The 115,343-nt window shown below is 34.5% G+C and carries 50 protein-coding genes and 5 pseudogenes (1 of these 55 running past the window's edge); 24 read left to right on the top strand and 31 right to left on the bottom strand.

What is annotated here, in order from left to right; translation table 11 throughout:
• The 4 genes from AC4FRF_RS06295 to AC4FRF_RS06280 all read right to left on the bottom strand — a co-directional run.
• A protein-coding gene (locus tag AC4FRF_RS06295) for a glycoside hydrolase family 88 protein (protein ID WP_491158639.1) crosses the window boundary here: on the bottom strand, positions 1-645 show its 5' portion. 573 nt of this gene lie to the left of the window's left edge; only the first 645 of its 1,218 coding nucleotides appear in the window; the start codon lies at positions 643-645; its stop codon lies beyond the left edge, outside the window.
• A gap of 80 nt (positions 646-725) precedes the next feature.
• On the bottom strand, positions 726-2,441 hold the full coding sequence (locus AC4FRF_RS06290; RefSeq protein WP_491158638.1) for a RagB/SusD family nutrient uptake outer membrane protein: 1,716 nt from the start codon (positions 2,439-2,441) through the stop codon (positions 726-728).
• 21 nt (positions 2,442-2,462) lie between these two features.
• Positions 2,463-5,639, bottom strand: a complete 3,177-nt coding sequence (locus tag AC4FRF_RS06285; RefSeq protein WP_491158637.1) for a SusC/RagA family TonB-linked outer membrane protein — start codon at positions 5,637-5,639, stop codon at positions 2,463-2,465.
• 251 nt (positions 5,640-5,890) lie between these two features.
• Complete coding sequence (locus tag AC4FRF_RS06280) at positions 5,891-7,654, bottom strand: DUF4955 domain-containing protein (protein WP_491158636.1); 1,764 nt, start codon at positions 7,652-7,654, stop codon at positions 5,891-5,893.
• A 566-nt stretch (positions 7,655-8,220) separates the two neighbouring features.
• Here AC4FRF_RS06280 and AC4FRF_RS06275 point away from each other — a divergent pair.
• The gene (locus AC4FRF_RS06275) at positions 8,221-12,273 is read left to right on the top strand and encodes a hybrid sensor histidine kinase/response regulator transcription factor (RefSeq protein ID WP_491158635.1); all 4,053 of its coding nucleotides are present in this window, start codon (positions 8,221-8,223) and stop codon (positions 12,271-12,273) included.
• Between the two features lie 519 nt (positions 12,274-12,792).
• Here the strand turns inward: AC4FRF_RS06275 and AC4FRF_RS06270 are convergent.
• From AC4FRF_RS06270 to AC4FRF_RS06255, 4 genes are all read right to left on the bottom strand, one after another.
• Positions 12,793-13,836: a zinc metalloprotease gene (locus tag AC4FRF_RS06270; RefSeq protein ID WP_491158634.1), complete on the bottom strand. Its 1,044-nt coding sequence runs from the start codon at positions 13,834-13,836 to the stop codon at positions 12,793-12,795.
• Positions 13,837-13,994: 158 nt separating this feature from the next.
• Positions 13,995-20,201, bottom strand: a complete 6,207-nt coding sequence (locus tag AC4FRF_RS06265) for a polysaccharide lyase family 8 super-sandwich domain-containing protein (protein WP_491158633.1) — start codon at positions 20,199-20,201, stop codon at positions 13,995-13,997.
• A 642-nt stretch (positions 20,202-20,843) separates the two neighbouring features.
• Positions 20,844-21,707: an IS3 family transposase gene (locus AC4FRF_RS06260; protein ID WP_491158632.1), complete on the bottom strand. Its 864-nt coding sequence runs from the start codon at positions 21,705-21,707 to the stop codon at positions 20,844-20,846.
• The gene (locus AC4FRF_RS06255; protein ID WP_491158631.1) at positions 21,707-22,009 is read right to left on the bottom strand and encodes a transposase; all 303 of its coding nucleotides are present in this window, start codon (positions 22,007-22,009) and stop codon (positions 21,707-21,709) included. Before AC4FRF_RS06255 ends, AC4FRF_RS06260 begins: the two co-directional genes overlap by 1 nt.
• A 445-nt stretch (positions 22,010-22,454) precedes the next feature.
• Here AC4FRF_RS06255 and AC4FRF_RS06250 point away from each other — a divergent pair, with 445 nt between their 5' ends.
• The 21 genes from AC4FRF_RS06250 to nagB all read left to right on the top strand — a co-directional run bounded on the left by AC4FRF_RS06250 (position 22,455) and on the right by nagB (position 62,735).
• Entirely contained in the window at positions 22,455-23,678 is a 1,224-nt protein-coding gene (locus AC4FRF_RS06250) for a glycoside hydrolase family 88 protein (protein ID WP_491158630.1), read from the top strand.
• A 6-nt stretch (positions 23,679-23,684) separates the two neighbouring features.
• Entirely contained in the window at positions 23,685-25,667 is a 1,983-nt protein-coding gene (gene hepC / locus AC4FRF_RS06245; protein WP_491158629.1) for a heparin-sulfate lyase HepC, read from the top strand.
• A gap of 213 nt (positions 25,668-25,880) precedes the next feature.
• Positions 25,881-30,371, top strand: coding sequence for a polysaccharide lyase family 8 super-sandwich domain-containing protein (locus AC4FRF_RS06240; protein ID WP_491158628.1), 4,491 nt, complete (start codon positions 25,881-25,883; stop codon positions 30,369-30,371).
• 87 nt (positions 30,372-30,458) lie between these two features.
• Positions 30,459-32,432 (top strand): heparin-sulfate lyase HepC, encoded by a 1,974-nt coding sequence (hepC, locus tag AC4FRF_RS06235; protein WP_491158627.1) that lies wholly within the window; start codon positions 30,459-30,461, stop codon positions 32,430-32,432.
• Positions 32,433-32,919: 487 nt separating this feature from the next.
• Positions 32,920-36,072: a SusC/RagA family TonB-linked outer membrane protein gene (locus AC4FRF_RS06230; RefSeq protein ID WP_491158626.1), complete on the top strand. Its 3,153-nt coding sequence runs from the start codon at positions 32,920-32,922 to the stop codon at positions 36,070-36,072.
• A gap of 17 nt (positions 36,073-36,089) precedes the next feature.
• Positions 36,090-37,976: a RagB/SusD family nutrient uptake outer membrane protein gene (locus AC4FRF_RS06225; RefSeq protein ID WP_491158625.1), complete on the top strand. Its 1,887-nt coding sequence runs from the start codon at positions 36,090-36,092 to the stop codon at positions 37,974-37,976.
• Positions 37,977-37,986: 10 nt separating this feature from the next.
• On the top strand, positions 37,987-39,435 hold the full coding sequence (locus tag AC4FRF_RS06220) for an alpha-L-fucosidase (RefSeq protein WP_491158624.1): 1,449 nt from the start codon (positions 37,987-37,989) through the stop codon (positions 39,433-39,435).
• Between the two features lie 39 nt (positions 39,436-39,474).
• A complete protein-coding gene (locus tag AC4FRF_RS06215; protein ID WP_408078891.1) occupies positions 39,475-39,816 on the top strand; it encodes a hypothetical protein in 342 nt (113 codons plus the stop codon).
• Positions 39,817-39,827: 11 nt separating this feature from the next.
• A complete protein-coding gene (locus AC4FRF_RS06210; RefSeq protein WP_491158623.1) occupies positions 39,828-42,341 on the top strand; it encodes a polysaccharide lyase family 8 super-sandwich domain-containing protein in 2,514 nt (837 codons plus the stop codon).
• A gap of 567 nt (positions 42,342-42,908) precedes the next feature.
• Positions 42,909-43,937 carry a glycoside hydrolase family 88 protein gene (locus AC4FRF_RS06205; protein ID WP_491158622.1) on the top strand — a complete coding sequence of 343 codons (1,029 nt, stop codon included), beginning with the start codon at positions 42,909-42,911 and terminating at the stop codon, positions 43,935-43,937.
• A gap of 71 nt (positions 43,938-44,008) precedes the next feature.
• A complete protein-coding gene (locus tag AC4FRF_RS06200) occupies positions 44,009-45,322 on the top strand; it encodes a sulfatase-like hydrolase/transferase (RefSeq protein WP_491158621.1) in 1,314 nt (437 codons plus the stop codon).
• 293 nt (positions 45,323-45,615) lie between these two features.
• On the top strand, positions 45,616-46,998 hold the full coding sequence (locus AC4FRF_RS06195; RefSeq protein WP_491158620.1) for a sulfatase family protein: 1,383 nt from the start codon (positions 45,616-45,618) through the stop codon (positions 46,996-46,998).
• Between the two features lie 52 nt (positions 46,999-47,050).
• Complete coding sequence (locus AC4FRF_RS06190; RefSeq protein ID WP_491158619.1) at positions 47,051-47,758, top strand: DUF6250 domain-containing protein; 708 nt, start codon at positions 47,051-47,053, stop codon at positions 47,756-47,758.
• Positions 47,759-47,796: 38 nt separating this feature from the next.
• A complete protein-coding gene (locus AC4FRF_RS06185; protein WP_491158618.1) occupies positions 47,797-48,885 on the top strand; it encodes a polysaccharide lyase family 20 protein in 1,089 nt (362 codons plus the stop codon).
• Positions 48,886-48,961: 76 nt separating this feature from the next.
• Positions 48,962-49,816 carry a DUF1961 family protein gene (locus AC4FRF_RS06180; RefSeq protein WP_408078877.1) on the top strand — a complete coding sequence of 285 codons (855 nt, stop codon included), beginning with the start codon at positions 48,962-48,964 and terminating at the stop codon, positions 49,814-49,816.
• A 45-nt stretch (positions 49,817-49,861) separates the two neighbouring features.
• Complete coding sequence (locus AC4FRF_RS06175) at positions 49,862-52,627, top strand: DUF4962 domain-containing protein (RefSeq protein ID WP_491158617.1); 2,766 nt, start codon at positions 49,862-49,864, stop codon at positions 52,625-52,627.
• 246 nt (positions 52,628-52,873) lie between these two features.
• Entirely contained in the window at positions 52,874-56,965 is a 4,092-nt protein-coding gene (locus tag AC4FRF_RS06170; RefSeq protein WP_491158616.1) for a hybrid sensor histidine kinase/response regulator transcription factor, read from the top strand.
• Positions 56,966-57,033: 68 nt separating this feature from the next.
• The gene (locus AC4FRF_RS06165) at positions 57,034-58,164 is read left to right on the top strand and encodes a BT3233 family polysaccharide utilization protein (RefSeq protein WP_491158615.1); all 1,131 of its coding nucleotides are present in this window, start codon (positions 57,034-57,036) and stop codon (positions 58,162-58,164) included.
• 393 nt (positions 58,165-58,557) lie between these two features.
• Complete coding sequence (locus AC4FRF_RS06160) at positions 58,558-59,346, top strand: gluconate 5-dehydrogenase (protein WP_491158614.1); 789 nt, start codon at positions 58,558-58,560, stop codon at positions 59,344-59,346.
• Positions 59,347-59,390: 44 nt separating this feature from the next.
• Positions 59,391-60,773 (top strand): sugar MFS transporter, encoded by a 1,383-nt coding sequence (locus AC4FRF_RS06155; protein WP_491158613.1) that lies wholly within the window; start codon positions 59,391-59,393, stop codon positions 60,771-60,773.
• A 36-nt stretch (positions 60,774-60,809) separates the two neighbouring features.
• The gene (nagB, locus tag AC4FRF_RS06150; protein WP_491158612.1) at positions 60,810-62,735 is read left to right on the top strand and encodes a glucosamine-6-phosphate deaminase; all 1,926 of its coding nucleotides are present in this window, start codon (positions 60,810-60,812) and stop codon (positions 62,733-62,735) included.
• Positions 62,736-63,616: 881 nt separating this feature from the next.
• Here the strand turns inward: nagB and AC4FRF_RS06145 are convergent.
• Positions 63,617-64,281, bottom strand: a pseudogene (locus tag AC4FRF_RS06145) (IS6 family transposase).
• 434 nt (positions 64,282-64,715) lie between these two features.
• Positions 64,716-65,186, bottom strand: a pseudogene (locus AC4FRF_RS06140) (DNA polymerase III subunit alpha); the annotation flags it as partial.
• 63 nt (positions 65,187-65,249) lie between these two features.
• On the opposite strand from AC4FRF_RS06140, the pseudogene AC4FRF_RS06135 reads away from it, so the two are divergent.
• Positions 65,250-65,534, top strand: a pseudogene (locus AC4FRF_RS06135) (transposase); the annotation flags it as partial.
• 207 nt (positions 65,535-65,741) lie between these two features.
• On the opposite strand, the gene AC4FRF_RS06130 reads toward AC4FRF_RS06135, so the two are convergent.
• The 20 genes and pseudogenes from AC4FRF_RS06130 to AC4FRF_RS06035 all read right to left on the bottom strand — a co-directional run bounded on the left by AC4FRF_RS06130 (position 65,742) and on the right by AC4FRF_RS06035 (position 112,097).
• Complete coding sequence (locus AC4FRF_RS06130) at positions 65,742-70,127, bottom strand: hybrid sensor histidine kinase/response regulator transcription factor (RefSeq protein ID WP_491158611.1); 4,386 nt, start codon at positions 70,125-70,127, stop codon at positions 65,742-65,744.
• A 288-nt stretch (positions 70,128-70,415) separates the two neighbouring features.
• The gene (locus AC4FRF_RS06125) at positions 70,416-72,095 is read right to left on the bottom strand and encodes a rhamnogalacturonan acetylesterase (protein ID WP_491158610.1); all 1,680 of its coding nucleotides are present in this window, start codon (positions 72,093-72,095) and stop codon (positions 70,416-70,418) included.
• A 121-nt stretch (positions 72,096-72,216) separates the two neighbouring features.
• Positions 72,217-72,906 (bottom strand): glycoside hydrolase family 78 protein, encoded by a 690-nt coding sequence (locus tag AC4FRF_RS06120; protein WP_491158609.1) that lies wholly within the window; start codon positions 72,904-72,906, stop codon positions 72,217-72,219.
• A gap of 5 nt (positions 72,907-72,911) precedes the next feature.
• Entirely contained in the window at positions 72,912-77,285 is a 4,374-nt protein-coding gene (locus AC4FRF_RS06115) for a pectinesterase family protein (RefSeq protein ID WP_491158608.1), read from the bottom strand.
• A gap of 493 nt (positions 77,286-77,778) precedes the next feature.
• Entirely contained in the window at positions 77,779-79,293 is a 1,515-nt protein-coding gene (locus tag AC4FRF_RS06110; protein ID WP_491158607.1) for a pectate lyase, read from the bottom strand.
• Positions 79,294-80,073: 780 nt separating this feature from the next.
• A pseudogene (locus AC4FRF_RS06105) lies at positions 80,074-80,472 on the bottom strand (PorV/PorQ family protein).
• A 191-nt stretch (positions 80,473-80,663) separates the two neighbouring features.
• Positions 80,664-81,575: an alpha/beta hydrolase gene (locus tag AC4FRF_RS06100; protein WP_491158606.1), complete on the bottom strand. Its 912-nt coding sequence runs from the start codon at positions 81,573-81,575 to the stop codon at positions 80,664-80,666.
• A gap of 17 nt (positions 81,576-81,592) precedes the next feature.
• Positions 81,593-83,158, bottom strand: a complete 1,566-nt coding sequence (locus AC4FRF_RS06095) for a glycoside hydrolase family 28 protein (protein WP_491158605.1) — start codon at positions 83,156-83,158, stop codon at positions 81,593-81,595.
• A gap of 50 nt (positions 83,159-83,208) precedes the next feature.
• Positions 83,209-84,180: a pectinesterase family protein gene (locus tag AC4FRF_RS06090; RefSeq protein WP_491158604.1), complete on the bottom strand. Its 972-nt coding sequence runs from the start codon at positions 84,178-84,180 to the stop codon at positions 83,209-83,211.
• A gap of 586 nt (positions 84,181-84,766) precedes the next feature.
• Positions 84,767-86,455, bottom strand: a complete 1,689-nt coding sequence (locus tag AC4FRF_RS06085; protein ID WP_491158603.1) for a sodium/sugar symporter — start codon at positions 86,453-86,455, stop codon at positions 84,767-84,769.
• Positions 86,456-86,687: 232 nt separating this feature from the next.
• The gene (locus AC4FRF_RS06080; RefSeq protein WP_491158602.1) at positions 86,688-87,338 is read right to left on the bottom strand and encodes a hypothetical protein; all 651 of its coding nucleotides are present in this window, start codon (positions 87,336-87,338) and stop codon (positions 86,688-86,690) included.
• An 80-nt stretch (positions 87,339-87,418) separates the two neighbouring features.
• Positions 87,419-94,456, bottom strand: a complete 7,038-nt coding sequence (locus AC4FRF_RS06075) for a pectinesterase family protein (RefSeq protein WP_491158601.1) — start codon at positions 94,454-94,456, stop codon at positions 87,419-87,421.
• Positions 94,457-94,642: 186 nt separating this feature from the next.
• The gene (locus tag AC4FRF_RS06070; RefSeq protein ID WP_491158600.1) at positions 94,643-96,331 is read right to left on the bottom strand and encodes a glycoside hydrolase family 28 protein; all 1,689 of its coding nucleotides are present in this window, start codon (positions 96,329-96,331) and stop codon (positions 94,643-94,645) included.
• 10 nt (positions 96,332-96,341) lie between these two features.
• Positions 96,342-97,571: a glycoside hydrolase family 88/105 protein gene (locus AC4FRF_RS06065; RefSeq protein ID WP_491158599.1), complete on the bottom strand. Its 1,230-nt coding sequence runs from the start codon at positions 97,569-97,571 to the stop codon at positions 96,342-96,344.
• 57 nt (positions 97,572-97,628) lie between these two features.
• The gene (locus tag AC4FRF_RS06060) at positions 97,629-99,317 is read right to left on the bottom strand and encodes a glycoside hydrolase family 43 protein (RefSeq protein ID WP_491158598.1); all 1,689 of its coding nucleotides are present in this window, start codon (positions 99,315-99,317) and stop codon (positions 97,629-97,631) included.
• 96 nt (positions 99,318-99,413) lie between these two features.
• The gene (locus tag AC4FRF_RS06055) at positions 99,414-101,063 is read right to left on the bottom strand and encodes a DUF5123 domain-containing protein (protein ID WP_491158597.1); all 1,650 of its coding nucleotides are present in this window, start codon (positions 101,061-101,063) and stop codon (positions 99,414-99,416) included.
• A gap of 12 nt (positions 101,064-101,075) precedes the next feature.
• Positions 101,076-102,971 carry a RagB/SusD family nutrient uptake outer membrane protein gene (locus AC4FRF_RS06050; protein ID WP_491158596.1) on the bottom strand — a complete coding sequence of 632 codons (1,896 nt, stop codon included), beginning with the start codon at positions 102,969-102,971 and terminating at the stop codon, positions 101,076-101,078.
• Between the two features lie 21 nt (positions 102,972-102,992).
• Complete coding sequence (locus AC4FRF_RS06045; protein ID WP_491158595.1) at positions 102,993-106,214, bottom strand: SusC/RagA family TonB-linked outer membrane protein; 3,222 nt, start codon at positions 106,212-106,214, stop codon at positions 102,993-102,995.
• 41 nt (positions 106,215-106,255) lie between these two features.
• Positions 106,256-107,089, bottom strand: coding sequence for a hypothetical protein (locus tag AC4FRF_RS06040; RefSeq protein ID WP_491158594.1), 834 nt, complete (start codon positions 107,087-107,089; stop codon positions 106,256-106,258).
• Positions 107,090-107,732: 643 nt separating this feature from the next.
• Entirely contained in the window at positions 107,733-112,097 is a 4,365-nt protein-coding gene (locus AC4FRF_RS06035; RefSeq protein WP_491158593.1) for a hybrid sensor histidine kinase/response regulator transcription factor, read from the bottom strand.
• A 288-nt stretch (positions 112,098-112,385) separates the two neighbouring features.
• On the opposite strand from AC4FRF_RS06035, the gene AC4FRF_RS06030 reads away from it, so the two are divergent.
• Entirely contained in the window at positions 112,386-115,001 is a 2,616-nt protein-coding gene (locus AC4FRF_RS06030) for a beta-glucosidase (protein ID WP_491158592.1), read from the top strand.
• 125 nt (positions 115,002-115,126) lie between these two features.
• On the opposite strand, the pseudogene AC4FRF_RS06025 reads toward AC4FRF_RS06030, so the two are convergent.
• Positions 115,127-115,264: pseudogene (locus AC4FRF_RS06025) on the bottom strand (IS3 family transposase); the annotation flags it as partial.
• Between the last annotated feature and the right edge of the window lie 79 nt (positions 115,265-115,343).

The raw sequence follows: 115,343 nt of genomic DNA, 5'->3' as shown, positions 1-115,343 counted from the left end.
CGTCGTATTGGCATGATTTTCTGCTATGTCTGCAAAAGTCTTATCGGTACTGTTTTTACTCGCCCATGCCAACATTTCAAGGTTCATCATGTTGTCAATGATAACCGGACCTACAAAACCTTTTCCGTTTCGCAATCCATCATCGCTCACTTCCCATGACTGAATCACTTTGGCATCGGGACGGTAACGGGTTGCCAATGATTTAGATGATTGAAGAATCACTTTTTTGTATTCCTCGTTCTTTGTCAATCGATAAGCATTTCCAAAACTGCAATACATCATAAAACCTAAATCATGGTTTTTAGTGTAATATTTTACCGTATCCAATATCGCTAATCGTTTTTTAGCTTCTTCCAGGATCAATGGTTTTTTAGTATATTCATAGATATACAAAAGTGTTCCCGGATAAAAACCGCTGCACCACCAATAAACATTAGAATTCACATTGCGATTCTTCTCGAAAGTTTTAGGCATCGAATCTGAAGGTGTTGCCTTTTCTAAATATTGATATTGCTTTGCCGCAAATTCAAAATTATCACGGATCAGTTTTTTCATGGCAAAACGATCCTTGCTATTATCTTTTTGGGCAAAAACAGTTAAGCTACAAAAAGATAATAGTACTAAATAGCACTTTATAGATTTCATGATTTTTCTTATGTAATAAAAAAGTTGGTAAAAATGAAGTAAAGTATTTTTACCAACTCTTTCAGTAATTAAACTAGATTTTACCAACCTGGATTTTGGTCAGCGGGAGTTATCAATTTATTGGACAACATTTCTACAGAAGGGATTGGAAACAATAAGTGTTTTTGGGCTGTACTTTGCCCTGTTACCCTACCATATTGGGTATTCCCAATTGCCAAAGGTGCAGATGTTGGACTTGATGCAATTTCATTTCCTACAGCATTCATAATAGTAACATAACCTAACCCTTTCCAACGGATCAAATCCATTCTGCGCAATCCTTCAAAACATAGTTCACGCATACGCTCGTCTTCAATAGCTTGTTGTTGGAAAGATGCTTTATCAAGTCCAGCAGGCAAATCAGCTACTAAACTTGGCGTACCTATCGGAAGCCCATACCCTCTGCGACGCACCTGGTTTACGGCATCGTAAGCTGCAGCTGTTGGACCGCCGTTTACCTGATTTTCTGCTTCAGCAAACATCAAAAGCACATCGGCATATCTCAAGACTGGGAAATTAATTCCACTTTGGTTTTTATCTTTAGGATTAATAATTTCATATTCTCTTTTCCATTTCGCAGCATCTCTACCGTATTGAACAGTCTTGTCGATGGCTGTTTTAGTTGCAACAGCGGTAGTATTGTTGATAGTCCATCTGTAAGTGGCCAAATTCCAATCACGACGCAAATCTCTACCGGCGGCATCATAGCTTTTGAATAATCTATGCGTTCCCTTTACGAATCCATAACAATATCCAATAGAATTCATAAGAGGTGAACCATTTGCAGGTGTAAAAGCAATTCCAATCAGGCTTCCTAAGCCTCCCAATTCGAAGTATCCATCGGTGCGATTCCCCTTAAATTCTACCTCCCACATACTCTCTTTTACATCATACTTATCTTGCGCTGCAGTGATAAATATCTGACGGTAAGCATTATTAGAATTTGCAGGAACAGATGGTACTGTTTCATTAAAACTGTTGAACTTAGGATCTGTATCAAAGGTTGTATTCAAAGCATGTAAACCAGAATCAATTACTTTTTTAGACCAAGTTAAAGATTCAGCATATTTTGAAGTATCGTTTAACGGATAACCCGCCATGTGCAAACATACTCTGGCAAGAATCCCCTGAACAACGGTTTTTGAAACACGACCAGGGAATTTAATGGACGATGTAGGTGAAGCTGTAACTTTTGCTTCAGCCTCTTTCATATCTTGCAATACTTGTGCATAAACTTCAGCTTTTGGAGTTCTGGCCATATTAATTCCTACTGGACTTGTTGTTGGGGTCAATCGCAAAGGCACATCTCCAAAATGGGTTACTAATAAGAAATAATAATAGCCTCTTAAAAACAAAGCTTCTCCCAAAATTTGTTGGCGTGCACTTTCATCCATAGTTGGCACATTAATATTTGCAATCAAATCATTGGCTCTTCCAACACCCTTATAAAGGTCAGTCCAATAATTCGCAATATTATTGTCAGCAAAAGTATAAACGTTTACCGATAAACCTGATGCTGCGTTACGACCATAAAAACTCTCATCCGATTGTATTTCAAAAGTTGTGTTTATTGAATTACCATAAACATTACTAGATCCCAAGATGTCATACACCCCTGCTAATACCTGGGTTAAACCTTGTTCATCTGTATAATACTGCTCCAATCCAACTTTATCAATCGGCTTTTCATCCAAAAAGCTCTCGCATGAGCTTGTGCCCATGGCGATTAAACCCAATAATATATATATCTTTTTCATTTTGAAAATAATTTAATGTTATTAAAATGTAATGTTAGTACCGAAAGCAATTGTACGTGCACGAGGATAAGGCGAATAATCAAATCCCGGTGTTAAGGCAGTGCTGTTAGTATTAACCTCCGGATCCGGTCCTGAATATTTGGTCCAGGTATATAAGTTTTGCCCCGAAACAAAGAATCGCAACGATTTAAGGTGCCATTTAGTAACCAATTTTTGATCTACATTGTATCCTAAAGAAAGGGTTTTGAATCTTAAATAAGAGCCATCCTCAACTGTATAGCTTGAATATCCGGCTGCAGAACCAAGATAACCTCTAACACGTGGAACATCAGAAGTTGGATTTTCTGTAGTCCAACGGTCTACAAAATTTGCAAAAAGGTTTTTATTAATTCCGGCTCCCTGAGCATCAAATACCACACGGTTACCATTTAGAACGTCATTGCCATACGACCATTGGAAGAAAATATTCAAATCAAAGTTTTTGTAGCTAAAATTATTGCTAAATCCTCCGGTATGTTTTGGCATACCATTTCCAATCACAGTATAATCTAATTTGTCTATAGTTAAATCTCCGTTTTGATCTTTATATTTAACATCTCCAGGTCTGATATTGGCTCTTACATTTCCATTACCGGCAATAGTCGATTTTAAAAGAGGTAACCCATTAGACTGAATATCAAATTCGTCATCTTTGTAAGTTCCTAAAAACTCTAAACCATACATTTGTCCTATAGGTTGTCCTATTTTTGCAATATAACCACTCGTATTTACGTCAAAGCCGGAAATAGTACTTTCCATATAATCCTGTCCCTCATTTAAAGCCAACAATTTATTTTTGTTGAACGCAATATTAGCACTGGTACTCCATGTAAAATCTTTGGTAACAATGTTTTTAGTTTCCAATGACAATTCCAATCCTTTATTTTCTATACTACCAACGTTTTTAAATGCTGTAGTAAATCCGGAAGAATTTGGAATTTGTGTTCTCAACAACAAATCTTTGGTTGTTTTTTTATACACATCGGCAGTAAAAGTAATTCTTTGATTAAAGAATCCTAAATCGATACCGGCATCCATTTGCTCTGTAGTTTCCCATTTCAATTCAGAATTACCAAGTGTATTAGGAATAACTCCATCCATGTATACTCCATCGAAAGCATAGGAGCTTCCTATTGGATTGAAGTAAGTAGTAAGATAATCATAAGCCCCTACACGGTTGTTACCGGTTTGTCCGTAACTGGCACGTAACTTACCATCTGATATCACTTTACTGTTTTTTAGGAGATTCTCTTCTTTAAATTTCCAGGCAATTGCTCCTGATGGGAAATATCCCCAGTGATTTTGAGAAGGAAATTTAGAAGATCCATCCGCTCTCATCGAAGCCGTAACCATATACTTAGAACCATAATTATAATTCACTCTCGATAAAAACGAAGCCATTGACCATCTGGTATTCGTAGGATCAATTCGCGTAGGAACTCCCTGTCCAAATCCATCAAACATCAAATCCTCATTAGGCAATTGAGTTTCTCCATAACCATAGAACCAGTCTTTTCTTTGTTGGGCTGTAAATCCTCCTAAAACATTGAATTTTGATTTACCATAGGTTTTATCCCAGGTAATAGTATTTTCATTCAACCAGTTAGTATAATTGTTATTACCAATACGTCCATTAACTCCATTTACACCTCCTACACGTCCTCTTGACGTTTTTGAATTATAGAATTCACTTCTTTTAGATTTATTTTCACTGATTCCAAAAGTAGATCTCAATTTCAAATTTTTAGCCAATAAATACTCCACATAACCATTAAATCCAAAGTTTTTTACTCTGGTAACGTCATACGTATTTTCAAGAGCAGTTATCGGATTTACTCTATAATCAGAAGCATTGGTTATACTAGGATCAACAAATTCTTCTTCTATATTATATGTTTCAGAAGGAACCGGACGTGTACCCCATACAGATGCAAAAACATTTGACGTAGTTGCTCCGGCAAAATCTGATTTTGTTGGATCTAATCCGGTTTGTTTCAAGAAGCTATAATTCGCATTAACACCTACTTTCAACTTATCAGTAACATTATAATCAAGATTTAAACGACTTTGATATCTTTTATAATTAGAGTTCAATACAATACCATCCTGATCCACCATAGAAAGAGAAGCTGCGTATTTAAATTTGTTAGTTCCTCCTCTTACAGCAAAATCATTGTTTTTATACATTGCTGTACGGGTAATTAAATCCTGCCAGTCAACTGGCTTAACCGTCTTATAATAGTCTAATGTTCTTCCTGGCCCGGTAAGATAAAGTTCAGTCGGAGTTTTTGGTGATCCGACTGGAGCAACATCAGTAGGATCAACTTCTATCTGATATTTCACATAATCGTACGGGCTCATTACTTCTACTCTGGATATTGAACTTTGAATCCCTGTAGTACTGTTAAAACTAAATACAGGCTTACCTGTTTTACCCTTTTTGGTCTGGATTACAATAACACCATTTGCTCCACGAGCTCCATAAATAGCCGTAGCCGAAGCATCCTTTAAGATATTAATAGATTCTATATCAGCCGGATTGATTACGTTATTGTTAGGATCCTCAATCAGGAAACCATCAATAACATACAATGGACTATTAGCCTGAGTAAGCGAGTTATTACCACGAATTACAATATCAACACCAGAACCCGGTCTACCGTCAGAAGAAGTAACCTGAACTCCGGCAACACGTCCTGCTAAAGCTTCGTCAAAAGAACGAACGGGTGCTCTATTAATATCTGCCATCGATACACTGGCAACAGCCCCGGTTAAATCTTTCTTTTTCACGGTTCCGTATCCAACTACAACAACCTCATCCAGATTACTGGTTGTAGATTTTAAAGTTACATTTATGGAAGTTTTTCCCCCTACTGCAACTGTAGCCGTTTCATAGCTTATATAGGAAAAAACTAATTGGTCTTTTGAATCGGCCTTGATTTTAAACTCACCATTAAAATCGGTTGAAGTGGCTACTTTTGTTCCTTTTACCAAAACAGTAACACCCGGTAAAGGCTCTTTCTTATCATCATGTACAGAGCCCGATATCATTCTGCTCTGTGCCTGCACAAAAACTGGTGCAATTATCAAAAAAATACCAACAAAAAAATGTCTGAAAACCTTAGTAAGAGGCTGGTATTTCAAATTTAAATTTTTCATAATTATTATTTTAGTTTTAGTTAAATCTTTTTCTTTGGTTTGTTGTTAAAGGTTAGCCTGTTTTACATACATCTATTCGGTTCATTTTTCATAATATTAAGTTAGTTTATTTACTCGGACTGCGAAAACGTTTTCTTTAAAAAGATAATATCAAAATTACCCTGATTTGGAATTTTAAAAGGGGATAATCATCCTTTTTTAGGTTAAAATATTCCTTTGTTGTGATTTCTAATATTTTATAAACAGCTGTTTTAGTTCATTTTATAAAGTCTACTCTTTAATTGTGCTTCATATAAAGACAATGGATACACTTTTCCTTTATTAAAATTTTCTGTATAAATCCATTGGTCTTTGGTGTCGGAAGAATTGCCGTTTATGGTTACCTTAAATTGGGGTTGGTAAACTCCTGCCAAAATACTTTTGGGATACATTTGATGGCTTAAATTATCTTTGACCAAACCTTTTAGAGGTGACTGCCAACTAAAAAACAACTCTGAATCCTTAGCGTTAAAATCAGCTAGTTCCACATTCCACCAAGTATTGAAATTGGCTGTGTGCGGTAGATTGTTTGCGGCTCCGCCACCACTTATCTTATTCAGCCCTTTAATGTTTTCGAATAAATTTTCGGCAGGAGGCGAAAACCTTCTGTCACTGAACCCATGAAAATCAAACAAACCTGGTTTTCCGCTGACGGCCTTATAAGTGACGTTTCTGAAAACATTACCATACGCATTGCCCTCACCACTTAATACATGGGTAAAATTGTTTTTGAAATTCAGGTTTTGGATTAAATTATCACTGGCATGGCTGTAAACTTTAACCCCGCTGTGACCATCAAAACCAAGAAATTCAACTCCATCGACGGTAACATTACGGCTGTCTAGCAAATAAACCGGACTGGTAAAATTTTCCAAAGTCACATTTTTTATCCAACCATTGGCAACTCTGCAAAAATTGATGGCATTCCAGCCGTAATCCATCTCATGGCTTTGGTATTTATCGCTTCCCTCGCAACCGTGGTGGCAATAATATCCCGCCCAACCCGATTTTATATAGATATTTTCCACACCAATTTCACTAAGCATTTCAGCCTTGGCCACAACAGGTTCATATTTTAAATCAAAATCTCTTCGCAGCGGTTGTTTTAAGGTAATTTTATTTTTACTGATGCTTTCAATTTGTACCAACCATTGGTAAGAGGGCGCACTACTGGGACCCGCGCTTTTGGCAGACGCTTCAAAATCATAAAACTCTTTGACAGGGCTGATAATACTTTTAATCAGTGTTCCCGTTTCGTCACTATTGTATAAGCCCAACAAAATATAGTCATTGGCCGCCAATTGGGCTGTGCTTTTCAACCACAACGTTTTGTCCCCTTTTTTGGCATTTTTAATCAGTTGGTTCAAAACCTGGGCTTCCTGAATTTCTCCGTTCACAGCACCCGCACTAGTTGAAATCACTTCTGAATGGTTTACCGCATTTTTAGGATAATCTATTCCCCAAAAACTTGCGGTACTCTGCAATTTAGTGGCTGTTTGAATTAAAGCCGGAGATAGCCATGGGCTTATATCATCTTGTGTCAATGGATAACCATCAAAAAAGACAGTTCCGTTACTGCTGTTAGCTTCACCTCTCAATACTACATTGCTATGATTTATTTGCAAAAAACGCTTTTCTCTGGGATTCATATTAAAATAATAAACCCCTTTTGGAAAATATAAAACACCTCCCCCATCGGCGCCAACTTTATCTATAAGCTGTTGCACTTCTTTGGTTTGGTCTTTCATGGAATTGGCGCTAATACCATGTTGGGTTACGTCTATTACATTTTTTGTAATATTGGGAACGGGCTGTTCTCCGTAATGGTAACCGGCATACGAAAAATCAGGTAAATCACATTTCTGGCTGTTCTTCTTAAACGCCTTATAAATAGCCGCTTCTTGTTGCGCAAAGCATGAAAAATTAATGCTCATAAAAAACATGCAAACAAAAATCTTATTTATACTATTATTCATGGTTAATCCTAATTTATATTTTAAAGTTTTTCAGAAAGAACTTTTTCACCAATACTTTCTATTTTCAGAATAGTATAAAGGCATAATCAAAATTAGTTCTGTCAAAAAAATGGTTCTGATTATTAACAAAGTTGCGATTAACAATAGCATTTAAGGGTTAAATACTTCCTTAATAAGTGTATTTTTTTCCTTTTTTATTGAATTCCGTGATTCTCAAAATACTGATTAAATGGAACTTAGATTTACTATTGTTTTTTTTATATTCGATACTGAACAAGTACATAAAAATTGATCTTAAATAATTATGAGAGAAGAAAGTTTTTCCCTTGTTTTAGAAATTTCAAACATTTAATAAATTATAAATTATTAAGAATTAAGCGCTAAATTTATATCCATTTAAATCATTATTATTTTTAGTCTTACAAAATTTCTATTAATTTTGACACATATCCATAATCATAATAAGTGCTATTTTAACACATATCTTTATATATTCTTAAACATAAAATTTAAATATTTTAACAGCATCTAAGTGCTGCTTAATTTATAATCCTTAAAAACTTTCAATGATTTATAAAAACCATAATCTTAGATTTCTTTTTTTGGGGTTTTACTTTTGGAGCTTGTTTTTTTCAGCTTCAAAAAGTTGGGCACAGGGAAAATCATTATCATTTAACCATTTAGATGTCACCAATGGTCTTTCAAACAACTCTGTTTTATCAATCAGCCAGGACTCTACCGGCTTCATTTGGCTGGGCACAAAATATGGTTTAAACCGTTTTGACGGGCGTACATTTAAAGTTTTTAAAAATGACCCGGAAAACAAAAACAGTATATCTTCCAATGATTTTATAAAAAAACTGGAACTCGCTTCAAATAAAAAAATGTGGGTGGTTACCGGGGGGCTGGATTTATATCATTCCGAAGACAATTCTTTCGAAACTATTTTGCCACAAACCGAAGGTCTTTTGAAGGTATTACAAGATACTAAGGGAAATTTATGGATAGGTTCGTTGACCCAGTTAAAATTTAAAGCTGCCAACAGTAAAAAAATCATTCCCATCAAAATTGCGAAAAACAGCCTGCTGGTTTCTGAATTTTTTGAAGATCATGCCCATCATATTTGGGTGGGAACCTCCTCGGGACTATATGAATTATTTTTTGCCAATAAAAAACTGCTTATAAAAAGACATTTCAGATCCGAATTTAAAAATGGGGCACATAATGATCCTATTACAAGCATCATACAAGATCAAAATTTAAACTATTGGATTGGAACCAAAAAAAGCGGGCTTTATCTTTTTGATAAAAAAACATTACAACTGACTCATTTTGTAAAAAACAACAATGATAAAAACTCATTGGTAAATAATAATGTACGCAAAATTTTGCTCCATAAAAATGGTTCGCTTTGGATTGGTACCCAGGATGGTTTATCCATTTTAAATCCCTACACCCATCAATTTATCAATTACCAGCACGATCCTACAAACCCCAACAGCCTAAGCCAGAACTCTATTTATGATATTTTTCAGGATAAAAATGGTTCTGTTTGGATAGGGACTTATTTTGGAGGTGTTAATGTGGTTTATTCGGTAAATACGCCTTTTACCATATATCAAAATAATATCAGCCAAAATAGTATCAGCAGCAATATAATCAGCTCTATTGTTGAAGACAGTAAGAACAATTTATGGATTGGTACAGAAGCCGGAGGTTTAAATTACTTTAACAGGGACAACCAACAGTTTATCAATTATAAAAATGATATTAATAATAAAAATAGTTTAAGTTCCAATCTGGTTAAGGCCATTGCCATTGATAAGAACCAAAACATTTGGATAGGAACAGGTTTAGGGGGGGTAAATCTTTTTGATCCCAAAACTTCGAGTTTTACTGTTTTTAAACGAAATATCAACAACAGTAACAGTATTGGCTCGGACAATATCAATTGTTTAGTTGTCAATAGAGAAAATAAATTATTTGTTGGAACAGATATTGGACTTAATATTTATGATATTGCCCAGCAAAAATTCAGTTTCTTTACAACCAATGGAAAAACATATGTAGACAAGTCAATTAATACCTTATTGGAAGATAAAAAAGGGACTATTTGGGTAGGTACTCCTCTGGGAATTTATGTTTACCAAGGAACAAAACTTCAATATAAAAATTTTAAAGACAGCTCAAACAAGTCTTTCAAATACAATATTAACTGTTTTCTGGAAGACAATCAAGACTACATGTGGGCAGGAACCTATCATAGCGGACTGGCATTACTCAATCTGAAAAACAATACTTTTAAAATTTTCAATACTACTAATGGTTTACCTAGTGACAATATATTATCCATTACAAAAGATAATGATTCTAACTTATGGATAGGTACTGATAATGGCCTGGTAAAATACAATCTCCGTTTACATACTTTTAGAAGTTTTAATATTTTTGATGGCCTCCCTGATATTCAATTCAATACCAATTCAGTTTTAAACGACAGTCAGGGAAGGATGTACTTTGGCACTTACAACGGTTTACTCAGCTTTATTCCGCATAGTATCCAAAAAAATATAATACCGCCAAATGTTGTGTTGTCTAATCTCAAATTGTTTAATAGGAGTGTCAAAATCAACGATGAAAACAAACTTCTAAAACAAGACATTAATTTTAGCAATACCCTGACTTTTAATCACAATCAAAACAATTTCACTATCGAGTTTTCGGCATTAAACTTTATAAAATCCAATAAAAATAAATATGCCTATAGACTTGATGGTTTTGAGAAAAACTGGAATTATGTAGATATGCCCTCGGCTACTTATACTAATCTGCCTGCAGGAGACTATCAGTTTTTAGTGAAATCAGCCAATAATGATGGTATTTGGAGTAAAAATATCAAAAAAATTAACATTGAGGTACTTCCTCCTATCTGGAAAACCTGGTGGGCTTACCTCATCTATTTTATCACAACATTTGCAATAGCTTATTACATCATCAAATTTTTTAAAGCCAGGGCAGATCTTAAAAAAGAGCTTCATTTTGAAAAAATGAAATTGGATTTTTTCACTAATGTATCTCACGAAATCAGAACACCGTTGACATTGATTCTTGGTCCTATTGAAAAATTAGAACAATTAACTACCGAAAATACTCAGGCCAATAAATATGCACTCAGCATTAAAAACAATACCGAACGCTTATATCGATTAGTAAATGAATTATTAGATTTCAGAAAGGCCGATTCAGGTAATTTACGTCTTTATTTCTTTGAAGAAGACATTGTAAGTGCTTTAAAAGAAACTTTTGACCATTTTCAAACACTTGCTGAAGCAAAAAATATTGAATACACTTTTAAAAGTAGTCATCCTCAAATTTTGGTTTATTTTGACAAAGACCAAATGGAGAAAGTGTTTTTTAATTTATTATCAAATGCTTTCAAATTTACCCAAAACAATGGTAGTATAAAACTGGAAATTACCTTAAAAAAGCGAAAAGTAAATATTAACGTTACTGACAATGGCGTAGGTATAGATGCCGAGAATATCGATTTTATTTTCAAAAACTTTTATCAGGCAGGACAAAGCTTTGGAACAGGTATTGGTTTAGCGCTTTCAAAAAGTTTAATAGAACTTCACAAAGGAAAAATCAGTGTAAAAAGCACTCCTGCAACGACAGTTCAAAAAGGAAAAACCACTTTTAAGGTTCAGTTACAACTTGATAAAAACCATTTAAACGAAAGTGATATTAGCCCAATGCCTAAAGTTGAAAATATTATTTATGAAGAAATTGGAGACTACACTTCCGAGAGCTTCCTTGACAATCCGGTTACAGATGATAAAAATAAAACAGCAACTATATTAATTGTTGAAGATAATGATGAAGTAAGGGATTTTATCAGGCAATCTTTAGAGCATCAATATCAGGTTTATGAAAGTGAAAATGGATTGGAAGGCTGGAAAAATGCTATTAAAACACTTCCGGATTTAATCATTAGTGATGTAATGATGCCTGTTATGGATGGTTTGGAGCTTTGTAAAAAACTAAAAACAGATGTGCGTACTTCTCATATTCCTGTAATTATGTTAACTGCCAAGTCGGCTCCAATACACCAAATACACGGTCTGCAACATGGTGCCGATGCCTACATCACCAAACCTTTTAGTGATCAGATTTTACAACTTAACATACACAATCTCTTATCTCTAAAAGTGGCGCTGCAAAAAAAATACAGCGAACAAATATTAAAATTACCAATTATAACAAATGTAGAATCGTCACAGGATGAAATATTCCTGCAAAAACTGCAACAAATCATCGAAGAGAATATTGCCAACACCGATTTAGATCTCAACTTTATTACATCCGAAATTGGTATGAGTAAATCAGTTTTGTACAAAAAATTTAGTGCGCTTACCAACTTGTCTTTAAACGAATTTATAAAAACACAACGCCTAAAACACGCCGTTGAGTTTTTCCAAAAAGGCGAAACCTCTATCCTGTCAGTCGCTTTACAGGTTGGATTTAATGATCCCAAATACTTTAGCCGCGAATTCAAAAAAATGTACGGCATCACTCCTAATGATTATATTAAAAATAAAGGACAGGAAAAAACAACTTAGAATTCACAAATAAAAAATAGTCAGTCTAATTTAGACTGACTATTTTTTATTAATCCTGTATCACTTTTTCAGGACTAAACAATATTTTATAATTTATTTTACAAAAATCATATCCCTATTCATAAGAAAAAAAAACTCTTTCTATTGTTCTTAATCAGTCATATTTTCCAAACTGATCTAATTCCGTTCCACATTTGGGACATGTATGCTTTCCCAGAACCTCTTGTTCCAGATTCTTAGGCTTTCTAATAATAGGCAATTTAGTTTTACACTTAGGACAGATGTCGCGTTTTATGTTTAGCGTAAAATTAGGATCTATTTTTTTTAAGATAAAATAAACTGATACTATCATTAAGACAGTCATAAATACATCGATGATAATCTCCATTAAAAGATTTATATTTAGATTAATTTGAATGATTTTTTATTTGAGATAATTTATATATTCCAGCTTCGAAACTTTTATTTAACCATTACTATTTATAAAGAATTTGAGAGCTTTATACCAGTTTATCCAATTTATTGGAAATCTGCAGGCTTATAATAGTTTTGTGGCGTTACAATAAATAGTCCTCCATTAAAAAATTCGGTATTAATTCTTGACATTACAGGACTGATTCCTGTATTAATATTATTTATTTTTTTTGGATAAGTCATATTAGAATCATGATTAAAGCCCACACAATGTCCTATTTCATGTGCTGTAATATCCCCTGCATCCTTTTTTATATAATCATGCAAAATATGTTCGGCATAACCTAAAGTGGCTCCACCACCTAAACCGGATACATTGGTAACCTTGCCACAGTTAAAGCGAGGATGGATAAGAATATCGTTATAAACTTTCTCCTTTTCGGTCATTGTTAACGCCGTTGTTCCGTCATTTCCGATAATTGTCTCGTTTAAAAATGACTGCCTAAATTCATCTGACACAAAAACGATTCCCATATTGATCATAAGTCCTGAAAAACGACGTATATCTTTGGCTGTTATAGGTTCCCAATTATTATTGGGGTCATTATTAGGGTCAAAATCATGATACTTGATTGTCCATTTGAGTAATTTTAATTTTTTCAATCTGAGTATAATTTCGCTGTCACCTGTAAAATCAAATGAAATTTTAGTTGGATCCACACCAGTTGTTTTATAGTGTGATAAATCAACTACTTTATTATCCATATCTAAAAAAAGCGTAGTTCCCTCCACAAATGGGTACTTCATGGTTTGGGTAGCATGTGCCCTTATTTTTTTTATTTGAAAAAGTTGCAGCTGCCCCACACCTTCAATAGTGGCTAATATGGTAACATTCTCAATGTCAAAAGGTGCAAAATTTGAAACTTCAATAGTTTTATTATCAACAGCTTTTACGCGTATAATCTGTGCGATGCTGTAAATCCTGGATTCTGAAGTCATCACTGCCAATGGCTCATTATCCTGAAACATTAAAGACGAATTTTGGTCGGTATCAAAAGAAACCATTTTTGGGCTTACTTTTTCTTCATCTTCACTACAAGCAGCAAAAAATCCAAAAACAATCAGGAATGGAATAATTTTTTTCATCATATATAAAAGGGTTTTAGTTTAAGTAGATTTGGGGCAAATACTTTTTTATGTTAACATAGCGTTCTCTCTAAGAGACATTTTAAAATATTAGAGCAATATCCAAGAATTTCTGTAAAAAAAGAGACTGTTCTAAAAGTTAGAACAGTCTCCCTGGTAATTTATTGCTTAACAATAGTACTCCTAAAAGTTTCAACACCATTTTGAACAACTACAATATAGTTCCCTGTAGCTAAATCTCCCGCGTACACATTTTGTGGTACAGCGGTAAAACGAAACTGACGAATCCTGATACCAAGTACATTATAAATACTAATTGTTGCATTCGGATCCAGTTTTGACGACACCGTTACATTAAAGTTGTCCTGAACAGGGTTAGGATAAACAGTGAAATTGGATGAAGTTGATACTTCCTCTTTAGTTGCCATTTTTGACGTACCACTGCAAGAACCAAGCTTGTCTCCATGATCCAAATGCGCCTGAACAGCAGATTGCGCCACACAGATTATAGTATTGTTATGACAAATCTGTACTTTGGTATTGTCGTTACCACATCTTACATCAAGAGTGTTTATGGTAATTGAAGCCGTTGACTGGCATCCTCCTGCGTAAGTCACAGTTAGCGTATATGTACCTGATTGTGAAACTGTAATCGATGGCGTATGTGCTCCAGTGTTCCAAGTATAGGTAACATCTTGATCGCCTTGCACCAATGAATTAAGGGTAAGCGATGTAGGTCCGTAGCCTATATAAATGGTGTTTTTATCATCTATAGCCGGATTCATTGCATACACATCCGGAATAGACAACTGTACAGTCGGACAAACCACATCAATAGTAACAACTGTAGAAGTGGTAACAGCACCATCATTATCGGTAACTTTAGCGGTTAAAACATAAGTTCCTGTAGCAACGTTATTCCAGTCAAAACTGTAAGGCGCAGTTACATCTTCACCTAGTTTTATTGTCCCATTGAAGAATTCAACTTTACTAACGCTTCCGTCTGAATCAACCGCATCAGCAGCAATTGTAATATTGGCAAGAGCATCATAGCTTGCATTTGACAAAGGGGAAGTAATAGATACCGTAGCCTCTGTATTTACCTTTAGTATTTGTTCTACCGCTGTGGCAACATCATAAATGTTGTTACCTTCCTGTGAAGCTGTGATAGTAGTGGTTCCTTTTCCAACAATCGTCACGGTGCTGCCACTTATGGTAGCCACGTCTGTATTGGAACTGGTGTAGGTAACCGGTAAATTGGATGAAGCCGTAGCAATCAAATCAAAGGCTGTATCACCGATTGCTTTTGTCGGTATCGCATCAAAAGTAATCGTTTGTGCAACTGGGTTCACTGTTAGTGTTTGTTCAACCGCCGTTGCTGCTGCATAAATATCATCACCATCCTGTTTGGCTGTAATAGTACTAGTCCCTTTTCCAACTATTGTAACTGTACTTCCGCTTACGGTCGCCACATCGGTATTGGAACTGATGTAACTTACAGATAAACTTGATGAAGCCGTAGCCGTTAAATCAAAAGCAGCATCCGTAGCTACTTTTGCAGGTAATGCATCAAAAGTAATAGTTTGCGGAGTCAAAATACGACTCAATGCAATTTCTACCGGTAATCCATCTACAGTTGTAAACTGGATTGTAGTCTCTCCATTTGCAGTACCTGTTATGCTGGCATTGGCATTAGGTTGTGAAATTTGCCAATTCGTACCTTTTATAGTAATATTTATTTGTTTAATTACAGACGCCTCTTTTGCTCTCCATGTAAATCCAAGATCAGGATTGGTTACTGCCATTTTAAGACTTTTTTGTGTCGGATCATACTGCGACATCACCAAACATGGAGTATTTGCACCTGTCAATTGTCCTGAATTATCGATACCGGAAAGCGCATTAAAAAACGAATAACCAAATATAGCATTTTCCGTAGCGGTAGGTTTGTACTCCACTATGTGGGCTATTTCATCTTTGCGGTGTACCGTGTAAGGCTTATTACCGGCAGTTACCTGACTATTTAAATTAACCATGTCAGCAGCGGTGGCATTAGGCATACAAACATATTCGTATCCTTTGTTAGACGGAGCCGTTCCGTGGTCTATATAACCAATAGCGTAGTTTCCTATCGGGTTATTGGCAATAGTTTGAGCAGATAAATATTGGTCATGATTCGGTGTCTGTTGGTCTGCTTTAGACAATTGTATGGTACCGCTTCCCGCAAACACATAAAAACCAGTGCCAAAATTATCTACGACCCAGTGGTTGTCTGTATCAGCATAAGTATTGTTGTAAGTTCCTGTTGACAATGCATTACCATCAACAGTTACCTGCTCTTTACCAGAAATGGCTTTGCGTTGGTACAAGGCAGTCAATGTGGTATTGGTAGCATCGTTGTTGCCAATTCCGGAACCCAAGCAAATCAGCATATTGTCAAATGTGAATACCGACTTTTTAAATACAAACGTAGTATTATGACTCTCTGGATGATAACGAGTTCCCCATCCATTCGATTTTGCCTCCTGGAAGTCCATAGCAAACAAACCATAAGTTCCTTTAATCGCTTTCAGATAATCTCCGTCTTTATGAGCAAAACTTAAAGATCCTACAAATCTTTTCTGTTGCAGTTCGTCAACACGTTCGGTTTCCCCCTCAAGTTTATCCCAAGGAAGCCTTATTACTGTAGCGCCCGGCGTGAAATTCCAATCCCATGTCGTATAGTCATATCCATTTCCGTTAACGGCATCTCCGGAATAAATGATATTTACGGCACCATAACTTTGGTAACGACCAAAACGATTGCCCGAATTACCAGCAGGAAATATCTCTGAGCCAAGCATATTATTATTAAAACCTTTGCAAACAGCTACCCAATTGTCTTTTCGGTAAATACCGGCCATACTGTAATTGAACTGAAAATAGCCTTCGTTAAAAGTATCTTGAGCACCATTCCCAAAAGGTCCGTAACCGCCCCATACACGATTGTAATAGCTAGCCATCACTGGATCTGAAGTTCCTGTTCCCAAAATACTCCCTCCTGCTACTGCCATAGAACGAAAACTAAATCTATTGATAGTTGTAGCCACTTCACTCGCTTTTCTTCCTGCCATGGTTAGGAATCGCGTAGGACTGGCAGTAGAAGTAACAGTGCCTTCATTCGCAAACATGAGTTGAGCCATGATGGCATCCCTCAACCGTAGGTAACCGGCACTACTCACTTGAAAAGAGGTACCGCTTAAATTTGAAATAATATCAGCAACAGCATTCAAATTGTACATATAGGACGGATAAGCTGCATTATGATGAAACCCGGAACCGTCCGGTTTTATGCCGCTGTAATCGTTAGCACCAGCTGTTGGATAACTGATGAAATTTTCCATATATCGCTTGAAAGCAGTCATATAACGATAGCGCTCATCAGCAGAATCTATCCATTTTACGTAAGCCATGGTAACATTAGCGCTCTGCCCAACAGCATCATCGTTGATACCACCATCGTAGTTAGCGTCCCATAAATAATCAAAAGCACCTACCTTGCTCAACAGGTTTTCAAACAAACCTTTTTGGTAAGGGGAGTCCTTAATATGGGGTATTAATATGGCAGGCCGTATAAAATCCCTATAATTATATCCTCCATTCAAGGGATCAAACAAGCCTTTGCAGGTTCTATCCGATACCAGCCACACCGTGTTAAGGGCTTTGTTGAATATATCGGTGTCATCGGGATGAAATTTAAGCCATTGTGCAAATGTTTTTAAAAATGTCACCTGAGTATAGGCCGTAACAGCTGTTCCGGAAGATATGGAATATCCGTCTACCGTTATGTTTAGTGCATTATAGCTTGCTACTGCACTGGAAAGTGATGCAGCTGTTGGTTCGGTTGTACCCAAATACGCATCAGAAAAATGCTGTACAGCTGTATTAATATCTGCTTCCACGGTTGAATTAGAAGGTAGCAAAGGCAAATCAGGATTGAAAGTAACAGGACAAGGCGGCGGCGGCATTATCGGAGCTGGGGTTGTCTGTAACTGATAAGTTACTTTGGTTCCTGGATAACTAACTGTACCGGTATAGCCAGCTGTAACTTGAACAGTAGTAAAGGTACCCGAAACAGTTCCTGCTGATGATTTTGCAAAATCTAATGATGGCTGGCTTGAAGTAGCGTATGAATTAATAAAATCAACATTTAATGTTGTCGAAGCCCCTATGCTGATATTTCCCGTAGCGTTTAATTGATCGTAAGTAGTTACCGCTGTAGGGCCTCCTGCCTTTACACGCATACTACCATTGTCTGCTATTGTAAAGTTACCATTTACTTGTAAGTTTCTTGTTGTTGTATCGCCAGAAGCAGTCCCAAAATTTAATGAATTCACTGTAAGATTATTACCTATTGTAACAACACCTAATGAAGCTGAAGGAACCCCATACTCATTATTAACATTAAGTTCATTAAGAACTGCCGCTGTAGAATCAAAATTGATTTTAGTAGCTGCGTTGCTTCTAGCTCCCGAAATAGTCAATTTTGAATTACTATTTCCTTTTATCAAACAGCTTGCATTATTATCTCTGATGTTAGTTACTTGCAAATTAAAACCGGCAAGGTCTAATGTACCACCAGCTGTATTCATAACTAAAGGACTATACAACTTACAATCCCCTACCAACGAACGGGTACCTCCAAAAAGAATCCCAACACTGATGCTACTAGCCGAACTAATACCTGAAGAAAGCTGGGTTAAACTAAGTTTTTTCCCGGTTCCTCCCAAATAAACCCCTCTTGAGCTACTACCATCATGAATTGCTGTGGTTCCTGTAACATCACCATTTACGAAGAAAAAATTACTCCCAGACACTCCGTTCAGTGTTTTTATGGTTCCATTCCAGGTCAAAAGACCATTAATGGTAAATGCTGATCCAGTAGCATTGTTGTTGTGGATAAGTGTTCCTCCCGCATTAATGTTCACTGCGTTAATAGACATTCCTCCTGTAATGGTGGCTGTACCTCCATTCAAAATAACAAGGTTGTCGCCTGAGTTAATAGTCACAGGTCCCAAACCAGTTGTCCCATCGGTACTCGTTGTCCAATTGGCTGAAGTTACCGAATTACCAGCCAATGTTGCATTTGGCGATGTGGTATAATAAGTAGAAGCAGGTAGTCCAGAAGTGGTTAAAGTAACCTTATTGTTCAGATAAGTCAAGTTTCCATATTGCGATGCAGGCATTTGAAGATTTGCAAATGAACCACTTAGCGTTCCTGCTGATGTTGCAAAATCAAACTGAGTTCCTAATGCAGGAGGAGTAGTCGTATACGAATTAATATAATCAACTTTTAATGTTGTCGAAGTCCCTATACTTATACTTCCCGTTGAACTTGCGCTTAATTGATCATAATTGGTTATGGCTGTAGTACCTCCTGTTCGCACACGCATGCTACCATTATTTGCTAATGAGAAATTACCGTTTACCACTAAGCTTCTGGTTAGAACATCTCCGGAGTAATTACCAAAATTTAATGAATTCACTATAAGATTAGTGCCTATTGTAACAACACCTAATGAAGCTGAAGGAACCCCATACTCATTATTAACATTAAGTTCATTAAGAACTGCCGCTGTAGAATCAAAATTGATTTTAGTAGCTGCGTTGCTTCTAGCTCCCGAAATAGTCAATTTTGAATTACTATTTCCTTTTATCAAACAGCTTGCATTATTATCTCTGATGTTAGTTACTTGCAAATTAAAACCGGCAAGGTCTAATGTAGCTCCAGCTGTATTCATAACTAAAGGACTATACAACTTACAATCCCCTACCAACGAACGGGTACCACCAAAAAGAATCCCAACACTGATGCTACTAGCCGAACTAATACCTGAAGAAAGCTGGGTTAAACTAAGTGTTTTCCCTGTCCCTCCCAAATATACCCCTCTATTACTGGCGGCATCATGAATTGCTGTGGTTCCTGTAACATCACCATTTACGGAGAAATAATTACTCCCAGACACTCCGTTCAGTGTTTTTAAAGTACCATTCCAGGAAAGAAGGCCATTAATGGTAAATGATGATCCAGTAGCATTGTTGTTGTGGATAAGTGTTCCTCCTGCATCAATATTCACTGCGTTAACAGACATTCCTCCTGTAATGGTGGCTGTACCGCCATTCAAAATAATAAGGTTGTCCGTTGTTGCGATGGTCACCGAAGTTAAACCGGTAGTTCCATCCGGATTGGTAGTCCAGTTGGCTGAAGCTGCTGAATTCCCAGCCAATGTTGCGCTTGCCGAAGCTGTGTAGTAATCGGTAGCAAAAGCATGAGGCATGAAGCCGTAAAATAACAGCAGCATAAAAACGACGTGTAATTTTCTTTTCATGGTTTTTAGTTTAATTAATAATTTGGTTTTGGTTGTAAAATTGTCTTTATTATGAAATCGTTTTCGCTAAAAGAACATTTCCAAAGTTAGTTCGATGATGTTTTTTAAAAGAGTAGATTCTTCCTTTTAAAGGTTAAAATCTTCCTTTTCGTCTGTTTATCAGCTTTTAAAGCCCCTGTAATACATACCTCGCTATTATAAATATCAGAGAAGTATCACTCCTCCTAGTTTCATTTACAGCCAATATTATAGTCAAAAAATTATTTGATTTGGCTTAGATGCAAGAGATAAAGAAGAAAGATTATCTCTTATTTTCAAAATCTATTTTTATAGAGATTTTCAGGTAAAAAGAATAGCTTGTTAAGCTTAATAGAAAAAGCCAAAATATTCTATTCTTATTTTTTTAACTGAGTAATTACATTTTAAATGTCTCTGATAATCGCTCCAAATCCTCTATAAAATGGTTCGACATTTGTTCGGTTGTGGTCACAAATAGTATTGATTTTATTGGGATTACAATAAATTTGCTACGCATTTGCTACACATTTAAGAAAAACACTCTTTTTAGGGTGTTTTTTTGTGCTATTTTGTGCTATTTTAGAACTGGACTTGCAACAAAAAGTCGGACATTTTTTTTAAGACCTATGCTACACTTTTAATTTTATAAAATTCTAGTTCCATTTCTTTAGGTGTTTTATATCCCAAAGAAGAATGCAAACGTTTTCTATTATACCATACTTCTATATATTCAAAGACTGCTAATTTAGCTTCTTCAATGGTTGTGAATTTATGCTGATAGATAAGTTCTGCTTTAAGGGTCTTGAAAAAACTTTCGGCTACAGCATTATCCCAACAATTAGCTTTTCTACTCATACTTTGGGTGATTAAAGTATTTTTATTAATCAATTTTCTGAATTCTATCGAAGCATATTGTATTCCTCTATCTGAATGAAAAAGTAAAGATTCTGTTATTTCTCTTTTTGATACTGCCATTTTCCAAGCTGGAATAATCGTTTGATCGGTATACATTCGTGTGCTTAATGACCATCCTATAACCTGTCTGTCATATAAATCAATAATAGTAGTAAGATATAACCAGCCGGCAGCTGTTCTTATATAAGTTATATCAGACACCCAGACCTCATTAAGTAATTTTGGTGTAAAATTTCTATTGAGATGATTACTGCACACTGGATATCGATGATTAGAATCCGTGGTCACTTTAAAGCGTCTTTTAAGTTTACTTCTCCAGCCATTAAGAAGCATCAATTTAGCAACTTTCCTTTTGGATATTTTATATCCTTTTCTTTTTAGCTGTTCCGCTATTCTGGGACTTCCATAAGTTTGACTGCTTAAATCAAAAACTTCTTTTATCAAGTCTGTAAATAGATTATTTTCTATAGATCTATTAGAAGGCCCGCCACTAAACCATCTATAATAACTGCTTCGGCTTACTTTTAAAACGCTGCACATCTTTTCAATAGGATATAAATGTTTATAGCTCACTATGAATTGGTAGACTTCCCATCGCTCTTGGAAAAGATGTGAACGGCCTTTTTTAATATCTCAAGCTCTAATTCTTTTTCCTTAAGAGCTTTTCGAAGTTGTTTGACTTCTAAAGAATCTGTCTCTGTTTTTTTAGAAATAATTGGTTTTGGATTAGTAAATGTTTTTTCAGAGGATCTCAATTTATAAATACGCTCTACCTGGATTCCTAGTTCATCTGCTAATTCTTTGATGTTTTCTCGCTCGTAACTTAATCGTACTGCTGATGATTTAAACTCAGCACTGTAAACTCGTTTTTTCATAATTCTAAGATATTTATTTTTATTTAAACAGTCTTAAAATTTATGTCCCAGTAAATGTAGCAACTCCAATAATAAGTGAGTGGGAGTGTCGAACACTTTTACTGGATACTTCGGAATGCTATAGTTGTTTTAAATTTATTAAAATGAATATTAATTCTCATAACACATGAAATCTTCCCTTATTTATATAATTTTTAAAAAATAATTATGCCTTTTACAAATTATCCTTTAGGCAAAACGAAATTCAATCTTTGCTAAAAAAATTTAAAAACAATTAACTATTAAAATTATGCAACTAAGCTAAAATCAACCATCTTTTACTCATAGTTAACCAATTTCAAAAGTTTTATGGTAGAATTTGAAATAGCGTTTTCTAACTCATATATAACTTCGCTTCATCAAAACATTGAAAAGAAACAAACTATAAACGTAAAAGATGAAGACTATGAAAAAAACCTTTAGCTTATTTTTAGCTATCTCTACCATTACTTTTAGCTCGTTTGCCCAAACCAATCAAAATGACGAATCGTTTAAATGGTTTAAAAAAACATCTGAAGTAATTAGCTATCAATTAAAGAAAGCAGCACAAACATACAAACCCGGTAAAAATCCGCGTTCGATAAATCCTGACGGAACAGTGAGACTGGCTGGTCTAACCGATTGGACAACGGGATTTTTTCCAGGAAGTCTTTGGTATGGATATGAACTAACGGGTGATAAAAAATTAGCTCAAGAAGCTAAAAATTTTACTCTTGGACTTGATTCTATCCGAAATATAAAAAACACTCATGACCTTGGTTTTATGTTGTATTGTTCTTATGGAAATGGGTACAGAATAACAAATGACAAAATATACCTTCCTGCATTAAGTGAAGGTGCAGCAAATTTATATGCACGTTTCAGTCCAAAAGTAGGCGCTATCCGTTCCTGGGATTTCTCTTGGTGGCATTTTCCAGTAATTATAGATAATATGATGAATCTGGAGTACCTATATTGGGCAGCTCAGGAATTTAATCATCCTGATTATGCCAATGCAGCCAATACACACGCATTGACTACAATGAAAAATCATTTTAGAAAAGATTATAGCTCCTACCATGTAGTTGATTATGATCCTGCAACTGGAAAAGTATTGCGTAAAGCAACACATCAAGGATTAACAGATGATTCTTCTTGGGCTCGTGGACAAGGATGGGGTTTGTATGGATATACATTATGCTACAAAAACACTAAAAATCCAAAGTTTTTAAAACAAGCCGAAAATATTGCCAGCTTTATCATGAATCATCCGCGAATGCCAAAAGACAAAGTACCTGTTTGGGATTTTGATGTACACAATGCAATGGATACTGAAGAGCGTGCACCAAGAGATGCTTCGGCTGCTGCGGTTATCGCTTCTGCTTTATTGGACTTGAGCACTCAGGTAAAAGACGGACAAAAGTATGCTGATTATGCTGAAGAAATATTAAAATCATTATCATCAGATACTTATTTGGCTAAGCCGGGTGAGAACAGTTATTTTCTGTTAAAACACAGCGTGGGAGCTTTTCTTTACAATTCGGAGATTGATACCCCATTAGATTATGCTGACTATTACTATTTAGAAGCATTAAATAGATATGCTGCAATCAAAAAGATTGATTCTTTTAAAAAACTTGCTAATCAATAATAAGATATGAATATTAAAAAAAACATATTGTTTTTTGCTCTTATTCTATTTTTTACTCAAAGCATTTTGGCTCAAGAGTCTAAAATCAATAAATCAAGTTTCGATTTTATCAATTTAAACCAAATGGGATTGGAAAAAGTGAAGAACTTGGTTGACTCTGCAAAATACAATGAAGCAGCAGCTGAATTATTACGATTTTATCGTAATCGTAGCAATGTGAGACATTTGGATTTTAATATCGATAATAAAGAAAAACTGGCTAATGAAAAAGTAAACAAGAATACTTTAGAACTGGCTAATAATATTTTGTTACACAAATTCAAACCACACAAAGGTTATCCTACATACGATTATGGGAAAAATATCAACTGGCAATATCGTCCTGTAAAAGACCAATTGTTGACTACTTTTTTACACCGAACTGCTTTTTGGGAGCCTTTAGGTATTGCTTATCAAAGTACTGCCGATGAAAAATATGCTAAAGAATGGGTGTGCCAGGTGCGTGATTGGATTAAGAAAAACAAAAATGGAGCTTACCCTGATGACAAAGATTATGCATGGAAAGCTTTTGTGGTTTCTTTTAGACTGAATCATTGGTCAGCTTATTTTAATATGTTTCTTAATTCACTTCATTTCACTCCTGCATTTTTGATGGAGTTTTTGAGCTCTTACAACGAACAGGCCAATTATGTAATGAACAATTACACTGATATTGGGAATCATAGGTTGTATGAAGCCCTTCATATGATGTACGCCGGTAGTTCATTTCCAGAAATGAAAGAAGCTACAGCTTGGCGTAAAAGTGGAATCGAAATTTTGAATGAAGAAATTAAAAAGCAATTACTGCCAGATGGCATTCAGTTTGAATTGTCACCTTCTTACCACATTGGAACTATTAAAATTTTTCTGGATGCCTTGCAAATTGCCCAATTAAACGGTGCAGAAAAAGAGTTTCCTGAAAGTTACCGCAACTTGGTTGAAAAAATGGTATTGGCTGTAGGTAACTATTCATTTCCTGATTATACTTTTCCCCTATATGGCAATGCTTTTTTAACGAATAAAGATCTCATGCTTAAAAATTATAAACTTTGGGCAAAGGTTTTTCCTGAAAATAAAGTAATCGAATATTTTGCTACAGATGGTGCGTCAGGTAAACAACCGGATTATCTTTCGGGATGTCTCCCTAATGCCGGTTTTTACGCTTTTAGAAACGGTTGGGATACTCAATCAATTATAATGCAAATTAAAGCCGGACCACCAGCTGAGTTTCATGCACATCCTGACAATGGCAATTTTGTGCTTTGGGTAAAAGGCCGAGATTTTACACCCGATTCAGGAAGTTTTGTATATGCGAATGTAGGTAATCAGGAAAACTCAAAAAGAGACTGGTACCGCTCTACCAAAGCACACCAAACCTTAACTCTGGACAATAAAAACATTGTAAACAACGCACAATTGCAAAAATGGGAAACTGGACCTAATTTGGACATCCTTAGCTATACCAATCCTAGTTATAAAGATTTAAATCACCAGCGTACCTTTTTATTCATCGATAAAACCTTTTTTATAATTATTGACAGAGCGATTGGTACTGCCAAAGGCAATTTGGGCATTCATTACAATTTAAAAGAAGATAGTAAGGCTACAGCCAATGCTAATAACAACAGCATTAACACCAACTATTCCGATGGAAATAATCTTTTGATACAAGTACTAAATAAAGACAAAGTGAGTGTCAAAGCAGAATCGAGTTTTGTTTCTTATCAATATCAAAAAGAAACAGTCCGCCCTGCATTTGTTTTCGAAAAAGCTAAAAACGACAGCAAAACACAAGGATTTATTTCGATAGTATATCCTTACAATGGCAGCCTACCTCCTGTCATAAAAATTTCAGAAAACAAAGCTAATGATATTGCAAATGGTAAAATAGATATCATTTTGAACATCAATGGAAAAATCACTACTGTAAAACAAGATCTCAATTTTTAATTATAATTTGAATTTAATGAATTAAAAAAATATCAACCTAATAACTCAACCAAAAAAGGTAATATCCTGATTTTTTTATAAATGATTAACCAGCATTTAAAGAAAAACACCCTTGAAATGTGTTCAGGATAATAACGGGTTAATTGCGAAGAATAAACATAAAAAACAATTCTAATAATTACTCCTTATTAAAAACCCTAAAACCAAAAAATCATGAAAAAAAGTTTACTTGCTTTACTCTGTGTATTTGCTTTATTAGAAGTAAAAGCACAAAATTCTACCTGGATGTATGACTTCGGCACTACTACAGCAGCTCCCTATACATCCACCACATACAACACCAGTTATTTACCCGCTCCAACGACAGAAGGTGGCAATGCTGGTGTAAGAGCTTCTTCTTCTACAGAAGGAAAAATTGAACTAACAACAACTGGTCTAGCTGGTGGTAGTGGAGTCGAACTTAAAATGACTGGAGGAGCTACTACTTCAGGTGCAAAATTTGGTCTTGCCCCTTTTTCAGGCACAACCTTAGCCTCTTTTGAATGTAAAATTAATATTAGCTCAGGAACTAATGGTAGATTCTTATTGTATTTTGGAAATGGTGGGAATTTCACAAGTGGTGGCGGAATCAATGTTGGTCAAACATTTGCTGCTCTTAGATTTACACCTGCCTCTACTGGTGTGAATCTTGACTGGCTAATCAATTCAGGTGGTGTTACATATACAACCACTGGTCTTGCAAAGACTACAATTAATAAAAACCAGGTTTACAAGCTGAAGTTTTTTATGAACAATAGCAGCACCAATATCTCTTATACTAACAATGACGGACTTTATCATCTGCCTGCAGGTACTTTTGATATATGGTTGGACGGTAATAAACTTTTAATCAATGCAGACCCGGGCACTGGTACACTACCCCAAGGAACAATTATTAACGGGATGAATTTACTGAATGTTGGAGCTGGTTCATCTACGCCTACCCTTTACGTGGATGACATTATTTACAGCAACTTTTTAGAAGAAGGGAATACCAATCCTGCGGCAATCAATAGTCTTAGTACCAAATACCGCAACTGGCTTACTGGCGAAAATGCAGATTATTCAAAAAGTCAGGTTATGGAACGTTATAACCGTTTCCTTTCCTCCGGACTTGCTGCAATGGATTTATCTTCATATGATTTTATCAATCCTGGCTCTGTTTGGGATTTTACAAACAGTGCTGACCAAAGTGATTATGCTGCATTAGTGGAACAAAAGCTTATTCGATTGGTTTTTTTATACCAAATAAAAGGACCTGTCGCTAGCCCAAATCCTAATTACCATCACCCGGCACTTAAAGAAACCATACTTACTATCTTTAACTACCTGAAAGCAAAAGGTGTAACTCCAAATGCAAATTTTGCATACGAAGAGCATTCTTCGAGCGAAATGGTAGCCACTAGTGCTAATGGTATTGCATTGCGTTCTTCCGCTTATGCTACTTCTCTTTTTTTAATGAAAGAAGAGCTCGTAAATACAGGAGAATTTGCTAATCATTTGGGAGCATTAAATGGACTTACCTTTTTTATCTCTCCTGAATATCCTTATTTTAATTTTACGTATCCTGGCTATAATGCCGATGTAGTACGAGCATCCGTCCAACAGCGATTATGTTATGTACTTGCTCAGGACCAAACGAGTAGCAACAGAGCTGCTAATATGGATTTCTTAAAACGCTTTATTAATAATGCAATGCAGATAAGTAATGGATGGGCTGAATTCATAAAACCCGATTTTATCACCTTTCATCATCAGGGAGCTTATTCGAATTCGTATGGAGTAGATGCTCTTCATCAGGCATCCATCCTCAACCTAATACTTAAAAACACGGAATTTGAGCTCAATTCTACAGCTCAAAGTAACATTAAAAATGCAGTAATGGCTTACCGCAAATTTTGTAATGACTTTGAAATGCCCACTGCACTGGCCGGAAGGTTTCCTGCTAACACTGATGTTTTTAATGACCTTAGACCAGCCTTAGCCTATCTATACCAAGCTGACCCAATTGCTAATGCTGATGCTGGTCAGGAGTTCTTGAGGCTTTGGAATCTTTTGCCTTCTGCGAACATTCCTTTGCAAAGAGCAAATACCGTTAGTATTAATATGGTAAATACTCTGGGTGGTATCCAGGATATGGCTCAGGTTCTTAACAGTAATCTTACACCAGCTGTAAAACTTCAACAAGGACACTTCACGTTTCCATATGCCGGACTAAACATACACAAGTATAATGGTTGGCAAGTGAGTATAAAAGGTACCAGCAAACATATTTGGCATTTTGAAAATGGAAGTAGTGAAAACATTTACGGTCGTTACTTTTCTGCAGGAACTATGGAAATATTAGCACTCGGAAATCCCATAAATAGACTGGCAAATGGCCTTACTGAAACCGGTTGGGACTGGTCACATTTAGCAGGTACTACAGTGGCCTATCTTCCATTAGCTTCACTTCCTGCCAAAATGAGATTGTATAACGATAAACAATTCCTTGCGCATGCTTCTTTGGGTAATAATGGTGTGTTTTCTATGGATTACAGAGATGCAAATGCAACAACTGACATGTCAGCACTAAAAACTAATTTCTTTTTTGGAGATAAAATACTCTGTCTTGGTTCGAATATCAAAGACGTAAACGGAAATAATCCTATCCATACCACTTTATTTCAAACTGCTTTAGCGAGTTCCTCAACTCCAACGTATGTAAATGGAAATACAATAACCGGAACATCCTATAACTTTACACAAACAGGAGGTTCTGCCTGGGCAACTGATGCAGTTGGCAATGGATACGTTGTAGTAGACAGCAGTTCAACAAATAATAACATTCTCACTATCCAAAGAGTAGTACAAACCTCTATGAATAATAGAGGTTTAGTATCAGGTACTGGTAATTTTACTACTGCTTATATTGACCATGGTGCATCACCGGATTCAGCTGCCTACCGTTATGCTATTGTGTTGCAAGGTGGATCTCTGGGAACGCAAGAACTTGCTACAAATTTTTCTAATTATTTCAATATAATAGAACAAGATAGTTTAGCTCATGTGGCTAAATATGTCCCTGATTCTATTTATGCCTATGCCATTTTTAACGCTACAAAAACATTCAACGCTGATGTAGTTAAAAGTGTAGACAAACCTGCAGTTGTGATGACCCAAAAAACTGAAGCAGGAAATAAATTAAAAATTAGCCTTACTAATCCACTTAACTTACTTTCTTCCAATGAAAACTACACCTACAATCAAATTACTAATGACCCAACTGTTTTTCACAGAACTTCACCAATAGATATTGTAACACTGACGCTTGATGGTAAATGGTTTTTGGAATCACCAACATCTAATATCACATCAACTATTGACGGTAATGTCACAAAAGTTTTTTTTAGTACTTCTGATGGAGCAACATTAGAAACTACATTAGTAAAAGCATCTCTAACTTTTAAAAGTACATCAAACGCTACTAAAACAACAAATCCCGGCGTTTGCACTTATACTGCCCATGGAAATGAATTTGATATTGATGTTACAGGAAATTGTGGAAACAGCTCAATTAATTATACGCTAAGTGGTGCTACGGTAGGCTCTGGAAATCACTCGATAGAAAATGTAGTTTTTAATACCGGAATTACTACCGTTAGTTGGACTGCAACTGATTTATGCAGCACTGTAACTAACAGCTTCAACGTTACTGTTACGGATGCAGAAGCTCCAATTATAAATGCTATTGAATCAGTTTCTTTATGTTATAATACAAATGGTAATTACAATATACCTACCGCAACTGCAACTGATAATTGCAATATAAATACAATTACTTATCAAATAACTGGTGCTACGGTAAGAAATGGAAATGATCTTGATGCAAGCGGAACTTTCAATGTGGGGACCTCAACAATAATATGGACAGTAACCGACAATGCTGGAAATACTAATACGACAACAACAAATGTTACAATTAATAGTGAAATAACCGGAACTATTGCCGATGTTTATGCCGTTAATCCAGGAGGTACAGCTAACACTATTTATTTAGGTTATGGTCCTTCTTCATTGACTCTGACCGCAATTCCTGTAAACGGAACAGCACCTTACAATTTTTCTTGGAGCAATGGTGATACTACTGCTACTACAACAGTAAGTCCATCAACTGCTGGGACACATGATTACACAGTAACTATTACTGATGCACTAGGTTGTTCCTTTACGGTAATCAAACAAATAACAGTAATTGATATTCTTTGTTCAGACGGAAAAGTAAAAATATGCCACACTAGTAATCCTAATCATGATAAGAGTCTTTGTATCTCTGTAAGTGGCGTTTCAGATCATTTGGCTCACGGCTGTTACTTAGGAAGTTGTGTTGGTAAGATACTATCAACCAACAAGGATATTATTGTAAGTACAGAACAACAAGTAAACAATTTTAAAGTAGCATTTTCTCCTAATCCAACAAAATCCGAATTTCAATTATGTATAACAGCTGTCTCAACCGAAACTGTTTCTATTAATATATTCGATATCACAGGAAGAAAAATAAAATCTTTAAACGCAAAATCCGGTCAGATAATAACCTTAGGAAACGAGTTTTATCCAGGAATCTACCTTGCAGAAATAACCCAGGGAATGAATAAGCAAACCGTTAAATTATTAAAACAGTAAATTAGATTTTCTGTAATTTCACAAAACAAATTTATAAATTCTTGAAAATTCAAAAAGAATTGCAATTAATACTTAATAAATAAAACAATGAAAATTAAAAACTTTATATCACTTTTCTTTATTTTAATTTCTGCTATACTTGCACATGCTCAGGAAACGAAAATTACCAAAGAAAGTTTTGACAACATAAACCTGAATTACCCTGCTCTTAAAAAAGTAAAAACGCTTTTTAATGAAGCTAAGTATGAAGATGCAGCCAAAGAACTTTTGAGCTATTTTAGAAACCGTAAGAATGTAAAACATCCAGAGTTTAATGTCGGTGATGAAAATCGTTTTAGAGGAAAAGACATTGGCAAAGCTAATCAGCTAAAAGCTGATAATGCTTTAGAACATAAATTTCAACCTCAGAAAGGATATGGTTATTATGATTATGGTAAAGACATTAACTGGGAATTTTGGCCAGTAAAAGACAATGAAGTACGCTGGCAATTACACCGCATTACATGGTGGCAACCTATGGGAATGGCTTACCGTAGCAGTGGTGATGAAAAATATGCCAAAGAATGGATTTTTCAATTTAGAGATTGGGCAAAAAAAAATGCTTTAGGTCTGTCCAAAGAAAATGACCAATATGCCTGGCGACCGCTGGAGGTTTCTGAAAGAATACAAAGTTTACCCGGTACTTTTAATTTATTTATAAACTCACCAAACTTTACAGCTGCTTTTCTATTGGAGTTTTTAAATCTTTACAAGCAACAAGCCGATTATATTCCTGCAAATTATAGTGAAGAAGGAAACCATTTATTATTTGAAGCACAACGAGTTTTAAGTGCAGGAAGCTTTTTTCCAGAACTTAAAAATGCTGAATCTTGGCGCAAAAGCGGAATAAAAGTACTTAATGACGAAATCGTTAAACAGGTGTATCCTGATGGTATTCAATGGGAACTATCTCCAGCTTATCAGGTTGCTACTATAGATATTTTCCTGAGAGGATATGATGCTGCAAAAATGTCTGATTTAACAAATGAATTTCCTGCAAGCTACATCAAAACCATTGAAAAAATGGTAGAAGCAACGGCAAAAATTTCATTTCCTGATTATAACAACCCAATGTTTGGCGATGCATGGCTCGTAAAAAAAGACGAACGAATCAAGCGTTTTCAAAACTGGTCAAAAGTATTTCCAAACAACCAACTTATCAAATACTTCGCCACTGAAGGCAAAGAAGGTCAATTGCCAAATTATTTATCAAGCGCTCTAATTCCTTCTGGGTTTTATACTTTCAGAAACGGATGGAATGACCAATCGACAGTAATGGTTCTAAAAGCCAGCCCTCCTGGAAAATTTCATGCGCAGCCAGATAACGGTACATTTGAACTTTGGGTTAAAGGAAGAAATTTCACTCCTGATGCAGGTGCATATGTGTACAGTGGAGATTCATTAATCACTAAAATGAGAAATTGGTACCGCCAGACAAAGATCCACTCCACCCTTACCCTGAATAATCAAAATATGTTGATCACTAATGCCCTACAAAATAAATGGGAAACTGGTGAAAATTTAGACATTTTAGTCTATACTAATCCTAGTTACACAGACTTAAATCATCAACGTAGTGTTCTTTTCATTGATAAAAAATATTTTCTAATTATCGACAGAGCCATTGGAAAAGCCACGGGAAATTTAGGCATTCACTTTCAATTAAAAGAAGACAGCAATCCTGTTTTTGATAAATCTAAAAACAGAATTTATACCACTTATGCTGATGGCAACAACCTTTTGATACAATCACTCAATACCGATAAAGTATCGCTTAACGAAGAAGAAGGAAAAGTATCTTATACCTACCAAAAAGAATTGAAAAGACCTGCTTTTGTTTTTGAAAAACAAAAAGACAATGAAAAAACAGAAGATTTTATAAGTATCATTTATCCGTATGATGGCACTAAAGCTCCTGTAATTGGAATAAAAGAAAACAAAGGGAATGATTTTGAAAAAGGAGAAATCAATTTGACTTTAATCGTTGATGGTAAAAAGACCAATTTAAAAACAAAAATATAATACCAAATCCATGATTATTATTTTTTTAAATAATAATCATGGATTATCTCAAATAAATTATTTCTAAAATCCTACCCGAAATTTATTTGATTCAATAAAACTCCGTATTTACTGATTTTTTGATTGATATTTAAGAAATAAAAAACAGTATTAAACAAATTCAATAGCATTTTGGACATTTTCAAAACCATACTTTATACATGATTTCTAACTTTACAAATGTTAATTAACAGGATTGAAATGAAAATCAAGGAATAAATAATCAATCTATTTTATAAAAAACCATTATAACTAAACAAAACCTAAAACCACTCTTTATGAAAAAATTAATTTCAGAGTATTTATGATATTCTACAAAAAATAATATGATATCTTTTTTAAAATTTAACTCGAGAAAAGAAAAAAACAGATGTCAAAACTATCATTTAACTAAATCATTACCAATTAGGAAAAAGGTCTAACCCTTTTCCGTTTTAATAATAAAATTATGAAAAGGACTATATTTTTATTTTTGTTGCTTACAACCTGCGGTCTTCTCTACTCTCAAGATAACATAACTGTAAATGGTATGGTAAGTGATAATCAAAATTTACCAATGCCGGGTGCTACAGTTTTAGAGAAAGGAACTCAAAACAGTACCATAACTTCCATAGATGGTTTCTATCAAATTAAAGTAAAACCCAATGCAACATTAGTATTCTCTTTTATAGGTACAAAAACTATCGAAGAAAAGCTAAATGGCCGAACCACCATAAACGCCAAATTATCAGATGAAGCTAACAGTCTTAATGAAGTAGTAGTAATTGGTTATGGGACTAAATCCAGAAAAGATCTTACTGGCGCTATTTCATCTGTTAAAGGAGAAGAATTAGCTAAAGTACCGGTACAAAACGTGGCTCAGGCACTACAAGGACGTATTGCTGGTATGCAGGTCAATATGACTGACGGAACACCTGGTTCTGAACCTTCCATAAAAATACGTGGAGGAATGTCTATAACTCAAAGTAACGAACCTCTATATGTTATTGATGGAGTTCCTCAAACAGACGGAGTAGGATTTTTAGATCCTATGGATATTGAAACAGTTGACGTATTAAAAGATGCTTCTGCAACCTCTATTTATGGAGCTCAGGGAGCTAACGGAGTTATCTTAATTACTACCAAACAAATCAAATCTGGAAAAGTAAGAGTTAATTACGATGCTTATGCAGGTGTAAAACAGGTTACTTCTAATATTCCGGTAATGAATCCTTACCAGTATGTACTATTGCAATATGAAAATGCACTTGATGGTACAAAAATGCCCAGCTTTATAAATAATTACGGAAACTTTGATGAATTAGAATCTCTATATGGCAATCGCCCCGGTAAAAATTGGCAAAAAGAAGTTTTTGGTAAACCCGTAGTAAGCCAATACCACAAATTAAGTATTAGTGGTGGTGAAGACAATACTAAGTTCAATCTTTTTTATTCTGTAAATGATGACGAAGGTATTATGCTTGGTAGTGGCTCCAGAAAAGATATTGCTAAACTTGTCGTTAACCATAATGTAAGCAAAAAGTTTTCAGTAAATGCTATTGTGAACTATTCCAAACAAAAAATAACCGGACTAGGGACAAATGAAGGAGGAAATGCCCGATTGAGTATGCTACAAAATATCTTGAAATATCGTCCTACCAATGGTCAATTAGGTGCTGACGATGATCTTACTGACCTGCCTCTGGATCCTCTTGATAATCCAAGTTCTCCTGTTTTTCAAAGTCCGTTAATTACCATTGAAAACCAAAAAAGAGAATCTGTTAGAAGAGCAATTAATGCAAGTGTACAGCTACAATACAATCTTAGTCCTAAATTAATATACAAAGGATTGGTAAGTTTTACTGATAATGCCATTTCCAGAAAGTATTTTAATGGAAATTTAGGAATACAAGCTATCAGAAGCGGTGGTCCAAATGGTGGAATTACCGATAACCTTGCAACACGTTTTAATTATAACAATACCATTACCTACAACAATACTTTTAATAAAAAACATAAGTTTGATATTACAGCTGGTCAGGAATACATCTATAATTATTCAGAAGCTCATTCTGTTAGCGCTTCTGCTTTCCCTGAAGTTAATTCCGGATGGAATAAATTAGAATTAGGAACTATCCCAGGAATTCCTTCATCATCAGCTGAAGAAGATAAAATGATGTCCTTTTTTGCCAGATCTAATTATTCTTTCAAAAATAAATATTTATTATCAGCAAGTATTAGAACGGATGGTTCTTCTAAATTTGGAACAGAAAACAGATGGGGTTATTTTCCAGCAGTATCTGCAGCATGGAGAGTTATTAATGAAGGCTTCATGAAAAATGCAACTGCCTTTTCTGATTTGAAACTTCGTTTAAGTTACGGTCAGGCAGGAAATAATAGAATTGCAAATTATGCCGCACTAGGTGTTTTCGACACAGGATCATATCCTCTAAACAATCAAGTAGTTATCTCTGCTTTCCAAAATAACCTGCCAAACCCTACTTTGAAGTGGGAAGCTACTCAATCCACTAATATTGGTTTGGATTTAGGATTTTTCAATCAAAGAATTGCTCTTACAACAGAATGGTATGACAATCGTTCTAAAGATTTACTTTTTAATACGCGTATTCCGGCTAATTCCGGTTTTCAAAGACAATTTCAAAACATTGGGTCTACCTCTAGTCAGGGTCTCGAATTTACTTTAAATACTGTAAATATTAAAAAGACTGATTTTAGTTGGAACACCAGTTTTAATATTGCATTCAATAAAACTAAAGTGCTTAGCTTAAGTAATGGCGAAACTTCATTAATAACCAATAGTTATACTTCTTCAAACGACTATATATTACAAGTTGGAAAACCTGTAGGTCTAATGTATGGATATATTAATGATGGCTTATATCAAGTTAGTGATTTTGATTATAATACCACAAATGGAACTTATACTTTAAAACCGGATATTGTTAGTGATAATATAGTAGTACAACCTGGATTTATCAAATTTAAAGATATTAGTGGTCCCGATGGTGTCCCAGATGGGGTAATTAACGACTCAGACAGAACAATAATAGGTAATGCTAACCCAAAATTTACTGGTGGTATAAACAACAGCTTTAGTTATAAAGGATTAGATTTAAGTGTATTCCTTAACTTTACAGTAGGCAACGATATTTATAATGCCAACGTATTGAACAGTTCCAGATTGGATCTGGAAAACCAAAACACATTAGCAAGATTTGCTGACAGATGGACAACAATTAATGCTGCCGGACAAAGAGTAACTGATCCTGTTGAACTGGCTGCACTAAACGAAGGAAAAACAAATCCTGTGTATAACGGAAATCCTACTGGGCGTTTGTATAGTGATATTATTGAAGATGGTTCATTCTTACGAATCAATAATGTAAGCTTAGGATACACTTTCCCTAAAAAGTGGCTAAGCAATACCAAAATTGCTAACATGAGATTTTATTTAACGCTTTATAATCTACATGTATTTACTAAATATTCTGGTTATGATCCTGAAGTGAGTGTCTTAAATAATGCCTTAACACCTGGAGTTGATTTTAGTGCTTATCCAAGATCAAAATCATTTATTACAGGTTTAAATATTTCACTATAATTTAAAATTTAAAGAAAATGAAAAACAATATATTTTCCCTAAAAGTATTAATGGTAGCTGGTATATCTTCTCTTATACTGCCTCTTAACTCCTGTGATAACCAATTAGATGTAACGCCCTACTCTTACTTTACATCGGCTAATTTTTTCTCTAATGAAAATGAAGCTTACATGGCAACTCTAGGCGTTTATGAAATAATGTCTTCCTTAGACACTTATGGTTGGAATATTCCAATGATTTTTGATGCTGATACAGATATTCTTCAAAATAGTGGTTCAAGTACAGTAGACTGGCGAACAATTGCTCACTATCAAGGAATTTCTCAAACCAATACTTTTTTTGATGTATGGAGCCAGTTATACATTGGGATCGACAGAGCCAATGTAGTGATTGAAAAAATACCTCAAATGGAGTTATATAAAAATGGAAACCAGAGCCAAAAAGATCAATTAAACAGAATGCTAGGCGAAGCCAAATTTTTACGTGGTTTTTACTATTCTGAGTTAGTTCGCTTGTGGGGAGACGTCCCTTTTAAAACTAAAAGTTCACAAACAGGAGATAATTTTAAAGCTGGTCTTGTAGATCGCTATGAAATATACGCTCAAATCATAAAAGATATGCAGGAAGCGGCAATGGTTTTACCAGAAGAATTACCCGTTGATGAACGCATCAATAAATGGGGTGCAAAAGCAATACTTGCCAGAGTTGCCTTATTTGCGGGAGGATATTCCCTGAGAGCAGACGGAACAATACAACGTCCTGATAATTACAGAGAATATTACGTATTGGCACAACAAGAAATAAATGATATTATGAATGCCAATCCTTTTAAATTAAACCCATCCTACTCAAAAGTTTTTAAAAACCAATGCCAGCACGTGCTAGAACCTACAGAAAATATTTTCCAGGTAGCTTTTTACAATCCAGCAGGAAATCAAGGAAATGCATCATGGGTAGGTTATTTTAATGGACCTCTTACAACAAATGGTTTGTATGCCGGTACTATAGGCCGATCATTAGTCCCAAAACCTTTTCATAGCAGTTTCAACTCAGCCGATCAACGAAGAGATTTTTCGATAGCTACTTATACTATCAATAATCTTGGAAATAAAATCCCTCTTCTTTCAGGTAGACAAGATGAAAGTTGGACCGTGGCTAAATGGAGCCGGGAATATCAAACTAATTCTACTTTAGAAAGAAGTTATACTCATATCAATTGGGTAATCATGCGTTACTCTGATCTTTTGTTAATGCGTGCCGAAGTAGAAAATGAGTTAAACGATGGCCCTAACACTATTGCTTATGATGCCATTAATCAGGTAAGAAGAAGAGGTTTTGGTATGGATATTCCCGGAAGTCGTATCAACGTTACTTTAGGAAGTCAAGGCACAGGATATACATCCGCAGCTACTGTGGTAATTAATATCTCTGGCGGAGGTGGTAGCGATGCAGCTGCAGCTGCAGTAACAATGGCCAGCGGAGGTCGTATTGGTACTATTGCTATGTTGCGTTCGGGAGATGGTTATACTTCTGCTCCTACAGTTACTATTAGCAGTACTGATGGAAAAGGTTCCGGTGCAACAGCAACAGCAACACTTCTGACCAAACCAACAGCTTCCCAAATTAATCTTTCGGGATTAGATAAGGCTAATTTCCTAAAAGCTATCCAACAAGAAAGAGCTTGGGAACTTTCTGGTGAAGGTATGCGCAGAGCCGATTTAATTCGTTGGGGAATTTTAGCCGATAAAATCACAGAAACAAATACAGCTGTAAAACAAATTCGTTCTAACTATTTCTATCCTTCATTTGGCAATTTTGTAAGTGGAAAACACGAACTATATCCTTTCCCACAAAATGAAAGAGATGTTAATAGCAGTATCACTCGTCAAAATCCTAATTATTAAATTTTAAAAAATGATATTTAAAAAATGTTTCATATCTCTTTTACTAATTATTCCTTTGTTGGGCAGTGCTCAAGAAGACATTTACGATCCATCAAAAGAGTACGAATATCCTACTGACCCACTTGTAAAAGACAAACTGGATAAATGGCAGGATCTAAAATTGGGTGTACTACTTCATTGGGGAGTATATACTCAGGCAGGCATACCTGAATCATGGGTAATATGTGGAGAACCCTGGCCTAAACGCGATACAACATTAAATTACGAAGAGTACAAAAAATGGTATTGGAACCTCGCTAAGCAATTTAATCCAACTAAATTCAACCCTGAAAAATGGGCTGAAATTTCGAAAAATGGAGGAATGAAATATGTAGTTTTCACCACAAAACATCATGATGGTTTTAATATGTTTGATACCAAGCAGAGCGACTATAAAATCACAAATGGTCCGTTTAAAAACAATCCTAAGGCCGATGTAACTAAATATATTTTTGATGCTTACCGCAAACAGGGAATGATGATTGGTGCTTATTTTTCTAAACCAGATTGGCATTCGCAAGATTTTTGGTGGGATCGTTTTCCTACTCCGAGTCGTAACATTAACTATGACATAGCTAAATATCCTGAGAAATGGCAAAAATTTAAAGATTTCACTTTCAATCAAATTGGCGAAATTTTAGGAAACTACGGGAATATTGATATTTTATGGTTGGATGGCGGATGGATTCGTCCTGCATTAAAAAGTGAATTAGCACGTACAGAATGGGGACTTGATAAAAGAGGTAGGTCTAACTATCCTAATTTTAACCAGGAAGTAGATATGCCACGTATCGCTAAAATGGCAAGGGAAAAACAACCTGGTATAATAATAGTTGACAGAACAGTGCATGGACCATACGAAAACTACCGTACACCAGAACAACAAATACCAAAAGAACAAATGAGTACTCCTTGGGAAACCTGCATAACTCTTACTAAAGCCTGGAGCTATCGCAAACCGGAAGAAGAGAAGATAAAATCTTCAGCATGGGTAATTCATACACTAGCGGAAATTGTGGCAAAAGGTGGAAACATGCTTTTAAGTTGGGGGCCTACACCGGAAGGTGAATTTCCTAAGGGAATCGAGAAACCTTTGCAAGAAGTAGGCAATTGGCTTAAAGTAAATGGAGCTGCTATTTATGGTACTCGAATTACTCAAAATTATAATGATGGCAATACTTGGTTTACACAATCAAAAGATGGAAAAACTAAATATGCTATTGTTTGTATTAAAGAAGGAGAATCAGTTCCTGCTAGTGTGCAATGGAAAGGAAATCAGCCTACAAAAAACGGCACAATTAAGCTTGTTTCAACGGCTAAGAACGTCAATTGGAAAAAAGAAGGTAACGGCATAATTGTAGAAATCCCTAAAAATTTAGTGGGAATGAAAACAGAAGCTTTAGTCTTTGCTTTAAATTAAAAGAAAGCATATAACTTCAAAAATTAAAATCTAAGAAACATGAAGAAAATTATAGTATTATTCAGTATGATTTTTATTACCACCATTAGCTTTGGCCAGAACAAACAGAAAAATATGCGAGAATTGAGAGATTCTATTTTTACAGTAATGAAATTGAGCGATGCTAACCGACAAAAAATGCATGATTTAATTGCCGAAACTGGAAAAGGCGGAAAAGCAATCAAAGAAGATGCTTCACTAACTGAAGAACAAAAAAAAGAAAAGAAAAAAGCTTTTAACAAAGAAATGAGAGCAAAACAGGAAACTATACTAACTCCAGAACAATATCAAATTTGGAAAGATTTCGCTATCGCTATGAGAAATAAAGAAAAAAAGCAGTAATTAGTATTTATATGAACCGTATTTTAAAAAAATCGTTGTTGATAGGATTTCTTTTTCTACTAAATGGAAGTGTTTTTGCACAGCTTACCGAGATTAACGCCCTTAAAACAAAATACGTCAACTGGATGTTGGGCGAAAATGCAGATTATACTAATCCCCAAGTACTAACAAGGTATAAGCAGTTCCTTGTTAGTGGAAATTCGGCTGCAACAAGAGATTTTAGTGATTATAATTTTACCTCGCCAGGTACTCCTTGGGATTTTAAGAATTTTAAACACCAAGCTTTATTTACTAATCTGGGAGAGAAACATTTGGCAAGCATGGTTTTTTTATACCAAATAAAAGGACCAAAAAATAATCCGAATCCTGCCTATCATCGCAAAAGTCTTCGTGATAGTATTTTCATGATTTTCGATTATATAAAAGCGAAAGGTGTTAATGGTAAATCAGATTTTAACTATGAAATTTCCGGTCAGGATGTTAGCGCAAGAGTCGCTTTGCGTACATCGGCCTACGCTACTTCTATTTTATTGATGAAAGACGAATTAAAAGCAGTCGGCACATTCAAGCATCATATGGAGGCTTTAAACACTTTGACTGCTTATATTGCTCCTGATTTTGGTATGAAGATTGGAATACCGGGATATCCCACCAATCCCGGTATGAATTCAGATATGATCAGGGCAGGATCACAACAAAGACTATGCTATATTTTGGCACAAGAAGACAGCAGTAAAGATAAAGTCATAAATATGGAATTCTTCAGGCGCTTTTATAATACCGCACTACAAATTAGCGGAGGCTGGCACGACTGTATTAAGCCTGATTTTATGACTTTTCATCATCGGGGTGTTTATGCTAATAGCTACGGTCTTAGCGCTCTGCTACAGGCAAGTGTTTTGAATATGATACTTAAATCTACCGTTTATGAACTGGACAAATCGGCACAAAGCAACCTTAAAAATGCCATCATGAACTATGTAAAATTTAGTACTGATTTTACAATGCCAAGAGGACTAACCGGAAGATTTCCTAAGAATACTTCTTTTAGTGATTTATTACCTGCTTTTGCTAATTTATTTCAAGCTGATCCAATTGGTAATTTAGATGCGGGTCAGGAATTTAAAAGATTATGGAATCTAACATCTGAAGAGACTAAAACAGCACTGATAAAATCAAGTGGTGTAAGTTTGATTATGGTAAACGGTTTGGCCGGAATGCAAATCATGAATGATGTTTTGTCAAAAGTGAGCGAAGGGAAACCAATTATGGAAGGTCATTTTGGTTTTCCGTACGCAGGCTTAAGTGTTCATAAATACAAAGGCTACCAGGCCAGTGTAAAAGGCACCAGCAAAAACGTTTGGCATTATGAAAACAGTGATCAAAACAATCTTTACGGTCAATATTCATCTGCAGGGGCAATGGAATTACTCACACTTGGTGTTCCAAAAACTCCGGAAACGAACGGTTTAACTTTAGAAGGCTACGACTGGGCTCATGTAGCGGGTACAACCGTAGCCAATGTTCCTTTTGCAGAAATGGCAAAAAGCGAGGCACGTGAATTTAATGGAAAAGCATTCTTAGCACACGCATCTTTAGATAATCAGGGTGTATTTGCTATCGATTATAAAGACTATAATCTGTCTACTGAAATGACAGCTTTAAAATCGTATTTCTTTTTTAATGATAAAATATTATGCCTCGGTTCTGACATCAAGAATGCAAACGGCACTCATCCTATTCACACAACGTTGTTCCAAACATCGTATGGTACAAACAATAAATCCATTGTAAACGGAAAAACCGAAACTGGTAACGATTATATTTTTGACCAAACCAGTGGTGGCGTTTGGGCTACCGATGCTAACGGAAATGGCTATGTGTTGCCTAAAGCTGTGGTGAATAACAACAATGTGGTAATTACAAGGGGCAAACAAACCTCGTTTAACGAAAACAGCAAAACCGCGACATCCACTGGTAATTTTACCAAGGCATACATTAACCACAAAGTGGCACCTACATCTGCTACCTATCGCTATGCAGTATGGCTAAAAGGCGAGACAAACACCAAAGATTTAGCTGATAACTTTAGTAAATATTTTAACGTTATCCAACAGGATGAAAAAGCGCACGTAGCGCAATATGTGCCAGATGGTATATTTGGCTATGTAGTTTTCGATTCTTCTGCAAAATTTAATGCGGATGTAGTTAAAAACGTAGACAAACCATCAGTTATTATGACGCAAAAAATAACCGGAGGGAATTTAAAAGTAAGCCTTACCAACCCAAATTTAGGTTTACTTAAAGAGGACGAAAATCCCGATTGGAATACCATCAGTAAAACTCCTTCCTTTTTATATAGAAAACCAATTACGGAAGAAGTGAGTTTAAATCTTACAGGAAAATGGGCTCTAAAAAAAGGTGTTACAGGTGTTACGACAACGGTTAACGGAACAGATACTAAAATTACTTTTAGCACCGTAAACGGTAAAACCATGCAAATCGAACTGGTTAAAGCCCAATAAAACGTTTCAACTAATCCAGTATCTTATAAAAAGATAAAACAGAAATTCTTTAGATCAACTTAATAAATGCAGAGCCAAAAAGCCCTGCATTTTTTTTACATAAAATCTACAATGGTCAAAAATACCTGTAAATATTCATCATTTAAAATGGGTTTTAATCAAAATTGATAGTTTTTTAGCGAAAACCAAACTTAATAGACTGTCAGATGTCTTTATTTAGCATTACTAAATCTAAAGAACAAATAAAGACTTAAATAAATTTCATTTTAAACAAAAGTAAAAGCTTCTTAAATGTTGAGACTTATTTATAGCTTAAGAAGCGTAAAAATGTATTTTAATTTTAAAAAAAATCAGCAATACAATATGATACAATTTATAAAACAACAAAAAAAAGGATTAAATAAATTAACAAGCGGTATTATTTTACTATCAATTTTTAGTATTGGTGGCAATAATACATATGCTCAAAAATCATCAGAGTTAAGCAATAAAAAAATAGCTTTCATATTTGATTTAGAAAAAATTTATTCGAATAATATTTTAAAAAAAGTAAAAAAAACGGGCAAAATGCCTCGATCTAGCTCAAAAGGATATACAGCTATCAGTGATTGGACCAGTGGATTTTACCCTGGGAACTTATGGTTAACTTACGAATTTACAAAGGACAAAAATATCCTTAAAAAAGCCGAATATGCGACCGCATTGGTAGAAAGTAACAAATATTTTACTACCGACCATGATATAGGGTTTATGATTTATTGCAGTTATGGTAATGGATACCGATTAACTAAAAACGATAAGTATAAGCAAGTGATTATTGAAGCGGCAAAAACTGCTGTAACAAGATACAATCCAACAGTAAAATCTATCATGTCCTGGAATCCAGATTCAGGAAGAGATTGGAAATTTCCGGTAATTATTGATAATATGATTAATCTGGAATTATTGGTAAAAGCAACCGAATTTACAAATGACAGTACTTACTACAAAATAGCGGTTAATCATGCCAATACAACCATGAAAAACCAGTACCGGGCAGATTTTAGCTGTTCGCACGTGGTAGATTATGATCCTGAAACAGGAAAAATGCGTAAAAGAGACTGGAACAACGGAAATAGTGACGCAAATACTGCTGCCTGGAGTCGTGGACAAAGCTGGGGATTATATGGTTTTAGCTTTATGTATCAATATACTCATAAAAAAGAATATTTAGAACAGGCAGAAAATGTAGCAAGCTATATTTTAAACAACCCTAATATGCCAAAAGATATGGTTCCGTACTGGGATTACAATGCTCCACAAATACCAACAGTTAGAGATGCTTCTGCTGCAGCTATATTAGCTTCTGGTTTATTGCGTTTAGCGCCTTTATCATCTGAAAATGGTGAAAAATATTTTAAAGCTGCAGAACAGATTTTAAAAAGTTTATCTTCTGACACCTATCTTAATACGAGTAAAAAAGGAGATTACTTATTAAAGCATGCTACTGGAAATTTTTTAAGAAATTCTGAAATAGATGGTGGTTTAATTTATGCCGATTATTATTTTTTAGAAGCTTTACTTTCTTATCAACAAATGAAGAAAAAGTTTAATTAAACCAATTGTCAATCTGGAAATTGAGAAAAAACAAATTAACCGAATTAAAAATAATGATCATGTTTAAAAAAATGAATACCAACTTATTGGCTCTATTTCTTTTTTCTACGATATGCTTACAAATGGTTGCACAAAAAAAACCAAATATAGTGATTGTACTTACAGATGATATGGGATATAGTGATCTTTCCTGTTATGGCAATCCACTAATTAATACATCTTTTATTGATGGTATGGCAAAAAAAGGAGTTTTGGCTACTAATTTTGTAACAACATCCCCTACTTGCTCCCCTTCCCGATCTTCTTTAATTACCGGTAGATATTGTACCAGAACCGATTTAGTATGGCCGGTCGGTCCAGGTGAAAAACCTTGTTTAAAAGATGAAGAGGTTACCATTGCCGAAATGTTAAAACCTGCTGGTTATAAAACGGCATGTATAGGGAAATGGCACATGGGCGATTATGGTACGGCATTGCCTAATAAGCAAGGTTTTGATGAGTTTTATGGTATGATGTACAGCCATGATTACAGAACTCCTTATGTACAAACTGATACCATCATTAAAATTTTCAGAAACACTAAACCTGAGATTTATAAACCTGCAGACACCATATTGACTTCTATTTATAGCAAAGAAAGTATTAAGTTTGTTAACGAATCTGCTAAACAAAAAAAGCCTTTTTTCCTTTATCTCACCTATAATATGCCACATCTTCCTGTGGGTTTAGCTGCCAAAAAAAATGGTTTACAATCCGCTGGTGGAGCGTTAGGAAATGTCATAGAAGAAATGGATGAAGCACTTGCGAATCTTTGGAAAACATTAGAAAAAAACGGGCAGGCAGACAACACTATTTTTATTTTTACAAGTGACAACGGTCCTTGGCTAAATGCTCCACAAAGAATGTTTGAAGACGGAATCACACAACCGTACCACATTGGAACCGCTGGTATTTTTAAAGGTTCAAAAGGAATCTCTTACGAAGCCGGACATCGTGTTCCTTTTATTATTTATTATAAAGGACATACTCTTGTCAATGAAGTTATAAGAACTCCTCTTGCAAATATTGACATACTGCCTACCATTGCCGATTGGACACAAGTAAAATTACCTGCCTACACCATTGACGGAGAATCAGTAAAAAATATCTTAAGTATTAAAAATTATAATAAACAGCACCAGCCTATTTATTATGTCAATCGTGTATTAGAAGGAGTAAAAGATGGCGAATGGAAGTTAAGAAAAACTGTAAAGGATGGTAAAAATCTAAATGAAATGTACAATCTCTCAGAAGATCCTGCAGAAAGAGTAAACCTGTTTGACAATCCAGCCTACAAACAAAAACAAGAACAATTATTACTACTGTTTAATCAGTATCCGGGATGATTTTACTCGTTTGATTTCAGTCAAACTTAAAATCTGTAATTTACCCCCTCAAAATGTTCTAATCTAACAAACATGATTAAACCTTTTTATGAAAATTAAAGTAATATATACACTAGCATAACTGTAAGAATAAAAATTCAAAAACAACCTTAAATATAATATCAGTTAAAATAATCATTAGTAAATAAACACTTTAACTAAATTTAATAGCATTTTGAACATATTTAAAACTGCTTTAAAGTATTGATAGCTAAATTCGTGTTGTACTTTAAAATTGTATAAATCAAAAGATTATGAAATTCAAAAAAAACATAGTTTTCTTTTACCTGTTGGGATTGATAAATTTTCCATTGGCAATTGTAGCACAAACAGCTGATCGCCCAAATATCCTTATCATCATGACCGATCAGCAAACTGCTGATGCAATGAGTATAGCAGGCAACAAAGATTTGCATACACCAGCTATGGATAAGTTAGCGCAAAATGGTGTTCGCTTTACAAAAGCTTATTGTGCCCAACCGTTATGTAGCCCGTCTCGTACCGCTATTTTTAGTGGTAAAATGCCTTTTGAAACTGGTTTCGTAGGCAATATACCAGAGAAAGATGGTCTTTGGCCTGATGATTTATTGATGATGGGAAAAATTTTCCAAAATGGAGGTTATAAAACAGGCTATGTTGGTAAATGGCATTTACCTGTCCCAGTTACTAAGAAAAGCCAACATGGTTTTGAATACATTGAGAACACAAACTTTTTAGATTATAATGATGCTGCCACACCTTCCTTTTGCGCACGCTTTATTAAAGAAAATAAAAATGACCCATTTTTACTGGTTGCTTCCTTTTTAAATCCACATGATATTTGCGAATGGGCACGGGATGAAGATTTAAAAATGGATGTTTTAGAGAAAGCACCACCACCTCATCAATGCCCTGAGTTACCAGCCAACTGGGAAATTCCGGACAATGAACCAAAAATATTACGTGAACTTCAAAAAACCGTAGGCTTACGCACCTATCCATCGGTAAATTACACTCCGGAAAAATGGCGTCAATACCGCTGGGCTTATAACCGATTAGTAGAGAAAGTGGATGCTTATATCGAAATGATTTTGGCTTCGCTAAAAAAATATGATATCGAAAAAAACACCATCATTATTTTCACAGCCGATCATGGCGATGGAAATGCGGGACATAGTTGGAACCAAAAGCAGGTTTTGTATGAGGAAGCCGCTAAAATTCCTTTTATCATTTCGAAAATAGGCGAATGGAAACCCCGAACTGATGACATGTTGGTTTGTAATGGTATCGATATTATTCCTACCATTTGTGGCTTTACCGGTGTAGAAAAACCTAATTATTTAAAAGGTATTGATATCAGTAAAAAAATAGAAAATCCTGGTTTAAAACTACGAGATACTTTAGTGATTGAAACTGATTTTGCTGATAACGAAGATCTATTAGGCATTAGTGGTAGAGCTGTAATAACAAAAGATTTTAAATACATTGTTTACAATAAAGGCGAAATAAAAGAACAGTTGTTTGATTTATCAAAAGATCCGGGAGAAATAACTAATCTGGCAGTAAATAAATCATACAAAAAACAACTCATTGTTATGCGTAACTATTTAAAAAAATGGTGTAAAGCAAATGGCGATAAGTTTACGTCGAGTCTGTAATAATTATTTTTTCAAGCTGTTGATAGATGGTATAAACAGTTAAAAAGCAACAATGAAAACAATTTTTGACTTAGGATATAAAAAGACGATACTAAATTCTATCCTCTTTTTAATGGTAAGTGCTAGCTCTGTGGCACAAAAGAAAGCCATGCTAATTTATAAATCAGATTTTTCTAAACCTTTAGACTGTAATACTTGGATAGCTGAAATCGAAAATATTCTGGGTTATACCTCGACGGTTTACACTCATAAAAACGCTTTGGTACTAGATACTCAAGGAGGTGTTACCGTTTGGTTAAATAAGGTTTTGAATGGCAACATACAAATTGAATACGATAGAATTGTACGAATGGATAATAAATGTAACGACCGTGTCAGTGATTTAAACCAATTCTGGATGGCAAGTGACCCAAAAAGCGAAAAGCTGTTCTCTCGCAGGGGTAAATTTGAAGAATACGACGATCTATTATTATATTATGTAGGTATGGGAGGATGGAATAACACTTCTACTCGTTTTAGAAAATACCATGCCACATCAAAACCTGTCATACAAGAATATACCGATAAAGCACATTTACTAAAAGCTGAAAAAACATACCATATCAAAATAATAGTAAAAAACGGCACATCCAGTTTTTGGGTAAATGATAAACTGTTTTTTAGCTACTCAGATCCTGCTCCCTTAACATCGGGATATTTTGGATTTAGAAGTTTACATTCCCGGCAGGAAATTAAAAACCTGCGTATCTATGCTCTTTAGTATTTAAAAAAAATTATTAAAAATTTACACCATATAAAATGAAAAAAAGTAAATCATTAAGTCTTTGTTTATCAGTGGCTAGTGTCATTTTTATTACAACATCTTATGCCCAAAACAATAAACAAACTAAGTCCAATACGATACGGAATATTAATTGGCGGTTAAGTGAGCAAAAAGACATAGCTACACCGGAACAAATTCTGGACAATCAATTTATTCCTATCGGTGATAAAGAACCAAAAGGTATCATTATCGAAGACATGAAAAACAAACATAACGGTAACCCTGTTTATAAGTTCATTTGCACTGGAGAAGCTAACCGAATTGAACTTTCTTCAACATTTGGAACCAAAGAAAACCTAAAAGGCTATTCTGACGAGGAAATCAAAGACTTATCAAAAATCTATGAAGGCTATATCAATTCATTTCATGGTAATTATGGTGATATAGTAACTTACGATTGGTATACCAGATTTCCGGAAGCCGAATCCCCTACAAAAGGTGGAATTATTGCACAAATCCACGGCAGACCAGACCGCACATTACTGATTAATCCTAAAGGAGAGTTGGTAAAATTATCGATACAAGAAATGACAAAAATGCTAGATACTATGTATTTTGATAAACACATAGGCAAAAACATTAAAACGAAAAAAACAAACGGTTGGCGTGTCGATGCAGCTGCAGGAGGTCCAATTGCCGAAATGAGTTATCGTCCGCCTTATTTATATATGTTGGTTCGCAGCAGTGCCGAACGTGTATCTGATAGTGAAACCAGAACCAGACCATACCCTAACAAAGTACCAGTAGGTAAAGTAATTGGTGAAAATGGAAAAACCGGATTCTTGGCATTCTCTGAGCCAACAAGCAGTGTGCCTATTAATAAGTGGATTCATTTTAAAATGGAAATTAAATACAGTAAATACAATCACAACGCTGACGGGGTTTTAGAAAAAGGGTATATTAAAATGTGGATGGATGACAAAGTGTTGTGCGATATCAAAAACGTTGACATAGGTAAAAACGACGAATTAGGCCCCTACTTCAAATATGGTATTTACAAACCCTTTAAAGATGGTTTTACAGTAGAACATAGTGGATTTAAAGAGACTATCCAAAAACAATAAGTAAATCCCCGTTAGTCATTTATTTACATTCGGAAAACTTAACTGATTATACTCAATAATGTTTAAAAAACATCAAATGAATAAAACGTTTCTAGCTTTTATTTTCTTACTCATTAGCCTTACCAATCAAGCTCAAACTGAAAAAAACAAAGTATTAGTTTGCAGTTATCAATTTACCAATAATAGTGAATTAAAAGACTGGCAAATGGAAGGAGAAGGAAAATCATACATCAAAAATGGAATGTTAATTTTAGAGCCTTTGCATTTTCAGATGCTAAAAAAGTTAATGGATAAAGGAAAGATTTCAAAAAAAAATAATACCGAAGAATATCAACCATACCTTATCAAAGCGATGAAAAAAAAGTATGGAAAGTATATTTCACGTTATTATGTTAATAATACTACCGATTCAGATTCAAACAAAAATGACCTACAATTTTATGGAGGCAGCTTTAATATTTGGAACAAAAAATTTTTAACCGAATCCAGTTTTTCTATCGAATTTGACTTTAAAGCACTTTATCCCACTCCATTGCATATGGTATTATTTTCTGCTTTGGGAACCAACGGAAAAGGAATTTTTGATGAAACATTTCCTAAGCGTAATGGACTTTCAACCGAACTTATGACTGGAAACCTGAATAATTATCGCATCTCATATTTTGAGCCACAACGCAAAACAGCCAATCTTCGGAAAGCTCCAGGTAGAAAATTGTTGTATGAAGGAGAAGACATTGTTTCTAAAAATCCAGATAAAACCTATCACTGTGAAATCAAAAAAATCAATGATGAAATCAGCTATATAGTTGACGGTAAATTGATTTTTAGCTACAAAGATAATCAACCTTTAGCAGGTGGTTATTGGGGATTCAGACTCATGCCTTGTGCTTTAGGAGCGTATGACAACATCAAAGTGTACAATTACAAATAAAATATAAACTGTTATTACCAATTCAAAACCTAACCGTATAAAACAATGTTCAAATTAAATTATCCATCAGCGCATAAGGTCTTCATTAAACTCCTCTTATTAGCTCCTCTATTTCTATTGGTACAGAATGTTTTTGCACAATCTACAGTAAAAGAAATTTTTAAAGGGTTTTATCAGTTTTCAGAGGCTTATAAAATTAGTAATAACGAATCTGACAACGGTAACGGTATTAAAAACATCAGCTTAAACGCTATTCGACAACAAGGCAACAGAGAATTTCCGTATCCTGTAAAAGGACATACGTTGATTGCTAATCCTCCAATATTTACCTGGCCAATGGCCGATTATGAATATCCAAAAACTTTTCCTGAAACACCCAGTAAAAAAAAATTAGAGGAATACCTGCGTTATGATTTTCAATTGGGGCAGGATAAAAAATTTTTCAAGACTATAATTAATGCAAATGGTTTACGAATGCCTTTTTATAATAATCATAAAGCCTTGGCACCCGGAACCTGGTATTGGCGTTATAGAGTAGCTGGTAAACAATGGTCACAAACATTTGAAATTGATATTTTACCAAACATACCAAAATTTGAATCCCCAAAAGAAAATGTTGCATTAAAACTAATTCCCTCGCAACATCCACGTATTTTCAAGCCCTTGAAAATAAATTCTCCAACAGCTGACCAAAGTAATTTAATAGCTCAATATAAAAGCAAAGCTAATGCTGCTCTGGGAAAAAATATAGTAACCTATAAAGTTAAAGGAGAAGAAATACCAGCTACAGCATCAAAACAAGAGCGAGACCAAATTTTGAAATTTCGTTTGCGTTACGAAATAGAAGGAATGTGTAGTGATATAGAAAACCTATTGATGGCTTATGATATTACACACAATGAAAAATATTTGGATAAAGCACTTACGTTTACCAGATACATAGCTTCTTTAAATGGTGTAGAGATGTACGAAATGGCCGATTTCTCTGCTTCTAAATCAATGTCAACTTTAGCTATGACTTATGATATCGCTTATGATAAAATTAATTTGGCTGATAAAAAACAATATGAAAATTTTATCATTCCTGTGGCAAAATTGATAATGGGAGAAGCTTTAAAAGAAAATATAGGCTCAGCTGATGGTATCGTAGGGGAACATTTTTTTCAACATATATTCCATAACGTGTTTGTAACATCAATGGTCATGAAAGACCATACTCCGGAAGCAAAAATATGGTTTGATATGTTATATAATATCTGGCTTTCCCGTTCTCCGGCAGGAGGTTTTGCTTCTGATGGTGTTTGGCCTAATGGGAATATGGGATACCTTCATGTGAGTATGGAATCAATGGTTAGTAATTTTATTTTATTTAGAGATTTATTTAACGTAAATACTTTTAGCCATCCCTGGTACTTAAATTGTGCCAATGCCCTGGCCTACACTATTCCTATCAAATCAGCAGGTGACGGTTTTGCTGACGGAAGTGATGAATGGGAGCAATTAAACAAATTACGAACCGGATTTGCCTATATTCTTGGGCAGGAGCTAAACAATCCTTTTTCAATTAATTACGCCTATAAAATTTCCAATCAATCTTTAGACAGCATTTATCAGTTTAATGGAAGTGGTTTTTCTGATTATCGCCTACAACACCAGCCCAAAAAAATAATGCAATTAGATTGGAAAACAATTCCACAATCGGCTGTCTTTCCTGAAAGTGGTATTGCAGTTATGAATACTGATGTACTGAATGCCAAAAAGAATTTATTTCTTTCTTTTTACAGTTCGCCATTTGGAGTGGGTTCGCATGCTTTAGCCGAGCAAAATAGTTTCAATATTATTTATAAAGGTAAACCTTTGTTTTACCCAACTGGCTACCGAATCACTACACAAGATAAACATTATCTGTTAGCACAAAAACACAGCAGAGCCAGAAACACGATTACTGTTGACGGAATGACACAAGGCTATAGTCAAAAAGATTACGGATGGTTGCCCCGATATCTAGACGGAGAAAACATAACCTATGTAATGGGTGATGCTTCAAACGCTTATAAAAAAATGGATTCAACTATAATCAACTGGATTACAGTGCTGAAAAACGCTAATAGTTACGAATCTAAAAATGGATTTATCATTAACGATGAGGACGATCCTAAAGTGAGTAAATTTCGTCGACATGTAGCTCTTTTACGCCCCAATATTGTGGTAGTCTATGACGAACTGGAAGCGCAAAAGCCTGTAAACTGGACTTTCCAACTGAATGGTTTGCAAAGAGCAAATATGACATTAAATCCCAATGATAAATCATTAATTGCTAATACCGATAATGGTGATGCTTTGGTAAATGTTTTTAGTAGCTTGCCAACGGCTAAAAAATTGGTCGATAGTTCTTTTGTAAAACCATTTGATTGGCTTAATCCACAAAGAGGAAGACCTGCCAAAAAATTTGACAAACAACAATTTCATTATAAGGTTGAAAACGTCGAAAAATCAAAACAGATGCGCTACTTTGCCGTAATACAAATCGATGAAAGCAATGGGTTATCATTTACAAACATACAGCCAGATGACAAAGGGAATATCGCTATAGGCAATTATATGATAAATGCACAACTGAACTTAGATCAGCCGGCGAGATTGGAAATAGAAAATAAAAAAACCGGTGAATATTTGTTGTATGGTCCATCTAATGGTGCTTCAAAAGCAAAAGGACGTAAATTTTCACTAAGTACCATTTTAGTAAATAGTTCGAATGGTTTTCAGGAATCGATAGACCGCTATCCAATGATGGTTACAGATAAAAAATGAATGTAACGAATATTATTTTCTGCTAAAAAATTAAAAATGCGAATACAAAAGTTATTAATGAAAGTTTAAACAAAATCTAAATATTTTTAATTAAAATCTAAACCCATTCAAAAAAGATATCATTAGTTTTACTTCTCAAGAATATAACTGCTTTTTTAAGTTTTTAATGTTCAAAAGAAGTAAAAAGGCACAATAATAACTATATTGTAGTTGTATAATACAACAATTACAATCAATATTAACAAAATGAAACACTGGGCTAAACATAAAGTAATTTTATATACCATTTTCGGTATGTTACTTTTTTTATTACTTCCTATGAGTACGGCTACTGCTCAAAATGGTAATAAACAGTTTAGGAATATTTCGGTGGATAAAGGGCTTTCACAAAGTTCTGTCTTTGCAATTCAACAAGATGCTCTTGGTTTCATTTGGATTGGAACTCAGGATGGTCTAAATCGTTATGACAGTAAAGGTTTTAAGGTATATCGTCCCTTACAAAATGTTAAAAACAGTCTGCAATCCTATTATATCCGAAGTTTATTTACCGATCATAATGGTCAATTATGGATAGGTGGAAATCAGGGAATCAGCGTTTATAATTATGATACGGATAGTTTTATAAACTACAAACTGCCTCGTACTTTAGGTGAATGGTATATTTCCTCTATTACAGAAGACAATAATCATCAAATTTGGGCCACATCTATCACAGGCGAAGTATTTGTACTTAATCCGAAAAAAGGAAATTTTAGCGCAGTCAAATTCAATGTTTCTTCTCATGAAATTAAGAAAATTGCTTATATCGGACTTTGGCAACAGCAAATTATTTTAGGTACCGATGTTGGCCTTTTTAAATTAAAACCAAATACCCATCAATTAATCAAATTTAATCTAGGAGCAAAAAAACCTTATATCAACGATGTTTTTATCCAAGGTAAAATAATGTGGATTGCAACAGAGGGTTATGGTCTAATTCAATACAATGCTGAAAACGGAAAAAATAGTTCACTACTACACAGCACTACTGCAAATAGTCTAGTGGATAACAATGTTAGATGTGTAGGGAAAGATACAGAAGGGAATATCTGGATTGGGACTTTTAAAGGGCTTTCCATTTACGATTTAAAAAACAATTCTTTTACTAACTATTACCACCAAATAGCGCAGCCATATACCATAAGTCAAAATTCGGTGCGCTGTTTCTTTAGAGACAAACAAAATGGTATTTGGTTAGGAACTTATTATGGTGGGCTTAACTATTACCATAAAAATGATATCAAGTTTAATCTACTTAGTCAGAATTCAGGAAAACCATCTTTAAATGATGAAGTCATTGGTGTAATCAAACAGGATGCGAAAGGTAATTTCTGGATTGGAAGTAATGATAAAGGACTAAATTACTGGAATAAAAATACCAATACTATTAGTTATTATTCGAATAATGAAAATAATCCAAATAGCTTAAGTTCAAACAATATCAAAGCCATTGCTTTTGATAGTAACGGAAATGTATTGATTGGTACTCATAATGGGGGATTAAATTTGCTAAATCCTAACAGTGGTAATGTACAGCGTTTTCTTCACGATGAAAACAATCCCAGTTCCATAGCTGGAAACCTGGTTTATAGCATCTTAAAAGATTCCAAAAACCGTATATGGGTGGGTACACGATCCGGATTGGATCAGTTTCATCCTGAAACCAAATCTTTCACGCATTTCCATTTAGACAAAGCAGGAAAACGCCCTTCTTCAGATGATATTACCTATCTTTTCGAAGATAGTAAACATCGAATTTGGATTGGAACTACCAATGGAGTTACATTGTTCTATCCTGACAATATTCTATTTGGAGATCTGGGACACGGAAAATTAAGTGATGATATTATCAATTGCATTACCGAAGATAAAAAACATCGAATCTGGATTGGAACCAGAGAAGGATTGCGCCTGTATGATGAAGCTCAGGAATCTTTTAAAAGCTTTACAGCCGCAATAGATTTTGTAAAAGAAACGATTTACGGTATAATTCCAGATGATGATGAAAATCTATGGATTTCGACCAACAGAGGCTTGATAAAATTCAACCCAGACAAAGGGACGGTACAAACCTTTGACGAAAGTGATGGTTTACAAAACAAACAATTTAACGAATATTCCTTTTATAAAGCCAAAGATGGCATGCTCCTTTTTGGAGGAATCAAAGGACTCTCCTATTTCTATCCATCAATGGTAAAACAGCAGGCACTTCCTTTAAAATTGAGTTTCACAGCGCTGGAAGTTTTAAATAAAACCGTTGCTGTCAATGACGAAACTAACATTCTGCAAGAACACATTGATCAGGCTAAAAGCATCAAAATTGGACATGAATACAAACAATTCAGTATCTTTTTTAATACGTTTAATTACATATCGTCTAATCGGACACAATACTATTATAAATTAAATGGAATTGATAAAGATTGGCAACGTACGGACCAACTAAAAATTAGTTACAGCAATCTGCCTATAGGAAAATACGAGTTGCAAATTAAAGCTATGGGACCTAATGGCGAAATGAGCGCCATTAGAAATTTAGACATTAAAATTCTACCACCATGGTATAAAGCCAATTGGTTTATTTTTTTAGTATTAATTGTTATTGGCACAGCATCTTACGTTGGTTTTCGAATGATTACCGAACGTATTAAAGCATTGCAACAATTAAAATTAGAACGAATTGATAAAGAAAGAGTCCGTGAAATTAATCAGGTCAAAATGGATTTTTTTACTAATGTTTCGCACGAACTTCGAACTCCGTTAACGCTTATTTTAGCACCTTTAGAAGAATTATTGAAATTACCGTTTACGGATAAAGCCACCAAGAAAAAACACGAACTGATGTTTCTGAATGCTAAAAGACTCTACAATTTGGTTGACCAATTATTTGAGTTTAGAAAGACAGAAATGGGAACACAGCAACTTAAAGTGAGTAAAAGTGATATGGTACGTTTTATTCATGAAATATTTGAATCCTTCAAACCACTTTCAGAAAAAAAACAAATTCACTTTACAAACTATTCTTCTGAAAAGGCACTTTCCATTTATTTCGATAAAGATGCAATGGAAAAAATATTATTTAATCTTTTATCAAATGCCTTTAAATACACTGAAGCAGGACATAATGTGAGTATCGAATTATTGAAAAAAGAAGATAAAATTTTAATCAAAGTTTCCGATACCGGAATAGGGATTAGCGAAGAGGATTTAGCTAAAGTCTTTGATCGTTTTTATCAGGTAAACAATAAAGAAATGAATTTGGGGTCTGGTGTAGGATTAGCTTTTACCAAACGATTGGTCGAACTGCATCATGGTGAAATTACTGTTGAAAGTACAAAAGAAGAAGGAAGTATTTTTACCGTAAGCTTACCTATTGCAGATGAAATTTATAACAATGATGTTCATGTAGAAAATGATATTCAAGAGTCATCTATAATTTCTGAAAACGAGAACATTATTGAAAACAATTTGCTCTTAGAAGAAAATGAAGAATTGATCAATGAAATTACCGAGGGAGTACAAGCTATTAAACTACTTATTGTTGATGATAATAAAGAAATTCTAGCGTATTTACAGGATTATTTCTGCAAAATGTATGACGTAACAGTGGCTTATGATGGTCAAATGGCTTTGGATTTGCTGGAAGTTCAACCATTTGATATCATTATTAGTGATGTAATGATGCCAGAACTCGATGGACTGCATTTTTGCAAACGGGTGAAGCAAAACATCAATACATCCCATATTCCTTTTATGCTTTTAACAGCCAAAACAGAAACCAGTCAGCAAATAAAAGGACTAGAAATGGGAGCTGATGATTATATTACAAAACCCTTTTCAACGCAGTTATTAGCTGTAAAAGTAGCCAATCTATTGCGCTCTCGTAAACGCCTGAAAGAATATTATTCGGCTACGCAAGAAATGGTACCCGAAAACATTGCTTTTAATACACTTGATGAAGAATTCCTAAAAGAAGCCATTGCTATTGTTGAAGAACATCTAGCCGATTCTGAATTTACTGTAGATGTATTTAGCAGACAAATAGGAATGAGTCGCTCCAACCTTTATCTGAAATTGAAGGCAATTACTGGTGAATCGGCAATGGATTTCATAAAGAGAATACGTTTTAAAAAAGCAGTAGAACTGATGCAAAGCAAACGTTACACCATTGCTCAGGTTACTTATATGTGTGGTTTTAACTCGCCTTCTTACTTTTCAACGGCATTTAAACAGCATTATGGCTGTATGCCAAGCGAATATTTGAACAAAATAGATAATGCAAAAGAATCTTCATCATAATTTAAAACAACAGAAAGAAAACAAAAACATTAATTTTTAATATCATAACTCAATAAAAATATTCACTCATGAAATTCGTCAATTTATTTTTGGGATTCACACTTATGTGCTCCTTCCCTATTTTTGCACAAACAAAAGCAACAGTTTCCATCCTAAACAATTCAGATTTAGATAGAAAAGAAGCCGTTGTGGCTATAAAATGGGATGCTATTATATCCCAATTCCCTCAAATAGATACAACTGCTTTTATCGTAGTTAATTCGGTAACAAAAAAACAAGTTCCTTTTCAATTAGAATATCTGGGTAATGCATCAATCCAAAACTTATTAGTACAAGTTGATGTCAAAGCAAAATCAACACTTTTACTTTCAATTCAAAAAGGAAAAGCAACAGCAGTTGTTACCAAAACTTACGCTCGTTATGTACCCGAAAGATTAGATGATTTTGCTTGGGAAAATGATAAAATTGCTTTCCGTGCTTACGGAAAAGCTTTAGAAAAAACTGAAGGCGATGCCTATGGATTTGATGTATGGGTAAAACGAACTGATAGAATGATTCTTAACGAACGTTATAAACTAGCAGATTATCATGTAGATCATGGCGATGGATTAGATTATTATCATGTAGGTTATACATTAGGAGCCGGAAACATGGCACCTTACATCAATGATACTATTCGTTACTCAGGAAATTACCATCATTGGAAAGTATTAGATAACGGCCCATTGCGTTCTACTTTTCAATTAATGTATGATACTTGGAATGCTGGTGGCATACAAGTTAAGGCTACTAAAACCATATCAATTGATGCAGGTTCTCAGCTTAATCGTATTGAAAATCAATTTACTTTTGATGGGAATAAACCAATGCCAGTAGTTGTTGGTATTATCAAAAGACCAGAAGCTGGAAATATTTTATTAAACGAACAATTAGGTATAGTAGGCTATTGGGAACCTACTTTTGAAAAAGATGGTACCACTGGTGTTGGTGCAATATTAACAACTCCTGTTACTAATATGTTAGTTAACAAACAACAACTATTAGCTAAAACCACCGTTAAAAACAACGAATCTATCGTTTACTATGCTGGAGCAGCCTGGGATAAAGCTGGAAAAATCACCAATTCTAAAAAATGGTTTGATTATTTGAATGATTTTAATCAATCCATCAAAAATCCTTTGATTGTAACTGTAAAATAACGGCAGTAAAAAAGAAATAAATGAAGTAAAACTCATTTCGACTTTATTAAAAAGGCGATTAAATCTTCCCAGATTTAGTCGCCTTTTTGTTTAACAGGATTTCATTTTTACAATTCCGTAGAGACTAATCAAAAAATCAAGCACAAAAGCACTAAATGACTCTAATTCAAACACTTAAACATACGATTTCAACCATAAAACAGCACATTTACTCAAATTTGAAAGTTTAATGGTAAATATTGAAATACGATTTCGTCATTCAAATATAACTTCGCAATATCAAACTAAAGCAACAAAGAATATTGGATACATAAAAAACGATACGCTAAGATGATTAGACTATAGCACTTTCGTTAAAAAAACATATAAATATTAACTAAAACAATTAATAAAATGTCGATTAACTTATTTGATTTATCTGGAAAAACAGCATTAATTACTGGAGGAGTTCATGGTTTAGGAATGGCGATGGCTAAAGGCTTAGGTCATGCCGGAGCTAAAATTGTAGTAAACGATCTTTCGCAAGAAGCTATTGACAAAGCAGTTGCCGAATACCAATCGGTAGGAATTGAAGCTTATGGCTATGTATTTAATGTATGCGATGAAAAAGCTGTAATTGAGGCTATAAAAAAAATAGAAACAGAAGTTGCATCTATTGATATTTTAATAAACAACGCTGGAATTATTAAAAGAACTCCAATTATCGAAATGGAGGTTGAAGATTTTGCAGCAGTAATAAACGTAGATTTAATTAGTCCGTTTATTGTTTCTAAAAATGTTGCCAAAGGAATGATTCAACGTGGCGGTGGAAAAATCATCAACATCTGTTCTATGATGAGTGAATTAGGTAGAGATTCTGTAAGCGCTTATGCTGCTGCAAAAGGTGGTTTGAAAATGCTAACAAAAAATATGGCTACTGAATGGGCTAAATTCAATATTCAAACCAACGGAATTGGTCCGGGTTACTTTGCTACAAGTCAAACCGCTCCAATTAGAGTAGACGGACATCCGTTTAATGAATTTATTGTGAGCAGAACTCCAGCTGGTCGTTGGGGAGATCCAGACGATTTACAAGGTGCTGCTATTTTCTTAAGTTCTAAAGCAAGTGATTTTGTAAATGGACACATTGTTTATGTTGATGGAGGAATACTAGCAACAATTGGAAAACCATCTAACGAATAATTGCAATACTTCGCTCCTTTTAAAAACTACTTTATTTAAAAACTATGTCAAAAATTGAATCAACAATAGATTTGAATCAACAAAGTGCATTAATTCCAATGGTTATTTTAACCAGCTTGTTTTTTATATTGGGATTCGTAACCTGGTTGAATGGACCGCTAATTCCATTCTTTGAATTGGCTTGTGAACTTACATCCTCACAGGCTTATTTTGTGACATTTGCTTTTTACATCGCCTATTTTGTTATGGCTATTCCTTCTTCTAAGGTAATTGAAAATATAGGCTACAAAAATGGAATTTCCTTTGGTTTAATTACTATTGCTTTTGGAGCTTTTATGTTTTATCCAGCTGCTGAGAGCCGTACCTTCTACTTATTCTTAATAGCACTTTTTATTATGGGAACAGGTTTGGCTATTTTGCAAACTGCTGCAAATCCTTATGTAGTTGTAATTGGACCGCGAGAAAGTGCCGCTGCCAGAATTAGTGTCTTAGGAATTGCAAATAAATTAGCTGGCTTTATAGCTCCTATTGTATTAACTGCTTTAGTATTATCAAATATGCAGGATTACACTGCCGAAAAAATTGCAACTCTTGACAGTGTTGCCAAATCAGCAGCTTTGGATACACTAGCGCTTCAATTACAAACTCCATACATATATATGGGTGTTATCATCCTTATTCTGGCTTTATTAGTAAAATATTCTCCACTACCGGAAATCGATTTGGACAAAGATGGAAATGTGGCTCACATGAGTATTTTAAAACAAATATTACATGCATTCCGTTTTCCACAATTGGTTTTAGGAGTTATTACTTTAATGCTGTACCTCTCTGCCGAAGTTTTAGCAGGAGATTCCATTGGTGGATTTGGAAAACAATTAGGCGTTTACGGTACTGATGGTAATTTTTATTTGAAACTAACTTCATTTACTATGACTGCTATGGTTGTGGGATACATTTTAGGAATTACACTTATTCCAAAATATGTTTCTCAGGTTCAGGCACTAAAAGCCTCTGGTATTTTAGGTTTGATTCTGGTACTTTTAATTGTAACTATTTCTCGAACTATAACAGTTCAATTGCCTGGAGTTCCAACATTACCCTTAGTAATTATTTTAGTGGCGCTTATGGGGCTTTCTAATGCGCTATGTTGGCCAGCCATTTGGCCTATGGCTTTACAGGATTTAGGTGGATATACTAAAATTGCCAGTGCTATATTGATAATGGGAATCATTGGAGGAGCGATTTTCCCTTTGGTTTATGGTTCCATAGTAGAAACTATTAATACAGCTAACGTTGCAAATGGCGTAGCTACAACAGCAAAAAGTGGGAATCAAATAGCTTATTTAATATTAGTACCCACCTACTTAATGATCATTTTTTATGCCTTCAAAGGACATAAATACAGAAGCTGGTCAAGAAAATAATTCAAATTAAGAGTAAAGATTATAAAATAAAAAACAATGAAAAGTACAATAGACAAAGCGACAGGATTTGAAAAACGATTTGAAAATATTAATACTGTAGTTTTCGAAAATTCAACTGAAGCTTCTAAAGCTGTGGCACAGGAAATCGCAGCACTTATCAAATTAAAACAAGAAAATAATGAATCCTGCATATTAGGTCTTGCAACAGGATCTTCGCCAAAAGGATTGTATGCTGAATTAGTTCGTCTTCACAAAGAAGAAGGACTGAGTTTTAAGAATGTAATTACATTCAATTTGGATGAATATTATCCCATGCAACCTGATTCCATCAATAGCTATGTTCGCTTTATGAAAGAATTATTATTGGATCAAGTAGATATTTTACCCGAAAATTATCATATTCCTGACGGAACTTTGTCTAAAGAAGCCATTGCGGATTACTGCGCCGATTATGAAGTTAAGATTGAAGCTTTGGGAGGCATTGATTTGCAAATACTTGGAATTGGAGGAAACGGTCACATCGGATTTAACGAATCGGGTTCTTTGCAAAACTCTAAAACCAGATTAGTTGCGCTGGATCACATTACCAGAGTGGCTGCAAGTGGCGATTTCTCAGGATTAAGTAATACTCCAAGAACAGCTATTACCTTAGGAGTAAAAAAAATAATGGAAGCCAAACAAGTAATCTTAATGGCTTGGGGTGAAGGAAAATCAAACATCATTCAAAAATCGGTTGAAGGAGAAGTTACCAATCAAATTCCTGCTTCTTTTTTGCAAGAGCATAACAATGCAGTATTTGTATTAGATAAAGAAGCTTCTTCAAAACTAACTAGAATCAACAAACCTTGGTTAGTAGAAAAAATTGTGTGGACTGATAAATTAATCCGAAAAGCAGTTTTAGGATTAGCGTTGGATTTGAAAAAGCCAATTTTAATGCTTACCGATGCTGATTATATTGAAAACGGAATGAGCGATTTATTAGCCGATTCAGGCCCTGCTTACGACATCAATATCGCCATTTTTAATAAACTGCAAAATACCATTACAGGTTGGCCAGGTGGAAAACCAAATGCAGATGATACTAATCGTCCAGAAAGAGCAGAACCAGCAAGAAAAAGAGTGTTGCTTTTTAGCCCACATCCAGATGATGATATCATCAGTATGGGAGGAACTTTTATGCGTTTGCAAGAGCAAGGACATGAAGTGCATGTGGCTTATCAAACTTCAGGAAATATAGCTGTTGCCGATGATGAAGCCTTACGTTTTGCCAGCTTTGTAGTGGATTATAATGAGAAATTTGGAATTAAAAATAGTGAAGCCGAAGACATCTATAAAAAAGCAACTACTTTCCTTAAGAATAAAAAAGCGAGTGAAATTGATATTCCTGAAGTTCGTTATATTAAAGGATTGATTAGAAAAGGAGAAGCACGTGCTACAAGTCATTTTGTGGGATTGCCTGATGCCCAAATCTATTTTATGGAACTTCCTTTCTATGAAACAGGAACTATTGAGAAGAAACCTATCGGAAAAGAAGATATTCAAATTACTATGGACTTAATTGAAAAAGTAAAACCACATCAAATCTATGCTGCTGGAGATTTAGCCGATCCACACGGAACGCACAAAGTATGTCTGGATGCTATTTTTGAAGCGGTAAAAAATCTAAAATCTAAGGATTTTATGAAAGACTGCTGGGTTTGGTTGTACCGAGGAGCATGGCAAGAATGGGGAATTGACGAAATTGAAATGGCTGTACCCATGAGTCCTGATCAGGTTTTAACCAAAAGACATGGAATTTTCAAACACCAATCTCAAAAAGATGGTGTGGTATTTCAGGGAACTGATTCAAGGGAATTCTGGCAAAGAGCCGAAGACAGAAATGCAGAAACTGCTCAATTATACAATCAATTAGGTATGGCTCATTATGCGGCTATGGAGGCATTTGTAAGATGGGAATTTTAGATTTTTTTAATTTGTTGTAGTAGAAAATGAGGCTTTAGGCCTCATTTTTTTATTTAGAAAAAGATAAACGAAGAAGTATTCATATAAACTTTAAGTCTATGAAAATAATAAATCAGTATATTATTTCTTGATAATATATTTTATTACTAATCCAAAATAACAACCCAAAAAAGTGTTCGACCGTCGAACACTTTCAGCTATTATTAAAGTTATATTTTTCATTTTTAAATGACTCTTTCTTGTAAAAATTCTAAAAAAAACACCCTTATTAATATTATTGAAAACAATTTAAAAATTAAATCATATGCGACACCCCTAATAAAACAAAGGAATAATACTCTGTTTATCAAAACCTTAAATAAACATTAAAACTGAAATTAGGTGTTCGATTGTAATCCCATCGACTCCCTTTGAAACGAAGCCACAGTCCATTTGGAAATAATTTTTAATTTTTAACATTTTAACCTCAACAAGACATTAAACCCAGTTTTCAATATACTTTAAAACTTATCCTATATATTTCTATTAAAAACAGGCTAGCTTCTTTAAATCCTGCATAAAATGGTTTGAAATTTGTATGGTAGAGGTCACTCTTAAAAAAAAGTTAAAACGAAAGTTTTAGCTTTTTTTTATGCCTTTACCGAGCTATTTTAACCAGTTTTTTACATACAATATTAAACGGTTTGTTTGTCCTATCTAGTTGACCTTACAAAACACAAACCACCCATAAGTACTATAAACGTTAAGATTAAAAAAAGTATTATCTTAATGTTAACAATGATTTTGGTTTTATTGAATTCATCAAAGAAATGTTTAAAGGAAAAATTACGGTTCTGTCGCATCTGTCAGAATCAAATATAAGAATTTAAGTAATTTAGAAATTAGGCCACTAATTTACAGAATGCTTTAAACATAGTCATCCCAGATGCAAGCATCTGATTCTTCCTCAACATATTCACAACTTCAATTCCACTCAAGGTTCGTTTGGCCGATTCAAAACTTTTAAAGCCTAATCCGTTTTGTATGCGCCACTTTATAAAACGATGATCTTGTTCTACAATATTGTTGAGATATTTACACTGTCGGATTTTAATCTTTGAGAACGAAGACTTGTTATAGTCTTTGATAGCGGCGGTATTAGAACCTCTTTTATCAATCTTTATAACTCTTGGCCTGTAGTTATTACTAATTGATTTAATTAGAAATGACTGAGCACTCATTCTCTGTCTTTTTCTGGTCAAAAGAAAGTCTACAGTATTGCCTAATTTATTTGCCGCTCGATATAAATAACCTCAAATACCTTTTACTTTGATATAGATCTCATCCAATCTCCAACTCGTCCCACTCTGCCTTTTCTCTTCTTCATCTCTGACTCAATCAAAGGTGCAAACTTATAAACCCAACGTTGAATCGTCGCATGATCCACAGTCACTCCCCTATTCTTCTTTATTTCTTCGACATCGCGGTAACTAAGTGTAAATCTTAATTTGAAATATACTTTCCGAAAAATAATTGATTTTGGATAACAATGACATTTAGTATTGATTTTTTGATGATTTAAAATTCTAAAAATAAAAATTATTCCCAGATGAGAATAAATCTTAAAATAATAACCTAATCTAAAAATATAGAAGCTAAAAATCAATAATCAAACTGAAATAAACGGAGTGAGGAAAACACCTGATAAAACGAAAGAAAACAGTAAAAAACCTGTTTTTACAAAAACAACAAACAGCTTATAATCAAATAATTAACATACAAAACAAAGATAAACCATACAATTCATAACCCTGAGGTCACGGGTTCAACTCCCGTCTTCGCTACAAAACAAACCCTAATCACTTACAAAAACAAGAGGTTAGGGTTTTTTATTTACGGATAATTCACGAATAAATTTTAAAAGTGTTTCCTTAACTGCTTTTAAATCAGTCGAATTAAATCAACTTCAATTTTTATAAATTTGCAAATACATCATAGCTATTACTTTAGATCAAAAACTCTCTGAAATTTCATTCTATGTCTTGGCAAATTAACTTCATGTGCTTGTGGATACGGTTCTCTTTGGGTACTACTCACATCTTCCTTAATGCGTTGTTGCGTTAAAAATTGATGGTCTTTTGCATCAGAATACCTTGGATTAGGTACAAAAGGAAGTTTAGCCATTTTTAGTATTGTAATAGTTGGAAAGTCATAATCAACCTCTACTGTTCCTAAAAGCAAATAACAGCTACCTCCTTGAAAAGGATACTGCTACAAATTGTCTAGAAAATGAGTGCTATCAAAATAAGTTCCTTCAAAATCTACCCAAGTTCCAAAGAACATCGTTCCTCTAACCGTTGGAACTTGCTTTCTCGAAATTAGATAACCTAACATTCGGACTTGCTTTTTGTGATATTGGACCAAATCTTTAGCCATTACATCTCCTCTGTATTGACTTTGCAACAATTCGAATTATTCCAGCTTGGAAAATGGCAGTATCAAAAAGAGAAATAACAGAATCTTTACTTTTTAATTGCTTCGATAGAATTCAGAAAATTGATTAATAAAAACACTTTAATCACTCAAAGTATGAGTAGAAAAGCTAATTGTTGGGATAATGCTGTAGCTGAAAGTTTTTTCAAGACCCTTAAAGCAGAACTTATCTATCAGCATAAATTCACAACTATTGAAGAGGCTAAATTAGCAGTCTTTGAATATATAGAAGTATGGTATAATAGAAAACGTCTACATTCTTCTTTGGGATATAAAACACCTAAAGAAATGGAACTAGAATTTTATAAAATCAAAAGTGTAGCATAGGTCTTAGAAAATTTGTCCGACTTTTTGTTGCAAGTCCAACTGTAACATACTCTTGAAATTCGTCCATAGAGTTTTTAAAACTCTCCTAAATCTAGTATCAATCCCTACAAGGCTTTTATACGAATCAAAATCCTGTCAATACCGAAATGAATTGAATTTAAAACAACCATACTAACTACATTTTCGTAAAATATAATCCTATCAAAATTATTTATTTTCTTTTCTATATTCTCCTGGTGTTACTCCATATTTACTTTTAAATATTTTATTAAAATATCTAATATCTAAAAATCCTGTCATATAGGCGATTTCTTTAACAAACAGCTCACTATTATCTAATAATTGGGCTGCTCTTTTTAAACGAACATCTCTAATAAATTCTACAGGAGTATAACCCGTAAGGCTTTTTATTTTATAATAAAAAGAAGTTCGATTAAGCCCCACAATATTACCTAAGTCTTCGACCGAAAAATTATTATTCTCCATGTTTTCTTCAAGGGCAAGCATTACCTTTTGCATGATTTGTTCATCCTGATCCGTAATTAAATAAGGTTTAGGATTGTACTCTTTTGTATCGTTTCTTTCATAAGAATGGAAAATACCCTGCAGCCTTTTTCGTTGTTCGAGTAAATTCACAATTCGGGCTTTTAGGTACGAAACGCTAAATGGCTTCGTTATGTAATCATCAGCACCATACGATAGCCCTTCCAGCTGACTTTCAATAGTACTTTTAGCGGTTAAAAGGATAACAGGAACATGGCTGATTTCTATATTGTTTCTTATTTTCTGCAAAAGTTCCACACCGTTGAGCAGAGGCATCATGATATCGCTAATGACAAAATCAGGAGAGGTTTCCTGTATTTTTTTATATCCTATAGCACCGTCTTCCGCCTCTATTACTTCGTAGTCGTCTTCTAGCACGTTTTTAATAAATGTTCTTAGTTTCTCATCATCTTCAACAAGGAGTATTTTAACTTTAGTCTGATGGCTTTCTAAACTATTATTGAATATAATAGGTTGGGTTTTAATCCATTTATTTTCAGAATTTTCCTGAGAATCTTCTGAAACAAATTCGACATCATCAGTAAAATGATTTTTTCCCCTTTTGAAAATAATAGAAAATGTACTGCCTACATGGGGCTTACTTTCAAAACTAACTTCTCCCTGGTGTTTCTCAACCAATTCTTTAACCATTGATAATCCGATACCGGTACTTGGGTTATTGACATTTTTATTAAATGAAGCAAAACGATTAAAAATACTATTTTGATGTTCTTCGGAGATCCCGACGCCTTCGTCTTTTACAATCAGATTTATTTTTTTCTCATTTTTTATAATACAAACACTTATCGATTTGCCGTCTTGAGTGTATTTAAAGGCATTTGATAAAAGGTTCATTAGTATCTTTTCCAAAGCATTTCTGTCGGCCCATAATTTTATATCTTCTCCTTCAATTTCCAAATTATAGTTTATCTTTTTCTCCTGTGCTATTTCGATAAAACTGTTAAAAATGCTACTGGTAAATTCCGGAAGATTAATTTCTGTAATTTTCAGTTGCTGATCCTGTATTTTCCGGAAATCCAGAATCTGATTTACGAGTCTCTGCAGTCTGTTTGTGCTTTGGGATACATATACAAGTTGTTTTTTTATAATTTCAGGTGTCCGGTTATCATTTATTAAATAATCAATAGGACCTGTTATTAAGGTCAAAGGAGTACGTAATTCATGCGAAATATCGATAAAAAACTTTTGCTTCATATCAAACACTTCCTTTTCAAATTGTGCATTGGTTTTTAGTCGGTATATTGTAATTATAGTGCGGTTAATAAGTATTATGATTCCAATTATTAAAAGTGTATAAAAGATATATGCCATTGTAGTATTCCAAAGTGCCGGTTTAACAGTTATTTGTAATTGCCTTTCATTGTTTACCCAATTTCCTTGACTGTTAGTCGATTTAACCCTGAAAGTATAATTCCCTTTAGGTACGTTGGTGTAAAAGGCCGTTCTTTGGTTGTTGACAAAATTCCATTTCTCGTCCAATCCTTCTAATTTATAAGCATATTTGATGTTTTTTGGATTCTTATAATCTAAAGCAGCAAATTCAATATTGAAAAAGTTTTGATTGTGTTTTAAAACAATGTCATTACTGTTATCCAGAGAAAGCCTAAGAGGAGATTCTTTGATGTTGATATCAACTTTTTTATTAAAAAGCCGCAGATTAGTAAATGATAAATAAGGTGCATAATGATTTGATTTAATCTGATCAGGGAAGAAGCTTACAATTCCTTCAGTGTAACCGAAGATCAGCTTACCCGATTGCAGTTTTATTTTAGTTGCTTCCGAAAAATTTTTGTTAGCTATAATCCATTTTAATTCAGGAAAAACCTCAAAGTATTCCTTATTGACATCAAAACGAGTTAGGATATCATCGGTTGCTACCCAGATTTTACCGGCCTTGTCCTCAACTATGGAAAGCAAATTGCTGGATGGTAATCCTTCATTTCTGCCAAATGTTTTAAACTGAACCGGAAATCCCTGATTATCTTTGGATATCACTTTACTAATACCTCCGTCAGCCGTTGCTAAAATGGTTTGTCCTTTTAGTGTAACACAAATGTCTATTATATCATTACTCATCAAACCATTAGAATTAACATAATCTATCTCATATGTTTTAAAAGTTCCAAGATTATTAAATCGATTAACATTTGATTGAAGAACTAGTAATCCATCAATACTTCCAACTAAAACAAGTCCATCCTTACTTTGGTTAATACATCTAATTTTATTAAAAGAATCTAAAGGATAGTTCTTCCATTTATTTCTATGACTAATAAAATTTATCTTACCCGACTGATCTTGTTTAATAAGATTTAGCCCATTAAAAGAACCAACCCAAATGAGCCCATTATCATCTTCAAATATTGAATAAATATCATTATCTGATAAGCTATACTCATCTTCTTCATTATGCAAATAATGTTCAACCTTATAATGAAAAGCCTTTTTATCAGGTGTCAATTTATAGAGACCGTCTCCTTTAGTGCCAATCCAAATAACAGAATTTTTATCTTCAATAATGCTGTAAGCTGTTTTAGACCATACAGCTGATTTTTCCAACTTACCTGATGGAGAAATTTCTCCAATTACATTCATGAATTTATCATAAATAATAATTTCTTTTTGTCTAGTACTTATCCAAATATTCTCTTTTTTATCTTGAAAAATGGCGCGAACATTTCTAGGATTTGATTTTAAAGGAGATGTTTTAAAATTGTACTGATTAAAGATAATTTTAAATAATCCCAACGCAAATGTATTGTACCACAAATTACCTTGTCTATCAAAAAAAACTGTGTGAAAATTATTAGGATAAATGGAATTATCAAAACGGTTAAAAGGAGGATTGAAAGATATAAGTTTCTTTTGTACAGGATCAAATCTTGAAAAATTTCCGCCATTAGGTTGTACCCAAACAGTCCCGTTTGGGTCTTTTAATACAAAAGCATTAACTGGATTACTTCCCAAATGTGTCTCCGGAGAAGAACCAGAAAAATATGTTAATTGTTTGTCTTTGAAATCAAATAGATAAATACCCAGCTCATTATTTGTGACAAACCACAGTTGATGGTTATTTAAAAAAGAAATTGGATTCAGGTCTTTAGTATTTAATTTTTTTAATGTCTCTGAATTATATAACTTGATAGCCCCTGTATATATATTAATTGTACAGAATCCATTTTGATCAGTAATAGCTAAAATAGTTTGTTTGTCTATTTGTTCAAATCGTGTTATCTTAGAATTAAGTTTTAATTTTGTGGTTCGAAAACGATGATTTTCTTTAGAATAAATCATGGTAGATCCATCAATTCCACCAAACCAAATTTCATCTCCAATTTCAATAGCTGAATAAAACCCTATATTACTATTTGTTTTATTTGGATAATACTTTACTTTTTTACTTAGATTATTGGAGTCAATTAAACAAATACCTTTATTAGTCAATAACCAAGAATTTTGTTGAGAATCTTCAAAAACTGAGTTAATAGTACTTGTATTTAAAGTATTATATTTTTTATTAAAAATTTTAGTTGTGAACAAACTATCTGAAACAAGAATACATCCCTTATCATTTTCTGAAATTAGCCAAACTTTTCCTGATTTATTAATTATTATTTTCCCCACATCAAACTTAGTGTTAGCTAATTCAGGTACTAGCTCTGGACTCCAAAAAGATTCTGTTTTTGGATTGAAACAATAAGCTTTAGATCCAACAACTTTAGATGTCATCCATATTCTACCAAAAGAATCTTCTTGCATTCCGTCGATTCTTTTATTCTTCATACTAATTTTATCAGAAGCCTTGGGTTTAAAGTTTGTAAATGAATAACCATTATACCTACAAAAACCATTAGTCGTAGCTATCCAAATAAACCCCTTTTTATCCTGAATAATCTTATTAACAATATTATGAGGAAGTCCTTCTTCTACCTGATAATGTTCATATGAATAATTTTTTTGACCATATATTGTTAGCTTTGACAGTAAAAACAAAAGACTGAAGTATAAAATTTTGGTAGTTATTTTCATTTTATGATTGCTGGATTACAAAATGTATAATAAATTATGGACATCAATATTTTCTATTTATTTTTGAAAATCAAAACCATAAAATTGAATATTCTATAACTTATATTTTTTCATTCTTACTAAAATAATGAATTTTTAAGATGTTTTTTTCGCTTATTATCATTGTGGAAAAAATCATGTATCATTTGCTGTCGATTTGAAAACATTAATTCCACCATTTAGTCCTTATTAACGAAAATACTAATAGTAAAGGAAAACATAAGGAGTAGATTTATATTTTTTTTTAATTTATTTGCTTTTAAAACTCATTCCGTCAATTGTAAAATTACTTAGACTAATTGATTGATGCTTTATCTTTTGATTCGCCCATGGGTAAATTCGCACATATAAACTTTGTCCACTTTCAATATTCTGATTCATTAAATAAGAATACTTTTTAATAGTGTCAGAAGTAATATTTGTTTCTTCTCCAACTACAATCTCATGACTGAAATCACTATCCGTTGAAGCTATAATTCTAAAATTAGAACCCCCACCTATAAAAAAATCTACGGATTTCGTTACTACTTTTGCATTTTCAGAAGTTTTAAATCCAAATTGAATATATCGGGAACGAACGAGGTCTATTTCATTAGTTGGCCATTTTTCACCGGTCAAATTGAGGTGTTGAACTTTTGTAGTTTTAAAATCATCCGTTGCATTTTCTAATACAGCATATTTTCCCAAATTTAATCCTTTCCAGTTTTGAACAAATCCCTGAATTGGACCGTCCACATTAGGCTTGTTATTATTTGAGAGTGTATAAAATACCTTTATAGGCTTGTTGTCCGGCACAGCTAAAACATCCCCTGACAACTCAATATATTGAACTTCATTTTCGGGTCCGGATAATTTTATGCGATCTTTAAAATCTCCCGTTTGTTTTGGAGTCATTCTGATATGCAGCTTAAAATTGTTTAAAGAATCTTTGTCAAGCACTAGTTCTTTAACTTTGTTAAAACCAACATCTTTTTTAGTAGAAACTTCAAAATCGCCTATCGCTTCAACAATTATTTCCCCTTGTATCTCTTTATTTTTTGCTGCGTAAATCAAGTCAAAAACACGATCAGTTTCTGTCCCTATATAAATGTCTTTCATGGAAATTACTGATGTATTGGTCATCAATCCTCTTTCTGGTTTCAGGTAAGCAGTAAGGAGATTATTCTTCCTTAATTCCTTTATAAAAAGCTTTGAAAAAAGTAAAGCGCCATTCGATCCAAAATGAGTTCCGTCATTAGGTAATGAATAAATTTGTCGAGCAGCTTCTTTATCTCCAATTGAGTTAACCAACTCTTTAGTGGCTCTGGTCATGTCAATTAAAGTACAATTCAGTTCTTTTGCCACCAAAGCCATATTAGCCGAATAATTTAATGCAATGGTATCTTTGGCATCAAATGAAGTATTAACATGTTCTGCATAATATTCGCCTAAATCATGCTGCCCTCTTCTGGTTAACATATGATCTTTTCCAAACATTTTGCGTACTACAGGCGTACACAATACAGGGTAGGCTTTTAATGCTCGGATTTCATTTATATAAAGTCTGAGATAGTGGCGATACGTCATACTGGGAACAGTACCTATTTCCCCATCTAAACCGTTATGCTTTTCATCATTGTGCCCAAATTGAATCAACACATAATCACCTGGCATAATCCTTTTTTTTGCTCGTTCCCAGTAGCCTCCATTGTAATAGGATTTTGAACTTGTACCTGACTTTGCAGGATTAACAAGCACCAAATTCTCATTAAAAAAATTGGGTAACATCTGAACCCAGCCCCTCTGGTCTTTTACATTTGGGTTTTGTTCTTCCATTGTTGAATCGCCAATTGTATGCAACCTGACAACTCTTTTTGATTCCATATCTTTATCCATTCCATAAATCTGAAACATTAAGAAAAAAGAAACAATAATTTTAATTCTATTCATTCGTTATTATTCTATTTTGTGAAAAATATTAAACCAGATGACATTCTGATTTTGAAAAATATAAAAATACAGCTATCCGAAAAATTAATTCCAAATAGCTGTATCTATTTTCAAAAAGCAATTAATTCTTAACAAATTGCCACACTTGTCCCTTAGATATTCCTCCTTTATTATCTTTAACATCTACACTCCAATAAAAAGTACCTGAAGCATTTAAACTTTGAGTATAGGTTTTTAAGCTTTGACCGGAAGAAACTTTTTCTGTAGGCGGATTTGTCGTTCCAAAATATACATCATAAGTCAGCACGTCATTCGCGTCTACATCTGAAGCAGTCCATTCTAACACAACCGAATTATCACTTACAACGGACGACAATTCAGGTTTGACAAGAGACGGGGCAAAAGGCAAATGATTGGTCAAACCAGTACCCTCTGTATAAAATTGAAATACATTAGAATAATTACCTGACAAGTTCTTAGAATCTATTGCCTTTACCCTCCAGTAATAACGTATACCTTTTTCCAATGAAATTGTTTTACTTGGAGTCGTACTAGAATTGGTATAATCAATTTGCGAAAACTGATTATCTTTTGCTATTTCAATTTGATAAGTAATAGCGTCTGAATTCGGATCAGATGCAGCATTCCATTTAAAAGCAACAGAATTATCAATACATAGTACATTATTTTCCGGAGCAATTAAAGTTGGAATTGAAGGGGCTTTATTTTTTTTAGTAACATCCGAACTATCATCTCCTCCACAAGAAATGAGTAATAATCCAATAAACAAGGTCAGTATATACTTTTTCATTTTTATTATTGTTTTATAATTTTTAAAATAACTAGCTCATCCAAATACACTTTTACAAAATAAACCCCTGTAGCTCTATTTTCAAGATTCATTTGTACTTTTCCATTATTTACTTTGTAAACATCAGAAGAAATCAGTTGAGAATTAACGTCGAACACTTCCATTTTTATTTTATCAAGTATAACCGGAACAGCTACCTCAAAAAATCCTTTAGTCGGATTTGGAAAAACAATTACTCCTGACAAATCAATTTTTGAATTGATTGTTCCCTCGCAAGCAATAGCTGTTTGTACCTGAACTACATCACCAGGGAGCACATCAACAGAAAAAGAAGAAGCTGTGGTTTTCAGAACATTTTTTCCGTTTACCGAAACTGTATATGGAGCCGTACCCTGCTCGATATCTACCGAAAGTTTATCTGAAACCATTGTAGTTTTAGCTGAAACATTCGTTCCGCTTGCCACTACGGCACTAAAGCATCGATTGTAGGAATCAGACGCAACAGAAATACAGAAATCATACCCCCCCGGTGTTAAATTTTCAATTATTTTAGTTGTATTAAAACTGTAAGTCACTCCATTGACTATCGTCGTATAATCCAATGCTTTGTTAGCTGTTATGATTATTTTACCGTTCTTTTTACCCACACAGCTTTCTCCGACAGTTTCAATGGTAAAATTATCGGAAGACAATGTAAAACAGCCATTTGCGTCTACTGTTGCACCAGGTGGTGTATTTAGACATAGATCTTTATTATTTTTAACTCCGTCATTGTCATCATCTAACTGACTCGCAGAACAACCAGAAGTATTAACAGTTTCTCCTGTTGGCGTACTAGGACAAGTATCTAAGTTGTTTTTCACGCCATCATTATCATCGTCTAATTGACTTTGAGCACATCCAGAAGTATTAACAGTCTCTCCTGTTGGCGTATTAGGACAAGTATCTAAGTTGTTTTTCACACCATCATTATCATCGTCTAATTGACTTTGAGCACATCCTGAAGTATTAACAGTCTCACCTGTTGGCGTATTAGGACAAGTATCTAAGTTGTTTTTCACTCCGTCATTATCATCGTCTAACTGACTCGCAGAACAACCCGATGCATTAACTGTTTCTCCTGCCAGCGTATTCGGACATAAATCCAAACTATTATTCACCCCGTCATTATCATTATCCAAGTCTTGTGCTACAACAACAATCTCTTTTGTTACTGAATTATTACATAATGTATACGTAATTGTAGTAGTTCCTATAGCCAGCCCGCTAACCAAACCATTTGCATCTATCGTTGCTTTATCAGTTGCGCTACTTATCCATGACCCACCGGTAATTTCATGTGATAATTGAAGTGTACTGCCCACATTAACTTCTGTGCTATTTTCCGCTGAACTGATAGGATTGACTGAAGCGCCAAAACAGTTAACATTTATTTCATTTGATGCAGTTCCAAGTCCTCCCATGGAATTGGCAGCTCTAACTTTATAAGTTCCCGTTGCAGTGAAATTATAACTATTGGTAGTAACGAAATCAACAAAAATATCATCCTTAAAAATTGCCCAACCTAAAACGTAATCATTGTCTGCCCATGTTAATGAAGTTGCAGTCTTGGTTACAACTGGTGCCGTGATTTGATCCGTATAAAGATTAGGTTGCCAGCCGTCACTCCCCAAAACATTTTCAACAGTATAATTAGCTGCTTCTGTTGGTGTAAGTACTGGATTAAGAGTTACTGAACCACCATCGTAATCAGTATAATAAGATTTTCTGTTGGTCAAGTCGACAAGACCGCCTGTGGCAGTCATACTATTGTATTCTGCATAAACTTTGGGTAAAGTTCCCCATGCAGACCAACCTTCAGCCTTGGGTAATATATTCATTTTAGTATTGATAAAAACCACTTGTGGAGCATCATGCCAAGGACGCCCCAAACTATATGTTCCTTTGTTAATATCGGCTCCATCTATGGTACAATCACTAAAAACAAATCCCTTACCAGTTAAAGGAGTAGATGCAGCAGTAATTACATTACCGCCTCTGTTTTCTAAATAGAGTAAACATTCTTTGAAATAAGCATCGCTGCTTCCGTATATAAAATCTACCGTACCGTGGATTTCACCGTTTTCAAGATAAATCTTTTGGCCTGCCGTAAAAAAGGTGTCTTGATTTCCCAATAATGCCACATTTTTCAAAATATTTTTATTTCCAATATTTTCAAGAGCAAGCCCACGTCCACCAAATTCACCTGTTCCATAACTTAAGTTATTCATAAGAGTCAAATCCTGCATGTAAATATTATTTGCAGTTTCTGTCAAATTAATTGTTGAAACTTCAAAACCTTCATCGGCCAATAGAGGCTTATTAAAAAGGATTGTTTTATCCATACTTTGTCCAATGAGAGATATATTTGGAGTTGAAATCTTGGTCTCTTTTTTGGCATCTCCAGTCAAAAGACCTAAATCATAATTTCCATTTGGCAAAAAGATAAAAAACCTGTTTCCTCCGCTTGGAGCTGCTGCGATAGCTGCAGCCTTTGCTGCAGCAAAATCGCCATCAACACCCACTATAAAATCGTATCTTTTTTTAGTTACTGTTGGTTTATTCAAAGTACTAAAACTAAAAGAAACAGGCGTAGTCAAGGTGTTTCCTGACAAATCAGACACCTTGCTTCCAGCAAGCGTAAAAGTATAATTGGTATTATAATCCAAGCCCACATAAGGAAAACTAATTGTTTTTCCCGTAACTTCAGGAGTCAGGGTTTTACTTCCCAATGTAGCCGTAGTCCCAGGGACAATTTGAACTTTCTCATCAAAAGCCAAAATGATTTTTCCAAAAGTACCAACCGTAGTTGAAGCTGCCGCAGGAAGAGTGGATTGAAGAATTGGAGCAATGGTGTCAATAACTAAAACCTCATCAGCTTTTACCATAACGTTAGATAAAACCGTTGCTGTAACGTCAAATGTGATTCCGTCTGCGGGTAATCCATGTTTTGGACCCGCAACATTAGGAAACCATCGGAGATACACTTTTGCTTGTCCTTCTGCCTCAACCGGCAATGTTCCTCCAATTGGTGTAATGGTACTTGTATTTATGGTAGTTAAGCTAGAAACATCTACAAAGTTCACGCCATCCAGTGAATATTGGAAAGTCCACTCGTCACAGCCGTAATAGAGACCAATAAGTCCCGACGAAACGTTTATATTTTTATATCCAACCGTTGAAAATGAAGTCTGGAAATAGAAAAATTGCCCTCTATCAGAATTCCAAACGCAAAACCCATTTTTTCCACCCCTGTTTTGAAGTCTCACGCTAGTAGCAAAAACATTGTCTGCAACATTATAAGCAGATATTTGTGGTCTATTATCAACATTAGAATACAACTCGGCCACCCTAGGATTAGCATATTGGTCATTCTTGAATGTCCAGCCAGCTATAAAGGATAAATTGTCATACGTACCTGTAATACTTTTATTTCCATCCATTGTTACAGAAGTGCTTAATGCCGTTGTTCCATCTGACCAATTGCTGAATTTAACGATATCATTTTCAACAGCCGTTATGGTAACATTAGTACCTGATTCGTAAACAGAAAACGCTCCATCTTTTCCGGCAGGAGAAACCGTGTATTCTCCCAAGCCAAATGCTCCTTGTAGATCTATACCCAAAGTATAAGTGTTGACGGCTTCAAATTCTGCCACTAAAGTGGTGTTTGAAGAAAGAGTAAAGATGTATGGATTGGTAGTTGAAACCTGAACGCCATTCCCATCGACCCATCGAATAAATTTGTATCCAAAGTTTTTATTGGCCGTCATGGTAATCTCTGTTCCTTGATTTAATGTGGTCCCCCCAGGATTCGAAGTAATTGTTCCTGACAAAGCAGGGCTTACATTGGTTGTCAAAGTATAGGTAATTGCATTAGGATCATTGGTCACTTTTTCGAAATAATCTACATTGAACAAATATCCCGTGTTTGTTGGATGCTTAAAAACCAGATACAAATCGTGGGTACCGGTGGTTGACGTAATTCCAGTTGAAAACTTTTTATAATCGCTCCATCCTGAAGTTCCGGAAACTGTTGCTGTCCCAATCAAAGTGCCATCCACTGCATCCAGCCTAAATTCAATAGTTCCACCTGTTGTTCCTGCAGCTGCCACATCAAAACGAACATCATATGGATCAAACACCTGTCCGGTAAATTTAATCCAAGTATTGTTTTTAATGTAGCCCACATTTCCAGTTCCAGAAAGACTAGTATTCGTTTCGGCCTTTGCTCCTGAAGCCTCATTATAATTTTCTGCTTCGATTCGCTGAATTGTTTCCGAATATCCTATTACTGAAAAGAGCATCAGCAACAAGAACATAAAGTATTGTTTTTTCATTTTTTTTTTGGTTTTTTTGGTTTTGCTAAATAGTTTATATTTACTCCTATGCATATATTTTAACAAATTAAAATCCATACTGGAGGCCTATTAGTTCAATTTAAGAGTCTTTTTTCTTCATATATTTAATGTTTAAATGTTAATTACTCATGTTACGCAAAAAAAGTTGTCATATATCCAGTTTTAGCATTTGCATTGTTGACAACTTATGTGGTATAAAACTATATTTACTCTGCTGTTCTAGGTTTTGACAACAACATAAATTATGCTTGTATTTGCAGAATTATCTTGCCATTGTAAAAAAATTAATAAACCTATTAAGATTTGCTGTCGTATTTACAATTGTTCCTTCTTCTTATTTACCATTTGTTGGTTGTTAGTTAATAGGTTATATAAACATGCTTTAAAACAAAATCAAGTTTAGGGCTACTTGTAAAAGATCCTACACAGAAACTTTGAAATCAACATCTGTGCAGGATTATCAAGAATAATTCTATCCCTTTTGCTTTATAACTTGATCTGAAACAATACTGTTAATATAAACTTCTATATTATCATAAGCAGTACTCAAATTTCTACCTTTAGCATCGTTATTATTAGGATCTAGTCCTTTTGTATTTTCCCATTGATCAGGCATACCATCATTATCAGTATCTTTCAATGCTGTCCCAGATGCTAATACTGGCCATCCACCAACGGCAGTCTGGGAATCGATAAGTCCATTTGTACTGCCTTTACCACCATCCATTATTGTTGCAATACCCTTACGAACATCATTAATTATTCGCTCATCTACAACATCACGAACTAATGAAGCACCAGCAAAATCTAATACTAAAGAATATGCTTTATCGGCAGCATGAGTTGTTACCGCAGAAGCATTATGAGGCGTATTAATTCTCATTGCAGCTTTATCTGCATCCGAAACAGTACCATATTTACTATTAAACTGATTAAATACTCCATAAGTCCAATTGTCTTGCGTTGCTAGTACTGAACCTTCAACAATATTTCCATTAATATAAAATTTACCCCAAATGTTATATACAGGGTTTGGAGAAACATCAGTATTAGTATTTTTATCTATTGATATAATACGATCCTTTCTGGATGTTGCCGGACCTGGTTTATAATAACAGTTTACGATATTTACATTCGTCGCTTCTCCTCCATAACAGCTGTTTCCTCCCCAATTATAAATTACATTATTTCTTAAGTCAATCAAATCCGTAAGAGCAAAAGCATCATTAGCATATTCTCCTAATCGAGGGTTTCTACTATCATTAGAAGACATCAAATTATGATGAAATGAAGCGTTCTTTCCACCCCAAATTCCTCCATATCCATGAGAACCTTTATCATGAACTGAGTTTTTTAACGCTTCGGATATCATACACCATTGCAACGTGAAATTTTCATTTTGATAAAAAGAAACACATTCATCAGTGGACCAACTCATCGAACAGTGATCTACAATAATATTTTTATGAAATCTCCCCCCTAAAGCATCATCCTCTACTGCTTTAGTATCTCCCATTCGAATTCTTAGATATCTCAAAATAACATTATCAGCATTAATACTTACCGGATAGTAAGCCAAACAAATACCTCCTCCAGGTGCCGTTTGTCCTGCAATTGTAATATCATTATTAGAAATAGTTAATTTAGAATTTAGATAAATCGTACCTGAAACATCAAATACTACTATTCTAGGACCTGTCTTATTTACAGCATATCTTAATGTACCTGGTGCATTAGTATCTTCCAAAGATGTTACTTTATATACAGTACCTCCTCTACCTCCGGTTGCATTCATACCACCACCTTCTGCTCCTGGAAAAGCAAAAGGATCTTCAACCACCGGACTATTTGAATTGGTATTATTGTTATTGCTATTGTCATTATTTTCACCAAGATTATCATCCAACCTATAAGATGATGTACATGCAGGAAAACCGAATAGACATACACTAGTGAAAAAAAGAATACCTAAAACACACTTTTTCATGGTTTTATTTTTATTTAATAATTTTATTTGATTTAATGATTGTAAACTCAAAAAGAATTCAGTTGTCCTTTTGGAACATAACCGAAACTAAAAAAATGTAGGTAACGAAATTTTTCTAACAGATAAACATTGCCAAAAAATATCATCCTAATAACTACTAAATACTTTCTTTCTAAAAATATTACCGACACCATATTTTTTCCTTGACAAGATATTATTCATGGTTTTTGGTTTATCAATGAGATGTAATTTTTATCTCAATATCTATTAATTCTCTACCCAACAAAAGAGTTATATTCGAAACTCATCCATAATATAATTGTCTAAAAAATTGAACATAAAAACATATATTTAAAAATAAAAAGAGATAAAAAACAGATACGTCAAAAAAATCAATTTTTAATCAAATTCTATCTTAGCAAATGTATTTATGTAGATTGGAAAAATATGGGGGTCAAATACAGAATCATTGAGGTCATATCGCAAAGCCTAGTGTTTTTAAGCCTTTACAAAAAAAACACTAACCTAAAAACAGGAGTCTCGTACTTGAAAAATGAAATTTTCATTTATAGATTTAAAATAATCACTATCAAAAAAAGTAATTTTATACCTAGTACAATTTTTAAAATTTTAAGTCAAATAAAGTAAACATAGCTACTTATCACCAAAGTTAAAACTGAGTAAAAATCGAAGCGTACTTTTTATAACTTTCCACCTTCAGTTAAATTTATTAAATACAATTTCATGGGACTCATAAAATTCCGCTATATCAATTGCAAATTAATTCGCCAAAGTAACATCACTGTTATCGGTTGCAACTTTTAAATTTGAATGAATAGATCTGCCCGAAATAGCCATTGAAAATTTTCCACTCAGTTTTAATGAATAAGAGCCGTCTAAAGCAAACTAGTTAGGTCTCACGAGAAAAAAAACCTCATCTGGATCGCTTGTTTGTCTTAATGCAATATCACCAAAGCCAAAATATCTAAAACTTGTTGCAAAGGCACTTCTATCGTCTATTTTATGATAATTAGTAAGTTACCCTAGTCCTACATCGTTTGTTAAATTTACAGGGTAATAATTACAAATTAATAACATTCCTTTTTATTCTTTTGCAAAAGTATATTTTGCGGGATTCCATTGCTGAGAAAAGACATCCGAAGATGTAGAAACTCTCATGTTTACCATACCAGCTGCACGAGCGTCAACTGAAACTAATAAAAAGGCACTGACGGTCTGATTACTCTATCTTGAGCTTTATTCACATACATTGATAGAGCACAAATAATTAGTAATTTTTCATATTTTGGTTGATAATTTTGGTTAAAAAATTAATAGAGAGTTATTCTTAATAAAAAAACTAAACGATTTTATTTATTTAAAAAGCCCATTTCTCTTAGCCAGGCTTCACACAAACTCGTCCAAAGCTCTGTAGATCCGGGATTGTTTCTTAGAGCAATTGAATGTCCTCCCTGTGGAAAAATATGCAAGGCCGATTTTACACTGGCTTTTAAAAGTGCCTCGTAATAATGAATACTATTTAATGGGTTAACTACAGGATCATTGGCAGCACAAACTACAAAAGCAGGACAAGTTGTACTGTTAACATTTAGTTCTCCCGAAAAAAGAACCTCTGTATCCGTAGAAGGATCCTTACCTAACAAAGCGTCATGGCTTCCTTTATGTGCATTTTGCATCATACTGATAGCTCCTGAAACCACAATCTGAAAATCAGGTTTAAAATCAACTGTATCTAAAGCATCGTTTATTTTTGTATAATCTGTATTTATGGTTGCCAGATTCACAGCCAGACCTCCCCCTGCCGAACAGCCCATCACTCCAATCTTATTTTTATCAATTTCCCATTTTTCAGCATTTTCACGAACTAATTTAATTGCTCTTTGTCCATCCATTATAGGTCCGAAAGCCTGATTTTTTAAATCGGGCGAAGTAGGCATTCTGTACATCACCACAAAAGCATTTACACCAAATGTATTGAACCATTTGGCTAATTGAATTCCTGCAATATTATACGTTAATTTTTGATAGCCTCCGGGTGGAAAAATTAAAACTGCCGCTCCTGTATTTTCTTCCTTCGAAGTTAAAAAAGTATACATCCCCGGTACATCAACCTGAGTAACACGTTGACGCTCCTCAATCCGTGGCAATTTCATGCCCTTAGAATTTGGCATCTTTCCCTCAGGCCAAAGAGGTATATACTCCTGTCCTAATGCAGTGAATGATGCAAATACAAATAATAAATTCAGTACAATATATTTCATTCTCATTCTGTTTATTATTATTGGATTTTCCTAACGGACTCTTTTATTTTAGAAAGAAAATTATTTCCTTCTATGATTTCTGAATCTTTAAACTCTAAAAAAACATCGACCGGCTCTTTTTGAAAACAATTATTTAACAAAACATTTTTAGAATTACTTACTTTTATTACTGACTGATTCGTTATAGGCTTTTTAGACCGTATATCATTCAAAACCAGATTATCACAATTTTTAAATTCAAAAGAAGCTCCTTTTTCCGTACTGATATCAACATTATTAAAGGTTAAATTTTTCGCTAAATCCGAACTGAAACCCTGCTGAGCTTCCAAATTAATATTGGTAAAAGACAACTCACTAATAGGCATTTCTTCAATACCCTTTATTTCTCCGGCTTTATTTATACCAACTCCTGAAACATCACTTATATGAATATTTCTAAATATTGGGGTACGCTCAGAAACCGGTTCCGGTTTAGAAGCACGGTCATAAAACAAATCAAAAGTGAATGCATTCCGACTAATATTCCTCATTACAACATTAGAAACCCTGATATTTTCAACCACACCTCCTCGACCTCTGGATGCTTTCATGCGAATTCCTGCATCCGTTCCGTCAAAAACACAATTAGAAATCGCTACATTTTTCACACCTCCGGACATCTCACTACCAATCACAACCCCTCCATGACCGGCTAGCATTACACAATTAGTTATTGTGATATTCTCGCAGGCCTTACCATAATTTCTACCATTTGAATCTCGTCCTGATTTTATAGTAATGCAATCATCTCCTACACTAATAAAACAATCTGAAATTCTAACATTACTACAGGACGAGGGATTAATCCCATCAGTATTAGGACCATGTGGATCTTTTGCAGGATTAAAAATCGTAACGCCATGTACCACAATATCATTACATCCTTCAGGATTAATGGTCCAAAAAGGAGAATTTTGAATACGTATTCCTTCAATTCTTATTTTATTACACTCTAAAAACTGGATAAATGGAGGACGAAAAAACTGCTTCTTAAATATTCCTTGGTAATAAGGTTCTACTGTCAGATCTTTATTGGCCGCAGTCCACATTTTTTGCAAATCATTTGGTTTTTCGATACCATTTTTTGATTTAATTTCACCTAAAAGTCTATACTCTTCATCCCACCAGGCAAATCCGTTACCATCAAGAGTTCCTTCACCTTTTATAGTAATATTTTCCGCTTTATATGCATTAATTAAAGGGGCGAATGTATTCATAAACACTCCTTCATAACGAACATTTTGAAATGGCAAATAATCTTTAAATTCAGAAGAAAATTTTAAAGTAGCTCCAGCTTCCAAATAAATTGTAATATTACTTTTTAAGGTAATTGCCCCAGTTAGATAAGTTCCTGAAGAAAAATACAAAGTTCCTCCTCCTTCCTTTGCTGCCTGATTAATCGTTTTATTGATTAAATCAGTACATTTTATTTTTGCTGTATTATCTGCGCCCAATGCTCTGATATCATAATTTTTACAATGAGCTGTAACAGACAAGAACAGCAGAATTACACAAGGAAGATTTTTAATCAATAACTTTTTCATTATTATATTTTTTTATTATTTATTTTATTCCAAAACTATTTTTGAAAAAACTAAAACTTAGTTGCATCCAGTGCCCATTCACTTTCAACCTTAAAAATTTCATTTAATTCAAACTTTGATAATTCACTTTTTCTCAAATTATGAACCCATTTAACTCGTTTTGAAGTATCGGATCCCGATCCTTTATTTCCGTATTCAGCATAAAAAACAGTTTTCTCTTGTTCTGGTTTTTCCCAATTATGCCAGCCTTCTGGAAGAATATGCTTCCCCAGAAAACAATCAATAAAAACCACCTTAGCATAAGCTCTCCATGGTCTTCCTAAATACACTTTATCAACTTCCGGATCAGCAGTTAGGTTGCATTTAAGAAAAACAAAACCAAATTCAGCTTCCTTGGGAGTATTTGCTGCTGTAATAAAGGAATTGGTTTTACTATGAATCTCACATGAATCAAAAATAGCTGTGGCAGATCCAAAAATATAATCCGTTGTCCCAGCTATATAACAATCTTTAAAAAATTGTCGGCTATTTTGACCTGCAGCATATAAAGTATCTTGATTCCCCAACAAACTGCAATTCTTGGCAACAAAATAATCGCCTTCAACATGAAGCGCTACAGCTTGACCAACTCTTCCTGCTGCATTTTCAACAGTTAAATTTTCTATTCTTATATGATCGCCTGAAATTTTTAAAGTATAGCTTGTAAAAGTTCCAATAAAAGGCTGTCCTGCATAATTATCATAGGTCAAAATCGTTTTTTCTTTACTCTCCCCTATCAAACTAATATTAGTATGAAAGGAATCGATTAATACTTTCTCTTTATAAACTCCGTTTTTAATAAATATCTTTTTCTTAGTGCAAGAAAAAGCTCCGCAAGCGGTAATCGCTTGCTGAATTGATTTATAATCTCCGGAGCCATCTAAAGCAACTACTAAATTATTTTTGTCATTTTTTGCAAAAACTGAATTACCCGAAATCAGCATTGCTATAACAACCAAATAAAAAAATTTAACTATTTTCATTGTTTAATTAAAATAAAAAAAGAAAGAATAAAAAATTTAGAATCTATTATCCTTCCTTTTACACTACCAAATTATTTACTATTTAATTTACAAACCGACACAAACCTATCATATATTTTTTTCTATGGAGGTTGTTGTTTAGCAATGATAATAGCGACAAATCACAATTACTAAAAAAAAACAACAAGAAACACTCATTATAAACAAGTTACAACATTAAAATAAAGCTATCTTGTTAAAATCTTCAATTCATGAAAGAAAATGAAATAAACATATTGTATAAGAAGAAGCCTCTTTAGTTATGATTTTATAATAAAAATAGTCTTTGGATATACCAATAAATAATTTTACAAAAACTCAATAAAGAATTGAAAAACATCCTATGTTAAACTCTTTACAATAACTAGATGCTCCGAACATGCCGATTTAAAAAATCAACAGTTTTACATGTTACAAAATAGCCTGTAAACATTATTATTTACAGGCTATTTTTTTATTTTTAATATTAGTTAGATAGTTGCTTGTGTTTTTAATTTTCAAACTAGCAACTTGAAAGATTCAATTATTTGCACTGGATTACAATTTTCTACCAAAACACAGAATATAAGGCTACTAATATTCCGCATATAATCATTGCACCTACTGCAAAGCCTCTGCTAACATTAAACATTTTACTATCAATTTCTAAACCTTTAGCTTTAGATCCATTTTTTTCATCTATTAGACTTATCAAAATCATGAGTAATACACAGATTACGAATACGAATCCCATTCTGTCCAAAAATGGAATTTCATAAACCATAGATTTATCCTCTTGCTCTACTAATGTTGCAAAACCACTACTACTTAAAAATTCCAAATTCATAATATTAGGTAGGAATTTAAAAATTACTGAAAGCACAAAACCTCCAATAGTCGCAAACATAGCAGCATTGGAACTTGTTTTTTTCCAGAAGAAGCCTAAAATAAACATGGCAAAAATTCCAGGACTTACAAATCCGGTATATTCCTGAATAAATTCAAAACCTCCTTTTTTATCTATCCCTAACATTGGCGCTATTAGCACCGCAATAAACATTGATACTAAAACTGTTAATTTACCAATCTGAACCAATTTCTTTTCGGTAGCATTTACATTTAATTTGTTTTTATAGATATCCAATGTAAAAATGGTTGAAATACTATTCACTTTACCAGCTAATGAAGCTACAACTGCTGCAGTTAAGGCTGCAAAAGACAATCCTTTTAAACCTACTGGTAATAAGTTTAATAATACAGGATAAGATCTGTCTGGATTCATTACTCCATCAGAACCTAACATTTCTGTTTGCAAACCTCCTTTTGAATAAATTACAAAAGCAGCGATACCCGGTAATACTACAATAACAGGCATTAATAATTTTAAAAAGGCTGCAAATAAAATTCCGCTTCGGGCCGTTTTCAAATCCGCCCCTAAAGCTCTTTGTGTGATGTACTGATTACATCCCCAATAATTTAAATTTACAATCCACATTCCTCCTAATAACACTGTCAATCCGGGCAAACTAGGGAAATTAGGGTTATCTTTTTTGAAAATCATATGAAAATGATCTCCAGATTGATTCATCATATAATTAAAACCTTGTACTATTCCGTTTTGACCATTTAATTCAGCTACTTTGTCTAAGGCTAAATAAGTGGTTACTAGTCCTCCAAAAATCAGGAACACTACCTGAACCACATCGGTATAACCAATCACTTTCATTCCTCCTAAAGCAATAACAATAGCAAAAAATGCCAGCCCATACATACAAAGAGTTAGATCGATACCCGAAATACCATTAATGGCCAATGCCCCTAAATAAAGTATAGACGTTAAATTCACAATAACATAGAGTAACAACCAAAAAACAGCCATAATCATTGCCACGTTCTCATTATATCTTTCACTTAAAAATTGTGGCATAGTATAAATTTTATTCTTTAAATAGACCGGAATAAAAAACACGGCTACTATAATTAAAGTCAATGCTGCCATCCATTCATAAGTAGCAATGGCTAAGCCCATTTTAAAACCATTACCTGACATAGCAATAAACTGCTCCGAAGAAATATTGGAAGCAATCAAGGAAGTTCCAATTGCCCACCAAGTCAAAGATCCTTCTGCTAAAAAGTAATCATGAGATGCCGAAATTGATTGTGTTTTTTTACGTATATAAACCGAATAACCATATCCCGCTACAATAAAAAAGTAGACAAGAAATACCATGTAATCGGCTAACTGAAGTGAATTCATAAAATTGTTGTATTAAATTATTTTAGTTGTTAATGATTTATTTTTTAATAAAAAAAGGTATCAGCAATAGTATTCACTGATACCTTTCCGGAACTTTTTGCTTGATAATATTATCAAACTCAATTATTGAGCTATGCATTCCGACTTTAGGGTCAGAAGTAGTTCATGCTTAGGAATCACTTAAAAAGCATTTTATAATTATTTACAAATGCTTTTTCACAATAGCGTGTTTTTATTCAAACAGAACTCCGTGTGTTTTTACGATTCTTTCTTTTGAATTCACTTTCTTAGCCGTATATTCTACACCCGCATACATTTTTACGTTCCCAGTATATTCCATTGAAAAATCAACATTATCCTGAGTTGATGTTAGAACCCCGTTTAAGAAAGTACTAGCTGTACCTTTGCCGGAAAAATTCACTTTGTACTGCTTTCCGTTTTCCGTTACTTTAAAAACACCTTCAGTGGGTTTTATACTTACACCATTGGCAACACGCAAGCCTTTATCAGTTGAGGTAATATTAATCCCTAACAAAGATTCGCCCCAAGGTGTATATGTAAAAGGAGTTGCTGAGGAATAATCTCCCAACATATAATTCCCCTTGGCCAGTTTCTTATCTGTAGAAGAAAACAATTCAAAATAAACTACTGCTGCATCGGTATTTGTACCTGAAAGTGTCTCAGAACGGGCTGAAAAATCAACATTGTAAGCATTTCCTCTTTTGCCGTAATTTTCCAAATACGCCTGAGAAAGTGTAACAGTTTTATCGCCTATGGTTAATGAGCCCTCGTTCGTTGCACTTTGAGATTCAACAGTATCATTAGAACAAGCGAAGAAAAAACTAACGAAAACCAGCGAAAATAATTTGACTATAGTATTCATAATTATTACGTTTTTTAATAATAGTTACTTTTAAAATAACAGGAGGCAAAGTCTAAAAGTTTCGCCTCCTTATTTTAAACTTATTTAATGATAATTTTTGCGGTCATACCCGATTTTGAACTTTGGATTAAATAATAACCCGCAGGTAAATCACTAACTGAAATTTCAGTTTCAGAGTTAGTTGTATTAATTTGTTTTACAACAACACCTGTAACAGAAACAACATTCACAGTATCATTCTCAACTGATGATTTTAAAGTTACACTATGTTTAGCCACGGTTGGGAAAGCATAAAATTCCTGTAATTTTTTCCAACGTGCATAAATCGACACATTAGTTGTCTGAGTTGTATCAAAACCAGTGATTTCAAACATATGACCAGCATCAGCATACCAGCCCATGAAACGATACCCTCTACATTGTGGATCTAACAACTCATAAGTTGTTCCGATTTCAATTGTTTTCAAATTAGAATTAATTGCCAATTTAGGCATGTTTAAGTATGAAACCGTATAAGTTGTTGGCGCCGCATTGATTGGTAAATTATTACCTCCATTACCCCAAAATGCGTATAAGGTTTGTGTTCCTGTAGCGGTTGCTGATATAGACTTTATTACTCCAGGTACTGTTGGCGAATTTGACCATCCGAAGAATGTATAGCCTTCTAATGTCGGTGTTGGTAATAGTGTTACACCACCTTCTCTGTATTCCACCGGAACTACTGTTGTCATTGTTTGTCCGTCAATAGCATTAATATACGTAATTGGTGAAAAAGTTGCCCTTGTTTTTAACCATCTTGGATCTCCAATTACTTCTGCTGTTGATGAAGCTGTTGCCAAAGGTGAATTTTTAGAAAAACTAAAATCTCCTAAAGCTGGATTTGGGAACACCAATCCAGTAAGACCTAATCCACTGACTGTTTTTACATTACTTTCTGACTTAGTAACACTTCCTTTTACGAGAACAGATGTAACCCCATCCAATAAATTATTATCCAAACTAGCAGCTCCAGCTCCACTAACGTGATTGGAGTAAAACATATAAGTTGTTTTTGGATTATCTAATTTTTGTTGCATCACATTATTCTTGAAATCATATATAGAAGCCGAAGTATAAGGGTTGTTTACATATACTAAAGCATTCGTATCCATACTACCTACATTGTAAACCGTGTTACTTTCTACCTGAACATTTATTGCTTGATCAGTGTTGACACTGTTCTGCAATGCAATAAAGTTCAATGCTTTATCAAAATTGTAAATCGTAGAATTTTTCAATGAAATTTCTTTCACTAAATGCGCATCCGGTTGAATAAAATTGTAGCCTATTGCAGCCGAACCATCCACAATACAATTATCTAAAGTGATTGCATCAATAACATTTTCTGTATTTCCTTCGGTTAACAACAAGCTTTGTTTAACACCTTTGATTGTAGCATTTTTGATTTCCAAAGAAGATAAACTGGCTCCGTTTTTAAACTGTAAGAAATTCGAAGTGGCATTGGTTAAATCAATAGCTACTCCATCAAAACTAAATCCTGCTGTTGCAATCGCAGCATTATCTGTATAAAAAGATGTTGCCAAAATTGGCTTAGCATCACCATCTGGCACAAAACGATAATTGTTATTAGTAATAGCAAGAGGCGCAGCCGAAGTATAGGTACCAGCAGCCATAATAAATTTACTACCATCTTCGGCTTTATTATATTTCTCAACAAAGTCAGTTGGATTAACATATACATCTAAACTCCCGTTTTGATTATCTGTGATGTTTTTAACTATTTCGTATAAATATACTTCAACGTTTGTATATTGACCATCAAGAGTAGTTAAATTACCATCAATCGGATTATTCGGATTCAAATCTTTTTCCGTTTCCCAAGCATCAGGCATTCCGTCTCCATCTGTATCAACAGGAGCATCTCCACCAGGTAATACAGGCCATCCTCCAGTAGCAGAAGGAGAATCAATATACCCATTAGTACTACCATTACCTCCATCCATAATCGTTGCATTTCCATTACGGGTATCATTTACTGCTCTTTGATCCACCTCATCTCTATATAAGCTTGCCCCTACATATTCTAATACCAACTCATAAGCTTTAGTAGCACTGTGCGTAGTAATTTCTCCCGGATTATGTGGTGTTTCAATTTTTACTTCGGCTTTATCAGCATCACTTACTGGCAATTGGCTACTATGAAACTGATTATAAACACCATAAGTCCAGTTGTCCTGCGTAGCTCTTGGTGAACCCACCACATAATTTCCATCTACATAATATTTTCCCCAAATACCATACAAAGGTGAAGTGGTATCTAAACTTCTTCCAGTAGACAAAATACGTTCCATCGTAGAACTAGAAGTTCCAGGTCCTGGTTTCCAATAATTGTTTACTAAATTCACATTCATAGCATCACCGCCATAGCAGCTGTTCCCTCCCCAATTATATATCACATTGTTACGAATGTCTACCAAATCAGTTAAAGCAAATGGATCATTAGCATATTCACCTAATCTTGGATTACGACTATCGTGATGTGCTAACAAGTTATGATGGAAAGATGCATTTTTACCTCCCCATACACCTCCATAACCATGGGCACCTTTAGCATGAACCGAATTACGAAGAGCTTCCGAAATCACACACCACTGAAGTGTAAAATTTTCATTTTGATAAAAAGAAACACATTCATCTGTTGACCAACTCATAGAACAGTGATCTACTATAATGTCTTTTTGGAAACGACCTCCCAAAGCATCATTTTCTACATCATGAGTATCCCCCATTCTAAAACGTAAATAACGAAGAATTACATTATTCCCTCTTACCTTGACATTGTAATCCTGCAACGTAATACCTCCACCCGGAGCAGATTGACCAGCAATGGTAATATTATCTGTAATATTCAATTCACTTTGTAACTTAATGTTACCAGAGACTTTAAACAATACAATTCTAGGACCACTTTGATTAATAGCATCACGCAATGAACCTGGACCAGAATCATTTAAATTGGTTACATAAATAACTTTACCTCCGCGACCACCAGTTACATATTTACCATGTCCCTCGGCACCCGGGAAAGCAGGAACTCCAGTTGGGCTACCTCCCCCTCCAGTATTACTACTGCTTACATCAATCTTACCAAAACCTGTAAAAAATTGTGGATGGGTCGTACTGTCATAGGAACCTTCAGCTAATTCAACACCATTAAGTGTAAATGTTTTAACCTTAACAATCGTATTTAAAACAGCTATTCCTGTCTCTGTAAAATTAATCTTCAGGTTTTCTCCGGCTGCCTGCTCATGGCTAAAAATAACCTGACTATCCTGACCTACATTAATAGTTCCGGAACCAAATGCATTAGCTGAAGATCCTTCTAATGCAGTGATATAATTAAGCCCATCATATTTAGTACTTTTCTGTGTTAAATCCCAAGTACCGTTAAACTCTGTATTATCTCCTTTTATAAGTAATACTCCTGTATTAACTACGCTACCCTGACCTATATTTAATGGAATTATATTTCCGCTGCCTGAAATTGGCCCTAACAATGTCATTGTAGTTTGATCAGCATTGGTAGATTGCATATCAAATCTCACATTCCCTGAAATCACCAGTGGCGCTTCCAGTGACATTCCGGCACCGCCGGTATAATAATAAATACTAGTACCATCTTTTAAGATTAAGCTTCCTGTCGCTTTATGAGCCCCTCTTAAACGTAATTTTCCACTGCCTGAAAAAGTAAGATCAGCAGGAAAAACAGTAGCAGTTGTTTCAATTTCCTTAGTCACGGAAACTTGTTTACCAGCTTCAGGCATTGTAGCCGGATCAAAATTGGTTGCTACATCCCAACTTTTGTTTGTAGCTCCTGTAAATACATAATCAAAATTTGTTGGAGGAACTACCGAATCAGGCTGATTATTTCCATTTTCACCCCAAAAAGCATAATATACCTGGTTTCCTGTAGCAGTAGCTGCTATTGTCGTAATTGCATCTGGTGTTGAAGCTGAAGTTGACCATCCATAAAATGTATAACCGTCTAATGCAGGTGTTGGTAATGTTACCGCAGTACCTTCTGTATAAGTCACAGGAGTTAAATTTGCTATCGCTACATTTCCAATAGCATTCATATAGGAAATAGAAGAAGTTACTACTCCTCCAACGGTTACTTTACTCAAAGCACTCAAACCTCCATAGGCATTGGCTGCCTGAACAGTATATTCATGAGAACCTGAAAGCACTTCTGCATCCACGTAAGTGGCATCTGTAGTAATGGCTAAAAATTTTCCATCTTTACATACTACATAACAAATAGCATATTGATTAGCATCCCAAGAAAGTGTATTATTTTGCCCCATTGCTAAATTAGCTGGAGCGGAAATTTGCTCTACAATTTCAAGAGGATTCCATTTATCAGTACCACTTAATACATTTTCGATAGTATACACATCAGCCTGTTCTTTGGTCAATACCGGATTGTAATTAGCTGTTGTTGGTACTCCATTAACAGTAAAAACATTTGTTCTGTTATCCGTATTCACTTTAACACCATTGCCATCTACACTATTGTATTCGGCAAAAAGAGCCGGAACTGTTCCCATGCTAGCCCAACCAACAGTATTTGGTTCTACCAACATCTTCGTATTCAGATACACTGCTCTAGGAGCATTTTGCCAAGGACGACCTAAGTAATAACTAGTTGCCGCCGAAATCGTACAATTATTGAAAATATAACCGTTTTGTACATTAGCATCATGGTTAGGAGCCACGATATAACCTGCTGCCACTGAAACTAAATTACATTGTTCATACCAATGGGTTCCGCCACCACAAATAAAGTCTACATCACCTTCAATAGTTGATTTGTAATAAAATGTTCTGTTTCCACCTGTTACCTCAGTATCCTGTTTACTTCTTAAACGAACGCCATTATACACATTACGGTCACCGGCAGGATTCAAAGCAGGACGTTGTCCTGACGTAGTTACACCATCTTTATGTTCCACAGTTACGTTTTCCATATATAAATCATTGGCCTCAATAGCCAAAACCGCATTCTTAATACCCCAGCCTGGATTACCCTGGAAAATCACTTTATCTTTAGATTGAGCAATTAAAGACAGCTTGTCTTTCCCGGCAGGAAGCGTTAACAATACAGATTGCGGATTAGTTCCGTCACCTCCTAAATTGTATGTCCCATTCGTAATAAATACCAGATATCTGGTTGCCGAATTGCTTGGAACTTTATTAAAAGCTTCTGCAATTGTTTTCACATATCTTCCTGAAGCCACCTGATCATCTGTAGCATTAGCATCAACAATTAAATCAAAATCACGCTTAGCAGGTATTGGTTTCTGAATTGTTGTAAATGTAAGATTTACAGCTGCCGCATTATTACCTGATAAATCCTTTACATAACCTTCAGGTAAGCTAAAGGTATATTGTTTATTATATTCTAAACCGAAATAACTAAATTTTACTGTTTTGTTTACAAATTCAGCAGTCAGATTTTTTCCGTTTAATGTTGCCTGACCGGCACCTAATTGAACTGATTCATCATAATTTAAAATAATAGTTCCACTAGCACTTGCTGTTGTAGCTCCTTCAGTAGGAATACTGGATAGTAATACCGGCGCAGTATTATCCACTACTAAAACCTCATCGGCTTTTACCATTACATTTGACAATACCGTTGCGGTAACATCAGTTGCACTACCATGAGTTGGCCCATTTACATTAGGGAACCATCTCAGATAAATTTTTTCTTTACCCTCAGCTTCAACAGGAAGTACTCCTCCAATAGATGTAATAGAACTAGAATTGATAGTTGTCAAACTGGAAACATTGACAAAGTTTACACCATCTAAAGAGTATTGAAAAGTCCATTCGTCGCAACCGTAATAATAAGCCATTAAACCCGAAGATACATTGATATTTTTATAACCTACCGTAGATAATGTAGTCATAAAATAGAAAAATTGTCCTCTATCGGAATTCCATACACAAAACCCGTTTTTACCACCCCTGTTTTGCAATCTCACATTAGCCGCTAAAGAGTTATCAGACACATGATACGCAAAAAGCTGTGGTCTGTTTTCTACATTTGAATATAACTCAGCCACCCTTGGATGCGCATATTGATCGGTTTTAAATGTCCAACCTGCAATAAAAGGCACATTGGCATAATTAGCCGTAACATTAGTATCCGCATTGATTGTTACCACTTTGCTCAAAGCAGTGGAGCCATCCTCCCAATTGCTGAATTTTATAACCTCATTTTCAACTGCTGTTATGGTCACATCAGTTCCTTTCTCATAAATAGAAAAACCACCATCTTTTCCTGCAGGACTTACGGTGTAATCACCTAATCCGTAAGCTCCTGCTACATTTACAGTTAAAGTAAATGTTTCTAAAGTTTCATATTCGGCTACTAAAGTAGTGTTTGCCGTTATTGTAAAAGTATATGGATTAGCTGTAGAAACCGTAGTTCCATTACCATCAGTCCATTTTGTAAATTTATAACCAAAGTTCTTATTGGCTGTTAGCGTTACTTCAGTTCCTTGATTAATTTGTGATCCTCCCGGATTAGCTGTGATTATACCAGCAGCAGTCGGGCTCACTGATGTGTTTAAAGTATAAAGTACCGCATTGGGATCATTTGTTACTTTTTCAAAATAATCTACGTTAAATAAATACCCTGTATTTGTTGAATGTTTAAAAACAAGATATAGATCATGGGTACCTGTGGTAGAAGTAATACTGGTCGAAAATATTTTATAATCTGACCAACCTGTGCTTCCGGACACAGTAGCTGTTCCTATTAAAGTTCCATCTGCAGCATCCAATCTAAACTCGATTGTTCCTCCTGTTGCTCCTGCCGCAGCTACATCAAAACGAGTGTCATATTGATTAAACACATGCCCGGTAAATTTAATCCAAGTATTGTTTTTAATATAACCTACATTTCCAGTTCCGGAAAGTGCCGAATTGGTTTCGGCTTTTGCTCCCGAGGCCTCATTAAAAGTCTCGGCTTCAATACGCTGAATGGTTTCTGAATACCCTATTACTGAAAAAAGCAGTAATAACAGAGAAATAAAGTATCTTTTTTTCATTTTTTGGTTTCTTTTGGTTATCTAGTTTTCATTCCCTCCGTAAACGAAAATCTTATTCATTTAAAATCTGTGTTGGAGGTCGGTTAATGTAATTTTAAGTATTCTTCCGTTTCATGCTTTTTGGTTTTAAAGGTTACTATTTTTGAGTTTATTTTATTTGAAATAAATAATCACACACGCATTGTGCTATTGGATGATTTTAATCTGATTTTTAATTACCTCAGAAACTTTAATTTCTTGAAAATCAAGTTTTTTACCCCTACTATTCAGAGAAATCGATTGGGTTAAATTACCTCCAATAAGAAATAACTGCTTTTGACCTGACGATTTATAACTGTTAAATCGAATATTTTGGCTGTTAGCCATTTTAACCGAGAAATCTTGTTTTTCAAGATTTAAATCAACATTGTCAAATTCAATTTGCTTGGCATAATTGATTTGCATTCCCACTTCTGATAGCGCAAACACATTTTTAAATCGGATGTTTTGAACCGGCATTTCAGGAAGTCCCATAATTTTCAATGCCTGTTTAGCACCATTGATATAAATATTCTTAAAAAACATATTTCTGAATACCGGAGTTTCTTCGGTTACTGGCATATTTTCAACTAATAGTTCTCCTGTAATTGGGTCTTCTTTTGCCGACTTTCCGAAATAATACAGATTAAATCGAATGGCTTCGGTAGGAATGTTACTCATTCGAATATCTTCCATCCAAATATTTTCTACGACACCTCCACGACCACGGGTAGATTTAAATCGCAATCCACAATCGGTACCAATAAAGGTTAGATTTTTGGCCAGCAGATTACGTACCCCTCCAGACATTTCGCTACCTATGACAAAACCACCATGTGCATGATAGACCACACAATCAGAAATGACAAATAATTCAGTAGGTTTTCCTCTTTCTCTACCCTCTTTATCTTTACCTGATTTAATACAAATAGCATCATCGCCTACATCAAAACGACAATTAGTAACCCTACCAATACGACAGGATTCTATATCCAGACCGTCACCGTTTTGTGAATACCAAGGATTACGAATGGTTAAATTAGTAAGAGTCAAATGTTCGCACATCAAAGGATTTACATTCCAAGCAGGAGAATTTTGAAACGTTACACCGTCAAGCAGTACTTTTTTGCAATTCACAATGCTTACCATAACCGGACGCAATGCCTGTTTATAGATCTCCATATTTACAACAGTACGTACTTTTGGAAGTTTATCCTGTTCTTCATTTCCTATCAAAGCACCTTCTGACGGATACCAGGTTTTGCCATTTTTAGCAAGCACACCTCCCGATTTTAACAATTCTTCCCATTGCCCTGAGGTCATTTTACCAATTTTAACCGGACGCCAGGCTGAACCATTTCCGTCGAAAATACCCTGACCAGTAATAGCTATATTTTCTAAATCAATTCCCATTATTGGCGATTCGCAACGCAGGGTTTTACTTCCTTCAAAATAAGATTCAATCAATTTGTACTGACTCAAATCACTGGTAAACTGAATAAAAGAACCATTTTGAGTGTGCAAATTCACATTGCTTTTCATCTTTATAGGACCTGTAGTCCATAAACCAGCAGGAATTATCACGACACCACCTCCTGATTCCGAACATTTTTGAATGGCATTATTAATCGCTTTGGTACAAAGAATATTGGTATTAGGTATCGCGCCAAAATCAATAACATTTAAAGTATCCTTTTTAAAAACAGGAATTTGCACCTGAGGCATATCAAAAGGGAGCTTGTTCATTTCAGAAACGCTAACTTTTGATTTGCTGGAATTTTGCGCCATAAGACTCACCTGACTGCCTGTAATGACTAACATTACTGCCCAAAAAAGGAGTGATATTTTAATTTTCATCATCATTGTTTTATCTATTATTGTCTATAGTATTTTGTAATTCAATGGCTGCCATAATAAAAGGCCCCACTGCTTTTGCATCATTTTCCCTTATGGGTTCTGAGATATAATATTCGAATGAACCGTCACGATCCTGAGGATTTTTTCCTCCTAATCCGGCAACGGCACAGCATTTTGTAATTGAAATTGTTCCGTCCGGATTTTCATTGATAAATTGTTTTAAAACTCCATCAAAACCAGTCCTCGCAGCATTTAGGTATTTTAAACCAACATATCCTTTGTTATAAGCTTTGGCAAACGAATAAATAAACATGGTTGAACAGGTTGATTCTAAATAATTACCTTGCTTACGAGGCTGATCCATCACTTGCCACCAAACCTTAGTTTCTGAATCCTGCGCCTTTAAAACAGCAGTGAAAACTTTTTTAAGTGTGCGTATTAATACCTTTCTTTTAGGATGATTCTCGGGTACAAAATCTAAAATATCAACCAAGGCCATAGAGTACCAGCCCTGAGCACGTCCCCAAACATGAGAAGAAGTTCCGGTTGTTTTATTGGCCCAAAATTGCTGGCGTTTTTCATCATAACCATGGAAATTCAAACCTGTTTTAGGATCAAACATGTGTTTTTGGATTAATTCCACTTGTAAAATGGCATCATCAATAGCCTTGACTACTTTAAATTCAGCACCGTATTGCGCAGAAAACGGATCTGCCATATAAACCCCATCCAGCCACATTTGCCAGGGATATGATTTTTTATGCCAATAACCTCCATCAGAATTTCTAGGATGATGTTCCAACTGCTTATGAAGTGAATCCATAGCCGTTTTATATCGTTTATCTCCCGTTTTTTTATAAATATCAAAAAGAATTTTCCCCGAATTAACCAGATCCAAATTGTATTTGTCAACAGCAAATCCTCCCAAAATTTGCCCTTTATCATCAATTAATTGATTTGCATATTCAAATGCATAATCCCAATATTTTTTATCTTCGGTATAATCAAATAACTTTTGGTTTGCCAAACATACCAAACCATTTGTATAATTCCATCTTGCTGCTTTGGCACCATCGAGATATACCGGATTGGGTACTCTTTTTTGATCAGAATCCGCCATTTTCTGGGCCCAGACAATGGGTTTTACTTTGTCCAGACTGCTTTTAGGATTTAATTGTCCAAACAAAACAACCTGACAAGTCAAAAGGGTGAAAATGGTATATTTAATTTTTCTTCTCATTTTAAAAAAATAGGTTACTCAATGGATCATCAGATTTGAAAACTATCCGTTATTTTACTATTCCTGCATACTAATAGACATTGATGACTTTTTTACTTCATCATTACTTTCAACCTTAAACCAATCATAATTAGCATAGCTACTATCATTTACAGTCTTGGTTCCAGTTGCAAAAAGACCTATTTTAGCCCCAACCCAACGACCAGCAGCCGGCTTAAAAGATTTTCCAAGTACATTAAATTTTTTACCATCCAAGCTGTAATAGAACGTAACCTTAGCATCAAAAGGGTCTTTGTCCTGAATCATTTCTACTTTTGTTCTAAAAAAGACTTCTTTTTGTTGAATAGGCAGTGAGGCTAATTCAATTTCGGTTTCTTTAGAAGTACGGGCATTTTTCATCGAACGTTGTACTAATTTGAGCTTTCCTTCATTGTCTTGTTCAATGGCGATATAAGCATAATCTTCACCAAATATGATAAGTCCCGTACTGCATTTTTTGGCATCTGGATTATTCTCAAAAGTTACTTTGGTTGTAGCCGTAAAATTATCCGCCGGAAATTTTTGTAAAAACAAATTCGGCATCATCCACATGGTTTTCATTTCTTCAGGACGTGGAATACAGTTCAGTCTTAAAAAACCTAAATTAGCAGAAGACCATCCCCATTGTTCACTAGGATTTTGATTAGCTTGCCACTGCCATTGTAAACCATACTGATGCGAATTGAACTGGTCTGAAGATTCTAAAGGAGTTATAGGATAATTACGCCCTACATTAGGTTTTTTCCATTCTTCAACTGGCTCACCTATACCATCATTATTGGTATCCACACCAATTATTGGCCAGGCATTTTTCCAAGTAACAGGCTGCATATGTACAATTCGTCCATAAGCCCAACGATCCTGAAAATGTAAAAACCATCCTTCACCGTTTGGCGTTTCAACATAGGCTCCTTGATGCGGTCCATTTACGGCTGAATTCCCTTGATTTAAAACAATTTTCGCTTCATAAGGTCCCCAAATATTCTTGGAACGCATAGCTAATTGCCAACCCGGTTTTACCCCACCTGCAGGAGACCAAATCCAATAATAACCTTCTTTTTTATACATTTTAGTTCCTTCTGCAGTTGTATGACCATCATGACCATCAAAAACCAAAGCCGGATTTCCAATTAATTTAGTTCCATCTGCAGCCATTTCAGACAACATCAAAACGGTTTTCACATTGGCTCTACTACCGGCAAATGCATAAGACAAATACGCTTTACCCCCTTCATCCCAAAACGGACAGGTATCAATAATACCTTTGGCTTCTTTTACCAATACCGGCTCATCCCAAATACCTGCGGGATTTTTGGTTTTCACCATATAAATTCCAAAATCCGGATCACCCCAATAAATATAATACTCTCCGTTATGGTATCTAATAGATGGAGCCCAAACCCCATCGCCATGACGAACGGTTCGATAATGCTCAGCAGGAACCTGTTCTTGTAAAGCATACCCAATTAATTTCCAATTGACCAAATCCTTTGAATGAAGAATAGGCAGCCCAGGAGAGCTATTAAAACTCGAAGCAGTCATATAATAGCCATCCTCGCCTGCGCATACATCCGGATCTGAATAATCAACATGGATAATTGGATTCTTGTACTTCCCATTGCCTAAATCGGCATTCCATACCTGAGCATTTGTCTCTAGCGCACAAACTGTCAAACTTAATGACAGTAGTAAGTGTCTTAATCTCATTTTAAAAGTTTTTTAATCAAATAGGTATAAAGAAGTATCCATTACGGATACTCCTTTTTAAACCTATTTTATTTAGAAATTGTTAATAGTAAATTTTTAAGGCAGCCATCTGGTATCTCCTACTCTGTTTGTAACAATTGGAGAATTAGAATCCTTAATCATTAGATTTCCTTGTGTAGGATTCACAAATAAATCCTGTGCACTAATACCTAACTCAGTTCCCTGAATTGCCGAAGCCCCAAGTAAATAATCAGTTGTGGTATAATTATTCCCGAATGTAGTAGTCGTATTGGCAGCAATAGACTGAATTACTTTACCACTTGCAGAAGCTAACAACACATTCTTGAATATTAATGTAGAACCTACCGCGGCAGGAATATTGATTAATGATCGGTTATAAGCATAGTCATAAACTGTTATGTTTTGATATTCCAAATGAATTGGGTAAGCTGAAGAACCATAATCAAATAAATGTTTAAAATTACGAGTTGCATCAGTTGTTCCATAATGATCTCTCATGAATGTACAGTTAGAGAATACAGCACTTTTAATATTATCAGCACCACCAGAACCACAAACAAAAGTACCGTAAGGCCCCGTATGACCTCCCACTTCGTCTAATGTAGAATAGCTCATATCAAAACTTCCAATTTCCTTGTATTTTCCACTACCCTGATGTCTCCAGAAACCTCTTTTGAAATAATTGAAAACACAATTGTAGATAGAAATCTCACCTACTGTCCATGAATTTCCACTATTAAAGAAATAACTGGCGTCGATCGTTTGATAGAAACGAATGTTTTCAAATGATAAAGATGAAATATAGGACCCTTCGGCAATATTCCAGTTTCCATTCATTTCAATTTGTGGACGTTCACCCTGAGTCCCCCCAGTCAACTTAAATCCTTTAACAATTGTAAATGGTGTAATCTTGAATAAGGAACCCGGTTCTAAGAAATATTCTGTTCCTTCCGGAATATCTGGATTTTCATTATTCTCTCTTAGCAAAGCATCCAAATCCATCCCATTAGTAACCAAAATTGTTTCAGCAGAAGGACCTGCAGTACGGAAAGTTACCTGATTGTATGGTTTATCATAACGTCTTGACTTGTTGTTGTCAAAGACATTCAAATTATATAAGGTGTTTTTTTCCAAACCAGTTAAAGTAGCTTCTCCACTTAAAATTTCTTCAGCTGTCAGATAACGACCTAATGCAGGCACATCCTTATTCAAGGCAGGTTCTACAGATATACTGTCTACTGGATTTTGAGCATCTATCATCCAGCTCACTTTTACTGAATTTTCATCAATATTTATTTTCTCCACTTTATTCAAAATCTCAGCATAAGGTGGACGCTCTTCAGTTAAAGCGCTGGTGTAAGCCCATTGTGAGTTATGCGACGCATCGGCATGATTGGCTCTCAGACGAATATAAAACTGCGTTTTGTATGGAATATCATCCATAAAAATTTGTGTATCAGTGACAGTAAATGATTTATACAGACTCTTATAATAATTATCGGTATGTAATTCAACTGTATAAGAATCAGCATCATTTACTTTATACCAAACTAAAGCAATGGAGTTACTCTCAACCAATGGAGCTGCTAATACAAATTTTGGTTGAAATAAATCGTCTTGCCTGTTGTAGATAAAATTATCTGCCTGGCAGGACTTTAACATTACCCCCATTAGCAATAAGCTAATGAAGGATAAAATTTTAGTTACTATTTTTGAACTTTTCATAATCAATTGGATTTAATAGTTAAAACCATAATAATTCTTAATGGCACCACGGTGATCCGTAATTACCTTTGATGGATACGGACACAAATAACGAAGAGGTTCGCTTGGAGAAACACTCGAAGCATTATTAAAGTTTATAAAACCTCTAAAACTCCATTTAATATCATTTCTTGGTTCATAAGTAGCTGTTTCACTATTTAATGAATACCAGTTCACAGCAAAAGGTTGCTCCGTATATCCAGCAGGCTTGGCTTGAACAATTTCATCAATGCCCTGAATATCTAAAATGGTTCTTGAGGCATTGTTTGGATCGGTTATGTCTTTCCAGTAAACACTTCCCGGAACCTGATCAATTCCCGGAACATAAGCACCATTGGCCACTTTGCCCCAATTAATTAATTTGTGGTATTGATTGTAAATTACTTCACCAAATTTATTCCAGCGAGCCAAATCAAATTTACGTTTGCTCTCCCCTCCAAACTCCCAGGCGCGTTCGTCCATAATAGCCTGAAAGAAACTTTCTTTAGTAGTTTTGGAATTCACATAATTTTCTACTTTTTCTCCCCAATTAGCTTCTGCAAATGCTCTTCTTCTTACACGTTTCAAACATTCCTGTGCATCATTACGAGGTCCAAAACGCTCATTTACTGCTTCTGCATACATCAATAAAACATCAGCAAAACGCATCCATGGAAAATTGACACCTGTACCACTACTACTAGTACTTCCAAGAGGATCATTCATATACAACTTTGACCATTTAGCAACAGCCAAACGAGCCAAATCCAAACGAATTACTTGATTTAGATTCTCGTTGTAAGAATATGGAGCACAAGTCATATCACGTCTTACATCCTGTTTGTCAAACGAGTATAAATAGGTTCCACACAAACTTAAATTTCCAGAAGCCCCCCCATATGGATGATTTCCCTCCGTAATAGGAATACCCAAATAATAAGCATATTGACCTGCAGAGTTTTTCAATAACGGCAATGAAAACATTACATCATCATCAACTGGTGTTTCCCAATTATTTTGTTTCACCCAAAAATCACGGAAACTTAACTTTAAATCATGATGCTGATCCTGGATTACTTTTCCTAAATACTCAATTGCAGTATCATAATACATTTCGTAATTATCACCTCGTACCATCTGACCAATACTTGCAGGATTATTTTCATCAGGACGTAAAGTCCATCCACCACGTGTAAGCGCCAGTAATCCAATTAGTCCTTGATTAAAACTTCTGGAAGCTCTTTCTACACCATAATCTAATTGATTAGCATATTGCATCAATGGCTCTACTGATTTTAAATCTTCTATTAAAAACTCTAGAATTTCATTTCTATCTGTTACTCCTACATAAAAGTTTTCATTTCCTGTAGACGATTTCGTTCTAAATACAACATCCCCCCAAATACGGATCATATCTAAATACACCATGGCACGAAGCGTTTTTACTTCTCCATAAAGTTGCGTCACGGCAGAAGGTGTATCTTTACTGGCCGACTTATAAAGATCGGATTGCTCAATACCTTCAATTACATCATTTGACAGGTTAATAATTCTGTACATGGCATTCCATGTAGAATTTAATGTTGTCCAATATGGTTTTGGTTCATAACAAGCCAGATCAGAACCATTGACATTAACGGTGTTTGTAGATACCCCTGACATTTCAACATCAGTATTCATGTTAAACACAAAAGCAAGACGGCTTGAGTAAGCATCATCAGTAAGCATTAGTGTGTAAACCCCAGCTACAGCAGACTGTATATCTTTCTCTGATTTAAAAACTTCTGCTGTCGAAAAACCTGTATCTGGTTGTACTTCTAAATAGTTTTCACAAGATGTAAAAAACATTGCAAAACTTAAAAGAAGACTATATAATATCTGTTTGTTCATCTTTTTTATAATTTAATTTCATTAAAATGATAACTGCGCTCCAAAAGTGTAATTTCTAGATCTTGGATAGGCGTTATAATCGATATTAGGTGTTAAACCGGTTTCTAAATTAACTTCCGGATCATACCCTGAATAATTAGTCCAAACAAATAAATTTGAACCTGTTGCGTAAAAACGAGCTCTGTTAATTCCAATTTTTTTTGTCCAATTTTGAGGAATTGTATAACCAATTGTAAGGGTATTTAATCGTAAGAAAGTACCTTTTTCAATAGCATAAGACATCGCAATAGGACGACCAATTGAAGTAGGATTCCACATGGTTGCATTTTCATTGAACTTAGCCAAAATCTCCGGCTGGTAACGAATTTCATTCCCCATATCATCAAAATTTCTCCAACGTTTGTCCAATCCCACTTCCATTCCTAAATTATTTTGGTTGTTTTGATACCAGGAAGTCATCATGATTTTATTAGCATTATAAACATCAAAACCAACTATGAAATTGAAAAAAGTTGAAAAGTCGAAGTTTTTCCAAGTGGCATTTAACCCAAAACCACCTGAATATTTTGGATTTGTATTTCCAATAACCTTTCTGTCCTGATCACCAATTACGAAAGTATTAGGGTCTGTTAAATCAATAGGAGTTAATTTTTTGAATTTTGCATTTCCAGGTCTTGGATCTCCTGAAAGATTTTTAGAATTAACTACTCCTTCTTTTAATTTCCATGATCTGGTAAGCGGATCAAAAGATTCAAAATCATCCATAGTATAGAAACCATCATTGACAAAACCATAGATTAAGCCTTTTTGTCCACCTACATAAGCACGGTAATCATCATCATTTAGCAATTGCGTTCCGGCCCATCCTGAACTTAAAATCCATTCTTCTTCTCCACTAGCCAGTTTGTCAATTTTATTTTTGTTAAATCCAATATTGAAATTCACATCTAACTGAAAATCTTTCTTCTGAATTACGTTTGCATTTACAGCAAACTCAATACCTTTATTAGATGTTTGACCTACGTTTTTCATGATTTTTGTAAATCCTGCAGTTCCCGGGATATCAGAAGGCACTAACAAATCTTTTACTGTATTTTTATAAATTTCAATATTACCTGTAATACGTTCTTTAAAAAATCCAAAATCAAAACCTAAGTTTCTCGTATAGGTAGTTTCCCATTTTACATCAGGATTATTTAAGAAATTGGTATTATAAAAATTATAGTAGTAATGATTCTCTTCACCCCAACCTACAGAACGATTACGAGATACACCATAATACTTTGCGTATAAATCACCATTAATTCTGTCATTACCAGAAACACCGTAACTTAAGCGTACTTTTAAGTTTGAGATTACATTGCTATCCTTCAGGAAATCCTCGTTAGACATTCTCCAAGCTAAAGCTGCTGCCGGGAATAACCCCCAACGATTACCCGGACCAAACTTAGTTGACCCATCAGCACGTGCAGCTAACATAGCAATATATTTATCATTAAAACTATAATTTACACGACCAAAAAGTGAAGATATACGATTTGGAGATCCTGCTGAAGAACCATTTTCAAATGGAGTTCCTAATGCTAAATTATTTAAAGCTTTAGCTCCTGTAATGTCTTCTGGAAAATATCGGCTTCGATAATTCTTACCAAAGCTTTCCTGATTTTTCATCTCCTGTCCTAACATCATTTGGAAATCATGAACGTCTTTCCATTTGAAAGTATAATTCAAAACATTACTTAATTGCCATCTTGGGCTTTGGCTTGTTCCATAATATACTACCGGCTGATTGTTATTATCATTAGCTGTTCTTGTATCAGTTCCCCAAAAACGACCTTCTTCACTGTATTTATATTCATACCCAAACATACTACGAAGACTCAAACCATTAATAATATTCCAGGTAAGTGCTCCAACAGTATTAAATGTACGAGTATTACGTTTGCGGTAATTTTTCTCTGCTTCTTGTTTGGGATTAAAACGAACTGTAGGCTGATATTCTTCAGGGTCAAAATAGGTATTGTCTTCTGGTAAAGTCATGTACTCCTCTAAACCTAATGTAGGTGCCTGACGTAAAGCATCTAACAAACTAACTCCTTCAGTACCTGAACCATCAATAGTTTGATTAATTAAACGGCTTTGTAATTCAAAAGAAAATTTATCCGATAACTTAGTAGTCATCATGAAGTTCAAATTGGTTTGTCTTAAACCGCTTCCGATTAATACTCCAGGTTGTTCCTGATTCACAAGAGCAAATTTATATTTAGTACTCTCGTTTCCTCCAATAACACTTAAATCAGTATATTTTGCAACAGGATTAGTTCCAAAAATTTCATCCTGCCAGTCAATTCCTTTGTTACCCTGATAAATGTATAATTCATTAGCACGACCATAACGATTAAAGAATCCCGTAGGGTTAGAATTACGTTGACGCTCATATTCGTATTGCATCATTACAAATTCGTAAGGATCCATTACATCCAAACGATTTGCTAGTGTTTTCATTTGCAAATAACTATTTACATTAACCGAAATTCTACCTGCTTTTGGTTTTTTTGTAGTCACTAAAACTACCCCGTTAGCTCCACGTGCACCATAAATAGCCGTTGATGCTGCATCTTTCAATACCTCAACAGATTCTATGTCTGTAGGAGGAATATCATTCAAGTTGGCTACCTCAAATCCGTCCACTAAAATTAATGGTGAATTGTCCTGTGTAACCGAACCACCACCACGAATTCGAATCATTATTTCGGCACCTGGCGAACCATCAGCTGAAGTTACCTGAACTCCTGGCAGTTTCCCTACTAAGGCTTCTGCTACGGAAGAGGTTGGTATTTTAGCCAATTCAGAACCCTTAATACTAGAAATAGCTCCAGTAAGATTCCCTCGTTTTTGTGTTCCATAACCAATTACAACTATTTCATTTAATTCGCTGGTAGATTCTTTCAATTGAATATCTATTCCTGAAGTACGTCCTTTCAAAGGAACTGTAACATCATTCATCCCTATGAATCTAACTAACAAAACTGCAGTTTTTGGATCATTTACCTTTACCGTAAATTTTCCATCTATATCAGTAGTTGTATTGGTATTTTGATTTACTACAATAACTGTGGCAGAAGGTATCGATCCTGTTTTGTCTCTTACAACTCCTGTTACAGTTACTTTTTCCTGAGCATAACTATTAAATGCAAAAAGCAAAACAACTAAAACGCTCACGATATGTTTTTTTATCGTCATAACTACAATATTTTATTTAAAGTTATTTTTAAGTCTGTTTATTATTTCTGATTGATATTTTTTCCTGTATAAGCTTCCCCGTTAACAGTAACCACATAATCCTCTATAACTGGTGTATCTACATCATTCAGATTAAAATTAATTTGAGTCACTCCTTTAGCTAAAATGGGAAAGGAACCTGAAATTTCTTTGGTTTTAACTACTGTTAAATCATCCGCCAAAAACTCAATCCGGATACTCACATTATTAGCAGCATCATCCGTTTGGAAAACAATAAAATCATCGGTGTAGTTGATTCCTCCAGTAGTCGTTTTTTTAATTCTAGAAACCTCCATGTTTTCCTGAACATAAGTTGTATCAGCTACTTTGTAACCACTACGTTTTACCTCTACTATTGTTCTAATATTAGTATAGCTTGGATCAGCAGTGACGTCTTTCGATTTTAATCGTAAAGTACCTGTTCTGGTCAAAATGTTCATAGTAAGTTTGTCCGTAAATGGAGACTTATAAGGTATAGCTGCCGAAATATTTACTTTTTGATCTGCATGAATAGCTTGCGGAATAATCAAATCGTTTAAGTTCACTGGTGAAGGGATCATTTGCTCTGGAAGATCAGTAGCTACAAATTTATATCCTCCATTCTCAAGCGCAAATCGATAATGCGAACTGTAATTTGCGAAAAAATCGCCATCATTTTTATAAATAAAAATAAATTTTGTTGAAATACCTGTATTTAGGACATAAGGCTCATCATTTATCTGAATTTCAAAATTCCTGACTACTGAAGTATTGTATTTCACTTCGTCATTATTGCAAGCGGCAATACACATAAGAAGTACCCCGTATCCCAAAATCTTATTTAGTATCTTTTTCATCATAATACAATTTAAAATTGAAAGTTTCTAAAGTGTTTAACTGTCCATTTTTTATCAGAGATAATTTGGGTGTCAGTATGCGATTTTTGATGTAAGACACTAATAACATCCCGAGCAGAAACAGCAGCAGTATGCAAGTGTTTGTTTGTTCCATAAGTTTAATTATTTATTAATGATTAGTTAAAAAACTGTCCCGAAAGACTTTTTGGTTCGATGTAAAACTAAAGAGAGTATATCCGAATCAGGTAGAAAAATTGCTTTTCGATACGGGTCGTTTCACTAAGAGGATTTACAAATCCCAAAAACTAAAAAAAAGGGGAGTCAAATTGATAAATAACAAGGGGTATTTATCTAAAAACTGTACATTCAGCATGTATTTCTTACAAATAAGTTCAAAAGAAAATCAACCAAAAACTTAAAAAAACAATCAATTAACAATAAAAACTTAAAAATAAACCGGTTTAAAAACGAATAACGAAAAAAATACGTCTCTAAACAACAGATAACAAATCTACAGAGTAACCAATAAGACTATTTAGTCACTTATTAGTTAAAAAATAGCAAATAAGTTAGGCTATAAAAAAAGTCCACAAACAATTATTACATTGTTTATGGACCTCAAAAAAATACTAACTAAAACTATTTATTTATAAAGACGACGATATTCAGCCGGGGTATAATTGAATTTAGATTTAAAGCATTTACCAAAATATTTCAAATCCGTGAAACCTACTTCAAAACAAATCTCTTTGATCAGTAAATCATCTTTTTTTAACATTTCTGCAGCTTCGTTTAATCGAATATCCCGAATAAAAACTACAGGAGAAACTCCCGTCAAATCCTTCAGTTTGTTAAAAAAACTAGCTCGCGACATTCGCATCAACTTTCCTAATTCTTCAACTGAAAAATCAGTTTTTGAAATATTTTCTTTTACCAATTTAATTACCTCAAACATAAACTTATGATCCTGATTTGAAATTTGTAGAGGTTCTTCATTAGAAATTTCAACCAAATTCCCACTTGAATACAAAAGCTGTAATCTTTTGCGCTGATCCAGCACATTTTTAATACGAGCTTTCAAATAACTTACATTAAAAGGTTTTTCTAAATATTCATCAGCTCCATATTCTAATCCTTCCAATTTTGTTTCTATAGCTGTTTTTGCACTTAGTAAAATAACAGGAATATGACTAGTAGCTAAATTATTTCGAATCAGTCGGAGCATCTCAATCCCATCCATTTGTGGCATCATCACATCACTAATAATAAAATCAGGACACAATCGAGCCGCTTTCAAATGGCCTTCAATACCGTTTTCGGCTATATGAATCGTATAATCTTCCTCTAGCATGGATACAATAAAACCTCGCAATTCAGGATCATCCTCTACTATGAGACCTACAAATTTGTCTTTTCGGTGTTCTACTTCATTAATTGTAACAATAGCTTCCTCTAATTGATTATCCATTTCACTTTCGACTGTTTCTTCTTCAAAAACAATATCAACCTCATCACCAAAATGCCCATATCCTCTTAAAAAAGTAAGCTGAAAACAACTTCCTTTACCTAAAACACTATCAACTGTAATGGTCGCATGATGCTTTTCTGCCAAATCCTTAACAATGGAAAGTCCGATTCCTGTACTGGGATTATTAGGGTTTTCATTGTAATTAGAAAAACGAACAAATAATCTTTTTTGTATTACTGGGCTTATTCCCGGACCTGTATCCCGAATTTTTAGCACTAGTTGATTATCGGTTTCATCGATTACAACTTCAATCGAATCTCCATTACGACAATATTTAAAAGCATTTGAAATTAAATTTACCATAATCTTATCCAGACTATCAGAATCTGCCCAAATAAAAGGATGTTGCGCAAGCACTTTTAATTTTAAACGAATTTTTCTCTGTACACTTATTTCTCTAAAATTATCACATACTTTAGCAGCAAACTGTCCCAAATCAATTGCTTTTACTTCTAATTTTCGATTTTGGATTCTTCTCAAATCTAATATCTGATTCACCAGATTCAGCAATCGATTAGTACTTCTTTCTACCAATTCCAATTGTTTCTTAACCGATTCCGGAACTTCTCTATCGGCAAGCATTTTTTCAATCGGAGCCGTAATCATAGTAAGAGGAGTTCTAATTTCATGCGAAATATCGGTAAAGAACTTTAACTTTAATTCCGATACCTGTTTTTCAATTTGGACATCATTTCGCAATTTTAGAATAGTCGAAATAGTTCGTTTAATAAGTACAAACAAGCCTATTCCTAAAAAGAAATACAAAATTAAAGCTAAGTTAGACCACCAGATTGAAGGTCGAATAATTATTGTAATCTCCCGATTATTATTGACCCATAAATTATGACCATTAGTAGAAGAAATTAGCAGTTTATACTCTCCACGACCTAGATTAGTATAGTTAATTGGCTGATTTCCTTTTATATAATTCCATTGTTTATCAACTCCTTCCAGCATGTATCGATACACAATATTTTCATTTTTTATATAATCGAGTGCCGAAAACTGAACGCGTATAAAATTCTGGTCATGCTCTAGCGTTACTTCTTTAAGTAAATCAGGATTGGCTGGTATTTCGTGGTTAATCTCAGCTAATTCTTTATTATTTACTGCAAATCCAGTAATTGCTAAATAGGGCTTAAACGCTAATGGCTTAAGTTTTTCAGGATTAAAACAAACAGCACCGTTAGAAAAACCAACAACTATTTCTCCGTTAGAAAGACGACATTTTGTAGCTTCTGAAAAAATTTCATTTCCGAGAAGAGACTTCAATTCTGGGAAAGTTTCGGCCGTTTTCATTTTGGTATCAAAGCGTACCAACTGATTGTCACCCATAAGCCAAATTCTACCAGCCTTGTCCTCCTGTATAGCAACCACTTCATCCATAGGAAAACCTATATACTCTTCTCCAAAAGTTTGTAATTCTAAATCACCTTTATCATCCATATTGGCTAATTGTATCCCTTTTCCATTAGTGGCTAAAGCCAGTTTATTTTGAGATGTTACCATGATATCCAAAATATCATTACCAGAAACCTCAGGATACTCTTTGAATTGAACTTTATTAGCAATGGCATTTTTTTCTGAAAGGGAAAAAAGCTTATAAGAAGAAATAAAAAATAATTGGTGCTGTCTGTTTTCAACAATCGAACGTACCCTATCAGCCGATTTTATTGGATATTTTTTCCATTCATTTCTATAATTAATAAAACGGATTCCTGAATTTGTTTCCTTAATAAGATTTAAACCACCTCCCCAGGTTGCCAGATAAATATGTCCTGAAGCAGTCTGATATATTCTATAAATATCATTTGCACTTATGCTATATTTATTCGATTCAATATACTTATAATGAAGTACCTTATATTTATAAGGAGTTTGACTTGGAATCAAACAAAACAATCCATTGCCTCTGGTACCTACCCATATTCTTCCCTTTTTATCCTGATAAGTATGGTAAATATCAGCTCCCCAACCAGGGCTACTAGATGATAAAGTCCCGTCGGCTCCCAAAAATCCAATCATTTTTTTGTTCTTGTCAAATAATGTTATTTTTTGATTCCTGCAGGCTACCCAAAGAGTTCCATTGCGTTCCTGCATCAAACTCCTCACATTATTTTTTTGTAGATCCTTTGAAGATTCGAGAGTTAAGACTTTAAATTTTTTATTCTTAAAAATCATTATATCTAATCCCTTTCTATAAGAGCAAAACCATAGATTCCCTAATTGATCAAATGCAGCGGCATGCATCACATCAGAAACCTCTTCTATCGATTGCTTCATACAATGCGAAATAGAAAACAACTTATTTTGACGTTCGTCCCAATATCCTAATGAGCCGTCTTTAGGTTGAATCCATACCGTTCCATCTCTAGCGGTTAGGAAAAACGTCTTTCTTATAATATTCACTGCCGTAGGATCACTAAAATCAACCTGCATGTGTTTTAACTTTCCAGTCATTAAATCAAACTGATAAATTCCCGGACTTGAAGCTTCAAACCAAAACTGTCTCCCATGAGATAACCCCATATACTTTATTGCTCCTGCAGGAAATCCTGACAAAGTCTTATTATTATAAATTTTAAGTTTAGCTGATTTCAAATCATAATAAGCAAAGCCATCTGACTGACTCACAATAAGAATCTTACCGCCGGAGATATACTTAATCTTTTCAATATCAGAATGAATTTCAAGAGGTACATCAAAAAAAGCTGAAGATTTCTTAGAATATCGAGTCAATTTCCCGTTAGTTCCGCCAAACCACAGTTCATCATTAATTTCAGTAACAGTTTTAAAAGAATAGGATTTTCCAGAAGGGCGCGTCATATTAAAAAATAAGTATTCCGGCTGGACGGCATTTTTCTGTAACCTGCAAATACCAAAATTGGTCAAAAACCAAGTGGTCCCTTTAGAATCTTCAAATATTTCCTGAATTTTACTCCCTCTAAGTTTCGAGAAATCAAAATTTATCCGCTTTATCTCTTTATTATTTTCTAAAACAACTAACTGATTTTTATTTTCAGGATACAACCACACCCTACCCGAGGGCATTAATTTAAAATCTTTAAAAAAAGTGGATTCTAAGGCCGTATTTTTTATTTCTACGGGATAATGATAACTCTGTGTATTTTTATCAAAATAATAGACTTCATTTTGCTCAGACTTAATCCAAATCCGTCCACTTTTATCAAAATGAAAACTGGAAACTCTATTAGAAGACAGATTTAAATTTCCCCTCCTTAATACTTCAAAATTTTGAAAAGTGGTACCATCATAGCGAATTAAACCATTATAAGTTCCCAGCCAGATAAATCCTTTTTCATCCTGTTGAATTTCGAGAATATGAGACTGACTCAACTTTACATCATGTGAAAAATGTCTTAGAACTCCAAAAGGTTGTGCCAAGCAGCTCTCTAAAAATAAACAAAAAATAGCAACAAATACTCCTCTTCTCAAAACTACACCCATTAGATTATTCATAATACATACAAAAATATCAAAATTCTTTTCCGAACCTAAAATTGGGTATCAGTCTAATCAAATACCCCCTCTAAAATAGCATTATGCCCCCACTAACAATAGCATCTGAAATAAAAAATCTTATAAGTAAGTTTTATATGCTCCCTGAAATAGCAATTTAGCCCAATGAAAGGAAAATAAACCAATTATTTTTGACAAGACGAAAACCGTTACTGACAACTGTTTAATCACCTTAAAATGAAATCAATAAAAAAATTATAAATTACGAATAATTAACTTCCAAAAACAATGAGAAAAATACGCTCTTTAGTGTTTGTGTTACAATTTGTAACCGTTAGCACTTTTGCACAAGAAAAATTGCCATTCAAAAACCCTGATTTACCCACTGTACAAAGAGTGAATGATCTAGTTTCTAGAATGACTCTGGATGAAAAAATTTCACAACTGATGGATCATTCTCCTGCAATAAAACGTTTGGATATTCCAGAATACAATTGGTGGAATGAATCTCTGCACGGAGTTGCTCGTGCGGGTTATGCCACTGTTTTTCCCCAATCTATTTCAATTGCCTCCTCTTGGGATCGTCAATTAATCTTTGATGTGGCTAATGCTATTTCGGATGAAGCACGTGCTAAACACCACGAATATCTAAGAAAAGGACAGCATGGTATGTATCAGGGATTGACCTTCTGGTCGCCTAACATCAATATTTTTAGAGATCCTCGCTGGGGACGCGGACACGAAACTTATGGAGAAGATCCTTATCTAACCGGACAATTGGGGCTTAACTATGTTAACGGATTACAGGGAAAAAATGACAAGTACCTCAAAGTAGTTGCTACAGCCAAACATTATGCCGTCCACTCAGGACCGGAACCTTCCCGTCACTTCTTTAATGCTCACGTAAGCGATGTAGACCTATACGAAACCTATCTTCCAGCTTTCAGAACATTAGTCAAAGAAGGCAAAGTTTATTCAATAATGGGAGCCTATAACCGTTTTAGAGGAGAATCGGCCAGTGCCAGTCCTTTTCTATTTGATATCCTTAGAAAACAATGGGGATTCAATGGCTATATCGTTTCCGATTGCGGTGCTGTTACTGATATCTGGAAATATCATAAAATTACCAATGATGCTGCCTCGGCATCTGCTTTAGCGGTAAAAACAGGATTAGATCTGGAATGCGGAAGCAGTTTCAAAGACTTAAAAGAGGCCGTTAACCGAGATTTAATCACCGAAAAGGATATTGATATTGCTGTAAAACGACTTTATACAGCTCGTTTCAAACTGGGTATGTTTGACCCGGATGAAATCGTTCCTTATGCGAACATCCCTTTTTCGGAAAACAATAGTCCAGAGCATGACTATTTAGCAAGAGTGGCTTCGCAAAAAAGTATTGTTTTATTAAAAAATCAAAATCACAGTTTACCTCTAAGCAAAAAATTAAAAACAATCGCGGTGATTGGCCCAAATGCCAATGATGCACAATCTTTATGGGGAAATTACAGTGGTATCCCAAGTAATCCTGTTACTGTACTTAAAGGAATTCAAAACAAACTAGAACCTGCCACAAAAGTTCTATATGCGCAGGGAACTGATTTAGCCAAAGGAATTCCAGCAATGCAGGTTATTCCATCCATTTGTTTTCAGAAAGAAGACGGCACGCAAGGTTTAATAGCCGAATACTATGATAATTTAGAATGGAGCGGCAAACCTTTATTCACTAGGTCTGATGACAAAATTGATTTTCACTGGGATGTAAACACTCCCGATTCCCGTCTTAAAATGGGGAATTACAGTGTAAAATGGACGGGCTATCTTATTGCGCCTAAAACCGGAACCTACTCCATTTCGGAATGGTCAAAACCCTTTATGACTGTTGAAATTGAAGGTGGAAAAAATACGGGCGGGAAAAACAATCATAGCCCACGTATTCGTTCACAAAAAATTGAATTACAAGCAGGAAAAAAATACAAAATAGAGGTAAAATACCAAAACTTCTATGGCGATGCCATAGCTCAACTTTTATGGGCTGAACCCCAAGAAAATGTATTACAGCAAGCTGTTCAGGTGGCTAATCAGGCGGATGCTGTAGTTCTTGTATTGGGATTAAATGAGCGCCTAGAAGGCGAAGAAATGAAAGTAGAAGCTGATGGTTTTGATGGTGGAGACCGCACCAGTCTTGACTTACCATCCAATCAAGAGGAATTAATGAAAGCCATGGTAGCAACAGGAAAACCAGTCGTTCTAGTTTTAATCAACGGAAGCGCGCTTTCCATCAATTGGGCCAATGACCACGTTCCTGCCATCCTTACAGCAGGCTATCCTGGCCAACAAGGTGGAAATGCTATTGCCGATGTCCTTTTTGGTGACTACAATCCGGCAGGACGACTACCAGTAACGTATTACAAATCTGTAGACCAACTACCGGACTTTGAAAATTATAATATGACAGGTCGTACCTATCGTTATTTCGAAAAGAAACCTTTATATCCATTTGGTTTTGGTTTGAGTTATACGCAATTTCAATACAGCAACCTACAACTTCCTCAGAATGTGAATCCTGAAAAAGATTTTGAAATATCAGTTGATGTAACCAATATTGGAGAACGTGATGGCGACGAAGTATCAGAATTGTATTTAAAAGACGAGAAAGCTTCCACTCCACGTCCTATTTGGCAATTAGAAGGTTTTGAACGTTTACATTTGAAAAAAGGAGAAACAAAAACGGTTCGTTTTACCATTAAACCAAGGCAACTTTCTTTAATTAACACTAAAAAACAACGCGTAATAGAGCCTGGATGGTTTACAGTATCTGTAGGAGGAAAACTGCCTGATAATACTAAAGACATTTTAAATGAAAGATTTGAAATTAAAGGTAAAGCCATAACATTAGAAAAATAACATTTTGGGGATTTTGTAAAAAGAACTTGATGTTGGTATTTTGATTTTATTAAAAAAAGTGTTCGACAGTCGAACTCTTTAAGCTATTGGACTTGCAACAAAAAGTCGGACATTTTTTTTAAGACCTATGCTACACTTTTAATTTTATAAAATTCTAGTTCCATTTCTTTAGGTGTTTTATATCCCAAAGAAGAATGCAAACGTTTTCTATTATACCATACTTCTATATATTCAAAGACTGCTAATTTAGCTTCTTCAATGGTTGTGGATATGCAAACAAAAACTGGAGAAAAAGTTAAGCTACATTTTTGTAATTAATTTGATTGTTAAATTCTTCAATAG

This window comes from Flavobacterium sp. ST-158, from assembly GCF_058309975.1.
Note: the sequence above shows the minus strand (reverse complement) of the source record. Positions and strands in the feature narration are given on the sequence as shown.

What these genes read in the sequence shown, in the direction of transcription:
- AC4FRF_RS06225 (WP_491158625.1), top strand. Translation starts at nt 36,090, where the DNA reads ATGAAAAACAATATATTTTCCCTAAAAGTATTAATGGTAGCTGGTATA.
- AC4FRF_RS06240 (WP_491158628.1), top strand. Translation starts at nt 25,881, where the DNA reads ATGAAAAAAAGTTTACTTGCTTTACTCTGTGTATTTGCTTTATTAGAA.
- AC4FRF_RS06180 (WP_408078877.1), top strand. Translation starts at nt 48,962, where the DNA reads ATGAATAAAACGTTTCTAGCTTTTATTTTCTTACTCATTAGCCTTACC.
- hepC (WP_491158629.1), top strand. Translation starts at nt 23,685, where the DNA reads ATGAATATTAAAAAAAACATATTGTTTTTTGCTCTTATTCTATTTTTT.
- hepC (WP_491158627.1), top strand. Translation starts at nt 30,459, where the DNA reads ATGAAAATTAAAAACTTTATATCACTTTTCTTTATTTTAATTTCTGCT.
- AC4FRF_RS06200 (WP_491158621.1), top strand. Translation starts at nt 44,009, where the DNA reads ATGAATACCAACTTATTGGCTCTATTTCTTTTTTCTACGATATGCTTA.
- AC4FRF_RS06065 (WP_491158599.1), bottom strand. Translation starts at nt 97,571, where the DNA reads ATGAGAAGAAAAATTAAATATACCATTTTCACCCTTTTGACTTGTCAG.
- nagB (WP_491158612.1), top strand. Translation starts at nt 60,810, where the DNA reads ATGAAAAGTACAATAGACAAAGCGACAGGATTTGAAAAACGATTTGAA.
- AC4FRF_RS06070 (WP_491158600.1), bottom strand. Translation starts at nt 96,331, where the DNA reads ATGAAAATTAAAATATCACTCCTTTTTTGGGCAGTAATGTTAGTCATT.
- AC4FRF_RS06060 (WP_491158598.1), bottom strand. Translation starts at nt 99,317, where the DNA reads ATGAGATTAAGACACTTACTACTGTCATTAAGTTTGACAGTTTGTGCG.
- AC4FRF_RS06265 (WP_491158633.1), bottom strand. Translation starts at nt 20,201, where the DNA reads ATGAAAAGAAAATTACACGTCGTTTTTATGCTGCTGTTATTTTACGGC.
- AC4FRF_RS06215 (WP_408078891.1), top strand. Translation starts at nt 39,475, where the DNA reads ATGAAGAAAATTATAGTATTATTCAGTATGATTTTTATTACCACCATT.
- AC4FRF_RS06275 (WP_491158635.1), top strand. Translation starts at nt 8,221, where the DNA reads ATGATTTATAAAAACCATAATCTTAGATTTCTTTTTTTGGGGTTTTAC.
- AC4FRF_RS06290 (WP_491158638.1), bottom strand. Translation starts at nt 2,441, where the DNA reads ATGAAAAAGATATATATATTATTGGGTTTAATCGCCATGGGCACAAGC.
- AC4FRF_RS06085 (WP_491158603.1), bottom strand. Translation starts at nt 86,455, where the DNA reads ATGAATTCACTTCAGTTAGCCGATTACATGGTATTTCTTGTCTACTTT.
- AC4FRF_RS06185 (WP_491158618.1), top strand. Translation starts at nt 47,797, where the DNA reads ATGAAAAAAAGTAAATCATTAAGTCTTTGTTTATCAGTGGCTAGTGTC.
- AC4FRF_RS06080 (WP_491158602.1), bottom strand. Translation starts at nt 87,338, where the DNA reads ATGAATACTATAGTCAAATTATTTTCGCTGGTTTTCGTTAGTTTTTTC.
- AC4FRF_RS06100 (WP_491158606.1), bottom strand. Translation starts at nt 81,575, where the DNA reads ATGAAATATATTGTACTGAATTTATTATTTGTATTTGCATCATTCACT.
- AC4FRF_RS06130 (WP_491158611.1), bottom strand. Translation starts at nt 70,127, where the DNA reads ATGAAAATAACTACCAAAATTTTATACTTCAGTCTTTTGTTTTTACTG.
- AC4FRF_RS06255 (WP_491158631.1), bottom strand. Translation starts at nt 22,009, where the DNA reads ATGAAAAAACGAGTTTACAGTGCTGAGTTTAAATCATCAGCAGTACGA.
- AC4FRF_RS06220 (WP_491158624.1), top strand. Translation starts at nt 37,987, where the DNA reads ATGATATTTAAAAAATGTTTCATATCTCTTTTACTAATTATTCCTTTG.
- AC4FRF_RS06285 (WP_491158637.1), bottom strand. Translation starts at nt 5,639, where the DNA reads ATGAAAAATTTAAATTTGAAATACCAGCCTCTTACTAAGGTTTTCAGA.
- AC4FRF_RS06210 (WP_491158623.1), top strand. Translation starts at nt 39,828, where the DNA reads ATGAACCGTATTTTAAAAAAATCGTTGTTGATAGGATTTCTTTTTCTA.
- AC4FRF_RS06045 (WP_491158595.1), bottom strand. Translation starts at nt 106,214, where the DNA reads ATGACGATAAAAAAACATATCGTGAGCGTTTTAGTTGTTTTGCTTTTT.
- AC4FRF_RS06165 (WP_491158615.1), top strand. Translation starts at nt 57,034, where the DNA reads ATGAAATTCGTCAATTTATTTTTGGGATTCACACTTATGTGCTCCTTC.
- AC4FRF_RS06050 (WP_491158596.1), bottom strand. Translation starts at nt 102,971, where the DNA reads ATGAACAAACAGATATTATATAGTCTTCTTTTAAGTTTTGCAATGTTT.
- AC4FRF_RS06250 (WP_491158630.1), top strand. Translation starts at nt 22,455, where the DNA reads ATGAAAAAAACCTTTAGCTTATTTTTAGCTATCTCTACCATTACTTTT.
- AC4FRF_RS06055 (WP_491158597.1), bottom strand. Translation starts at nt 101,063, where the DNA reads ATGAAAAGTTCAAAAATAGTAACTAAAATTTTATCCTTCATTAGCTTA.
- AC4FRF_RS06170 (WP_491158616.1), top strand. Translation starts at nt 52,874, where the DNA reads ATGAAACACTGGGCTAAACATAAAGTAATTTTATATACCATTTTCGGT.
- AC4FRF_RS06030 (WP_491158592.1), top strand. Translation starts at nt 112,386, where the DNA reads ATGAGAAAAATACGCTCTTTAGTGTTTGTGTTACAATTTGTAACCGTT.
- AC4FRF_RS06205 (WP_491158622.1), top strand. Translation starts at nt 42,909, where the DNA reads ATGCCTCGATCTAGCTCAAAAGGATATACAGCTATCAGTGATTGGACC.
- AC4FRF_RS06160 (WP_491158614.1), top strand. Translation starts at nt 58,558, where the DNA reads ATGTCGATTAACTTATTTGATTTATCTGGAAAAACAGCATTAATTACT.
- AC4FRF_RS06035 (WP_491158593.1), bottom strand. Translation starts at nt 112,097, where the DNA reads ATGAATAATCTAATGGGTGTAGTTTTGAGAAGAGGAGTATTTGTTGCT.
- AC4FRF_RS06115 (WP_491158608.1), bottom strand. Translation starts at nt 77,285, where the DNA reads ATGAAAAAACAATACTTTATGTTCTTGTTGCTGATGCTCTTTTCAGTA.
- AC4FRF_RS06230 (WP_491158626.1), top strand. Translation starts at nt 32,920, where the DNA reads ATGAAAAGGACTATATTTTTATTTTTGTTGCTTACAACCTGCGGTCTT.
- AC4FRF_RS06270 (WP_491158634.1), bottom strand. Translation starts at nt 13,836, where the DNA reads ATGATGAAAAAAATTATTCCATTCCTGATTGTTTTTGGATTTTTTGCT.
- AC4FRF_RS06125 (WP_491158610.1), bottom strand. Translation starts at nt 72,095, where the DNA reads ATGAATAGAATTAAAATTATTGTTTCTTTTTTCTTAATGTTTCAGATT.
- AC4FRF_RS06175 (WP_491158617.1), top strand. Translation starts at nt 49,862, where the DNA reads ATGTTCAAATTAAATTATCCATCAGCGCATAAGGTCTTCATTAAACTC.
- AC4FRF_RS06075 (WP_491158601.1), bottom strand. Translation starts at nt 94,456, where the DNA reads ATGAAAAAAAGATACTTTATTTCTCTGTTATTACTGCTTTTTTCAGTA.
- AC4FRF_RS06190 (WP_491158619.1), top strand. Translation starts at nt 47,051, where the DNA reads ATGAAAACAATTTTTGACTTAGGATATAAAAAGACGATACTAAATTCT.
- AC4FRF_RS06195 (WP_491158620.1), top strand. Translation starts at nt 45,616, where the DNA reads ATGAAATTCAAAAAAAACATAGTTTTCTTTTACCTGTTGGGATTGATA.
- AC4FRF_RS06155 (WP_491158613.1), top strand. Translation starts at nt 59,391, where the DNA reads ATGTCAAAAATTGAATCAACAATAGATTTGAATCAACAAAGTGCATTA.
- AC4FRF_RS06280 (WP_491158636.1), bottom strand. Translation starts at nt 7,654, where the DNA reads ATGAATAATAGTATAAATAAGATTTTTGTTTGCATGTTTTTTATGAGC.
- AC4FRF_RS06110 (WP_491158607.1), bottom strand. Translation starts at nt 79,293, where the DNA reads ATGAAAAAGTGTGTTTTAGGTATTCTTTTTTTCACTAGTGTATGTCTA.
- AC4FRF_RS06095 (WP_491158605.1), bottom strand. Translation starts at nt 83,158, where the DNA reads ATGAAAAAGTTATTGATTAAAAATCTTCCTTGTGTAATTCTGCTGTTC.
- AC4FRF_RS06090 (WP_491158604.1), bottom strand. Translation starts at nt 84,180, where the DNA reads ATGAAAATAGTTAAATTTTTTTATTTGGTTGTTATAGCAATGCTGATT.
- AC4FRF_RS06120 (WP_491158609.1), bottom strand. Translation starts at nt 72,906, where the DNA reads ATGAAAAAGTATATACTGACCTTGTTTATTGGATTATTACTCATTTCT.
- AC4FRF_RS06040 (WP_491158594.1), bottom strand. Translation starts at nt 107,089, where the DNA reads ATGAAAAAGATACTAAATAAGATTTTGGGATACGGGGTACTTCTTATG.